This is a genomic window from Burkholderia orbicola, from assembly GCF_900100915.1.
GTDB classification, from domain to species: Bacteria; Pseudomonadota; Gammaproteobacteria; order Burkholderiales; family Burkholderiaceae; genus Burkholderia; species Burkholderia orbicola.
This window is the reverse complement of record NZ_FNKW01000002.1, coordinates 2,219,191-2,334,533: the sequence shown is the minus strand read 5'-3', so window position 1 is coordinate 2,334,533 and position 115,343 is coordinate 2,219,191. Positions and strand designations below refer to the sequence as shown.

At 66.1% G+C, this 115,343-nt stretch carries 85 protein-coding genes, 2 tRNA genes, 3 rRNA genes, 1 pseudogene and 1 riboswitch (2 of these 92 only partly in view); of the genes and pseudogenes, 40 read left to right on the top strand and 51 right to left on the bottom strand.

The window, feature by feature from the left end; translation table 11 throughout:
• On the top strand, positions 1-2,300 hold the 3' portion of the coding sequence (locus BLS50_RS27350; RefSeq protein ID WP_074805590.1) for a DUF2339 domain-containing protein. 1,078 nt of this gene lie to the left of the window's left edge; the window shows 2,300 of its 3,378 coding nt (coding positions 1,079-3,378); the start codon falls outside the window, past its left edge; the stop codon is at positions 2,298-2,300.
• On the top strand, positions 2,297-3,655 hold the full coding sequence (locus tag BLS50_RS27345; RefSeq protein ID WP_074805587.1) for a DUF3999 domain-containing protein: 1,359 nt from the start codon (positions 2,297-2,299) through the stop codon (positions 3,653-3,655). The genes BLS50_RS27350 and BLS50_RS27345 overlap by 4 nt, the downstream gene beginning before the upstream one ends.
• Before the next feature lie 171 nt (positions 3,656-3,826).
• Here BLS50_RS27345 and BLS50_RS27340 read toward each other — a convergent pair whose 3' ends face one another.
• Positions 3,827-4,615 (bottom strand): GNAT family N-acetyltransferase, encoded by a 789-nt coding sequence (locus BLS50_RS27340; RefSeq protein WP_074805584.1) that lies wholly within the window; start codon positions 4,613-4,615, stop codon positions 3,827-3,829.
• Between the two features lie 293 nt (positions 4,616-4,908).
• Between BLS50_RS27340 and BLS50_RS27335 the strand changes: the two genes are divergently transcribed.
• The 11 genes from BLS50_RS27335 to BLS50_RS27285 all read left to right on the top strand — a co-directional run bounded on the left by BLS50_RS27335 (position 4,909) and on the right by BLS50_RS27285 (position 23,910).
• Positions 4,909-5,214: an NIPSNAP family protein gene (locus BLS50_RS27335; RefSeq protein ID WP_006490913.1), complete on the top strand. Its 306-nt coding sequence runs from the start codon at positions 4,909-4,911 to the stop codon at positions 5,212-5,214.
• Between the two features lie 310 nt (positions 5,215-5,524).
• Complete coding sequence (locus BLS50_RS27330) at positions 5,525-6,175, top strand: NADPH-dependent FMN reductase (protein WP_012339459.1); 651 nt, start codon at positions 5,525-5,527, stop codon at positions 6,173-6,175.
• Between the two features lie 233 nt (positions 6,176-6,408).
• Positions 6,409-6,627 carry a hypothetical protein gene (locus tag BLS50_RS27325; RefSeq protein WP_006480563.1) on the top strand — a complete coding sequence of 73 codons (219 nt, stop codon included), beginning with the start codon at positions 6,409-6,411 and terminating at the stop codon, positions 6,625-6,627.
• A 95-nt stretch (positions 6,628-6,722) separates the two neighbouring features.
• The gene (locus BLS50_RS27320) at positions 6,723-7,625 is read left to right on the top strand and encodes a hypothetical protein (protein ID WP_012339443.1); all 903 of its coding nucleotides are present in this window, start codon (positions 6,723-6,725) and stop codon (positions 7,623-7,625) included.
• 963 nt (positions 7,626-8,588) lie between these two features.
• Positions 8,589-16,757 carry an ESPR-type extended signal peptide-containing protein gene (locus tag BLS50_RS35610; protein ID WP_074806753.1) on the top strand — a complete coding sequence of 2,723 codons (8,169 nt, stop codon included), beginning with the start codon at positions 8,589-8,591 and terminating at the stop codon, positions 16,755-16,757.
• A 120-nt stretch (positions 16,758-16,877) separates the two neighbouring features.
• Complete coding sequence (locus BLS50_RS27310) at positions 16,878-17,543, top strand: OmpA family protein (protein ID WP_011546965.1); 666 nt, start codon at positions 16,878-16,880, stop codon at positions 17,541-17,543.
• 390 nt (positions 17,544-17,933) lie between these two features.
• Entirely contained in the window at positions 17,934-19,079 is a 1,146-nt protein-coding gene (locus tag BLS50_RS27305) for a DUF2827 domain-containing protein (RefSeq protein ID WP_074805581.1), read from the top strand.
• A 14-nt stretch (positions 19,080-19,093) separates the two neighbouring features.
• Entirely contained in the window at positions 19,094-20,248 is a 1,155-nt protein-coding gene (locus BLS50_RS27300; protein ID WP_074805578.1) for a DUF2827 domain-containing protein, read from the top strand.
• 26 nt (positions 20,249-20,274) lie between these two features.
• Positions 20,275-20,742, top strand: coding sequence for a DUF4019 domain-containing protein (locus BLS50_RS27295; protein WP_074805575.1), 468 nt, complete (start codon positions 20,275-20,277; stop codon positions 20,740-20,742).
• A gap of 33 nt (positions 20,743-20,775) precedes the next feature.
• Entirely contained in the window at positions 20,776-21,912 is a 1,137-nt protein-coding gene (locus BLS50_RS27290) for a DUF2827 family protein (RefSeq protein ID WP_074805572.1), read from the top strand.
• Positions 21,913-21,936: 24 nt separating this feature from the next.
• The gene (locus tag BLS50_RS27285) at positions 21,937-23,910 is read left to right on the top strand and encodes an FkbM family methyltransferase (RefSeq protein WP_074805569.1); all 1,974 of its coding nucleotides are present in this window, start codon (positions 21,937-21,939) and stop codon (positions 23,908-23,910) included.
• A 57-nt stretch (positions 23,911-23,967) separates the two neighbouring features.
• On the opposite strand, the gene BLS50_RS27280 is transcribed toward BLS50_RS27285, so the two are convergent.
• From BLS50_RS27280 to BLS50_RS27265, 3 genes are all read right to left on the bottom strand, one after another.
• Positions 23,968-24,384: a hypothetical protein gene (locus tag BLS50_RS27280; RefSeq protein WP_027809666.1), complete on the bottom strand. Its 417-nt coding sequence runs from the start codon at positions 24,382-24,384 to the stop codon at positions 23,968-23,970.
• Positions 24,385-24,455: 71 nt separating this feature from the next.
• The gene (locus BLS50_RS27275) at positions 24,456-25,259 is read right to left on the bottom strand and encodes an EAL domain-containing protein (protein ID WP_011694853.1); all 804 of its coding nucleotides are present in this window, start codon (positions 25,257-25,259) and stop codon (positions 24,456-24,458) included.
• A 783-nt stretch (positions 25,260-26,042) separates the two neighbouring features.
• Positions 26,043-27,185 carry a DUF2827 domain-containing protein gene (locus BLS50_RS27265; protein WP_074805566.1) on the bottom strand — a complete coding sequence of 381 codons (1,143 nt, stop codon included), beginning with the start codon at positions 27,183-27,185 and terminating at the stop codon, positions 26,043-26,045.
• Between the two features lie 405 nt (positions 27,186-27,590).
• Here BLS50_RS27265 and BLS50_RS27260 point away from each other — a divergent pair, with 405 nt between their 5' ends.
• Positions 27,591-28,910 (top strand): glycosyltransferase family protein, encoded by a 1,320-nt coding sequence (locus BLS50_RS27260; RefSeq protein WP_176934309.1) that lies wholly within the window; start codon positions 27,591-27,593, stop codon positions 28,908-28,910.
• A gap of 87 nt (positions 28,911-28,997) precedes the next feature.
• Here BLS50_RS27260 and BLS50_RS27255 read toward each other — a convergent pair.
• The 6 genes and pseudogenes from BLS50_RS27255 to BLS50_RS27230 form a co-directional block, all read right to left on the bottom strand.
• Positions 28,998-31,108 (bottom strand): annotated as a pseudogene (locus tag BLS50_RS27255) (phosphocholine-specific phospholipase C).
• Between the two features lie 42 nt (positions 31,109-31,150).
• Entirely contained in the window at positions 31,151-31,354 is a 204-nt protein-coding gene (locus BLS50_RS27250) for a hypothetical protein (protein ID WP_011694854.1), read from the bottom strand.
• A gap of 331 nt (positions 31,355-31,685) precedes the next feature.
• Positions 31,686-33,683 carry an acetyl/propionyl/methylcrotonyl-CoA carboxylase subunit alpha gene (locus tag BLS50_RS27245; protein WP_074805559.1) on the bottom strand — a complete coding sequence of 666 codons (1,998 nt, stop codon included), beginning with the start codon at positions 33,681-33,683 and terminating at the stop codon, positions 31,686-31,688.
• 36 nt (positions 33,684-33,719) lie between these two features.
• The gene (locus BLS50_RS27240; protein ID WP_074805556.1) at positions 33,720-34,505 is read right to left on the bottom strand and encodes an enoyl-CoA hydratase/isomerase family protein; all 786 of its coding nucleotides are present in this window, start codon (positions 34,503-34,505) and stop codon (positions 33,720-33,722) included.
• Positions 34,506-34,524: 19 nt separating this feature from the next.
• Positions 34,525-36,132 carry a carboxyl transferase domain-containing protein gene (locus BLS50_RS27235; RefSeq protein WP_074805554.1) on the bottom strand — a complete coding sequence of 536 codons (1,608 nt, stop codon included), beginning with the start codon at positions 36,130-36,132 and terminating at the stop codon, positions 34,525-34,527.
• A 31-nt stretch (positions 36,133-36,163) separates the two neighbouring features.
• Positions 36,164-37,345 (bottom strand): isovaleryl-CoA dehydrogenase, encoded by a 1,182-nt coding sequence (locus BLS50_RS27230; protein ID WP_006480547.1) that lies wholly within the window; start codon positions 37,343-37,345, stop codon positions 36,164-36,166.
• Between the two features lie 170 nt (positions 37,346-37,515).
• Here BLS50_RS27230 and BLS50_RS27225 point away from each other — a divergent pair, with 170 nt between their 5' ends.
• Entirely contained in the window at positions 37,516-38,262 is a 747-nt protein-coding gene (locus BLS50_RS27225) for a TetR/AcrR family transcriptional regulator (RefSeq protein WP_074805551.1), read from the top strand.
• Between the two features lie 54 nt (positions 38,263-38,316).
• Here the strand turns inward: BLS50_RS27225 and BLS50_RS27220 are convergent, their stop codons facing one another.
• Positions 38,317-38,805 carry a MarR family winged helix-turn-helix transcriptional regulator gene (locus BLS50_RS27220; RefSeq protein ID WP_006480545.1) on the bottom strand — a complete coding sequence of 163 codons (489 nt, stop codon included), beginning with the start codon at positions 38,803-38,805 and terminating at the stop codon, positions 38,317-38,319.
• Between the two features lie 201 nt (positions 38,806-39,006).
• Between BLS50_RS27220 and BLS50_RS27215 the strand changes: the two genes are divergently transcribed.
• Positions 39,007-40,086 (top strand): aromatic ring-hydroxylating dioxygenase subunit alpha, encoded by a 1,080-nt coding sequence (locus tag BLS50_RS27215; RefSeq protein WP_027812519.1) that lies wholly within the window; start codon positions 39,007-39,009, stop codon positions 40,084-40,086.
• The gene (locus BLS50_RS27210) at positions 40,083-41,048 is read left to right on the top strand and encodes a PDR/VanB family oxidoreductase (RefSeq protein ID WP_074805549.1); all 966 of its coding nucleotides are present in this window, start codon (positions 40,083-40,085) and stop codon (positions 41,046-41,048) included. Before BLS50_RS27215 ends, BLS50_RS27210 begins: the two co-directional genes overlap by 4 nt.
• A gap of 102 nt (positions 41,049-41,150) precedes the next feature.
• Here BLS50_RS27210 and BLS50_RS27205 read toward each other — a convergent pair whose 3' ends face one another.
• Positions 41,151-41,597 carry a hypothetical protein gene (locus BLS50_RS27205; RefSeq protein ID WP_074805545.1) on the bottom strand — a complete coding sequence of 149 codons (447 nt, stop codon included), beginning with the start codon at positions 41,595-41,597 and terminating at the stop codon, positions 41,151-41,153.
• Between the two features lie 393 nt (positions 41,598-41,990).
• Between BLS50_RS27205 and BLS50_RS27200 the strand changes: the two genes are divergently transcribed.
• Positions 41,991-44,159: a TonB-dependent siderophore receptor gene (locus BLS50_RS27200; protein WP_074805542.1), complete on the top strand. Its 2,169-nt coding sequence runs from the start codon at positions 41,991-41,993 to the stop codon at positions 44,157-44,159.
• Between the two features lie 13 nt (positions 44,160-44,172).
• On the opposite strand, the gene BLS50_RS27195 is transcribed toward BLS50_RS27200, so the two are convergent.
• The 3 genes from BLS50_RS27195 to BLS50_RS27190 all read right to left on the bottom strand — a co-directional run bounded on the left by BLS50_RS27195 (position 44,173) and on the right by BLS50_RS27190 (position 47,917).
• Positions 44,173-46,098 carry an NHL repeat-containing protein gene (locus BLS50_RS27195; RefSeq protein ID WP_074805540.1) on the bottom strand — a complete coding sequence of 642 codons (1,926 nt, stop codon included), beginning with the start codon at positions 46,096-46,098 and terminating at the stop codon, positions 44,173-44,175.
• Between the two features lie 449 nt (positions 46,099-46,547).
• Positions 46,548-46,706: a hypothetical protein gene (locus BLS50_RS36430; RefSeq protein ID WP_249185241.1), complete on the bottom strand. Its 159-nt coding sequence runs from the start codon at positions 46,704-46,706 to the stop codon at positions 46,548-46,550.
• A 17-nt stretch (positions 46,707-46,723) separates the two neighbouring features.
• The gene (locus BLS50_RS27190) at positions 46,724-47,917 is read right to left on the bottom strand and encodes a porin (RefSeq protein ID WP_023475705.1); all 1,194 of its coding nucleotides are present in this window, start codon (positions 47,915-47,917) and stop codon (positions 46,724-46,726) included.
• A 305-nt stretch (positions 47,918-48,222) separates the two neighbouring features.
• Between BLS50_RS27190 and BLS50_RS27180 the strand changes: the two genes are divergently transcribed.
• The 4 genes from BLS50_RS27180 to BLS50_RS27165 all read left to right on the top strand — a co-directional run bounded on the left by BLS50_RS27180 (position 48,223) and on the right by BLS50_RS27165 (position 50,918).
• Positions 48,223-48,855, top strand: coding sequence for a LysE family translocator (locus BLS50_RS27180; protein ID WP_027809677.1), 633 nt, complete (start codon positions 48,223-48,225; stop codon positions 48,853-48,855).
• A 12-nt stretch (positions 48,856-48,867) separates the two neighbouring features.
• Positions 48,868-49,404 (top strand): GNAT family N-acetyltransferase, encoded by a 537-nt coding sequence (locus BLS50_RS27175; RefSeq protein ID WP_074805536.1) that lies wholly within the window; start codon positions 48,868-48,870, stop codon positions 49,402-49,404.
• 110 nt (positions 49,405-49,514) lie between these two features.
• Entirely contained in the window at positions 49,515-50,249 is a 735-nt protein-coding gene (locus BLS50_RS27170) for a metallophosphoesterase family protein (protein ID WP_074805533.1), read from the top strand.
• 57 nt (positions 50,250-50,306) lie between these two features.
• Positions 50,307-50,918, top strand: coding sequence for an alpha/beta fold hydrolase (locus BLS50_RS27165; protein ID WP_074805530.1), 612 nt, complete (start codon positions 50,307-50,309; stop codon positions 50,916-50,918).
• 72 nt (positions 50,919-50,990) lie between these two features.
• Here BLS50_RS27165 and BLS50_RS27160 read toward each other — a convergent pair whose 3' ends face one another.
• Both BLS50_RS27160 and BLS50_RS27155 read right to left on the bottom strand, forming a co-directional pair.
• Positions 50,991-52,313 (bottom strand): ATP-binding protein, encoded by a 1,323-nt coding sequence (locus BLS50_RS27160; protein ID WP_074805527.1) that lies wholly within the window; start codon positions 52,311-52,313, stop codon positions 50,991-50,993.
• A complete protein-coding gene (locus tag BLS50_RS27155; RefSeq protein WP_006480534.1) occupies positions 52,310-53,050 on the bottom strand; it encodes a response regulator in 741 nt (246 codons plus the stop codon). Before BLS50_RS27155 ends, BLS50_RS27160 begins: the two co-directional genes overlap by 4 nt.
• A gap of 234 nt (positions 53,051-53,284) precedes the next feature.
• Here BLS50_RS27155 and BLS50_RS27150 point away from each other — a divergent pair, with 234 nt between their 5' ends.
• Positions 53,285-53,866 carry a thioredoxin family protein gene (locus BLS50_RS27150; RefSeq protein WP_074805524.1) on the top strand — a complete coding sequence of 194 codons (582 nt, stop codon included), beginning with the start codon at positions 53,285-53,287 and terminating at the stop codon, positions 53,864-53,866.
• Positions 53,867-53,908: 42 nt separating this feature from the next.
• Here BLS50_RS27150 and BLS50_RS27145 read toward each other — a convergent pair whose 3' ends face one another.
• Positions 53,909-54,547: an FMN-binding negative transcriptional regulator gene (locus BLS50_RS27145; RefSeq protein ID WP_074805520.1), complete on the bottom strand. Its 639-nt coding sequence runs from the start codon at positions 54,545-54,547 to the stop codon at positions 53,909-53,911.
• A 123-nt stretch (positions 54,548-54,670) separates the two neighbouring features.
• Here BLS50_RS27145 and pdxR point away from each other — a divergent pair, with 123 nt between their 5' ends.
• Both pdxR and BLS50_RS27135 read left to right on the top strand, forming a co-directional pair.
• A complete protein-coding gene (gene pdxR, locus BLS50_RS27140; RefSeq protein ID WP_074805516.1) occupies positions 54,671-56,179 on the top strand; it encodes a MocR-like pyridoxine biosynthesis transcription factor PdxR in 1,509 nt (502 codons plus the stop codon).
• A 124-nt stretch (positions 56,180-56,303) separates the two neighbouring features.
• On the top strand, positions 56,304-58,535 hold the full coding sequence (locus BLS50_RS27135) for a penicillin-binding protein 1A (protein WP_074805513.1): 2,232 nt from the start codon (positions 56,304-56,306) through the stop codon (positions 58,533-58,535).
• 34 nt (positions 58,536-58,569) lie between these two features.
• Here BLS50_RS27135 and add read toward each other — a convergent pair whose 3' ends face one another.
• The gene (gene add, locus BLS50_RS27130) at positions 58,570-59,673 is read right to left on the bottom strand and encodes an adenosine deaminase (RefSeq protein WP_074805510.1); all 1,104 of its coding nucleotides are present in this window, start codon (positions 59,671-59,673) and stop codon (positions 58,570-58,572) included.
• 46 nt (positions 59,674-59,719) lie between these two features.
• The gene (locus tag BLS50_RS27125) at positions 59,720-61,069 is read right to left on the bottom strand and encodes an NCS2 family permease (RefSeq protein ID WP_074805507.1); all 1,350 of its coding nucleotides are present in this window, start codon (positions 61,067-61,069) and stop codon (positions 59,720-59,722) included.
• 94 nt (positions 61,070-61,163) lie between these two features.
• On the opposite strand from BLS50_RS27125, the gene BLS50_RS27120 reads away from it, so the two are divergent.
• Complete coding sequence (locus tag BLS50_RS27120) at positions 61,164-62,072, top strand: LysR family transcriptional regulator (RefSeq protein ID WP_006480527.1); 909 nt, start codon at positions 61,164-61,166, stop codon at positions 62,070-62,072.
• Between the two features lie 34 nt (positions 62,073-62,106).
• Here the strand turns inward: BLS50_RS27120 and BLS50_RS27115 are convergent, their stop codons facing one another.
• From BLS50_RS27115 to BLS50_RS27100, 4 genes are all read right to left on the bottom strand, one after another.
• On the bottom strand, positions 62,107-63,159 hold the full coding sequence (locus tag BLS50_RS27115) for a nucleoside hydrolase (protein ID WP_074805504.1): 1,053 nt from the start codon (positions 63,157-63,159) through the stop codon (positions 62,107-62,109).
• A gap of 10 nt (positions 63,160-63,169) precedes the next feature.
• Complete coding sequence (locus BLS50_RS27110) at positions 63,170-64,282, bottom strand: porin (protein WP_074805499.1); 1,113 nt, start codon at positions 64,280-64,282, stop codon at positions 63,170-63,172.
• Positions 64,283-64,443: 161 nt separating this feature from the next.
• Positions 64,444-65,760, bottom strand: a complete 1,317-nt coding sequence (locus BLS50_RS27105; RefSeq protein ID WP_080486925.1) for a hypothetical protein — start codon at positions 65,758-65,760, stop codon at positions 64,444-64,446.
• Between the two features lie 397 nt (positions 65,761-66,157).
• Positions 66,158-67,576 (bottom strand): MFS transporter, encoded by a 1,419-nt coding sequence (locus BLS50_RS27100; protein ID WP_011546927.1) that lies wholly within the window; start codon positions 67,574-67,576, stop codon positions 66,158-66,160.
• A gap of 454 nt (positions 67,577-68,030) precedes the next feature.
• Here BLS50_RS27100 and BLS50_RS27095 point away from each other — a divergent pair, with 454 nt between their 5' ends.
• Positions 68,031-70,475: a DUF3772 domain-containing protein gene (locus BLS50_RS27095; protein WP_074805492.1), complete on the top strand. Its 2,445-nt coding sequence runs from the start codon at positions 68,031-68,033 to the stop codon at positions 70,473-70,475.
• 51 nt (positions 70,476-70,526) lie between these two features.
• Here BLS50_RS27095 and BLS50_RS27090 read toward each other — a convergent pair whose 3' ends face one another.
• From BLS50_RS27090 to amaB, 5 genes are all read right to left on the bottom strand, one after another.
• Entirely contained in the window at positions 70,527-70,730 is a 204-nt protein-coding gene (locus tag BLS50_RS27090) for a TolC family protein (protein WP_053525045.1), read from the bottom strand.
• Complete coding sequence (locus BLS50_RS35600) at positions 70,703-71,050, bottom strand: hypothetical protein (RefSeq protein ID WP_143028380.1); 348 nt, start codon at positions 71,048-71,050, stop codon at positions 70,703-70,705. Before BLS50_RS35600 ends, BLS50_RS27090 begins: the two co-directional genes overlap by 28 nt.
• Positions 71,051-71,140: 90 nt before the next feature.
• Positions 71,141-71,695 (bottom strand): hypothetical protein, encoded by a 555-nt coding sequence (locus BLS50_RS35595; protein ID WP_143028379.1) that lies wholly within the window; start codon positions 71,693-71,695, stop codon positions 71,141-71,143.
• 90 nt (positions 71,696-71,785) lie between these two features.
• On the bottom strand, positions 71,786-72,376 hold the full coding sequence (locus BLS50_RS27085) for a hypothetical protein (protein WP_256334174.1): 591 nt from the start codon (positions 72,374-72,376) through the stop codon (positions 71,786-71,788).
• Between the two features lie 446 nt (positions 72,377-72,822).
• Positions 72,823-74,334, bottom strand: coding sequence for an L-piperidine-6-carboxylate dehydrogenase (gene amaB, locus BLS50_RS27080; protein ID WP_034175147.1), 1,512 nt, complete (start codon positions 74,332-74,334; stop codon positions 72,823-72,825).
• A 630-nt stretch (positions 74,335-74,964) separates the two neighbouring features.
• On the opposite strand from amaB, the gene BLS50_RS27075 reads away from it, so the two are divergent.
• From BLS50_RS27075 to BLS50_RS27065, 3 genes are all read left to right on the top strand, one after another.
• Positions 74,965-76,545 carry an amino acid permease gene (locus BLS50_RS27075; protein ID WP_074805489.1) on the top strand — a complete coding sequence of 527 codons (1,581 nt, stop codon included), beginning with the start codon at positions 74,965-74,967 and terminating at the stop codon, positions 76,543-76,545.
• 134 nt (positions 76,546-76,679) lie between these two features.
• Entirely contained in the window at positions 76,680-77,948 is a 1,269-nt protein-coding gene (locus tag BLS50_RS27070; RefSeq protein ID WP_074805486.1) for an NAD(P)/FAD-dependent oxidoreductase, read from the top strand.
• 126 nt (positions 77,949-78,074) lie between these two features.
• On the top strand, positions 78,075-78,749 hold the full coding sequence (locus BLS50_RS27065; protein WP_012339399.1) for a TetR family transcriptional regulator: 675 nt from the start codon (positions 78,075-78,077) through the stop codon (positions 78,747-78,749).
• A gap of 64 nt (positions 78,750-78,813) precedes the next feature.
• Here the strand turns inward: BLS50_RS27065 and BLS50_RS27060 are convergent, their stop codons facing one another.
• Together BLS50_RS27060 and BLS50_RS27055 are read right to left on the bottom strand one after the other, a co-directional pair.
• On the bottom strand, positions 78,814-80,610 hold the full coding sequence (locus BLS50_RS27060) for a phospholipase D-like domain-containing protein (RefSeq protein WP_074805483.1): 1,797 nt from the start codon (positions 80,608-80,610) through the stop codon (positions 78,814-78,816).
• A gap of 105 nt (positions 80,611-80,715) precedes the next feature.
• Complete coding sequence (locus BLS50_RS27055; RefSeq protein WP_011546920.1) at positions 80,716-81,474, bottom strand: DeoR/GlpR family DNA-binding transcription regulator; 759 nt, start codon at positions 81,472-81,474, stop codon at positions 80,716-80,718.
• A 225-nt stretch (positions 81,475-81,699) separates the two neighbouring features.
• Between BLS50_RS27055 and BLS50_RS27050 the strand changes: the two genes are divergently transcribed.
• The 3 genes from BLS50_RS27050 (at position 81,700) to nadE (ending at position 83,989) form a co-directional block, all read left to right on the top strand.
• Positions 81,700-81,885 carry a hypothetical protein gene (locus BLS50_RS27050; RefSeq protein WP_006480515.1) on the top strand — a complete coding sequence of 62 codons (186 nt, stop codon included), beginning with the start codon at positions 81,700-81,702 and terminating at the stop codon, positions 81,883-81,885.
• Positions 81,886-82,089: 204 nt separating this feature from the next.
• Positions 82,090-82,959, top strand: coding sequence for a DMT family transporter (locus tag BLS50_RS27045; protein WP_074805476.1), 870 nt, complete (start codon positions 82,090-82,092; stop codon positions 82,957-82,959).
• A gap of 181 nt (positions 82,960-83,140) precedes the next feature.
• Positions 83,141-83,989, top strand: coding sequence for an ammonia-dependent NAD(+) synthetase (nadE, locus tag BLS50_RS27040; RefSeq protein WP_011546918.1), 849 nt, complete (start codon positions 83,141-83,143; stop codon positions 83,987-83,989).
• 81 nt (positions 83,990-84,070) lie between these two features.
• Here the strand turns inward: nadE and BLS50_RS27035 are convergent, their stop codons facing one another.
• The 3 genes from BLS50_RS27035 to BLS50_RS27025 form a co-directional block, all read right to left on the bottom strand.
• A complete protein-coding gene (locus tag BLS50_RS27035) occupies positions 84,071-85,747 on the bottom strand; it encodes a S10 family peptidase (RefSeq protein ID WP_074805473.1) in 1,677 nt (558 codons plus the stop codon).
• Between the two features lie 73 nt (positions 85,748-85,820).
• Positions 85,821-87,410, bottom strand: a complete 1,590-nt coding sequence (locus BLS50_RS27030) for a S53 family peptidase (RefSeq protein WP_074805469.1) — start codon at positions 87,408-87,410, stop codon at positions 85,821-85,823.
• A 275-nt stretch (positions 87,411-87,685) separates the two neighbouring features.
• Positions 87,686-88,306 carry a LysE family translocator gene (locus BLS50_RS27025; protein ID WP_012339394.1) on the bottom strand — a complete coding sequence of 207 codons (621 nt, stop codon included), beginning with the start codon at positions 88,304-88,306 and terminating at the stop codon, positions 87,686-87,688.
• Positions 88,307-88,440: 134 nt separating this feature from the next.
• Here BLS50_RS27025 and BLS50_RS27020 point away from each other — a divergent pair, with 134 nt between their 5' ends.
• A complete protein-coding gene (locus BLS50_RS27020; protein ID WP_006488501.1) occupies positions 88,441-88,905 on the top strand; it encodes an Lrp/AsnC family transcriptional regulator in 465 nt (154 codons plus the stop codon).
• Between the two features lie 63 nt (positions 88,906-88,968).
• Here BLS50_RS27020 and BLS50_RS27015 read toward each other — a convergent pair whose 3' ends face one another.
• Complete coding sequence (locus BLS50_RS27015; RefSeq protein ID WP_012339393.1) at positions 88,969-89,886, bottom strand: LysR family transcriptional regulator; 918 nt, start codon at positions 89,884-89,886, stop codon at positions 88,969-88,971.
• A 133-nt stretch (positions 89,887-90,019) separates the two neighbouring features.
• Between BLS50_RS27015 and speB the strand changes: the two genes are divergently transcribed.
• Together speB and BLS50_RS27005 are read left to right on the top strand one after the other, a co-directional pair.
• Positions 90,020-90,976 carry an agmatinase gene (gene speB, locus BLS50_RS27010; RefSeq protein WP_027806419.1) on the top strand — a complete coding sequence of 319 codons (957 nt, stop codon included), beginning with the start codon at positions 90,020-90,022 and terminating at the stop codon, positions 90,974-90,976.
• Positions 90,977-91,031: 55 nt separating this feature from the next.
• Positions 91,032-92,357, top strand: a complete 1,326-nt coding sequence (locus tag BLS50_RS27005; protein ID WP_053524853.1) for an MFS transporter — start codon at positions 91,032-91,034, stop codon at positions 92,355-92,357.
• Positions 92,358-92,469: 112 nt separating this feature from the next.
• On the opposite strand, the gene metE is transcribed toward BLS50_RS27005, so the two are convergent.
• Positions 92,470-94,764, bottom strand: coding sequence for a 5-methyltetrahydropteroyltriglutamate--homocysteine S-methyltransferase (gene metE, locus BLS50_RS27000; protein ID WP_074805466.1), 2,295 nt, complete (start codon positions 94,762-94,764; stop codon positions 92,470-92,472).
• Between the two features lie 127 nt (positions 94,765-94,891).
• Here metE and BLS50_RS26995 point away from each other — a divergent pair, with 127 nt between their 5' ends.
• Positions 94,892-95,800: a LysR family transcriptional regulator gene (locus BLS50_RS26995; protein ID WP_074805463.1), complete on the top strand. Its 909-nt coding sequence runs from the start codon at positions 94,892-94,894 to the stop codon at positions 95,798-95,800.
• Between the two features lie 21 nt (positions 95,801-95,821).
• Here BLS50_RS26995 and BLS50_RS26990 read toward each other — a convergent pair whose 3' ends face one another.
• Positions 95,822-96,544, bottom strand: a complete 723-nt coding sequence (locus BLS50_RS26990) for a CbtA family protein (protein WP_074805460.1) — start codon at positions 96,542-96,544, stop codon at positions 95,822-95,824.
• A gap of 13 nt (positions 96,545-96,557) precedes the next feature.
• Positions 96,558-96,767, bottom strand: a complete 210-nt coding sequence (locus BLS50_RS26985; RefSeq protein ID WP_011546908.1) for a CbtB domain-containing protein — start codon at positions 96,765-96,767, stop codon at positions 96,558-96,560.
• A gap of 33 nt (positions 96,768-96,800) precedes the next feature.
• A riboswitch (cobalamin riboswitch) is annotated at positions 96,801-96,939 on the bottom strand.
• A 50-nt stretch (positions 96,940-96,989) separates the two neighbouring features.
• On the opposite strand from BLS50_RS26985, the gene BLS50_RS26980 reads away from it, so the two are divergent.
• The 3 genes from BLS50_RS26980 (at position 96,990) to BLS50_RS26970 (ending at position 100,569) form a co-directional block, all read left to right on the top strand.
• The gene (locus tag BLS50_RS26980) at positions 96,990-97,580 is read left to right on the top strand and encodes a histidine phosphatase family protein (protein WP_074805457.1); all 591 of its coding nucleotides are present in this window, start codon (positions 96,990-96,992) and stop codon (positions 97,578-97,580) included.
• Between the two features lie 164 nt (positions 97,581-97,744).
• On the top strand, positions 97,745-99,337 hold the full coding sequence (locus BLS50_RS26975) for an inorganic phosphate transporter (protein WP_012339386.1): 1,593 nt from the start codon (positions 97,745-97,747) through the stop codon (positions 99,335-99,337).
• A gap of 470 nt (positions 99,338-99,807) precedes the next feature.
• On the top strand, positions 99,808-100,569 hold the full coding sequence (locus BLS50_RS26970; RefSeq protein WP_074805454.1) for a 2OG-Fe(II) oxygenase: 762 nt from the start codon (positions 99,808-99,810) through the stop codon (positions 100,567-100,569).
• Between the two features lie 254 nt (positions 100,570-100,823).
• On the opposite strand, the gene BLS50_RS26965 is transcribed toward BLS50_RS26970, so the two are convergent.
• The 13 genes from BLS50_RS26965 to phnS form a co-directional block, all read right to left on the bottom strand.
• Positions 100,824-102,248 carry a DHA2 family efflux MFS transporter permease subunit gene (locus tag BLS50_RS26965; RefSeq protein ID WP_074805452.1) on the bottom strand — a complete coding sequence of 475 codons (1,425 nt, stop codon included), beginning with the start codon at positions 102,246-102,248 and terminating at the stop codon, positions 100,824-100,826.
• A 611-nt stretch (positions 102,249-102,859) separates the two neighbouring features.
• Positions 102,860-102,972: ribosomal RNA gene (rrf, locus tag BLS50_RS26960) — 5S ribosomal RNA — on the bottom strand.
• A 181-nt stretch (positions 102,973-103,153) separates the two neighbouring features.
• Positions 103,154-106,035, bottom strand: a 23S ribosomal RNA gene (locus tag BLS50_RS26955).
• Positions 106,036-106,366: 331 nt separating this feature from the next.
• Positions 106,367-106,442, bottom strand: a tRNA-Ala gene (locus tag BLS50_RS26945).
• A gap of 42 nt (positions 106,443-106,484) precedes the next feature.
• Positions 106,485-106,561: transfer RNA gene (locus tag BLS50_RS26940), tRNA-Ile, on the bottom strand.
• Positions 106,562-106,624: 63 nt separating this feature from the next.
• Positions 106,625-108,157, bottom strand: a 16S ribosomal RNA gene (locus BLS50_RS26935).
• Together the 16S, 23S and 5S rRNA genes with 2 tRNA genes alongside form the textbook arrangement of a ribosomal RNA operon.
• 506 nt (positions 108,158-108,663) lie before the next feature.
• Positions 108,664-109,218 (bottom strand): phosphonate degradation HD-domain oxygenase, encoded by a 555-nt coding sequence (locus BLS50_RS26930; RefSeq protein ID WP_074805449.1) that lies wholly within the window; start codon positions 109,216-109,218, stop codon positions 108,664-108,666.
• Between the two features lie 4 nt (positions 109,219-109,222).
• Entirely contained in the window at positions 109,223-110,677 is a 1,455-nt protein-coding gene (phnY, locus tag BLS50_RS26925; protein ID WP_074805446.1) for a phosphonoacetaldehyde dehydrogenase, read from the bottom strand.
• Positions 110,674-111,984, bottom strand: coding sequence for a phosphonoacetate hydrolase (gene phnA, locus BLS50_RS26920; RefSeq protein WP_074805443.1), 1,311 nt, complete (start codon positions 111,982-111,984; stop codon positions 110,674-110,676). The genes phnY and phnA overlap by 4 nt, the downstream gene beginning before the upstream one ends.
• On the bottom strand, positions 111,981-112,841 hold the full coding sequence (phnV, locus tag BLS50_RS26915) for a 2-aminoethylphosphonate ABC transport system, membrane component PhnV (protein WP_011546900.1): 861 nt from the start codon (positions 112,839-112,841) through the stop codon (positions 111,981-111,983). Before phnV ends, phnA begins: the two co-directional genes overlap by 4 nt.
• The gene (gene phnU / locus BLS50_RS26910) at positions 112,831-113,751 is read right to left on the bottom strand and encodes a 2-aminoethylphosphonate ABC transporter permease subunit (RefSeq protein ID WP_074805441.1); all 921 of its coding nucleotides are present in this window, start codon (positions 113,749-113,751) and stop codon (positions 112,831-112,833) included. Before phnU ends, phnV begins: the two co-directional genes overlap by 11 nt.
• A complete protein-coding gene (gene phnT, locus BLS50_RS26905) occupies positions 113,729-114,832 on the bottom strand; it encodes a 2-aminoethylphosphonate ABC transport system ATP-binding subunit PhnT (protein WP_012339378.1) in 1,104 nt (367 codons plus the stop codon). Before phnT ends, phnU begins: the two co-directional genes overlap by 23 nt.
• A gap of 34 nt (positions 114,833-114,866) precedes the next feature.
• A protein-coding gene (gene phnS / locus BLS50_RS26900) for a 2-aminoethylphosphonate ABC transporter substrate-binding protein (RefSeq protein WP_011546897.1) crosses the window boundary here: on the bottom strand, positions 114,867-115,343 show its 3' end. It continues 615 nt past the right edge of the window; only the last 477 of its 1,092 coding nucleotides appear in the window; the start codon falls outside the window, past its right edge; its stop codon occupies positions 114,867-114,869.

Below are 115,343 nucleotides of genomic sequence, written 5' to 3'. Positions count from 1 at the left end.
CGTGGTTCAAGGCGTGGCGCCCGCTGAACCTGCTCGGCTTCGTGTTCACGTTCACGATCGGCTCCGCGTGGGGCGTGACGGCCTATCGCCCCGCGCTGTTCGCGAGCACCGAGCCGTTCCTCATCCTGTTCTTCCTGATGTATGTCGGCATCGCGCTGCTGTATGCGGTGAAACGCGAACTCGCGCTGCGGCACTATGTGGACGGCACGCTCGTGTTCGGCACGCCGATCGTCGCGACCGCGCTGCAGGCGTCGCTCGTGAAGGGCATGCCGTTCGGGCTCGCGTGGAGCGCGGTCGCGCTGTCGGCGTTCTACGTCGCGGTCGCCGCATGGCTCGCGCGGCGCCGCGATCGCCTCGGGCTGCTGTTCGAATCGATGTTCGCGCTCGCGGTCATCTTCGCGACGCTCGCGGTGCCGCTCGCGTTCTCGGGGCCGACGACCAGCGCCGCGTGGGCCATCGAAGGCGCGGCCGTCGTGTGGCTCGGCGTGCGCCAGAAGCGCCTGATCGCGTTCGGCTTCGGGCTGCTGATGCAGGTCGCCGCGGCCGGCGCGTTCTTCACGAGCCTGCTCGGGCCGGCCGACCCGGCTGCGCTGCCGGTGCTCAACGGCCCGACTATCGCGATGCTGCTGATCGCGCTCGCCGGCCTGTTCACCGGCTGGTGGCTGCACGGGCGCGGCGAAGCGCGCGCATGGCACGCGTGGATGCCCGAGATCGGTGTCGCGGCTGCCGCGTGGGGGCTGCTGTGGTGGGTAAGCGGCGGGCTGCACGAGATCCTCGTCCATGCGAGCCGTCACGTCGACCTGCATGCCGACCGCTTCGTCATCGATACGACCGCGCTGTTCGCGGCCGGTACCGCATGGCTCGCGCACGTCGCGCGCCGCCGGCTCGCGTGGCCGCTCGCCGAATGGCCCGCGCTCGCGCTCACGCCGGTGCTGGCGCTGCTCGCACTGCGCGCGTTCGATGCGCACGAAGCGCCGCTGTCGGGCATGGGCGCGTTCGCATGGCCGGTGGCCGTCGGCGCCGGGTTTGCACTGCTGTGGCGCCAGTCGCGCGGCACGATCGGCGCCGCTGCCGCGAACGGCGCGGCGCATTCCGTTGCAGCAAGCATCCTCGCGCCGCTGCATACGCTGGCGTTCTGGACCCTGTGCGGGCTGCTGTCGCTCGAAGGTTTCTGGCGCCTGCGCACGTTCGTCCCGGAAGGCGCCTGGAGCTGGAGCGCATGGGCGTACGGCTTCGGCGCGCTGCTCCTGCTCGTGTCGGGCCCCGGCTCGCGCCTGCGCTGGCCGGTCGCCGCGTTCCCGCGCGCGTATCAGGTGTGGGGAGCCGCGCCGCTCGCCGCGCTGCTGTGGCTGTGGAGCCTCGCCAGCACGGCAAGCGACGGCGACGCCTCTCCGCTCTTCTGGCTGCCGCTGCTCAATCCGCTCGACGTCGCGCAGGCTCTCGTGTTCGTCGCGTTCGCCGTGTGGCTGCGTCGCCTGAAGACGCTCGGCGTCGCGTGGCATCCGCGCGTCGTCGACTATCTGGCGATCGCGACCGTGTTCCTGTGGTTCAACGCGCTGCTGCTGCGCACGCTGCATCACCGCTTCCACCTGGGCTACGACATCGACACCGTGCTGTCGTCGTTCGGTATCCAGCAAGTGTTCATGGTCGGCTGGAGCCTGTTCGCATTCGCCGGGATGTGGCTCACGCGCCGCGACGGCATCGCCCGCCTCTGCGCGTTCGCGTCGCTGCCGCTGATCGTCGTGATGTGGGTGTGGACTTTCTACGCGAACTTCACGCAGGACGGCGGAAGCTGGGCGCGCGTGCCACTGTTCAACCCGCTCGATCTCGTGCTCGCGGTCGTCTATGCGCTCGCCGCGTCGTGGTTCGTGCGCGCGCTCAGGCTCGGCTGGTCGTTCGGCAACTATCGCGTCGAGCTGCTGGGTGCGGCCGGCGCGACCGGATTCCTGTGGCTGAACGCGATCCTGCTGCGCACGCTGCATCACTGGGCCGGCGTGCCGTACGAATTCGGCGCGATGGCCGAATCGACGCTCGTGCAGGCGTCGGTATCCGTGTACTGGACGGTCTGCGCGCTCGCGATCACGATCTGGGCCACGCGCCGCGGGCTGCGACCGCTGTGGTTCGTCGGCGCCGCGCTGCTCGCGCTCACGGTCGTCAAGCTGTTCCTGTTCGACCTGTCGCACGTCACCGGCATCGAGCGGATCGTATCGTTCATCGGCATCGGCGTACTGCTGCTGTTGATCGGCTATTTCTCGCCGCTGCCGCCGAAAGCCGCCGCGCAACAGGACGGCCAGCCATGAAACGACTCGCCGCCCTGCTCGGTCTGAGCCTGCTCGCGTCGTTCGCGGCCGCCGACGGCGCGCCGAACGCCGGCCGCGTCACGCAGCGCTTCGCGCTCGACCTCGACGGCAGCGCCGCGTATTACCAGCTCACCGTGCCGCAGCCCGTGTATGCGGCGAGCCGGCGCGACGATCTCGGCGACGTGCGTATCTTCAACGGCGCGGGCGAGCCGGTGCCGTACTCGCTCGACGCACCCGCCGCGGCCGCGCCCGCCGTGCCGCCGTCCCGCGCGCCGGTGCACTGGTTCCCGCTGCCGCCCGCGCGTGCCGAGCACGGCAATGCACCGCTCGGCGTGACGGTCGGCCCGGACGGCGCGCTGCGCGCAGCCGTCGCGACGCCTTCCCGCCCTGGGCGCGGCGCGGACCTCGTCGACCTGTCGCATACCGACGGCAGCATCGACGCACTGCTCGTGCACGTGAACGACGACAGCTACCAGGGGCGCGTGTCCGTCGAAGCCAGCGACGACCTGCGCAGTTGGCGGCCGCTCGGCAGCACGCAGTTGCTGAAGGTCGGCCGCGGCAACGACATGTTGGTGCAGGAACGCATCGCGCTCGACGGCGCGGCGCCGCGCTACCTGCGACTCGACTGGCTCGACGGCGCGCCCGCGATCGCGTCGATCGACGTCGAGACGCATCCGCGCGACGCACGCGGCACCGATGCGGCGTCCGTGCCGCGCCAGTGGCGCGACGCCGTGCGGATACGCGCCGGCGCCGCGCCGGGCGAATATCTGTTCGACACCGACGGCGCGTATCCGGTCGACCGCCTGCGCATCGACCTGCCGCAGCCGAACACCGTCGCGCGCGCGACGCTGCAAAGCCGCGCCGATGCGCAGGCGCCGTGGCGCGACGTCGCGGGCGCCGTGCTGTTCCGGCTGCAGGGCAAGGGCGGCGAGCAGCGCAATCCGCCGCTCGAGTTCATCGCGAACACGGATCGCGCGTGGCGCATCGTCGTCGACATGCGCAACGGCGGGCTCGGCGGCGGCCAGCCGGCCATCGCGATCGGCTGGCATCCGGCCGCGCTGACCTTCGTCGCGCGCGGCACGCCGCCGTTTACGCTCGGCGTGGGCGACGCGTCGCTCGTGTCGTCGGCCGTGAGCCGCGACGCACTGCTGGTCGGCATGGCGCCCGAAGTGCGGCCCGCCCGCGTCGGCGCGGCGCTGCCGGCATCGGCAGTCGCGCCGGCGGCAGCCGCCGATGCGGATGCCGGGCGTCGCTACGTGCTGTGGGGCGCGCTGGTGGTGGCGGTCGGTGTGCTCGGCACGATTGCATGGCGCGTCGCGAAAGGCGGCGGCGACACGCGCAGCCGCGACGAGTGACGTCGACGTGCGTTTGCGTGCCGCTTGACGCGGCGTTCACGTTCATCGAGCAGGTGTGTTCTTTGGGACATCGCCACGCGTGACCGCACCGATTCATCGAGTGGCTCGCCTTCCACCTTTGCGTGAAGGCCGCACGACGCGCCAGCGGCCCGAGCCGGAGTCTGCCCGCCGCTATCGCGCCGCGAAGCGGCCGTGCTGACGCGGCCGCCACGGCGACGACCGGCAACTGGCCCCGCCGGCCGCGCGGCGCGCCGCGAAACGTCCGGTGCGACGCATGCCCGACTCGCGCCGCGCCACCGCGACGATGCGCGGCGCCCACGCCAGCACGACACGCCGCACGGCCGCCACGCGCGCGGCCAGCCGCGATACCGGAGACACGCGGCGCACAGCATGGGCAACGGGCCGCTTGCACAGGATCGCGCTGTCGTAGCGCTTGCCGGCGAAGCGCATCACGTCGACCACCTCGAAGCCCTGCGCGCCGTAGAACGCCAGCAGGTGCGCAGCAGGATGCGGCGTATCCAGCGCGAGCAGCGCATAGCCGCGCAACGCGGCCCACTGCTCGGCGAACGACAGCAGCAACGCGCCGATCCCGCGGCTCTGGCAAGCCGGGTCCACCGCCACCTGGCGCACGCTCGCGACGCCTTCGCACCGGTACAGCGAGCAGGCCGACGACGGATCGGTCGCATACAGCGTGGCCGTACCGACGACACGCCCGCCGCACACGGCGACATAGCACTCGCCCGCTTCCGCGCGGCGGCGCGTGACGTCTTCGTCCTGATCGACGCACGTGCAGTTGAGCCCCATCGCACCGAGCCGCGCGAACGCGCGGTGCAGCATCGGCGTCAGTTGTGCATAGCTGTCGATTGCCGGATCGAAACGCCGGACGATCACCCGATCGGCGCACCTGGAAGGCGGCGCGGCAGCGGTGCGTTCGGCGATCGCGTTCCAGGGTATCGACATGGCCAGGCTCCGTGGTGAAGATGCACGAAGTCTAGGAGCGCGCCGGTTGCCGTCGCAAGAAAAAATGTCGTAAAAATTCCGGGCCAAGACGGCGGGCGGAGGTCGCGAATACGGCATCGTTCCGATGCTGCGTGCACGTCGTGGCGAACGCATCGAAGCACCGATCGTTGTTCGCGCAAGCAACGCGCCATGCAATGAAGTCGCGTGGTGATGTCCACATCCGCGCGCATGCCGTTGACACGTACCGCCCCGCGCTCCAGACTCGCTGCTCCGTCACCGCCCCGCGAGCGCCCATGATCACCTGCTTCCTTCGCTACGTCGTCGATCCGTACAAACTCGTCGAATTCGAAACCTACGGCAAGATGTGGATTCCGCTCGTCGAGCAGTTCGGCGGCACGCATCACGGCTACTTCCTGCCGTCCGAAGGCGCGAGCAACATCGCGCTCGCGATGTTCTCGTTCCCGAGCCTCGCCGAATACGAACGCTACCGCGAACGCTCGAAGGACGATCCGGCCTGCCAGGCCGCGTTCCGCTACGCGGAGGAAACGCGCTGCATCGTCAGCTACGAGCGCAGCTTCTTCCGGCCGGTGTTCGAGTGACGGGCGGCGTCGCCGCGCATCGCGCCCCGTTTTCCGGCCGAAGACGAAAAAAAGCCCCGCCTGCATCCGCGCGGCGGGGCCAACCCATGTCAGTAGAGACATCATGGAGGAGACGAGCCCATCTTATCGACCGTGGCGCACCGTCTCAACCAAGCATTTCTGCTATCGATCTGCGGGGCCGCGCACACGATTGCCCCCGCCACGCGGCATATCGATAGAACGAAAAGTCGTTTTCAGAGTGGCGACGGGGTCGTTACCATCTGGTTTTAAGCCTGTGCTTAGCCGGGCAAGCCAATCCCAGGAGCGCCCCTTGACTGCATTCGATCAACACCGCCGCCCGTTCGTCGTCGGCATCGGCGGGACCACCCGAGCCGCATCGTCCACCGAACGCGCGCTGTCGTTCGCACTGCGCGGCGCGCAGGCCGCCGGCGCACGCACGCGCCTGTTCGACGGCCCGTTCCTGCATACGCTGCCGCACTACGCCCCCGAACACAAAACGCTGACCGACGCGCAGCGCGAGCTGATCGACGCCGTGCGCCAGGCCGACGCGATCATCATCGCGACGCCCGGCTATCACGGCGGCGTGTCCGGTCTCGTGAAGAACGCGCTCGACACGCTCGAGGAACTGCGCGCGGACGAACGCCCTTATCTCGACGGCCGCGCGGTCGGCCTGATCGTCACCGCGTACGGCTGGCAGGCGGCCGGCACCGTGCTGACGTCGCTGCGCTCGATCGTCCATGCGCTGCGCGGCTGGCCGACGCCGTTCGGTGCCACCGTCAACACGCTGGAAACGCGCTTCGAAAGCGCCGACAGCTGCTCGGACCCGAAGGTCGTCGCGCAACTCGAGACGGTCGGCACGCAAGCCGCCGAATTCGCGCTCGCGTTCGCGTCGCATCGCGCGGCCTCGCACGCGGCATCGGTCGATGCGCTCGCGCCCGTACTGAAGGTCGCCAACCAGTAACTTCCGCATTCCGCCGCGCGCCTCCGATCGACGAGATTCGACGGGGCGCGCGGCGCGTCTTCCAGCGCGTGGCGATATGCCGGGCGCATCGTCTCGCCGCTCGAACATACCGTTTCCGCGTACCACCCCGATAACGATTCAGCCCGCCGCGTGATTTGCATTGGCCGAAAGATTGGTTCACGCAGCCGGCAGGTTTTCGTACGCTGAAAGTCCGAACTTTTTCCGCGCACGCCATGAACCGTACGATCCGCTACAAGGGCTATGAAGTCGCTCCCGCTGCCGCCCGGTTGCCGAACGGGCTGTTCGCCGCCAACCTGACGATCGAACGCGCGAGCGGCGGCCCATCGCCGCGCTCCGTGTCGTTCGACGCAATCGATTTCTTCTTCGAGGAAGAGCACGCCCTCGCCTACGCATCACGCTGGGGCCGCCTCTGGGTCGACACGAACGCGTGACGCGCGCCGGGCCGGCGTGCACATGGCCGCTCGAAAATACGCGATGACGGAAGCTGTGCAAGAATCTTTCGATCCGTAATCGCATAACAATAGCCATGACCGACACGCTGCAGGAAGAGCATGCAGCCGCAGATCACGCGATGCGCAACTGGACCTTCGAGAGGCAAGGTCCCGTCCGGATCGGTTCCGACGCGCACAAGCAGATGTTCTGTCGGATGCTGCTCGACACACACAACCCGTACAAGCCGGCCGTGATCGACTGGCCGGCGCTCCAGCCGGCCGAACTCAGACGGCTCACGTCGCTGCCGATCTGGGACATCGCCGTGCAAACCGAAGGCCGCGCGTCGATCCGCGTGGCCACCTACGCCGCAACGGTCGACGATCCGCTGCTGCGCCGCGCGCTCGAAATGGACGGCGGCGAGGAAGCCCGCCACAAGGTCGTGCTGTCGAAGCTCGTCGAGGCGTACGGCATCCGGCTCGCGCCCGAGCCGGCCTACCCGGCGCCGACCGATCCCGAATGGTCGTGGATGATGACGGGCTTCAGCGAATGCATCGACAGCTTTTTCGCGTTCGGCCTGTTCCGCTCCGCGCAGCGCTCCGGCTATTTCCCGCCTGAGCTGGTCGAGACCTTCGAGCCCGTGATCCAGGAAGAAGGCCGCCACATCCTGTTCTTCGTGAACTGGTACGCGTGGTACTGGCGCACGATGCCGTGGTGGCGCCGGCCGTGGTTCTTCGCACGGGTGGCGGCCGTGTGGGTGCAACTGATCCGCGACCGCATGAGCATCGCGCGCGGCATCGATGCCGACGGCGCAGCCCGTGACGCGAATTTCCCGGCGACCGGCACCGCCGACATCGGCGATGCGCTGAACCCGCGCGAGCTGATCGAGCTGTGTCTCGTGGAGAACGACCGGCGGATGGCCGGTTACGACAAGCGCCTGCTGCGCCCGATGTTCGTGCCGCGGATGGCGCGGTTTGCGCTGCGGTTTCTGAAGAAGTGAAGTCGGGCGCTTGCCGCGGGTCAGGCGGCAAGCGCCCGGTTCGGTCCACGCCCGTGGGCCGACTGTGGCGCGTCCGATACATTCGATCCATCCCTCTTTTTCTTCGGCACGTCGCGCCGTCCTCGGCATGACTGACAAATTGCCGCACCCCGGATCTGACATTTCGAGCGCCTTCGACTCGACGCCGACCCGTGGTCTTTGACGGCTGTCGGCACCCCGCCAAACACCCCGCCGCAAGCGTGTCCGCTCAGCTTCCCGCATGCGCGCCGATTCCGCCTTAACGCCGATGTCAGCGCGATCGTCAATAGGACAAAACCGATAAATTGACGCAGACCGTTTCGTTTTTCGTCCTGTAGCACTTTTTTACAACTTCACCGGACCGGCTCGCCGGGAACGCCCGTCACACGGGCACCCGCGCCGGACATGATGCGTAAATCAGCACAACCGAATGCCTACCGAATCAGATAATTTTAATTATTTTATAATCCATAAATAAAAAAACAATACTCATCAAAAGGAAATCTATTAATAGATTAATTAAATGGAAAAAGAATTATCCTCCATCCCGTCAAGAAACATTACAAACATGAAAGAATTCGATGACGCGCAAACGTTTGCTATTTCATTTGTCTTACTTTTGATGTGATTCGATGTGTAATCTACCGCACAAAACCGTCGCAAGTGTTTGATTTTTATATACAAACCAAGATGGACCGAGAAAAAATCAAACCCTTCACGACACATTCTTACAACTTTCAAATTCATTCATCTCCGGCACATCAAAACACGTCGCATTAACCATTCTTTAACTTTCCATTCCCCTCATTTATCACTGTTTGTCAATCTCTAAAATCCACCTCCAATAAACTCCGCCCATCAATTTTGAGATTCGCGCGAGCGCACGGAGTAATCCTCTAAGAAAAGAGACCGGTGTGTGGCGTGCACATTTGGAGGTAGCAGGACATGAACCGCACATACCGCTCGATCTGGAACGAAGCTCTTGGCGCCTGGGTCGCGGCATCGGAACACGATTCGGCACGGGGCAAGCCGAACAAGTCGGCCGTCGTGGTGGCAGCAGTCGCGGCCTTGGCGATCAGTCTGCCCGGCTTGGCCGAGGCCAACACGCTCAACACACAGCAGACCTGCTTCACGGGCAGCAACGGCGCGGTCGGCCGCGTCAACCCGGGTGGCACGCAAAACCAGGCTGGCGATGGCTCCGGAACGTATTCGGTCGTAGCCGGGTGTAACTCCAACGGCAATGGCTGGACCGGTGTCACGGTATACGGCTCGTTCGCGCAGGCGACCGGCAACGGCGCCGTCGCCACCGGTATGCAATCGTCGGCCGGTCTCTGGGGTGTCGCGGCCGGTCTCGAAACCACCGCCAGCGGCGCCGCCGCAACCGCCCTCGGCTTCGGTTCGACGGCCAGCGCGCTGAACTCGGTCGCGATCGGCGGCGCGGGCGGCGACGGTACGACGCCGCTGTCGCAGGCCAACTCGACGCTCGCCTCGGGTGCGGGTTCGATCGCCATCGGCAGCAACGCAACGAAGGGCGCTCAATCGGCCGCCTCGGACGGTATCGCGATCGGCGGGCAATCGTCCGTCGCGTCGACCGCCACGTCGGGAATCGCAGTCGGTCGCGGTGCGACCGTCAATGGTGCGTACGGCATCGCGCAAGGCGACGGCGTCGTCTCCGGCGCAACGGGCCGGAACGTGGCGATCGGCTCGTCCGGTACCACCGCGAACGGCGCCACGGCCGCCGGCGGCGCGGTCGCGATCGGCCGAGGCCAGGTCGCGACCGGCGACGGCGCCGTTGCGATCGGCGATCCGAACAGCGCCACCGGCACGGGCGCGCTGGCAATCGGCGCAAACGACACGTCGAACGGTTCCGGCGCCATCGCGCTTGGCAACAGCAACTCGGCGAGCGGCACGGGTTCCGTCGCGCTCGGCAACAGCAGCACGGCAACCAACAGCGCCGTCGCAATCGGCAGCTCGGCGTCGGCAACGGGCACCAACGGCGCGATCGCCATCGGCAACGCCGCGACCGCGAACGGTACCGGCGCGATCGCGCTCGGTAACGTCGGCAGCTTCGCCGCCAAGTCGCTGGCTACCGGCACGGACGCACTCGCGCTCGGTAACGGCTCGACGGCCAGCGGCAACGCTGGGGCGGTCGCCGTCGGTGCGGCGGCCGTGGCGTCTGGAAGCTATGGCACGGCACTCGGTTCGAATTCGACCGCAAGCGTCGCAAACTCGGTCGCCCTCGGCTACAACGCGCTGACGACCAGTGCGGCAACGGCGACGTCCGGCGGCACCACCACCGTCAGCAACGCCACGATCGGCGGTCAAACGTTCGGCAACTTCGCCGGCTCCAATTCGGCGGGCGGTGTCGTCAGCGTCGGGCAGTCGGGCTCGGAACGCCGTATCCAGAACGTCGCGGCAGGCCTCGTCACGGCCACCAGCACCGACGCGATCAACGGCAGCCAGCTCTATTCGGTTGCGAGCACGACGACGTCGAGCATCACGAGCCTGTCGACGTCGGCGTCGACGGGGCTGTCGTCGGCTAACAGCTCGATTTCGTCGCTGTCGACTTCCACATCGACTGGTCTTTCGTCGGCCACGAGTTCCATCGGTTCGCTGTCCACCGGCCTGAGTTCGACCAACAGTTCGGTTACCTCGCTTTCCACGTCGGCTTCGACGGGGCTGTCGTCGGCTAATAGCTCGATCACGTCGCTCTCGACTTCCACGTCGACTGGTCTTTCGTCGGCCACGAGTTCCATCGGGTCGCTGTCCACCGGCCTGAGTTCGACCAACAGTTCGGTTACGTCGCTTTCCACGTCGGCGTCGACGGGGCTGTCGTCGGCTAACAGCTCGATCAAGTCGCTGTCGACTTCCACGTCGACCGGCCTTTCGTCGGCCACGAGTTCCATCGGGTCGCTGTCCACGGGACTCAGCTCGACCAACAGTTCGGTTACGTCACTTTCCACGTCGGCTTCGACGGGGCTGTCGTCGGCTAATAGCTCGATCACCTCGCTCTCGACTTCCACGTCGACCGGTCTTTCGTCCGCTACGAGTTCCATCGGTTCGCTGTCCACCGGCCTGAGCTCGACCAACAGTTCGGTTACCTCGCTTTCCTCGTCGGCTTCGACGGGTCTGTCGTCGGCTAACAGCTCGATCACGTCGCTGTCGACTTCTACGTCGACTGGTCTTTCGTCGGCCACCAGTTCCATCGGTTCGCTGTCCACCGGCCTGAGCTCGACCAATAGCTCGGTTACCTCGCTTTCCACGTCGGCGTCGACGGGGCTGTCGTCGGCCAATAGCTCGATCACGTCCCTGTCGACTTCTACGTCGACTGGTCTTTCGTCGGCCACCAGTTCCATCGGCTCGCTGTCCACCGGACTCAGCTCGACCAACAGCTCGGTTACCTCGCTTTCCACGTCGGCGTCGACGGGTCTGTCGTCGGCTAACAGCTCGATCACTTCGCTGTCGACTTCCACGTCGACTGGCCTTTCGTCCGCCACGAGTTCCATCGGTTCGCTGTCCACCGGCCTGAGCTCCGTCACGACGAAGACGAACAATCTCGGTACGAGCACGGCGTCAGCACTCGGCGGCGGCTCGACCTACGACCCGGCGACGGGGACGGTTTCCGCACCGGCATATACGACGTACAACGCGAACGGTACGACCTCGACCGCCAACAGCGTCGGCTCGGCGATCAACAATATCAACAGCCAGGGCATCAAGTACTTCCACGCGAACTCGACCGGCGCCGACAGCACCGCAACGGGCGCCGACGCCGTCGCCATTGGCTCCGGCGCCGTCGCCAGCACGGACAATTCCGTCGCGCTCGGCGCCGGCTCGAAGACCGTCGCGGCAACGCCCACGAGCAGCGCGACCGTCGACGGTGTGACGTTCAGCGGATTCGCTGGTGCCAATCCGGTCGGCGTCGTCAGCGTGGGTGATGCCGGCAAGGAACGGCAAGTCACCAACGTCGCCGCCGGTCAAGTGACCTCCACCAGTACCGACGCGATCAACGGCAGCCAGCTGTATTCGGTCGCCCAGCAAGTCGGTACTGCGACCAGCGCCATTTCATCGCTGTCGACTTCGACTTCGACTGGCCTGTCTTCGGCTAATAGTTCGATCACGTCGCTCTCGACTTCGACATCGACCGGCCTCTCGTCCGCGAATAGCTCGATCACGTCGCTCTCAACCTCGACCTCGACGGGTCTGTCGTCGGCTAACAGCTCGATCACTTCGCTCTCGACTTCGACTTCGACGGGTCTGTCCTCGGCTAACAGCTCGATCACCTCGCTCTCGACTTCGACCTCGACCGGCCTGTCGTCGGCTAACAGCTCGATCACTTCCCTGTCGACTTCGACTTCGACTGGCTTGTCGTCGGCTAACAGCTCCATCACGTCGCTGTCGACCTCGACTTCGACGGGCTTGTCGTCGGCTAATAGCTCGATCACTTCGCTCTCGACTTCCACGTCGACGGGTCTGTCGTCGGCCAACAGCTCGATCACCTCGCTCTCGACTTCGACCTCGACCGGTCTGTCGTCGGCTGACAGCTCCATCACATCGCTCTCGACTTCGACCTCGACGGGTCTGTCGTCGGCTAACAGCTCGATCACTTCGCTCTCGACTTCGACTTCGACTGGCCTCTCGTCGGCCAACAGCTCGATCACCTCGCTCTCGACTTCGACCTCGACCGGCCTGTCGTCGGCTAACAGCTCGATCACTTCCCTGTCGACTTCGACTTCGACTGGCTTGTCGTCGGCTAATAGCTCGATCACGTCCTTGTCGACCTCGACTTCGACGGGCCTCTCATCGGCTAACAGCTCGATCACTTCGTTGTCGACCTCGACTTCGACGGGTTTGTCCTCGGCTAACAGCTCGATCACGTCGCTGTCAACCTCGACCTCGACCGGCCTGTCGTCGGCTAACAGCTCCATCACTTCGCTGTCGACGTCGACCTCGACCGGCCTGTCGTCGGCTAACAGCTCCATCACGTCGCTCTCGACCTCGACTTCGACGGGCCTGTCGTCGGCTAACAGTTCGATCACTTCGCTCTCGACCTCGACTTCGACGGGCTTGTCGTCGGCCAACAGTTCGATCACTTCGCTGTCGACCTCGACCTCGACTGGCCTGTCGTCGGCAAACAGCTCGATCGATTCGCTGTCCACGTCGACCTCGACGGGTCTGTCGTCGGCTAATAGTTCGATCACCTCGCTGTCGACCTCGACTTCGACGGGTCTGTCCTCGGCTAATAGCTCGATCACCTCGCTGTCGACCTCGACGTCGACCGGCCTGTCGTCGGCTAACAGCTCGATCACGTCCTTGTCGACCTCGACCTCGACGGGTCTGTCGTCGGCCAACAGCTCGATCGATTCGCTGTCGACCTCGACCTCGACCGGCCTGTCGTCGGCTAACAGCTCCATCACTTCGCTGTCGACGTCGACCTCGACCGGCCTGTCGTCGGCTAACAGCTCCATCACGTCGCTCTCGACCTCGACTTCGACGGGCCTGTCGTCGGCTAACAGTTCGATCACTTCGCTCTCGACCTCGACTTCGACGGGCTTGTCGTCGGCCAACAGTTCGATCACTTCGCTGTCGACCTCGACCTCGACTGGCCTGTCGTCGGCAAACAGCTCGATCGATTCGCTGTCCACGTCGACCTCGACGGGTCTGTCGTCGGCTAATAGTTCGATCACCTCGCTGTCGACCTCGACTTCGACGGGTCTGTCCTCGGCTAATAGCTCGATCACCTCGCTGTCGACCTCGACTTCGACCGGCCTGTCGTCGGCTAACAGCTCGATCACGTCCTTGTCGACCTCGACCTCGACGGGTCTGTCGTCGGCCAATAGCTCGATCGATTCGCTGTCGACCTCGACCTCGACCGGCCTGTCGTCGGCTAACAGCTCCATCACGTCGCTCTCGACCTCGACTTCGACGGGCCTGTCGTCGGCTAACAGTTCGATCACTTCGCTCTCGACCTCGACTTCGACGGGCTTGTCGTCGGCCAACAGTTCGATCACTTCGCTGTCGACCTCGACCTCGACTGGCCTGTCGTCGGCAAACAGCTCGATCGATTCGCTGTCCACGTCGACCTCGACTGGCCTGTCGTCGGCAAACAGCTCGATCGATTCGCTGTCCACGTCGACCTCGACGGGTCTGTCGTCGGCTAATAGTTCGATCACCTCGCTGTCGACCTCGACTTCGACGGGTCTGTCCTCGGCTAATAGCTCGATCACCTCGCTGTCGACCTCGACGTCGACCGGCCTGTCGTCGGCTAACAGCTCGATCACGTCCTTGTCGACCTCGACCTCGACGGGTCTGTCGTCGGCCAACAGCTCGATCGATTCGCTGTCGACCTCGACCTCGACCGGCCTGTCGTCGGCTAACAGCTCGATCACTTCGCTGTCGACGTCGACCTCGACCGGCCTGTCGTCGGCTAATAGCTCGATCACGTCGCTGTCGACTTCGACCTCGACGGGTCTGTCGTCGGCTAATAGTTCGATCACCTCGCTGTCGACCTCGACTTCGACGGGTCTGTCCTCGGCTAATAGCTCGATCGATTCGCTGTCGACCTCGACCTCGACCGGCCTGTCGTCGGCTAACAGTTCGATCACGTCGCTCTCGACTTCGACTTCGACCGGCCTCTCGTCGGCCAACAGCTCGATCACGTCGCTCTCGACTTCGACTTCGACGGGCCTCTCGTCCGCGAATAGCTCGATCACTTCGCTCTCGACCTCGACTTCGACCGGTCTGTCGTCGGCCAACAGCTCGATCACGTCCTTGTCGACCTCGACCTCGACGGGTCTTTCCTCGGCTAACAGCTCGATCACTTCGCTGTCGACATCGACCTCGACCGGCCTGTCGTCGGCTAACAGCTCGATCACTTCGCTGTCGACTTCGACCTCGACGGGTCTGTCCTCGGCCAACAGCTCGATCGATTCGCTGTCGACCTCGACCTCGACCGGCCTGTCGTCGGCTAACAGCTCGATCACCTCGCTGTCGACCTCGACTTCGACGGGTCTGTCGTCGGCCAACAGCTCGATCACTTCGCTGTCGACCTCGACCTCGACCGGCCTCTCGTCGGCCAACAGCTCGATCACGTCCCTGTCGACCTCCACCTCGACCGGTCTCTCGTCGGCCAACAGCTCGATCACGTCCCTGTCGACCTCCACCTCGACCGGTCTCTCGTCGGCCAACAGCTCGATCACGTCCCTGTCGACCTCCACCTCGACCGGTTTGTCGTCGGCCACGAGCTCCATCGGTTCGCTGTCCACCGGCCTGAGTTCGACCAACAGCTCGATCACCTCGCTGTCGACTTCGACTTCGACCGGCATCAGCTCGCTGTCCACCGGCCTGAGCAGCACGGACAGCACGATCCTGTCGCTGTCCACCTCGACCTCGACCGGCATCGGCTCGCTGTCCACCGGCCTGAGCAGCACGAACAGCTCGGTGTCGTCGCTGTCGACCTCGACTTCGACCGCGATCAACGCCGCGAAGACGCACTACTACAGCGTCAACGACAACGGCGTGCAGCAAGCCAACTACGCCAACGACGGCGCCACGGGCACCAACGCCCTCGCCGCCGGCGTGAACGCCAGCGCGGCGGGCGCGAGCAGCGTGGCAGTCGGCGACGGCTCGAACGCGCAAACGGCAGGCGCGGTCGCGATCGGCCAGAACGCCTCGGCAACGGGCGGCAAGGCGGTATCGATCGGCTCCGGCAACACGGCGTCGGGCGACGGCGCGGTCGCGATCGGTGACCCGAACGTGGCGACGGGCACCGGCGCCGTGGCGATGGGTGCGAACAACACGGCGACCGGTGACGGCGCGGTGTCCCTTGGCAACCAGAACACGGCAACCGGCGCCAGCGCGCTGGCCCTCGGCAGCTCGAACCAGGCCACCGCGGACAACACGATCGCGCTGGGCAGCCAGGCCACGGCCAGCGCCACCGGCGCCCAGGCCTACGGCTCGGCCGCCAAGGCCACGGCCGCCGACGCGCTCGCCTTCGGCACGAACGCGCAAGCGAACGTCGCGAACTCGATCGCACTCGGCGCGAACTCGGTCACGGCCGCGGCGGTCGGCACCTCGAGCGCCACGATCGGCGGCGTCACGTACCCGTTCGCGGGCGGCTCGCCGGTCGGCGTGGTGAGCGTCGGCGCACCGGGCCAGGAACGCCAGATCACGAACGTCGCCGCGGGCCGGATCTCGGCCACGAGCACGGACGCGATCAACGGCAGCCAGCTGAACGCGACGAACAACGCGATCAACACGCTGTCGACGTCCACCGCGTCGAACGTCGCATCCCTGTCGACCGGCATCAACTCGCTGTCGACCGGGCTGAGCACGACGAACAGCAACGTGGCCTCGCTGTCCACGTCGACCTCGACCGCGATCAACTCGCTGTCGACGGGCCTCAGCACGACGAACAGCAACGTCAACTCGCTGTCGACGTCGACCTCGACCGGCATCGGTTCGCTGTCCACCGGCCTGAGCACGACGAACAGCAACGTGGCGTCGCTGTCGACCGGCGTGACGAACATCAACAACCAGTTGAACCAGCTGTCGACGACGCTCAACAACAACACGACGCGTGCGGCGAACAACAACGGCGTCGCCGCCGACCTGAACGGCAAGGGCAACGACCTTCCGGTGGTCACGGCCGGCTCGAACTCGGTGGCGATCGGCGCGGGTTCGAACGACGGCGGTCGCTCGAACGTGGTGTCGGTCGGCAGCGACCAGCAGCAGCGCCAGATCACGAACGTCGCGCCGGGCACGCAAGGCACCGACGCGGTGAACGTGAACCAGCTGACGCAGGTGCAGACGACGCTGTCGACGGCACTGTCGGGCCAGCAGGCGCAGATCAACTCGCTGGGTTCGCAACTGCAGCAGACCGACCAGATGGCGAAGCAGGGTATCGCGGCCGTCGGCGCGATGGCGTCGATCCCGCAGCTCGATCGCGACGCCAACTTCGGGATGGGCGTGGGCACGTCGACCTTCCTCGGCCAGAAGGCGATGGCGGTCAACATGCAGGCGCGCATCACGGAGAACCTGAAGGCGTCGATCAACGGCGGTTTTAGCGGCGGTCAGAAGGTGATCGGCGCCGGCATGCTGTATCAGTGGAAGTAACGCGTCGCGCCGCCCGGCCGTCCGGCTCGCCAGCCGGGCGACCCGCGGCCCGACGGCAGGACGAGCCCGCTGCGCACCGCGCGGCGGGCCTCGGTCAACCCAAGCTTTAAGGACGTCACCGTGAACAAACTCGCTCTTGCGCTCGCGCTTTCCGCAACGGCCCTCGCCGCGTGCTCGACCGCATCCGGCCCGACCTTCAGCGCCTCCGAACTGCAGCCCCGCGACGGCGTGCGCACCTTCCAGGTGGACTGCCACGGCCTGCTGTCGGGCCCGCAGACCTGCATGAAGGCCGCCCGCAAGATCTGCGGCGACGAGCCGGTGCGCGCCGTCGACTCGGCCCGCGCGCTGCGCGACAAATCCGATCCGGCCACGCTGGTGTTCCAGTGCGGCGCCGCACCAGCCGAAGCGGCTTCGGCCGCCACACCCGCACCCGCCGCCGTGATCGAACGCGTGAACCTGTCCGGCGATGCACTGTTCGCCACCGACCACGCGACGCTCGCGCCGACCGCGCGCGAATCGCTGGACCGGCTGCTGAGCGAGCGCGCCGACCGCACGTACTCGCAAGTGACGGTCACCGGCTTCACCGACTCGGTGGGCAGCGACGACTACAACCTCGCGCTGTCGAAGCGCCGCGCCGAATCGGTCGCCGCCTATCTGAAGGCGCACGGGCTGAAGACCGACTCGATCACGGTCTCGGGCCGCGGCAAGGCCGATCCGGTCGCGTCCAACGCGACGCCGGAAGGCCGCGCCAGCAACCGCCGCGTCGAAATCCGGCTGCAGCACTGAGCCGTCCGCGGCCGCCCATGCGGCCGCGCGATCCGGCAGGCCAGCCGCGCCACGCCGGCACGCCACAAGACGACCGGGCGCCGCTTCGCCGGCGCCCGCTTCCGTCGGCCGGCGGCTATGTCAAAGTTCGTCACGTCCTGCCAAAACCGGCGGTTTCCATGCCACAATCGCCGCAGACAGTCGCCGGGGCAGTCCGCCCGACGCGCGCCGTCCCAGGCGTGCCCGGCGACACGCCGGAATCCGGCTGCCGCCTTCGCGAATCCCGTCGCCCGGTTCGCGCGCCGCGGTGCCACCGGCGCGAATCCAACCATGACGATCCACGGCGCGCCGCTGCCGGCCAGACGCTCGACGCGATGCCCGGACGCACGACGCCGCAGAGGAAACCAACCGGTGACGGACATCAATGAAGCCGCCGCGGGCGGCACGCGCAAGCAACGGCCGGCGGTCGGCATCTCGCTGTTTGCGCGCGACGGCCAGGCGATCTGGGAAAACGGCATTCACCAGAACATCGCGTTCCTCGCGATGATGCTCAAGCGCTCGGATCGCGTCGGTCCCGTCTATTTCCTGAACGGCGGCGACGCCAACGCACTGCCGGCCGGCCTCGAGCTCGACGGCCTCGATATCCCGCTCGTGAAGCCCACCGACGTCACGCACGAACTCGACGTCGTGATCGAAATGGGCGCGCAGTTGCCGGTCGAATGGCTCAGGCACATGAAGGCGCTCGGCAAGAAGATCGCCGCGTTCTTCTGCGGGCACGTGTATGCGGGCCTGTGCGAAACGCCGATCTTCGGGAAGCCGTCGGGGCACGTGTTCAACGGCGCACCCTTCGACGAAGTGTGGCTGCTGCCGCAATACGACAAGACCGCCGCGCCGATGCTGCGGACGATCCTGCGCGCGCCCGTCCACCTGATGCCGCACATCTGGTCGCCGTACTTCCTCGAGCGCCGCGTGGCCACGCTGGCCGACGAAGGCGCGACGTTCGGCTATCAGCCCGGCCAGCGGCCGTGGAAGCTCGCGATGCTCGAGCCGAACATCTCGGTCGCGAAGTCCTGCCACTACCCGATGCTCGCGTGCGACGCGTTCTACCGCGCGCGGCCTGATGCGGTGCAACACATGTTCGTCGTCAACTCGATGCACATGAAGGAACATCCGACCTTCGTGCACTTCGCGAACAGCCTCGATCTCGTGCGCCAGCACAAGGCGACGTTCGAGCCGCGACTCGACCTGCCGGGCTTCATGGCGCGTCACGCGGATGCGGTCGTGTCGCACCACTGGGAAAACGGGCAGAACTATCTGTATTACGACGTGCTGTACGGCGGCTATCCGCTGATCCACAACTCGACGCTGATCGGCGACGCCGGCTATTACTACCCGGACTTCGACTCGGCTGCCGGCGGCCGCGCGCTGCTCGAAGCGTGGCTGCATCACGACGAACGCCTCGACGACTACCGCGCGAAGGCGGGCCGGCTGCTGCAGTCGGTCTCGATCGACAACCCCGCGAACCTCGACGCGTTCGTCTCGCGTCTGGTCGCCTGAACCGGAGCATACGCATGTCGGACTCCAATGCCCGTCAAGCGCCCGGCGAGGGCAAGCGTCTCGTCGTCGGCGTGTCGCTGTTCGTGCGCGGCGCCGGCCAGTCGCTGTGGGAAAACGGCATTTTCCAGAACTGCCTGCTGCTGATCCTGCTGCTGCGTCAGTCGCCGCTCGTCGCGGATGCCGTGATGGTGAACGGCGGCGAACAGGTCGCCGATCCGCAGATGATGCTCGGCGAGTGGAACGTGCCATTGCTGTCGATGGATGAGGCGCTCGAGCGCTGCGACGTGCTGATCGAAATGAGCGCGCAGTTCGGCGCGGACTACCTGCGCGCGTTTCGCGAACGCGGCGGCAAGGTGGTCACGATGCGGGTCGGCAACGACTACGTGATCGACATCGAACGCGCGATGTTCGACAAGCCGTCGGGCTTCCTGTTCTCTGGCGCGCCATACGACGCGGTGTGGACGATTCCCGAATTCGAGCGCTCGTGCCTGCACTACTACCAGACGGGCCTGCGCGCGCCGGTCACGATCGTCCCGCACATCTGGCATCCGATGCTGTTCGACAAGGCGCGCGCGACGCTCGGCGCCCGTTTGACGTTCGGCTATCAGCCGGCCAAGCCGCGCTGGCGCGTGACGATGTTCGAGCCGAACATCTGCATGGTGAAGACGAGCATCATTCCGATGCTCGTGACCGAGGAAGCGTATCGCGCGAAGCCCGAGTTCCTCGAGTTCGTGCGCGTGTGCAATACGATTCACCTGAAGGAACATCCGACGTTCGTGCACTTCGCGAAGAGCCTCGACATCGTGAACCACGGGATCACGACGTTCGAGAGCCGCTATGCGGTGTACGAGTTCATGGCCGCGTACGGCGATGCGGTGGTGTCGCACACGTGGGAGAACGCGCAGAACTACCTGTACTACGAGCTGCTGTACGGCGACTATCCGCTGATCCACAACTCGCCGTTCCTCGGCAAGGCCGGGTATTTCTATCCGGATTTCGACTGCCAGGCGGGCGGCCGCGCGCTGCTGCAGGCGTTCGCCGAGCACGACGCGAATCTCGACGCCTACCGCGAGCAGTCGAAGCATGTGCTCGACTCGGTCAGCATCTACAACCCCGAGAACGTCGCGGCCTATACGGACGCGATCGCCACCCTCTATCGCGACGCGTGACGCGCCGCCCTTTCCGGACCCTGACCATGAACGCACGCCCGCCCCTCACCCGCGCAAAATGGCTGATCGGCTGCGCCGCCGCATCGATCGCGATCGGCGCGCACGCGCAAGCCGCCGGCGAATCGGCCGACACGCTGCTGCGCGACTCCGATGCGGTGTTCAAGCAGCTCGACGCCGGCCAGTACGGGGCGGTATGGAGCGACGCCGCACCGTTCGTCAAGGCGCGCTTCAAGCAGGACCAGTTCGCCGCGCAGATGCAGCAGGCACGCCAGTCGGTCGGCGCGGTCAGCCATCGCGGCTGGGCGCAGGTCACGCGCATCCGCTACGAGCGGACGACCGGAATGCCCGACGGGCTCTATGCGAACGTCGATTACGCGACGACGCTCACGAGCGGCGCCATGATGTTCGAGAAGCTGAGCTTCCGCCTCGAAACCGACGGCCGCTGGCATCTGACGGGCTACGTGCCGCGTCAGACGCAAAGCGCCGCGCAGTAAGCCGCGCACTGCCCGCCCCACGGAGCCGATCCGATGAAACTCAATGTCGCGATAACGATGAACGTGCAGCGCGACGCGACGCAGTCGATCTGGTACAACGGCGCGAACCAGCATTGCGTGTACCTGTACATGCTGCTGAAGCAGTCGCCTTTGATCGGCGAGGTCTGGCTCGCGCACGACAACGGCATCACCGAGTATCCGCAGGCGCTGATGATGGACGCGTTCGGCGACGCGCTGCGGCCGCTGTCGGCCGTCGTTCACCAGACCGACCTGCTGATCGAGATGAACGCGTTCATCGACCCGTCGCACACGGACGTCGTGCGCCAGCGCGGCGGCAAGTGCGTGTCGTATCGCTTCGGCAACGACTACGTGATCGCGGTCGAGACGATCAACTTCGAGAAGAACGACTGGCGGCCGAACCCGCACCGCGTGCAGTTCGACGAGATCTGGACCAATCCGCAGCACATGCACACGTGCGCCGCGTATTTCCAGGCCGTGTACCGTGCCCCGGTGATCGAGCTGCCGCATATCTGGTCGCCGTATTTCATCGAGCGCAGCCTCGACGCCGATCCCGAGCTGAAGGCCCGCTTCGGCTATCGCAACCACGGCTCGGCCAAGCGCATCGCGTTCTTCGAGCCGAACCTGAACGTCGTGAAGAGCGCGATCGTGCCGATGCTCGCCGCGAACGCGTGCTACGTCGAGCATCCCGAGCTCGTCGAGCACGTGTACATGACCAACACGTTCGACAAGAAGGAAAACGTCGCCTTCAAGCATCTCGCGCTCGGGCTCGAGATGGTGCGCGACGGCAAGGCCACCGCCGACGTGCGCGCGCCGTTCGTCGCATGGGCCGCGCATCACACCGACATCGTCGTGTCGCACCACTGGGAAAACGGCCTGAACTACCTGCTGTACGACGCGCTGTACGGCAACTACCCGCTCGTGCACAACTCGCCGTTCCTGCGCGACGTCGGCTACTACTATCCGGACTTCGAGATCTTCGATGCGGCGCGCGCGATCGCGACCGCCGCGCAGACGCACGACGCACGGCTCGACGACTACGCGGCCGCCGCCCGCCGCTGCCTGCACCAGGTCGACACGCTCGCCGAGCACAACGTGCGCGCGTATTCCACGCAGATTCAGCATCTGTTCGCCGACCGCCCGCTCGGCTGATTGCCTTCGCACGCGCCCCTGCCCATGAATCAGACCGTCCGCAATTTCGTCGTGATCGATTCGATCCACGGCCCGTTCGTCATCAACCGGCATTGCGCGTTGCAGGCCGAGGCGCTGATCAAGACCGGCCGGCCGCATATCCAGGGCGAACTCGACACGATCCTGCAGGTGATCGACCAGTTGCCCGACGGCGCGATCGCGGTGGACGGCGGCGCGAACGCGGGGCTGGTGTGCGTGCCGATCGCGCACCGGCTGCGCGAGCGCGGCGGCCGCGTCTACGCGTTCGAGCCGCAACGCACGCTGTTTCACGCGCTCGGCGGCACCGTCGCGCTCAACCAGCTCGACAATCTCCATCTGCTGAACATGGGGCTGGCCGCCGCCAACGGCACGATGAAAGTGCCCGACGTCGACTACGGACAGGATGCCGACTTCGGGCAGGTCTCGCTCGTCGATGCGCAAGCCTCCGGCGGCACGCCGACGCCGGTCGTCCGGCTCGATTCGCTTGGCCTGCCGCGGCTGGATTTCCTGAAACTCGACATCGAAGGAATGGAAATCGACGCGCTGCGCGGCGCGCGGCGGCTGATCGAGACGCATCTGCCGTGGTGCTGGATCGAATACTGGAAAGTCGGCGAGGCGCCGATCATCGACACGTTCGCCGGTCTCGACTACACGTTCTACCGGATCGACGGGCTGAACATGCTGTGCGTGCCGAACTCGCGCTGGAACCGGCAGCACCTGTTCATCACCGGCGAACCGCTCGCCGTCGGCTCGACGGCCGAACGCGGCACGGATTCCGCGACGGCCGCGCCCACCGACGCCGACGCCCCCGAAACGAACTGGAACCGCGCGCTCGACCACGAATCGCGCGGCGAGTGGGGGCATGCGATCGACCGCTGGCAACGCGCACGCGGCCGCGGGCTCGACGACGATGCGATCGCGCTGCAGCTCGCGTCGTGCTACGGCTTTGCCGGCGCACCCGAGGCCGGGCTCGCGGCGCTCGACCATTTCGGCGATCCGGCCGCGCTGCCCGACGCGGCGCGCGGGCGCATCCAGCTGGCGCGCTCGGCACTGCTGCTGCGCGCCGGCCGGCGAGACGAGGCCGCACGCGCCACCATCGACAGTGAAAACGTGCTGACGGCCGCGCAATTCGGGCTGCCGACGGAACGGCTCTACCAGGGTCAGCCGCTGCACGGCAAGCGGCTGCTGATCCTCAGCTACGGCGGGGTCGGCGATCAGCTTCAGTACGCGCGCTATCTGCATGCGCTCGACGCATTCGGCTGCGCCGGCGTGACCGTGGTCGTACCCGACGCGCTGACGGGCCTGCTGCGCGAGACGTTCCCGCGCATCGAATTCGTCGGCGCGCACGGCGCGTGGGTCGACACGTCGCAGCTCGCCCACGACTACTGGTGCTCGTTCCTGATGCTCGCCGCGCTGTTCGGTTACGCGCCGACGCCGGAAGGCATGCCGGCCCCGTACCTGACGTGCCCGCCCGCGCATGCGGCCGCGTGGCGCGAGCGCGTATCGCACGACGGCCATGCGCCCGGCACGCGTCGCATCGGGCTGAACTGGCGCGGACGCGACGAAAGCGATGCGCGCTTCCATCGCGCGGCCAGCCTGCGCGATTTCGCGCCGCTCGCGCGGATGCATGGCTACGCCGCGTACTGTCTCAATCGCGACCTGTCCGCGCAATCCGAGCAATCGGACCTGCCGGTCACCTTCCCGCATCACGCGATCGGCGATTTCAGCGATCTGGCCGCGCTGATGCTCGCGATGGACGCCGTCGTGACCACCTGCACCGCCCACATCCATCTCGCCGGCGCACTCGGCGTGCCGGCCGTGCTGCTGCTCAGCCCGAAAGCGGACGCGCGCTGGGAAACCGGCTCGCGCACCGCGCTCTACCCCGGCATCCGGATCGTGCGCGCCGCGCACGTCGGTCGATGGGACGATGCGATCGACCGCGCGATGGCGCTGGTGCTCGGCGGTTTCGGGAAGGATTGAGATTCGACGGCCGCGCGAGCGGGCCGCGGTACCGGGCCCGCACCCGCGCCGGTTGCGTTACACCAGTACCCGATCGCCGCTTTGCGCGGCGAACGCGCGGCCATGGCGCCGCCCGATGCGCGCCAGCAGCACGAAGCAACGGGCCGCCGGCCGGCCTGCGCCGCCCGATTGCCTGACGAGGCTGTCGGATACACCGCGCGCGATCGCCGACTCGTCGCCGCACGCACCGGCGATGACGCCCGCGTAATAGTGCCGGGCCGCCAGCTCGCGGCCGCCCGCGTCGAGCGGGCTCATCCGCTGAATGCGGCGCGCGACGGTCGTCAAGCCGTCGAGATAGGGCGCGACATCGATCGGCGCATCGGTCGACTCGGCGCCCAGTTGCCACAGCATGTCGGCCAGCTCGGCGAGCGCGACCAGGTCGCGCACATCGGTCGCCTGCGTGCCCGTTCCGCCTCCGGCTTTCGTCCCCGCCATGCCCACGCCCCCTTTGCGATTCGTCCCAACCGCGACACGCACCCGGCGCGCCGCCCTGCCCGCTTCCGCACTCACGCCGCCGCCGGCGACCGCCATGAAAAGCGGATGCCCTGCGCCCACGCGACGCCGGCATCCACGATGATCTGCCGGTCGGTCTCGCTTTCCACGCCTTCGACGACGACGTGCCGCGCCCCTTCATGCGCAAACGCGATCAGCCGGCGAAACTGGTAACGCCCGATCGCGTTGCGCTTGATCAGCGACAGGACCGACCGGTCGAGCTTCACGATGTCGGGGTTGCCGACCACCAGATTGTTCAACGCGCTGAAACCGACGCCGAAATCGTCGATCGCGATCCGGCACCCGGCTTGCCGGAAGCGGTTCACGAACGACCGGCCCGCGACGGGGTTCAGCGGCCCCGTCTCCGTGATCTCGATCACCAGCCGCGCCGCCACCGACGGCTCACGCTCGAGCCGCCTGAAAATCGCCAGCCACGCGTCGTCGACCACCGCGCTTGCCGCCGCGACGTTGCAACCGTACACGGCAGCCGGATCGGCGCGCAGCGCATCGATCGTGCGGCCGACCACCAGCCGGTCGAACCAGCGCATCAGTCCGAGCGCTTCCAGCCGCGGCAGGAAGGCGAGCGGCGGCAGTGCATCGCGCTCGCCCCACCGCAGCCGCGCGAGGCACTCCTGGTACAGCACGCCGCCCGACAGGTCGGCGCGGCACACGGGCTCGTGCGCGAATCCGAGCCGGCTTTCGACGAAACTGCGTACCGACGCAAGATCGCGATGATCGTCCGGCGCGCCGAACACAAGATCGATTTCGTCGCGATTCGTTTTCCGATTCGCCTCCTGGCGAGCTTCGACCGCATTCATCCGGCGCTCCGGCAAATGGCGAGCCGCCGATCACGGCTCGACCTCAATACATATGCGGAACGAGCCCACCTCGACGCGCTCCGCCGCCTACCCGGCCCATCCTGTCATGTCGATTTTTTCCGGGGGCGTACTGTTCGCTTCGGCGCGCCGTCAAATTCGATATTTTTACGATATTCGGTTACTTGAAATACACCATGCGTGCGCGGCGCCGACAGTGCGACAGGTTACACAACGCAAATTACGAAAACCATCAATCCGGATCGTTTATCTTTTTCATCTAAACAGTTTTATCTGAATCGCCTCTTCCCGGATTTGCTGGCCGCGCGAATCGGGATACCGCCAATTGATCAGATAAATACCACGCCGCAAAGTGCCGTACATACTCGATATGCCGGGTTGAAACACCGGCCTCCGCACATGCCGTCACCTGCGGGAAACCTGCTGCCGCACGTGATTCGATCAGCGCAGCATTCAATTTTCTCGTTTCAAACGATATTATTAAATTCCGAAACTGAATCAAACCTCGCTTAATCAATAATACCAACTTCAATTATATGAAGATTATAAATTGAACCATATTTAACAATCTTTCCGACTTGTTAACCTATAAACTTGTTTTTGACGGACTTCCCTCGGAGCCGTCAATTTCGTGCCTTCCAAAACCGTCGAGCTCATCGGGTTCGGCGGTTTCTTTTTTAACGGCATCATTTCGTCAGACATGAGGGCGGGACAAACCCGACGGCGGCCGGCGGCGCACCGAACGTGCACCGCGGAACATCGACCTCAGGCGGCCGTCACGCCGATCAGGTTCGCGAGCAGCGCGTCGTACTCGGCGACGAGCGCCGGATTCGCCGACGTGTAACGGCCGAGAATTTCGCGCTGACGCCGCGCATACCCTTGCCAGTCGTCGTCGTGCGCGTGCAGCGCGCGCAGCAGCGCATCGGCGCCCTGCTGCACGTCGTTGTCCGGGTAGTAGTAGCCGAGATCGGGCGCGAGGCTCGCGTTGTGCACGAGCGGATAGCCCTGCCAGCACACGTCGAAATAGAAATAGTTCAGCGGGTTCGACCATTGGTGCGACACGACGATATCGGTCAGGTCGGCCAGGAACAACGGCGTATCGAAGCGCCCGACGAAGCTGGCCTTGCCCGCGCGCACGATGTCCAGGTAGTTCATCAGCATCACGAACTCGGGGCTGTCGTGCGCGAGGCGATCGGCGTTCGTCACGTGCGTGAAGCAGATCGCGTCGGGGTCGCGGCGATACGCTTCGTCGATGATCAGCATCGGATACACGCAGAACTTCACGACGTCGTGGTTCGGCTCCATCACCGTGAGCCGCTTGCCGGGCTCGCTGCGCGGCCGGTATTCGCCGTGCTCGGGCAACGACCGCGCGCGTTCGGTGAGGAACATCGGGTCCCACACGAACGGCACGACGCGCCCCGGGCAGCGGCGCAGCGACTGCAGGAACGGCAGCGACGACGGCGCGATCTGCGGAATCGCCCACACCTCGTCGTAGCCGCGGTTGATGAACAGCGAATCCCACAGCCGGCGGCCGAACAGCATCGACTCCATCGCGTTGATGTACTCGACGCCGCAGCAGTAGCTGACCAGCTTCACGCCGCGCGCTTTCAGGTAGGCCGTCTGCTCGCCGTCGATCTGCCCGCCGAGCTCGATCACCACGTCGAGCGCGTCCTTCATGTCGGCGAACGCGCGCGTGTCGAACACGTTGCGATCCCACGGCAGGGCGTCGGTCAGCGGCACGTCGGTCGTGTTGACCAGCGTCACGCGGTAGCCGTACGGCGACGCCATCAGCAGCTTCGCGAGGAACAGCGCGTTCTGCTTGATGCCGTTGATCCACAGGCTTTCGTCGGGGGTACGCAATCCGATCGTGATACCGATGCGCAGGCCGGTCAGGACAGGAGACGTCATCGTCGGCGGGATGGAAGGTTGAACGGGGATGGCATGGCGCAGTGTAGCGCTTGACGCGCCGCCCGCGTCAAGCGGCGGCGATCCGGCATTCTAGCGGAGCGCCGGCCGCACACTGTCAGGGATGGTCAGCGGCCGCCCCGGCCGGGCCAATCCGCCTGATCCTCATGCGATACTCGTGCCGCCCGGCGGCCGATTTTCTCGGGGCATTCGAGCGGGCAGCACGCGACCTCGCCATACCACGATCAAAACCAGGGCACTCCGCATGGAACATGATGCCGCGCAAGGCTTCCAGACCCTCCACGACGAACCGGGGCGGCGCTCGCGGGTCAGCGTATCCGGATGGCATGCCGAGCCGAAGCGCACCGCGCGGATCGTGTGCTCGCTTCCCGGCATTCGGAGCGCGCGATGATCGTCCTCAGTCATTTCAGCCAGCACGCGCCCGCGAGCCTCGATAACCACCGCTGGTACGCGCAGGGGCACGGCTATCGTCACGAGATCGTCGATGCATCCGGCATGCCGCAGGCACTGCCGCTGCGCCCGCTGCATCGCTACGAATCGCTGCTGCACGTGCTGCGCGGCGCGCAACCCGACGAACTCGTGCTGCTGCTCAGCGAAGATGCGGCGATCATCGAGCCCGTCGCGCTCGACCGCCTGATGACCGGGCGCGACATGTTGCTGGTCGACGCGTTCGCGTCGCCGCTGCCGCAAGTCGACGTGCAGATCTGGCGCAACACGCCGGACGTGCGTGCGATCGTGATGCGGCTCGTGCAGCGCTGCAAGCTCGGCAGCGAGCCGAGACTGACGTCGGAAGCCGCGCTGTTCGCGGAGCTCGATACGCATCGCTACATGACGCCGATCGACGGGCTGTACGCGGTCATGCCGTCCGGCCCCGACCTCGATCCGATGTGGAGCCGCGAACCGACGTTCGCGATCAGCCTCGACGACACGCCGCACGATCCCGAACGCAAAGGCGCGACGCCGCGCTTTCGCGACACGCTCGTCGCGTACGTCAACCGATGCCGCGCCGCCGGCCGGCCGCTGTTCACGTTCGATCACGCGGCCGCAGCACCGGACGAAGCCGCCGAACGCAGCACGTACAACCCGGGCCGGCCGATCGCATTGATGATGCTGTACACGCCGAACATCGGCAGCTATGCACGCGTCGCCGAACGGAATTTCCGGCGCTACTGCGACGCGCACGGCTACACGCTGTACGTGCATCGCGACATCCCCGCCGAGATCGGGCTGAACGCGACGGGCAACTGGTTCAAGCCGTGGCTGCTGCACGCCTACCTGCAGCACCATGAATGGGTCGTGTGGCTCGATGCCGACGTGCTGATCGCGAACCAGCAGCAACCGCTTGAGCCGCTGCTCGAAGGACGCGACTGGCTGCTCGCGCAGGATATCGGCCAATGGGCGTTCAATTCCGGCGTGATGGCGTTTCGCCGCACCGAACGCAACGACGCGATGCTGCGCGATCTGATGACGACGATCGCCGCGCTGCACGACCGCTCGAGCGTCTATGCGAGCGACGGCGACCAGTTGCATTTCATTCGCGCGATGGAGCGCGACGGCCAGTTGCAACGCGAAGGCGTGACCGACCTCGTCAGCCTCAACACGCCCTGGCTGTTTCGCCGCGCGGACAGCTACATCGTGCATTACTACGGCATGTGGTCCGCGATGCGTGCGCTGATGATGGCGCATGACGACGGGCTGCTGCCCTGACACAAGCGCCGCCATACCCTCGACGCACAAACACGACGCGCCGGCCGGATTCAACCGGACGGCGCGTCGTCGCATCACGTGCCGTCGTCAGATCGCCGCGATCGTCGGCGCCACGGCCGCCGGGTCGGTGATGCTCGGCTTGCCGGTCTCGACGTGCCCCGCGATGCGGCGCGTCCAGCCGGCATTGCCCGCCACCGCGAACTGCAGGTCGTACCAGTGGCTGCTGCACGACAGGTCCCAATGCGCTTCGATGCGCTGCCCGGCCGGGACCGTCAGCGTGCGCGCCGCGCCGCCGTACGCGACATCGGTCGCCGTGACCGTGAGCGGGCCGGTGCCCGCATTGGCGATCGTCACGTACACGTCGCCGTTCGCGGTGTCGTAGCACGTCGTGATTTCAGGCTTGGCCGCGGCATCCGCCGCCGACCCCGCGAAGCGCCGGAAATAGCCGTTCGGCCCCCACACGCTCACCAGATAGTTGCCGTTCGCATCGAGCGCCCACGTATCGGTCAGCTGCTTGCCGGCTTCGACCGTATAGCGACGCGGCATCGCGGTCGGGTCACCCGTATAGACCCAGAAGTGCGCGCCCTGCGTGCCGGTATTCGCGAACGTCAGCGCATAGCCTTGCGCCTGAAGCTGGCCGGTGACGTGCAATTCGTACGGCAGCGCGGCGCCGGCCGCGTACCGGGTTCCTGCGCGGTCACGACCTGCTGCGCGGTGCTGGCCGGCGCGGTCTGCGACGACGCACGCGAGCATTGCAGGTCCGCCTGCGCGACGTACGCCTGCGTGTTCGGCAGGGTCGGCAGCGTCGCATCCGATTTCGAGAAGTCGAGCGCCGACGTCAGGTCGCCGCAGATCGCGCGGCGCCACGGCGAGATGTTGGTCTCCATCACGCCGAAGCGCTTTTCGATGAATTGCAGCACCGACGTGTGATCGAACACCTGCGAGCACACGAAGCCGCCCTTCGACCACGGCGACACGACGAACATCGGCACGCGCGGGCCGAGGCCGTACGGCAGGTTGTCGGCCGTATAGGTGCCGGCTTGCGTCGCGGTCACGACGTTGTGCCGCTCGAGCGACACGTCGACGGTACTCATGCCCGAGCCCGGCAGCGTCGGCGCCGACGGCGGCACGACATGGTCGAAGAAACCGTCGTTCTCGTCGTACATGATCAGCAGGACGGTCTTGCTCCACACGTCCGGGTTGGACGTCAGCGCATCGAGGATCGTCGACAGGTAGTACGCGCCGTACAGCGGCGTGAACTTCGGATGCTCCGAATACGCGGCGGGCGGCAGCAGCCACGACACCTGCGGCAGCGTATTCGCCTGCACGTCGGCCTTCAACTGCGTGATCGGGCGCGTACTCATTCCGCGCGTCTGCAGCGACGAACCGGCCGGCGCATTCACGAAGTTGTTGAAGCACGCCAGCATGTTCGTGCCGTAGTTGCCGGTGAAGTTGTCGAACCCGGTGCCCTGCTGGTAGATCTGCCACGAGATGCCGGCTTGTTCGAGCCGTTCCGGGTAGGTCGTCCAGCTGAAAGGCGGCAACTGGATCTTGTCGAACTGGTTGTCGATGTAGTCGGTGTTGTCGAGCAGCGGGCCGCCGCCCGTGCCGAGCGGATCGACCATGCCCGTCATCAGGTACATGCGGTTCGGGTGCGTGTTGCCGGGGATCGAGCAGAAGTAGTTGTCGCACACCGTGAACGCATCCGCGAGCGCGTAGTGGAACGGGATGTCGTCGCGAACGTGATAGCCCATCGTCATGTTCGACTTCTGCACGGCCCACTGATCCGCGCGGCCGTTGTCGATCGCGCCGTGCGTCGTCGCCCACGTATGCGGCAGGCCGCCGATACATTGCGCGTTGACGCCCGGATTGGTCGTGTCGTAGCGGAACGGTGCGATCACGCTCGACTTGTCCTCCTGCCGCGGCTGGAACCACACCGGCTTGCCGTTCGGCAGCGTGACCGGGAAGCGGTCGTTGTAGCCGCGCACGCCGCTCAGGTGACCGAGGTAGTGGTCGAACGAGCGGTTCTCCTGCATGAACACGACGATGTGCTGCACGTCCTGGATCGTGCCCGTCACGGTGTTCGGCTCGATCGCCAGCGCCTTGCGGATCGATTCCGGCAGCAGTGCGGTGGCGGCGGTCGCGCCGGCGAGGCCGGCCGAGAACTTCAGAAAATCGCGTCGCGAATGAGTGGCCATGCTGGTTGCTCTTGATGGGTTTTCTGGTGGAAACGGCCGGTATCAGGAAGCGGGCGACGACGCAGGCGCGGTGAAACCCGGCGGGCAGCGCATCTGCGCGGTGGCGACCACGGCGCCGCCGCACGCGGCCTTCTGCTGCGCGACGGGCGCGGCGGGTGCGGTCAGGTCGTCGTTGCAGGCGCCGAGGACGGCGGTCAGCGCGATCAGGCCGACGACCGCGAAAGGCCGTAGGGCCGACGTTCGCATAACGGTTCTCCGTGAGGATGATGACGTGACGCGGACGCAAAGCCGCGCCGGTCATATCGACGCCGAGATGCTATGTTCGACTTGTTACACGACGGTGTCGAGGGGCGGGAAGATGGAGGTCCGCACTGCGCGTGGCACGCGATGGTGTGGCAGGAACGGCGAAGATCGTAAGGCCTTCGAAAGATGTATGTTGCTTAGACGTATAGCTTCTTCGCGTGTTGTCGATATCGAAGCCGCATCGCCGCGACGACGGGCGTACGGGAAATTACGAAGCGCTTTCTCGCGGGCCGGCCGCCACGGCAACCGGCCCGCGTACAGCAACAAGGCCCGCTCAGCCTTCCGCCATCATCAGCAACTGCGCGCCGTCCGCGACCTGGTCGCCGACACCGTACAGCACTTCAGCGACGACGCCCGCGCTCGGCGCGCCGATCGTGTGCTCCATCTTCATCGCCTCCATCACGATCAGCGGCGTACCGGCTTCGACCTTCTGCCCCGGCTCGACCAGCACCGCGATCACCTTGCCGGGCATCGGCGCGGTCAGGCGGCCACCGCCCTGCTCCGCGTCACCCGCATGCGCGAGCAGGTTGCGCCATTCGAACGTCTCGGCCGCACCCTGCGTGAACACATGGAACGTGTCGCCGTCCGCATACACGCGGCCGCTGCTGCGCACGCCGCCAAGCGTCACGTCGAAATCGAGCGGCGTGGCTCCGTGCGTCCACGCGAACGGTTGCGCGGCCGCGTCGCCGATCGCGATGCGCGTGCCCGCGCCGTCGTCCTCGTACGTGACCGTCACGTCGGCTTCGCGATCGGTCGCATGCCATTCGAGCGTGCGGCGATAGCCGCCGTTCAGCCGCCAGTCCGGCAGCGAACTCCACGGCGACGCGCTTTCCTGCGCGGCGGCGCGTTCGCGTGCGAGCAGTGCCGCACAGGCGAGTGCGAGCGTCGCACGCGGCGGCTGTTGCGGCGCGAACAGCGCATCATGGTTGCGCTCGATCAGGCCCGTGTCGAGATCGGCGATCGCGAACGGCTCGCACGCAACGATCCGCTGCAGGAACGCGGCGTTGGTATGCAGGCCGACCACTTCGCACGCGCGCAGCGCACGCAGCATCAGGCCCAGCGCTTCCGCACGATCCGCGCCGTGGACGATCAGCTTCGCGATCATCGGATCGTAGAACGGCGTGATCGCATCGCCTTCACGCACGCCGCTGTCGACGCGCACCGCCGCACCGATGTCGAACTCGACGCCTGCCGGCAACCGCAAATGCTTCAGCGTGCCCGTCGACGGCAGGAAGCCGCGCGCCGGGTTCTCCGCGTAAAGGCGCGCTTCGAGCGCATGGCCCTGCACGCGCAGTTCCTCCTGCTTCAGCGGCAGCGGCTCGCCCGCCGCGACGCGCAGTTGCCATTCGACGAGATCCAGCCCCGTGACCATCTCGGTCACCGGGTGCTCGACCTGCAGGCGCGTGTTCATTTCCATGAAGTAGAACGCTTCGCCCGTCATGATGAATTCGACGGTGCCCGCGCCGACATAGCCGACCGCGCGCGCGGCCGCGACGGCCGCTTCGCCCATCGCCTGACGCACGTCCTCATGCAGGCCCGGCGCCGGCGCTTCCTCGAGCACCTTCTGGTGACGGCGCTGCACCGAGCAGTCGCGATCGAACAGGTACACGGTATTGCCGTGCGTGTCGCCGAACACCTGCACTTCGACGTGACGCGGGCGCGTCAGGTATTTCTCGATCAGCACACGATCGTTGCCGAAGCTGCTTGCCGCTTCGCGCTGGCACGATGCAAGCGCCGCGGGAAAGTCCTCGGAGCGCTCGACCACGCGCATCCCCTTGCCGCCGCCGCCCGCGCTGGCTTTCAGCAACACCGGGTAGCCAATTTGATCGGCCTCGCGATGCAGGTTGGCCGCGTCCTGGTCGTCGCCGTGATAGCCGGGCACGAGCGGCACGGCGGCCGCGTGCATCAGCGCCTTCGCGGCGGCCTTCGATCCCATCGCCGCGATGGCGTCGACCGGCGGCCCGATGAACACGATGCCGGCCGCTTCGCACGCTTGCGCGAAATCTTCGTTCTCCGACAGAAAACCGTAGCCGGGGTGAATCGCCTGCGCGCCGGTCGTGCGCGCGGCGTCGATGATGCGCTCGATGCGCAGGTAGCTGTCTGCCGCGGCCGAGCCGCCGATGTGCACGGCCTCGTCGCACGCGGCCACGTGTTTCGCGTTCGCATCCGCGTCGGAATAGACGGCGACGCTCGCGATCCCGAGACGTTTGCACGTCGCGGCGACGCGGCACGCGATTTCGCCGCGGTTGGCGATCAGAATCTTGTCGAACATGGCTTCGATGTCGTCCGGAAGGTTGAGGTCACGCGATCATTCACGCCACGACGGCGTGCGCTTTTCGAGGAAGGACGCGATCCCTTCGCGCGCTTCCGCGCCGGCACGGGTCTTCGCGATCCACTCGGCGGTCTGCTCGATCAGCGTCGCGTCGAGCGCGCGGCCAGCCACATCGGCGACGAGCCGCTTGCACGCCTTCACCGCGTCGGGGCCGTTCGCGACCAGCGTCGCCGCCAGCTTCGCGACCGTTTCGTCGAGCGCGTCGGCCGGCACCGCATCGTGAATGAACCCGAGCGACGCGGCACGCGTGCTGTCGAACACCTCGGCCGTCGTGAAGTAGCGGCGCGCCGCACGCTCGCCCATCGCCCGCACGACATACGGCGCGATCGTCGCGGGAATCAGCCCGAGCCGCGCTTCCGACAGGCAGAACTTCACGCCGTCGGCGGCAATCGCGATGTCGGCCGCCGCGACGAGGCCCACGCCGCCCGCATACGCGTCGCCATGCACGCGCGCGATCACCGGCTTGCCGCAGCGATAAATCGCTTCGAGCATGCGCGCGAGCTTGCGCGCATCGGCGCGGTTCTCGTCGTCCGAGTAACTGGCCATCTTCTTCATCCAGTTCAGGTCCGCGCCCGCGCAGAATGCGGCGCCTTCCGCGGCGAGCACGATCGCGCGCACGCCTTCGTGCGCATCGAGCCATTCGAACGCGGTGGTCAGCTCGGCGATCGTCGTCTCGTTGAACGCGTTGCGCACGTCGGGACGCGCGAGCGTGACGGTCGCCACGCGGCCGGCTTCGCTTACCTTGATCGTTTCGTATCGCATCGGTCGTTCCTCCCGGGCGTTACATGCGGAACACGCCGAAGCGCGTGTCGTCGATCGGCGCGTTCATCGACGCGGCCAGGCCGAGCCCGAGCACGTCGCGCGTCTGCGCGGGGTCGATCACGCCGTCGTCCCACAGCCGCGCGCTCGCGTAATACGGATGGCCCTGGCGCTCGTACTGGTCGCGAATCGGCTGCTTGAACGCGTCCTCTTCCTCGGCCGACCACGACCCGCCCTTCGCCTCGATGCCATCGCGACGCACGGTCGCGAGCACCGATGCGGCCTGCTCGCCGCCCATCACCGAGATCCGCGCATTCGGCCACATCCACAGGAAACGCGGGCCGAACGCGCGGCCGCACATCCCGTAGTTGCCGGCGCCGAACGAGCCGCCGATGATCACCGTGAACTTCGGCACCTTCGCGTTCGACACGGCCGTCACCATCTTCGCGCCATGCCGCGCGATGCCTTCGTTCTCGTACTTGCGCCCGACCATGAAGCCCGTGATGTTCTGCAGGAACACGAGCGGGATCTTGCGCTGGCAGCACAGCTCGATGAAATGCGCGCCCTTCACCGCCGATTCGGAGAACAGGATGCCGTTGTTCGCGACGATCCCGACCGGATGGCCCCAGATATGCGCGAAGCCCGTGACGAGCGTCGTGCCGAAGCGCGCCTTGAATTCGTCGAATTCGGAATCGTCGACGATGCGCGCGATCACCTCGCGCACGTCGAACGGCTTGCGCGTATCGACCGGAATCACGCCGTACAGGCTCTTCGCGTCGTAGCGCGGGGGCTTCGGCTCACGCAGCGCGAGCGGCGGCGCGATCTTCGGCGCGAGGTGACTGACGATGTTGCGCGCGATCGACAGCGCATGCGCGTCATTCTGCGCGAGATGGTCGGCCACGCCCGACAGGCGCGTATGCACGTCGCCGCCGCCGAGATCCTCGGCGCTCACTTCCTCGCCGGTCGCGGCCTTCACGAGCGGCGGCCCGCCGAGGAAAATCGTGCCCTGCTCCTTCACGATGATCGACTCGTCGCTCATCGCCGGCACGTATGCGCCGCCGGCCGTGCACGAACCCATCACGACGGCGATCTGCGCGATCCCCGCCGCCGACATCGTCGCCTGGTTGAAGAAGATGCGGCCGAAGTGGTCGCGATCGGGAAACACGTCGTCCTGGTTCGGCAGGTTCGCGCCGCCCGAATCGACGAGGTACACGCACGGCAGCCGGTTTTCCGCGGCGATTTCCTGCGCGCGCACGTGCTTCTTCACGGTGACCGGGTAGTAGGTGCCGCCCTTGACCGTCGCGTCGTTGCATACGATCACGCATTCGCGGCCGGCAATGCGGCCGATCCCGGTGATGACGCCCGCGCCCGGCGCGTCGTCGTTGTACATGCCGTTCGCCGCGAGTTGCGAGAACTCGAGGAACGGCGCGCCCGGATCGAGCAGTTGTGCGATGCGATCGCGCGGCAGCAGCTTGCCGCGCGACAGGTGCTTGTCGCGCGCGGCCTGGCCGCCGCCCTGCGCGAGCTGTTCGATCTTCGCGCGCAGGTCGGCGACGACCGCCTCGAGCGCCACGGCATTCGCGCGGAAGTCTTCCGAACGCGGGTTCAGTTTCGATTCGATGATCGGCATCGACGGGGCTCCGTTCGCGTGACGTGGGGCGTTACATCGTTTCCGCGAACAGCTCGCGGCCGATCAGCATCCGGCGGATCTCGCTCGTGCCGGCGCCGATCTCGTAGAGCTTCGCATCGCGCCACAGCCGGCCGACCGGGTATTCGTTGATGTAGCCGTTGCCGCCGAGGATCTGGATCGCCTCGCCGGCCATCCACGTCGCCTTCTCGGCCGTGTAGAGAATTACGCCCGCGCAGTCCTTGCGCACCTGGCGAATATGGTCGCTGCCCGCCGAGTCGAGATGGCGGCCGACCGCATACAGGTACGCGCGGCACGCCTGGAACGTCGTGTACATGTCGGCGACCTTGCCCTGGATCAGCTGGAACTCGCCGATCGCCTGACCGAACTGCTTGCGGTCGTGGATGTACGGCACGACCGCGTCGAGACACGCGGCCATGATGCCCGTCGGGCCGCCCGACAGCACCGCGCGCTCGTAGTCGAGGCCGCTCATCAGCACCTTCACGCCGCCGTTCAGTTGGCCGAGGATGTTCTCTTCCGGCACCTCGACGTCCTGGAACACCAGCTCGCCCGTGTGCGAGCCGCGCATGCCGAGCTTGTCGAGCTTCTGCGCGACCGAGAAGCCCTTCATCCCCTTCTCGACGATGAAGGCGGTGATGCCGCGCGGGCCGGCTTCGATATCGGTCTTCGCGTAGACGACCAGCGTGTCGCAATCGGGGCCGTTGGTGATCCACATCTTCGTACCGTTGAGCACGTAGCGGTCGCCGCGCTTGTCCGCGCGCAGCTTCATGCTGACGACGTCGGAGCCGGCGTTCGGCTCGCTCATCGCGAGCGCGCCGATGTGTTCGCCCGATACGAGCTTCGGCAGGTATTTCTGCTTTTGCGCTTCGGTGCCGTTGCGGTGGATCTGGTTCACGCACAGGTTCGAGTGCGCGCCGTACGACAGGCCGATCGACGCCGACGCGCGCGAGATCTCCTCCATCGCGACCATGTGCGCGGTGTAGCCCATGTTCGCGCCGCCGTATTCCTCGGAGACGGTCATGCCGAGCACGCCGAGATCGCCGAACTTCTTCCACAGATCCATCGGGAACTGGTCGGTGCGGTCGACCTCCGCCGCGCGCGGCGTGATTTCCTTCGCCGCAAACGTCGCGACGGCGTCGCGCAGCATCTCGATGTCTTCACCGAGCATGAATTGCACGCCGGGCAGGTTGATCATGTCTCCTCCGTCTCCAGAAAGTGTGTCGTACTCACCGATTTCTGAGTTTCGCTCAAATCGAATGAATACGTCGATTCATTGACCAATACAGCGGAAATTTTGCACAGTTTCGCGCCTCGCCCGGTTCGGCGTCAATAGTTTTCTGAGTGATACTCAGATATGATGCGAGCATGACAGCCGCTCCCGCCGACACCATGACCGCCACCGCCAAAGCCGACCGCGCCGACTCGTCGCGCGCACCCGCCGGGCGCAAATCCCAGCAGCGCGTGCAGGACATCCTGCGCGCCGGCCGTGAAGTGTTCGCCGAAAAAGGTTACGAGCATGCGACGGCCGCCGAGATCGCCCAGCGGGTGGGGGTGTCGGAGGCGACGGTGTTCAGCTATTTCCGCGGCAAACGCGAGCTGTGCGCGCGCGTGATCGCCGACTGGTACGACGAAATCATCGCCGCGTTCGAACACGGGATGCCGCGGGACGCGTCGGTGCAGCAGCAGTTCGCGTTCATCGTGCGCACCCACCTGCGGCTGATGCTCGTGAACGGCACGGGGCTGTGTGCGCTGGTGCTGTCGGAAGGCCGCGCGAAGCAGCATGCGCTCAGCGACGAGCTCACCGCGCTGCAGCGCCGCTACACGGCGCCGCTGATGGACGTGCTCGCGCGCGGCCAGGCGGCCGGGCAAGTTCGCGCGGATCTGCCGCTGAGCCTGCTGCGCTCGATGGTGTTCGGGCCGATGGAGCACGTGCTGTGGGATGCGATCCTCGGGCACCGCAAGCTCGATACGGAAACGACGGCCACACAGTTGATCGACATGCTGTGGGCGGCCGTGCAGCCGCCGGTGCCGGAGCAGGCGGCGCTGGTGCGCTTCAGGAACGAAGTCGCGGAAGCGGTGCGGCGGCTGGAAGGCGAAGCATCACGCGGCTGACGGCCAGGGCGGCGCACGCCGCCCTTCTGCGCCATCGCTCCAGGCTCCGAGCCGCTACGAATCCTCGCTCACCCGCAGCGGCGCGCGGCTCTGCTCGTTGTTCAAATGCACGAACTTGCGTAGCAGGCGCATCAGCTCCTGCGAATCGTCCTCGCCCATCCCGTCGAACAGCCCGGCCCGCAATTCCGTCACAGACGGAATCAGGTGGGTGAGCAGCTCGACGCCCGCCGGCGTCAACAGCAGGCGCCGCTGACGCCGCGGCAGCACTTCGCGGACGATCAATCCCTTCGCTTCGAGCCGCACCGCGAGATCGGCCGTGGTCGACGTGTCGAGCGCGACCCGCTGCGCGAGCGTCACCTGGTCGAGCCCCGGATTCTCGTACAGCATCCGCAGCACCGCGTACTGCACGGGCGTCACGTCCCGGCCCAGCTTCTCGTAGAACATCGCGACCGCGATCTGGTGCGCGCGCCGGATCAGGTGCCCGGGTTCGTCGTACAGGTCGATCGGGAAAGCCGGCAGGTCGGCGGGAGTCGTTTTTTCCATGGATGAGTCGATGACATAGGCGGCACGCACCGGTTGCGCGCACCGTCGGCATAGCGCGGCTTCGCGCCATTTCCCGGGAAAACCAGTATACCGCCCGCCTTGCTCCGGCCCATATCGATGAGTACACTGAATCTCATTCAGTACACGGAATGAAGATCGGGCCGCCTCCCCGGCGGCACCGCCCCGAAGGAGACAAGGAACATGTTTCTCAAGAACGCGTGGTACGTGGCGTGCACGCCCGACGAGATCGACGGCAAGCCGCTGGGCCGCAAGATCTGCAACGAATCGATGGTGCTGTACCGCACGGCGGACGGCCACGTCGCGGCGCTCGAGGATTTCTGCCCGCACCGCGGCGCGCCGCTGTCGCTCGGGTTCGTGCGCGACGGCGTGCTCGTGTGCGGCTATCACGGGCTCGAAATGGGCTGCAACGGCAAGCCGGCCGGCATGCCGGGCCAGCGGGTCGGCGGGTTTCCGTCGATTCGCAGCTTCCCGGCGGTCGAGCGGTACGGCTTCGTGTGGGTCTGGCCGGGCGATGCGTCCGAAGCCGATCCCGCCAAACTGCCGGCGCTGGCCTGGGCCGAAGATCCGGCCTGGGCGCACGGCGGCGGCCTGTATCACATCCGCTGCGACTACCGGCTGATGATCGACAACCTGATGGACCTCACGCACGAAACCTACGTGCATGCGTCGAGCATCGGCCAGAAGGAAATCGACGAAGCGCCGCCGAAGACCACCAGCCATGGCGACGAAGTCGTCACGAGCCGCTTCATGGAAAACGTGATGCCGCCGCCGTTCTGGCGAATGGCGCTGCGCGGCAACGGGCTCGCCGACGACATCCCGGTCGACCGCTGGCAGATCTGCCGCTTCACGCCGCCGAGCCACGTGATGATCGAAGTGGGCGTCGCGCATGCGGGCCACGGCGGCTACGATGCGCCGGCGAACAAGAAGGCGTCGTCGATCGTGGTCGACTTCATTACGCCCGAGACCGACACGTCGATCTGGTACTTCTGGGGAATGGCGCGCAACTTCCGGCCCGACGACGCCGCGCTGACCGCCGAGATCCGCGAAGGCCAGGGCAAGATCTTCGCGGAGGATCTCGAAATGCTCGAGCGCCAGCAGCGCAATCTCGAGCAATGGCCGGAGCGCACGCTCCTCAAGCTCAACATCGATGCCGGCGGCGTGCTGTCGCGCAAGGTGATCGACCGGCTGCTCGCCGCCGAACACGCGGCGAGCCCGCAGCGGCCCGTGATTCCGGTCGCGCAGGTCAGGGAGACGTCATGAGCGGCACGACCTTGACGGTTCGGGTCGCGCGCAAGTGGCAGGAAGCGCGCGACATCTGCGGCTTCGAACTCGTCAGCGATGACGGCTCGCCCTTGCCGCACTTCGACGCCGGCGCCCATATCGACGTGCATCTGCCGGGCGGGCTCGTGCGCCAGTACTCGCTGTGCAACCATCCGGAGCAACGCGACCGCTATCAGATCGCGGTGCTGCGCGAGGCCGACGGTCGCGGCGGGTCGCGCGCGATTCACGACGACGTCCGGCAAGGCGATACCGTCCGGATCGGCCTGCCGCGCAATCAATTCCCGCTCGCGCCCGACGCGCCGCACCATCTGCTGCTCGCCGGCGGGATCGGTGTCACGCCGATTCTGAGCATGGCGGAACGGTTGTCTTCGTCCGGCACGTCGTTCGACATGCATTACTGCGCGCGTTCGACCGATCGCATGGCCTTCGTCGAGCGGATCAACACGGCGGGGTTTCACGATCGCGTCCGCTTCCACGTCGACGACGGCGATCCCGCGCAACGCTTCGATCTGGCTGCCGTGCTCGCCGGCGCCCCAGACGGCACGCATCTGTACGTATGCGGCCCGCGCGGCTTCATGGATGCGGTGCTGAACGCGGCGCGCGAGCGCGGCTGGAGCGAAGCCCGGCTGCACTACGAGTTCTTCGGCGGTGCGGTCGTGCCGTCCGGCGCCGACCGCGCATTCCAGGTGCAAATCGCGAGCAGCGGCAAGGTGATCGACGTGCCGGCCGAATGCACGGTGATCGCGGCGCTGGCGGCGAACGGCGTCGACGTGCTGACGTCGTGCGAGCAAGGCGTGTGCGGCACCTGCCTGACCCGCGTGCTCGAAGGCGAGCCCGATCATCGTGATACGTACTTGACCGACGACGAAAAGGCGGCCGGCGACCAGTTCATGCCGTGCTGCTCACGATCGCGCACCGACCTGCTGGTACTCGATCTGTAGATCCGCAGGCGGACCGTCCGGCACGCGGCGCGTAATCGAGCGGTTACTGCTGCGCCCGAGCCGGCTTGACCCTCGCACGCCGGCCCCCGCCCATCGCTCAGCTCAATCGGCGAGCCGGCAATGCGCGAGCTTCAACCCCGGCAGCACCGGCGCATCGATATAGCCTTCGTTCACGCAACTGAACCGGAACGCCGACGACGTGACGAACGGCTTGATCTCGCCGCCGGGGAATTTCGGCTTCAGCGCATCCTGGTCGGCCACGTCGAAATGCGTGTCGAACTGCTCACCGTCGGCCGTCAGCGCGCCGAAGTACGTGCCGCCCGGGTCGCTGCCCATCCGGATCACGGCGCCGACGAACGTGAGGCGCTTGCCGTCGTACTTCGTCTTCGCGGCGGCCATGTCCTGCGTATAGGCCTCGATCACGGCACCGTAGTGCGCGTCGATCGCGGGTTCGGCGTTCGAAGCCGCACAGGCGGCCTGCTGAACGCCCGCCAGCAGCGCGCAGGCCGCCAGCGCGGCCGCCGCGAACGGCGCGGAAATCTTCTTCATGGGGGGTCTCCCGTCTAGCGTGGTGGTTGAAATGATCGAAGCCCGGCGCGATGCCGATTGAATGCGCTTGCGTCGCTCTAATCGTTCGAACGGCGGTACACGGCTGCGATCACTTCATCGCCCGCACGCGCGTGCGCGGTGCGTGGCGTCGCGCTAAACGCGACGGGACAGGAAGATGACATGGTGCGGCCCCCGGCTCTCTCGTTGAATTTCACTGCGTCTGATTTTGGCCGCTACGGTAGCAGACGGCCGACAGCCCGGCAACCGAGCGCCGCCGGCCGCCCCATTACAATTGCAAACGATTCTCATTACATATATCATGCGCACGCTGATCCCACCGCAACACTGCCACCCGCAACACGATCCTTAGCATTCCTCTTCCTGCATCGATTCATGCCATCCCGTCGAACGCCCTGCCGCGCCCGGACCTTGCATCCGTGGCGCATACCCCTGCCTGCCCTGCTCACCCTGTGCGTCGCGAGCGGCGCGCACGCGGCCGGCGCCGACCCCGTTGCGCCCGCGCCCGCCGCCGCGCCGGCCGCCGAACACGAACTCCCGGCCATCAGCATCAACGCATCGGCCGCCGTCGATCCGACGATCGGCTATCAGCCGCGCACGACCAGCATCGCGGGCGGCGACGCCCGGGCGCTGAAGGAGATCCCGCAATCGGTCGCGGTGGTCAGCAGCAGCGTGATGCAGGACCAGCAGGCGCGCTCGCTCGACGACGTGCTCGGCAACATCAGCGGCGTCACGCAGACCAACACGCTCGGCGGCACGCGCGACGCGTTCATCAAGCGCGGCTTCGGATCGAACAACGACGGCTCGGTGCTGGTCGACGGCGTGCGCACGCCGGTGCTGCACAGCTATCTCGCGACGATCGATCGCGTCGAAGTACTGAAGGGCCCCGCTTCGCTGCTGTACGGGATGCAGGACCCAGGCGGCGTGATCAACCTCGTCACGCGCAAGCCGGAAGACACGTTCGGCGGCTCGATCTCCGCATCGCGCACGAACCACGGCGGCAGCAACGCGCAGTTCGACCTCACGGGGCCGCTCGGCAAGCCCGGCCAGATCGCGGGCGGCACGCTCGCCTTCCGGCTGACCGGCGAATACGACACGAGCCGCTACTGGCGCAGCTTCGGCCGCGAACGCAACGCGCTGATCGCGCCCGCGCTGTCGTGGCACGACGCGAACACGTCGATCGACGTCAGCTACCAGTACGTCGACTACACGATGCCGTTCGACCGCGGCACCGTGCTCGTGAACGGCCAGCTCGACGAGGCACTGCGCTATCGCCGCTACGAGGAAGCGTGGTCGCAAAGCAGCGGCATCCAGGAAACGCTGCGGACACGCATCGAGCACCGCTTCTCCGATGCATGGCGCATGCGCGCGACTTACGGTTGGGGCCGCGACCGCTACGACCAGTTCATCACCCGCGCCACCGCGTTCAACAGCAGAACCGGCGCGCTGACGCGCTCGTCCGATGCGAACCTCGGGCGCAACGATTCCGACCAGATCGCGACGCTCGGCCTACTCGGCAACGTGACGCTCGCGGGGATGCAGCACGCGATCTACGTCGGCGGCGAATACGAGCGACAGCGCAGCTTCCGCGGCGACACGATCCGCGGCAAGGCGACGACGGGCTTCAATCTCTACGATCCCGTGTACGGCCTGCTCGCGCCGGGTGGCATACCCAACGCGAAGCAGAGCGATTCGCGCTCGGTCGTGCATGCGTATTCGACGATCGTGCAGGATTCGGTGAAGATCACCGACCGCCTCACCGCGGTAGGCGGGCTGCGCTGGGAAAACTGGCAACAGGAATCGGGGATGGGCCGGCCGTTCGTGTTCGCCGACCGCTCGCGCGGCAGCGTCTGGCTGCCGCAGTTCGGGCTCGCGTATGCGCTCACGCCGGCGCTCACCGCCTATGCGAACGTGAGCCGCTCGTTCAAGCCGAACGTCGCGTCGAACGTCGCGGCGCCACTCGCGCCGGAATACGGCCGCGTGCTCGAGGCCGGGCTGAAGTTCAGCCTGAAGCCCGCGATCACGGGCACGCTCGCCGTGTACCAGATCGACAAGCGCAACGTCGCGGTCACGGTCGGCGACCTCACATCGACGATCGGCACCGCGCGCTCGCGCGGGATCGAGCTCGACGTGGCCGGGCAGATCACGCGCCACCTGAGCGTGATCGGCAGCTATGCGTATACAAACGCGAACGATCGTGACAGCAACACGCCGCTCGTCAACGTCGCGCGCCACACGGGCAGCCTGTTCGCGGTATACGACACGGCCATCGCGAACCTGCCCGGGCGCTGGCGCTTCGGCGGCGGCGCGCGTCTCGTCGGCGCCCGCTCCGGCGACACGGCGAACAGCTTCACGCTGCCCGGCTACGTGAGCGTCGACGCGTTCGCGGCGTACGAAACGACGATCGGCAAGTTCCCGACCCGCTTCCAGCTGAACGTGAAGAACCTGTTCGACAAGACCTACTATCCGTCGAGCAACAGCAACCTGATCGTCGCGGTCGGCGAGCCGCGGCTCGTCACGCTGACGACCACGGTATCGTTCTGACGCCCCGGCGCGCTCACGGACGCCAGCGATACACGACGATGCTCGACCCGTTGTAGTTGTCCTTCGTGATCACGTACTCGCCGGTCGAACGCAGGTACGCGCGCACGCCGTACATCGAGTCGACGTCGTTGCCGACGTCCATCGCCGACGGGTTCGAATTCGTCAGCGTCGTGACGAGCGCGCCGGTGTTCAGGTCGTATATGTCGATGTTCGGCACCGTGTGCACATAGCCGACGAACAGGTAGTGGCCGGCCGCCGCGATCGATTTCGGGTTCGCGCTCGTCAGGTTGATCACCGGGTTCGGCGCACTCGTGTTGCCGTTCTTCCACCCGTGATAAACCTCGATGTGCCCGTTCATCGCGGTCCAGTCCCAGTTGCCCGCGAGGCCCTGCGCCAGGATCATCGTGTCGCTGTCGGCCTGGTAGATGATGCGCGTGACGGGCGCTACGCTGCTCGGCACGGCGGTCGTCACCGGCTTGCCCCACGACGGCTTGCCGGTCGCGTCGAAGCCCGTCATCGGGTAGCGCGTGATCACGTTGGAGCCGTTCAGGCCGGCCCACACGTCGCCGTTGCCGTCGATGTCGAAACCGGCCGTCACCTGCAGCGTCGTGTTGAACGGCTTGCCGGGCAGCGAACCGGCCGGAATCGCGATGTAGCCGCTCGCGGTGTTGAAGTAGTAGAAGTTGAAGTTGCCCGGGTTCTGGCCCGACGCGACGAGGATCCGGTTGCCGCCGACGCTCACGAGCTGCCCGAAGTGCTGGCCGCGCTGATAGTCGTTCATGTCGAGGCGCGGGTCTTTCGGGTAGGTGAACGGGTCGACCGTGTTCGCGACGAACGTGCCGCCCGCCGTGCCCGTATATATGTTGTTGCCGCTGTAGAACAACGTCCCGTCCGTCACCGGATCGGGCGCGGCGATTCCCTCGAAGTTCAGCGCCTGCAGCTTCCATTGCAGCGTGCCGACCGGGCTGTACGCATGCAGATCGGTGCTGCCGTTGCGGCCGAGATCCCAGCCGCCGCCCCAGGCGTTGTTCAGCACGTACAGGTTGCCGGCCGCATCCTTGCCGAGCGCCGCGACGCGCGTGAAGCGCTTGTCGCCGACCTGCCCCTTGATGCCCGTGGTCGTATCGAGATAGCCGCCCTGCACGCCGAACGTGCCGACCTGCACCGGCAGCCCGGGCAGCCCGCCGTATAGCTTGATGTTCATGTCGGGCCCTTCGTCGCCCACCATCAACCGGCCCATCGACGCATCGAAGTACAGCGACGCCGGCCGCGCGCCGGCCGCCATCTGGAGCGTGTTCATCGCCGTACCGGTCGGGCTGAACTGCGCGACGACGCCCGCGCTCTTGCGCGCGACCCACAGGTTGCCGGCCGCGTCGAGCGCCAGCGCGCCGGGGCCCGTGACGCCGATGTCGCGCTGCCACACGCCATCGGTCGTATAGACGCGCACGCGGTTGCCGTAGAAATCGCTCACGTACAGCAGGTTGCCGCCCGTCGCGAGACCCGTGATCACGTCCGCATACTGGATGCCCGTCCACGTGCTGACCGGAATGCGCAGGTCGCGCTGGTTCGTGCTCCGGTTGTAGCGGCCCACCGAGCCGCTGCCGAACGTGCGGTTGTAGCCGAGCGCGACGAACAGCGACGTCGAATTGCCCGTGATCGCGCCGCCATGGAATTCGTCGTGGATGCCGATCGTGCCGAGCGGCTGGCCGTTCTGGTAGATCGCGACGCCGCCCGCGTTCTCGTCCCAGCGCGACGCCGTGTAGATCACGCCTTCGGGCGCGACCCACATCGAGCGCGCGCCGTTGCCGACGTGCGAGGTCAGCGTGCCGTACGTGTTCGCGAGCCAGTCGGTCGAGTATTGCGCCTGCGCGTAGCTAGCCGGCGCCAGCATCGCCATGCACACGATCAGCAACGCCGCGCGGATTTGTTTCATTGACATGAATAATGCTCCCAGACGAACAATGATCGACACTGTAAATCGCGGCGCATGAAATATTGGTGATTCCGGTAAATCCGCATTCGCCGTTTCATCGAATTATTCACTCCACGCGTTTTGCCGTCCGGCGCTTTTTCGTCAACGATCGCAAAATCTCCGAAACCGCGCCACGACAGCCTGCCAGCCACGCGGTTTCAGCGCATTTCCCGGCATTTTGTTCCGGGTCATTCAATGCGAATACGTCATTTTTTCTGATATGACCGCATTGCATTTTCATTCCCCGGAAGTCACTTCGATTATTACAAATCGAAATCAAAATGAAAGAGAAAAAATATTGTCCTGCGCGATCGGTTTTTTGCGATTTCGCGCATGGAAGGCAGAGCGGGAGGGAAAGGGGGAATACGGAGGGGGAAAACCGCGCACCGGCCGTACCGGCACGCGGCGGCGATCGTTCAGTTCGCCGGGTCGAACGTCGGGCCGTCCCAGCCGTCGACGTATTTCGGCAGCGTATCGACGATGTCGATCACGCGTTGCCGGTGGAACAGTGCATCGTCGGCTGCGGACGAGCATGCCGACAACGGGGCCCGCATCGGCTGCGAGCCCCGTTGCACGCGCAACGACTGCTGCGTCAGAACTTCTGGCGCAGCCCGAGGCTCACGATCGCCTGCGACCGCGAATCGGACGAATGGCCGTTCGCCTTGTCGGACACCGACGCGGTCGCGTCCACCGGCCGGCCGAGCGCGTCGAGCGTCGTGCCGGACGCATGCTGGTACGCGCCGAGCAGGTACACGCTGGTGCGCTTCGACAGGTCGTAGACCGCGCCGAGCGTGACGTTGTGATACTGCGCGCGGTTGTCGATGCCGTCGACGTCGCTGCCGCGCGTGTAGCTGTAGCCCGCGAACAGCTGCGTCTGCGGCTGCACGTTCCAGCGCGTGAACACGCCCGCGACGTTGAACGTCGCGTGGCCGCTGAACAGCGACTGCGCGCCGCCGCGGTACTGCACGTTGCTGTAGTTCACGCCGACGACGGCCGGGCCGAAGTCGTACGTCGCGCCGGTCGCGATCACCTGCTGCGACTGCGCGCTCGCATAGCCTTCGTTGATCGACGAATTGAACAGCCCGTCGTCGGTGCTCTGCCACTTGCCCGCCGTCGGGTCGGTCGCGCCCTTCTTGCTGTTGTCCGAACGCTCGTAACCGACGCCCACGCGCAGCGGGCCTGCTGCGTATGCGGCGCCGACGCTCCACGTGTTGCGCTGCTTCATGCTCCCCGGCTGGCCGCCGAAGCCGTACAGCGCGCCGAACGTGAAGCCCGAGTAGTTCGCGCTCGTGTACTTGATCGAGCTGTCGACGCGCGCGGTCTGGTCGAGATCGTCGATGTCGCCCGGGTGCGCGCCGAAGCCGCCGATGAACGACGACGGGCCGACCGGGCTCACGAAATCGTCGAGCGACGTGTACTGGCGGCCGAGCGTGACCGTGCCGTAGCGGTCGCTGCCGACGCCGACGAACGCCTGCCGGCCGAACTGGCGGCCGCCCTGGCCGGACGTGCCGTTGGTGATGTCGAAGCCGTTCTCGAGGACGAACAGCGCGCGCATTCCGCCGCCGAGATCCTCGGAACCCTTGATGCCCCAGCGGCTGCCGGACAGGTTGCCGGTCGTGAGCCCGACGCTCGAATGCCCGGTGTACGCGCCCGCCGAGCCGACCCGTTCGTTGCTGCGATAGGTCACGCCCGCATCGACGATGCCGTACAGCGTGACGGAGCTTTGCGCGGCGGCGACACCCGCGAGCGAGAGCAGCAGCGGCGCTGCGATCAGTTGCTTGTTCATGGTTTTATGTCTCCGGGCGGTGAACCCGTTGTTCTGGCTGGCTGTTTGCGAGTAGCGCGCGCGGGCGCCGACATCCGCCGGCGGTGCGAGACCGGCGACGTCCGCGCGCGACGACGCGGCGGGCATGCCCGCTGCGGCCGGTATGGTAGTTGGAACCGGTTCCGTTCCAAAGCGGAATAATGACAACAGTTTCTTGTCAAAATTGAGATAGTCGGGGCGCGGCCATGGTCACGGCTGCCGCGCCTGTACAGCGCGAGGCGACGCGGACGATAATCGGCTGCGCGCTTTCCACCGGGAGCTTCTTCATGCATGAAACGACCCTGCTGATCTTCGCCGCCGTCGCGTTCGTCGGCATCGCGACACCCGGCCCGACCGTGCTGCTCGCGCTGACCAACGGCTCGCGCTACGGCGTGCGCCGCGCGGCGTTCGGTTTCGCGGGCGCGATGCTGTCCGACTTCGTGCTGATCGTCGCAGTCGCGCTCGGCCTCGGCGCGCTGCTGATGGCGTCGGCGTTCTGGTTCTCGGTCGTGAAATGGCTCGGCGCCGCGTACCTCGCGTATGTCGGCATCCGGCTGCTGATGTCGAAGGGAGCGCTCGACGTCGCGGCCGCGCAGCGCGGCACGGCCTCCGGACGCAACGCATCGATCTTCGCGAAAAGCTTCCTGACCGCGGTGACGAACCCGAAGGGCTATCTGTTCTTCTCCGCGTTCCTGCCGCAGTTCCTCGATCCGCTGGCGCCGCTCGCGCCGCAGTACGTCGCGCTCGCGGTCACGTTCGCGCTGCTCGACGGCGCGGTGATGTTCGGCTACGCGCTGCTCGGCGCACGCGCGGTGCGGCTGCTGAAGCGCTCGGGCGCGCTGTGGCTCGAACGCACATGCGGGGCGATGCTGCTCGCGCTCGCCGGTTCGCTGGCGCTGTACCGGCGCCATGCCGCGTAGGCGCCGGGCTCGATGAAAATCGCCGCACCGCCCCGCGCCGGTTTCCCCGGCCTGTCGCTCAGGCAACTCGAACGCGCGGATCTCGACGCGTGGTACGCCTACCTGTCGAACCCCAACGTTTTCCGTCACACGAGCTGGAACCTGCGCTCGCCCGACGATCTGTTGCCGATGTTCGACAACATCGAATCGACCGATCCGGATTCGATCCGGCGTCTCGCGATCGTCGACACCGCGTCGGGCGCGCTCGCCGGGACGGTCGGGCTGCATACGGTGTCCACCGTCAACCGCTCGGCGGAGATCGCGTACGACCTCGCGCCGTCGCACTGGGGGCGGGGCATCGCGAGCGCGGTGTGCGAAGCCGTCACCGCGTGGGCGTTCACGCACGGCGGCTTCATGCGCATGCAGGCGGTCGTGCTGACCAGCAACGCGGGCTCCGCGCGCGTGCTGCAGAAGTGCGGCTACCGCTACGAAGGGTTGCTGCGCGCCTACAAGATGGTGCGCGGCACGCCGGGCGATTTCGCGATGTACGCCCGCCTCGCGACCGACTGACGTGCCCGCCGCGGCATCGCGCGCCGATGCCGTGAAGCGATTGCACGACCCGATTGCACGACCCGCGTCGAATTGGCGACAATCGCCACTCCCCTCATCGACTTGCCGCCATGAAAATCGCCGCGCTGTCCGACATCCACGGCAACCTCGCCGCGCTCGACGCGGTGCTCGACGATGTCCGCCGCCGCGGCGCCGACGTGATCGTCAATCTCGGCGACATCGTGTCCGGCGCGCTCCATCCAGCCGAAACGGCCGACCGCCTGATCGCGCTCGACCTGCCGACCATCAAGGGCAATCACGAGCGGCAACTGCTGACGCTCGATCGCGACGCGATGCGGCTGTCCGATCGCTGGGCGCACGACACGCTGCGCGCCGACCATCGCGCCTGGATCGCCGCGCTGCCCGAACGCCTGACGCTCGACGGCGACGTGCTGATGGTGCACGGCACGCCCGCCAGCGATCTCGTCTACTTCCTCGAAACGGTCACGCCCGACGGCTGCCGCGCGGCCACGCCCGATGAAGTCGCGCAGCGCGCGGGCGACACGGCGGCCTCGCTGATCCTGTGCGGCCACACGCATGTGCCGCGCACCGCGAAGCTCGACGACGGCCGGCTGATCGTCAATCCGGGCAGCGTCGGGTTGCAGGCGTATGCGGACGACCTGCCGCATCCGCACCGGATCGAGACGGGCTCGCCGCATGCCCGCTACGCGATGGTGTCGCGCACCGCCGCCGGCTGGAACGTCGAATTCCATGCGGTCGAATACGACTGGCACACGGCCGCCGCCATCGCGGCGTCGCGCGGTCGCGACGACTGGACCGTCGCGCTGCGCACCGGCCGCTGCTGACGCGCTCGCGCCGCTCGCCATCCCGCTTCGCCTCGACTACCGGAACACCAACACGCCATGCCCGCTCCATCGCAATTGCTCTTCCTGCCCGGCGCATCGGGCAGCACCGCGTTCTGGCAACCGCTGGCCGGCATGCTCACGCATCCGGCCGAGCGGCGGATCGTCGCCTACCCGGGCTTCGGCGACACGCCGCGCGATCCGGCCGTCGACGATTTCGACGGTCTCGTGCGTCATGTGCTCGCAAGCGTCGACCGGCCGACCGCCGTGATCGCGCAATCGATGGGCGGCGTAATCGCGATGCGCGCGGCGCTCGACAAGCCGGATCTGGTCACGCATCTCGTGCTGACGGTCACGTCCGGCGGCCTCGACATGGCCGGGCTCGGCGCGCAGGACTGGCGCGCCGGCTTCGCCGAAGCGAACCCGCGGTTGCCGGACTGGTTCATGACGTTTCGTGCGGACCTGTCGCAGGACATCGGCCGTATCGCGCAGCCGACGCTGCTGCTGTGGGGCGACGACGATCCGATCAGCCCGGTCGCGGCCGGCCGGCGCCTGCTCGAACGGCTGCCCGATGCGCGGTTGCACGTCGTGCCGGGCGGCCGGCACGATCTCGCGGCCGTGCATGCGCAAGCGCTCGCGCCGCTCGTCGACGCGCATCTGCAACGCGTGTGACGCCGCACCCATTGCACACATCGCACGGTTCGGCACGCACCTGAAGCCGCGACGCGCGCGCGACGCGTCGCATCATCCCGCGTTCCTCAGCGTTAGCCTCGCCTCGAGGCCGCCGCCGTCGGCCCGGTTGTTCAGCGTGAGCGTGCCGCCCATCGCGAGCGCGAGCTGCTTCGCGATCGCAAGCCCGAGCCCCGTGCCGCCCGTCTCGCGATTGCGCGATGTCTCCACCCGCCGGAACGGCTCGAACACCGCATCGAGCTGATCGTCCGGAATGCCGGGCCCACGATCGAGCACCGCGATCACCGCGCCGCCGTCCGGCGCCGCCTGCACGTCGATCTCGGCCGCACCCGCGAACTTCAGTGCGTTGTCGACGAGGTTGCCGACGATGCGGCGCAGCGCCTTCGGCCGCGTGACGAGCGCGAGCGGCGCGCGGCTGTGCAGCGCGACGTCCTGCCCCGCATCCGTGTAGTCGTACACGATGCTGTCGAGCAGCGCATCGAGATCGATGCGGCGCGCGGCTTCCTCGGTGCCGTGCAGCGTGCGCGCATACGCGACGCCCTCCTTCACCAGATGCTCCATCTCGAGCAGGTCCTGGCGCAGCTTCGCGCCCTGCGTGTCGTCGTCCATCACGTCGACGCGCAGCCGCATCCGCGTGATCGGCGTCTGCAGATCGTGCGAGATCGACGCGAGGATCTGCATGCGCTCGGCCATGTACTGCGCGATACGGTCCTGCATCGCGTTGAAGGCCCGTGCGGCGCGCGCGACTTCCGACGGCCCGTCTTCGTTCAGCCGCTCGCCCTTCAGGTCGGGGCCGAGCGCGTCGGCGGCCTGCGCGAGCTGCTTGAGCGGCCGCGTCGCGAGCCGCACCGCGAGCCAGCAGCACGCAGCCAGCATCGCGAGCTGCACCACGAGCACGGCCGGCAGCCAGCCCGACAGGGGCACCGTCGACATCGGATGAATGTCGATCGTCAGCGGCGATCCGTCGGTCAGCCGCAGATGCACCTGCAGATGTTCGCGGTCGCCGGGAATCGAATTCGCGGTCAGCGGATAGTCGCCGCCGATGCCGTCCGAGATCGAGCGCTCGACGCGCGCCGACAGCCGCGCTTCCGGCGGCGTGCCGGTTTGGCCCGGCCCGAGGATGAACGCATAGCTGCGCCGCGCGAGGCGCGGCAGCCATGCGGTGCGCTCGGCAGGCGGCAGATGGTCGAGCAACGCGACCGAGCTGGCGACCTCGCGCTCGATGTAGCCCATCATCAGGTTCGTGGTCGCCTGGTCGCGCTCGGTTACGGTGAGCCAGAACGACAGCGTCTGCGCGAGCGCGAGGCCCACGCACAGGATCAGCGCGAGCCGCGCGAACAGCGAACGCGGCCAGTGCCACGGCGGGCGCGCGCTCATGGCGTACCGTCGACGGCGGTCACGGCCGACGAGAACACGTAGCCCTCGTTACGCAGCGTCTTGATGTAGCGCGGCTCGCGCGCGCCGTCGCGCAGGCGCTGGCGCAGCCGGCTCACGAGCAGGTCGATCGAGCGGTCGAACGGGTCGGACTGGCGCCCTTGCGTGAGGTTGAGCAACTGGTCGCGCGTCAGCACGCGCTGCGGGTTGTCGAGGAACACGCGCAGCAGCCGGTATTCGGCGCCGCTCAGCGCGACCAGCGTGCCTTCGGTGTCCAGCAGATGGCGCCCGGTCGTGTCGAGCTGCCATTCGCCGAACGCGAGCAGCGCGGCCGTTTCCGTCACCTGCATGCCGGGCGGCAGCATGCGCGCGCGGCGCAGCACCGAGCGGATTCGCGCGAGCAGCTCGCGCACCGCGAACGGCTTGGCCAGGTAGTCGTCGGCGCCCATCTCGAGGCCGATGATGCGATCGGTTTCTTCGCCGCGCGCGGTCAGCATCAGCACCGGCACCGTGCGGAACTTGCCGGCGCGCAGGTCGCGGCACAGCGTCAAGCCATCCTCGCCGGGCAGCATCAGGTCGAGGACGATCAGGTCGGGCGCGCCGTCGTCCAATGCGTTGCGCATCTCGCGGCCGTTCGCGGCCAGCGACACGCGCATGCCGTTCTTTTCCAGGTAGTCCGCGATCAGTTCGCGAATCGCGCGATCGTCGTCGACGATCAGCACGTGGTCGATCTTGTCCATGAGTCGTTGCCGGTATCGGTGTCGGGGTTCGGGCGGGGCGATGTCCGCTGTTATACCGCACGGCGGGCACGCGTTTGTATCCCAATGTATCGCGCCAGCATGGCGACACACAACGTTGCACACGCGCGGCGGGCCGGACACATCGCAGATACGTCGGCGCCGCCTAATGGGGCCTGTCGAAACCCGTCGGGCCGCCGCCCTCGCGCCGCGGCCCGCAAAGATCAGGAGAACGCCATGCTGCCCCGCCTCAAGACCGCCGCCCTCGTCATCGCCCTCGCCGCCACGGCGGGGCTCGCCGCCTTCGCCGGCACCCGCGACGACGCGGGCGTGCAGGCATCGCCGGCCGGCATGACGGCGCCCGCTTTCACCGGCATCGACCGCTGGCACAACAGCGCGCCGCTGACGCTCGACCAGTTGCGCGGCAAGGTCGTGCTCGTCGATTTCTGGACGTACTCGTGCATCAACTGCATTCATACGATTCCGTACGTGAACGACTGGTATCGGAAATATCGCGACCAGGGGCTCGTCGTGGTCGGCGTGCATACGCCGGAATATCCGTTCGAACGCGACGCGAAGAACGTCGCCGATGCGATCAAGCGCTTCGATATCCGCTATCCGGTCGCGCAGGACAACCGCTACGACACGTGGCGCGCGTACGGCAACCAGTACTGGCCCGCGCTGTACCTGATCGATGCGAACGGCAAGATCGTCTATACGCGTTATGGCGAAGGCGGGTACGACAAGACGGAGGCGGCGATTCGGGGGGCGCTGGCGCAGGCGGGAGAAGGGGCGAAGGGTTCGACGCGCACGCAGTGACCTGGGCGGCGAGCGAGCTCGATACTCGCTCGCGTCACGCGCTCATTCGCGCTTCGCGTCGGCCTCCGCCAGCATCGCTTCCCCGATCGCGAGATGACCTTGCGCGACCAGCCCTTCGCCCGCTCCGCGAATATCGGCCTCGGCCTTGTTCTGCCCGAGCTTGCGCTTGCCGACGAGCCGCGTGATCTCGATCTGCAGCCCGACGATCGCTTGCAGCATCGTGTCGATGTAGTCCGGCGGCGCGTCGCCCATTTTCCACGGCACCGGCTGCGACGCCTCGTGCGTGCGCGTCAGCCGTGCGACCACGCCGCGCACGAACTTCTCGTCGTCGCGCACCGTGATGCGGCCGTGCGCATGCACGACCCGGTAGTTCCACGTCGGCACCTGCCGATGCGCGACGTGCTTGCTCGGATACCAGTTCGGCGAGATGTATGCGTCGCCGGCGCGGAAGATCACGAGCACCTCGTCGCCGTCCGCGACGTCCTGCCAGACCGGGTTCGCCCGCGCGACGTGCGCGTGCAGTTCGCCGAGCCCGCCGTCGCCGGGCATCAGTTCGAACGGAATGTGGTTCGCGTCGAGCCCGCGCTTGCCGTGCGTGATCAGGCTGCCGAACGGATGCTGCACGATCAGCTCACGCAGCGCGTCGGGGTTGGGTTCGTTGAAATCGGCGGGGACGTACATGTCGGCTCCACGGTCGTGCGGGGTAGGAAATGGCGCGGGTGCTAGCCCGTCATGGTTCGATTGTGATCTCAAACTGGTTTATCCTGTAGAGCCGGTTTGAAACAATTTCAGCAGACCAGAATCATGGCAAGAACGGCCCGGATCGTCGAAATCCCGTCGCTCGGCGTGCTCGATCGCGCGGCCGGCGACCTGAGCCGCCAGCTCGCGCAGGCGCTGCGCGACGCGGTGCGCTGCGGCGACGTGCGGCCCGGCGATACGCTGCCTTCCACACGGCTGCTGGCGGCGTCGCTGCAGGTGGCGCGCGGCACCGTCGTCGACGCGTATGCGCAGCTCATCGCCGAAGGCTTTCTCGAATCGCGCGGCGGCGCGGGCACGCGGGTCGCGAATGCGCTCGCGGAACCATCGCCCGGCAGCGCTCCGGAATCGCCAACGCCGCGCCTGGACCCGACGCGCGACGCCCTGCCCGAACCCGCCGCCGCCTTCGCGCGGCTTGCCCGCGAATTCAGCCCGCTGCCGGCGATGCCGTTCGCGATCTCGGTGCCGCTCGGCCTCACCGCGCCCGACGACATCTGGCGCCGGCTCGGCAACCGCCTGCGCGCCCGCGGCGCCGGCGCGCCGTCCGGCTACGCCGATCCGCAAGGCGCGCTGCCGCTGCGCGAAGCGATCGCCGACTACGTGCGCCGGTCGCGCTCGGTGCGCTGCGATGCCGGCCAGGTCGTGATCACGAGCGGCACGCAGCAGGGGCTGCATCTCGCGAGCCAGGTGCTGCTCGGCGCAAACGACCGCGCATGGGTCGAGAATCCGGCCTATCGCGGCATCACCGCGCTGCTCGAAAGCACCGGGCGGCGCGACGCGATGGTGCGCGTGCCGGTCGACGCCGACGGCCTCGACGTCGACGCCGGCATCCGGCTCGCGCCCGATGCGCGCGCCGCATTCGTCACGCCGTCGCACCAGTACCCGCTCGGCATGCCGCTGAGCATGGCGCGGCGCAATGCGCTGCTGGCGTGGGCGCGCGCCCACCGCGCTTGGGTCGTCGAGGACGACTACGATAGCGAATTGCGCTACGAAGGCTACCCATTCCCGTCGCTGCAAGGCCTCGCGCCGGACCGCGTGATCTATCTCGGCACCTTCAGCAAGATCCTGTTTCCGTCGCTGCGGCTCGGCTACGTGATCGCGCCCGACGATCTCGTGCCCGCCTTCTGCGGCGCGCGCGTGCTGATGGACCGCCACGCGCCGACCGCCGACCAGCACGTGCTCGCCGCGTTCATCGCCGAGGGTCATCTCGATCGCCACATTCGCCGCGTGCGCGGCGTCTATGCGGAACAGCGTGCGGCGCTGATCGACACGCTCGGCGCGCGGCTGCCGCGCGAGCGCGCATGGGTGCAGCCGGGCGACCAGGGGATGCACGTCGTGCTGTGGCTCGCGGCAGGCATCGACGATCTCGACGTGGTCGCGCGCGCCGCCCAGGCCGGTGTCGCCGTGCGTGCAGTGTCGCCGATGTTCGCGCCCGGCACGGCGCGCCCCGGCCTCGTGCTGGGCTTCGGCGGGTTCGGCCGCGCGCAGATGGAAGCGGCCGCGCAGCGGCTCGCGAACGTGGTTTCGTCGGTGGAATCGCGGCCCCGCGCACGATAAAAGGTTGGCGGCGGGCAACAAACGTAATCGTCTGTAAATCCTGCAAGCAAACGGCCGTTTCCATGGCCCGCGCGCGGGTTCCGTTTGCTAGGATCGCGCGTCTTCCCTCCGCGCTCCTGCCGCCTTGAACCGCTTCGTGCCGTTTCTCCGAGACGCGTGGCTCCGTTGCCGCGCCCGTGTCACGCCGCTCGCCGCCGCGTGCCGCACGCGCGTCCGCGCGCTCGGCGCGGGCATGCTCCACCGCCTGCGCCACCCGACCCGGCGCGGCGTCGCGCTGACGCTCGCCGCGATCCCGGTGCTGGGCCTGCTGCTCCTGCTCGCGTTCGTTCCGTTCACGCCGAGCATCGGCGACATCCGCAAGGCGCGCATCGACCGCCCCGCGCGCGTGCTGTCGGCCGACGGCCAGTTGATCGCCGAATTCCGGCCGGTAAACCGCGAATGGGTGCCGCTCAAGCAAATCTCGCCGCACATGATCGATGCACTGATCGCGACCGAGGACCACCGCTTCTACGCGCATCACGGCATCGACTGGCGCCGCACGCTCGCGGCCAGCCTGCATACGTTCTCCGGCGACCGGCAGGGCGGCTCGACGATCACGCAGCAGCTGGCGCGCAACCTGTATCCCGACGAAGTCGGCCGCGCGCCGACGCTCACGCGCAAGGTGAAGGAGTTGATCACCGCGTTCAAGATCGAAGCGGTGTACAGCAAGGACGAGATTCTCGAAACCTACCTGAACACCGTGCCGTTCCTGTACAACGCGTACGGCGTCGAAATGGCCGCGCGCACCTACTTCGGCAAGTCGGCGGACCAGCTCGACCTCACGGAAAGCGCGACGCTCGTCGGGATGCTGAAGGGCAACAGCTACTACAACCCGGTGCTGAATCCGGAACGCGCGGTCCAGCGGCGCAACGTCGTGCTCGGCCGGATGGCGCAGATGGGCATGCTGTCGCCGCAGCAGTTCGCGAAACTACAGCGCCAGCCGCTGCGCGTCGACTTCGAACCGCAGACGTCACAGCCCGGTCTCGCGCCGCATTTCGCGGTGCAACTGCGCAAGTGGCTGATCGCGTGGGCCGACCGCAACAACTACGATCTCTACTCCGACGGCCTCGTCGTGCGCACGACGCTCGATGCACGGCTGCAGGACATGGCCACGCAGGCGCTGACGCGGCAGACCGAACGGCTGCAGGCGATCGCCGACGGCGCATGGCGCGGGCCGTCCGGCTGCGGGCTGCGCAACGACCTGTTCCGCGGCTTCATGCGTCAGACACCGGAGTATCGGCAGGCCCGCGACACCGGGCTCGCCGACGTGGTTGCGCTGAAGCAGCTCGGCGCGAATCGCGACTTCATGCGGGCGCTGTGCGAGCGCAAGACGCAGGTGCAGGCCGGCTTCGTCGCGATCGATCCGCGCACCGGCGCGATCCGTGCGTGGGTCGGCAGCCCCGATTTCGGCAGCGAGCCGTTCGATCACGTGGTACAGGCACGGCGTCAGCCGGGTTCGACGTTCAAGCCGTTCGTCTATGGCGCCGCGTTCGCGGACGGCATGCGGCCGGGCGACACGTTCGTCGACGGCCCCGTCGCGATCCCGATCGACGGCCGCGCCGTGTGGCGGCCGACCGATGCGGAGCCACCGACCGGCGCGCCGATGACGCTACGCGACGGGCTGGCGCTGTCGCGCAACCGCATCACCGCGCAGGTCATGCAGCGGGAAGGCGCCGCGAAGGTCGCGCAACTTGCACGCGCGATGGGGGTGCGCGACAGCCCGCTCGACGCGGTGCCGTCGCTCGCGCTCGGCACGAGCCCGGTCACGCTGAAAGAGATGGTGTCCGCGTACGGCACGATCGCGAATCGCGGCGTGTACGTCGCGCCGCAGATGATCACGCGCATCGAGGATCGCGACGGCAAGGTGCTCGCCGCATTCGGCAGCGCGCCGCCGGAACGCGCGCTGCCGGCGCCCGCCGCACTGACGCTCGTCGACGCGATGCGCGGCGTGGTCGATTACGGGACCGGCGCGGACATCCGCTCGCGCTACGGGATTCGCATCGACGTCGCGGGCAAGACCGGCACGACGCAGGACAACACCGACGGCTGGTTCATCCTGATGCATCCGCAACTGGTGGCCGGTGCGTGGGTCGGCTTCGACGACGGCAGCGTGACGCTGCGCAGCGACTACTGGGGCGCGGGCGCGCACAGTGCGCTGCCGATCGTCGGATCGTTCTACGATGCGGCGCTGCGCGCGCGGGCGATCGATCCGCATGTGCAGTTCTCGCCCGACTTCCGGCCGCGCAGCGCGCCGGCGCCGAAGCGGCGCGCGCCGCAGCATTCAGGCCTCTTCGACTGGCTGCGCTTCTTCCGTTGATCGTGCCGGCGGAGGGCCAGGCCAGCAAACGCGTTCAGCCCGCCGCCGGGAGCGTTGCAGCGAGCGCATCGAACTCCGGTGCCCATGCCGCACGCCACGCCGCCTTCGTCGCGTCGTCAACCCACGCGCCGTCGATCCCGTTCAGCATGAACTGCTTCAACTCGGCCACGGTGAAGCCGAAATGGCTGAACATCAGCTCCCACGCTTCGCTCGGATCGACCTTGTGTAGCGTCGGATCGTCGGTGTTCGGATGGATCTTCAACCCGAGCCCCGGCATCTTGCGCATCGGATGCAGCTCCGCCCATTGCTCCGGCGGCAGCGTACGCAGGTAGTACGAATTCGTCGGCACGACGGTAAACACGATGCCGCGCTCCGCATAGCGCGCACACAGCTCGGGGTTGTCGACGATCGTATAGCCGTGATCGACGCGGTCGACCTGCAACAGATCGACGGCCGTCTCGACGTTGCGCCACGGCATCCCGAACTCGCCCGCATGCGCGGTCGTGCGGAAGCCGGCCGCACGCGCGTTGCGGTACGCCTTCCAGAACAGTTCCGGCGGCCGGTCGTTCTCGCGATAGTCGATGCCGAGCCCCGCGACTTCGTCCGCGCGATTCGCCTTCATCCATTCGACGATCGCAACCGCTTCGTCGGGGTCCTGCTCGCGGTCGATGCTCGGAATCAGGCGCGCGCCGATCCCGAAATCGCGTGCGGCGTCGCGGATTGCCGTTACGATCGCGGCCTGCGCATCCGGATACGCGATGCCCGATACGCGCACCGTTCCCGTCGGATTCCAGAAGAATTCAGCATGCCGCACGTTGTGCGCGGCCGCGTCTTCCAGATATTCGTATGCGATGCGCCGCAGATCGTCGGGTTGCGTCAGCAGATATTTATCGAGCGCGCGCAGCACGTGCAGCACGCCGACCGGTTTCTCGCCGCGCGCATAGAACGCGTCGATCTCCGCGCGCTCGATCGGCGCACCGCTGCGTTCGGCGAGCGCGACGAACGTGTCGTGCCGCACCGCGCCGAGCAGGTGGCAATGCAGCTCGACCTTCGGCAGCGCGCGGAAGAAGGCCCGATGCGCGGGCGTGATCTCGATGCCCGTGCGCGCGGCCGGGACATTGCCTGGTGTTCCCTTCATATGAGTCTCTTTTTTCGGTAGTGCGATGCGTCGCGCAAGCCGTCTCTCAGTGCGGCTTCACGACGGTCCAGAAGTAATAGCCGAGCGGCAGCGCGAGCACGACGAGCCCCCACGACACGTCGCGCCAGCGGCCAGCCAGCAGCTTGACGAGCACGTAGCACAGCAGCCCGCCGGCGATGCCGGTGCCGAAGCTGTTCGACATCAGCGTGAGCAGCACCATCGACATCACGGGCAGCGCATCGGTGAAGTCGTCGAAATGCGTATGGCGGATCGTCGCGAACATCGACAGCCCGATCAGGATCAGCGCCGGTGCGGTCGCCTCCTTCGGAATCGCGAGCGCGACCGGCACGAACAGCAGCATCGCGGCGAACAGCACGGCCGCGGCCAGCGACGACAAACCGCTGCGGCCGCCCGCCTCGACGCCGGCCGCCGATTCGATCAGCGCGGTCAGCGCGGGAATGCCGAACACCGGCCCGAGCGTCGCGGCGAGCGAATCGACGAGGAACGGCCGATTGATGTTCGGCAGGTTGCCCTGTTCGTCGAGCAGGTTCGCCTTCGCGCCGACCGCGAGCGCGGTGCCGAGCGTCGAGAAGAATTCCGCCGCGAAGAACGCGAACAAGTACGGCGCGGCGGCCAGGCTCAACGCGCTGCCGATATCGAGCTTGAACGCGATCGGCGCGATGCTGTGCGGCAGCGACATGAACGACGCGGGCAGGTGCGTGACGCCGAGCGGCACGCCGGCCGCGGCCGCGACGAGGATCGCGATCAGGATCGCGCCGGGCACCTTGCGGGCCTGCAGCACGATCGCGACCGCGAGACCGATCAGCGCGACGAGCGCGCCCGGCCGCGAGAAGTCGCCGAGCGCGAACGCGTTGGTCTTCGCGTTCGCGACGACCATCCCCGCATTGCGCAGCCCGAGCATCGTGACGAACAGCCCGATCGACGCACCGAGCCCGAGCTTGATCTGCACCGGAATCAGCCGCACCACGACACCGCGCGCGCCGAGTATCGTCAGCAGGAAGAACAGCACGCCGGACACGCACGCGATGCCGAGGCCCGTCTGCCAGCCGACGTGCTCGGTCGTCGCGAGCGTCACGCCGATGATCACCGAGCCGCCGATACCGGGGCCGACGAGGAACGGCAGGTTCGCGTAGAGCCCCATCAGCGTGGTGAACAGCACGAATACGACGATCGTCGCGGTCGTCGCCGCGCCGCGCTCCATGCCGCCCGTCGCGAGCAGCGACGGGATCACGACGAGCAGGTACGCGGCCGCGAGAAACGACGTGACGCCCGCGATCGTCTCGGTGCGCACGCTCGTGCCGCGCGCGGCGAGCGCGAAGCGTCGTTCGAGCCAGTTGGCCGGCGTGCGCGCCGGCATCGTGTCAGTCGCTGACATGGTGGTTCTCCCGTGATTCCGAATATTGTCCTGTGTCGGTTCGTGCAGCGCGGTCTTATACTGCCGCGTACCGCATCCCGACCGCTATTACCCGATGTCCGACCGCTCGTCGCTGCTCCCCGCGCTCACGCTGCGGCAGGTCCAGCACTTCGTCGTCCTTGCGCATGCGCGCAGCTTCACGCAGGCCGCGCAGGCGCTGTCGCTCACGCAGCCCGCGCTCACCGCGTCGATCCGCCAGATCGAATTCCTGCTCGGCGGCCGCCTGTTCGCCCGCAGCGCGCACCGGCTCACGCTCACCACCGCCGGCGAAGCCGTGCTGCCGCTCGCCGAACGCCTGCTCAACCAGGCGCGCGGCACCTTCGACGACATGACGCGGCTCATCGGCGAACGCATCCAGACCGTGCGCATCGCGTTCATCCCGTCGGTCGCGGGCCGCCTGCTGCCCGCGCTCAACGCGCTGCGCGGCACCCATCCGACGCTGCGCTTCACGCTCACCGATCTGCCGAACAGCGCGCTCGTCGAAGCGGTGCGCGACGGCGTCGCGGATCTCGGCATCGGCGTGCGCGAACCCGACGGCGACGACGGCACGCTGCGCTACCAGCAGCTGTTCGAGGACGAGATCGTGATCGTCGTGCGGCACGACGATCCGCTCGCCCGCGCGAAGAGCGTCACGTGGGCGAAGCTGGTCGATCGCGAACTCGCGGTGTTCGTGCGCGGCAGCGTCAGCGAATCGCTGCATCGCACCGGCGGCGCCGAGAAGCTGCGCCTGAACGTCACGTACCGGATGGAATACACCGAGCCGCTGTACGCGCTCGCGCGCAACGGCCTCGCGACCGCCGTGCTGCCGAGTCTCTACACGATGCATCTGCACGATCCCGAACTCGTCGCGCTGCGCGTCGACAAACCGCGTGTCACGCGTGCGATCTCGCTGATCTCGCTCGCCGCCGACGATCGCGGCCCGCACGTGCGCGCGTGCCGTGAATGGATTGCGAAGCAGATCTGATTACGTTCGCGGTCCGCCGGGTGGCTGCCCATGTTCAGGGCAGCTTCGCAATTCGTTCGACGAGTGCTGCGTAGAACCGGTCCGCATCGACCTCGTTGATCCATGTCGCATTCGCCGCACGGCCGCTACGCCCGTTCCAGTCGACGACGGTCTCGCCAAGCGTCCACTGTCCGGTCGTCTCGACCATCACGTTCACCTTGCGGCCGCCGAACAGCGTCGGATCGACGAGATAGCCGACGGCCGTCGGGTCGTACATCGGCGCGTCTTCAACGCCGCGCCGCTTCTTGTTGTACGCGAGCTCGGCCTCCATGATGTCCGCGACGATCGCGCCGCAGCGGTTGCCGAGCGCACGAAACGGCGCGACGCGTGCTGGCGTGATCGGCGCCTTCACCGCGACGTCGCGCGGCAGCACGACGATCGGCACGCCGCTGCCGAATACGACTTCGGCCGCCTGCGGATCGACATAGATGTTGAACTCGGCGGCCGGCGTGATGTTGCCGCGCTCGAAGAACGCACCGCCCATCAGCACGATCTCGCGCAGCGCGGCGCGAATCTGCGGCGCTTCGACCAGCGCGGTCGCGAGGTTCGTCAGCGGGCCGAGCGCGCACAGCGTCACGCTGTTCGGCGCCGCGCGGCTCAGCGTATCGACGAGGTACGACACCGCGTGGCCGGCGGCGAGCGGCGCGCGCGGCGCATGCAGTTCGACGCCTTCCAGCCCCGTCTTGCCGTGCACGTTCGCGGCCGTCACGAGGTCGCGCACGAGCGGGCGCGGGCAGCCCGCATACACCGGCAGCGCGTTCGTGCGGCCAGCCCAGTCGCGGATGATCCGCGCATTGCGTTCGGTGAGATCGAGCGGCACGTTGCCGGCCACGGCCGTCAGCGCGCGCACGTCGAGCCGGTCCTGCGCGCCGAGCGCGAACAGGATCGCGATGGCGTCGTCCTGCCCCGGATCGGTATCGATGATCACCGTGCGGCGCGCGGCGTCGCCGCCAGCCGCGAATGCGCCCGTTTCGGGCAGCAGCGCGGTCCCAGCCAGCGCCGCGGAGAGTTTCAGGAAGGTGCGGCGGGATGCGATCGGATGGGTCATGGTCGGGGGCTCAGAACACGTGCCGCACGCCAAGCGTCGCCATCATCTGGCGCGTGCCGGTCGAACGTGCATACGCGAAGATCTGCGCATGATCCGCGTCGCCGGCCGCCTGCTGCGCGATCACCGTCAGCGCGACGTCGGTGCGTTTGGACAGGAAGTAATCGGCCTGCAGGTTCACCTGATGCCATTTCGGACGCTTGTCGATCACGTCGTACTTGCCGTTCGTGAACGCGTACGCGGCGCCGAGAAAGAGCTGCGGCGTCATCGTGTAGACGACGTTCACGCCCAGGTTCTGCAGGTGCAGGTGCGAATTGTCGAGGTAATCGTAGCGTACGTCGGTAAACATCGCCGCGAACTGCGCGCGGCCGATCGTGTAGAAGCCGCCCGTGCCCGCGATCCGCTGCCGGCTCGCGTACGCCGCCGGCGACATCGCGCTCTTGCTGAAGATCAGCAGCGGCGACGCATAGTCGTTCGCGATCGCGCCGTCCTGGTTCGTCGCGCTGTACGGATGGTTGTACTGCGCATAGACCACGCTCCAGCGCAGGGGGCCACGCTCATAGCCGAGCCCGAAGCTGTACGCGCTGTTGTTCGCGAAACCGGTCGTATTGCTGAAGCCGTACAGCGCGGTGAACTTCAGCCCGTAGTAGGCGGGGCTCACGTACTTCACCGAGTTCTGCACGCGGATGTCGTTGTAGCCGTTGTCGTTGTCGCCGATGTTCACGCCGTTGCTCGCGATGATCACCGGCCCGATGTAGTCGTGGATCGCGTCGTACTGGCGGCCGAGCGTCAGCGCGCCGTAGGTGCGGTCGGCCAGGCCGACGTACGCCATGCGCCCGAACTCGCGGCCGTTCTGCGCGGCCGTGCCCGTCATCACGTTGAAGCCGTTCTCGAGCTGGAACACCGCGGACAGCCCCTGCCCGAGATCTTCCTTGCCCTTCAGCCCCCAGCGCGGGTTCTGGTTCGTGCCGGACAGCGCCTGCCACGCGTTCTTGCCGCCCTGGTTCGTCGCGAACCCGACACCGGCCGAGATGAGACCGTACAGCGTGATGCTGCTTTGCGCACCGGCATGGGTCGCGAAGGCGCCGAGCATCGCGAGCGGAGCGAGCTTGTAGAGAGTTTTCATGCGGGTCGTGTGGTCGGTGGTGGTCCAGGCGCGGCAGGGTTCCGCGAAACTGGACTCGACTATACGAACCCGGATCGGATAATAAAAGTTTGCTTTCCTTATATCTCAATAAAACGGATTTATTCTCATCTCTACACCGCCCGCGCCCGACGAACCGGCGCTCAGTCCGCCGTGTCGCCGCCCTTCGGCAGCTTCGACCACGCGCCGCGCCCCGGCAGCGGCGACCAAGCCGGGCGGGTCTTGCGGACACTATCGATCACGACCAGATAGCGACCCGCGATCGGCGTGATGTCGCGATCGCGACGCAGCACCCATAGCGACTTGCCGGCCTCGACGCGTGCCTGATAGTCGTCGTCGAGCAGCCCGTGCTGGTCGAGGAACGTGTTCAGCGACGCGGGAATCCGCACGCAGCCCTTCGAGTGCCGAATGCCGAGCAGCGCTTCGAGCCGGTCGGGGTCGGTCGCATGCATCTGGAAACGCATCGGCGACACGCCGCCCTTGCCCCAGCCGCGCTCGCCGTCCACCCAGCCGAAATCGTAGATGCGCATGTCGCGGTGACCGTAGCCGCGAATGCCGTTCTCGTTCGTCGTGCCTTCCGCGCGGAAATCCATCGTGTCGGGCGAGTGATGGAACACGCCGAGCGGCGTCAGGAAATGGTCGTACTGGCCCGGCAGCCCGGTGCCGACCGGCGATGCGCCGATCATCAGCCACGCATTGGCCGGCGTCGCGCGAAAGTAGATGAACAGCGCCTGCACGTTCGGCGCGCGGTCGACCATCGCAACGTACTCGCCGGCGAGATCGCCGAGATCAGCATCGGCGAGCACTTTCTGGAGGCGGTCGCCGTACGCGCGCTGCTCGCTCGCGGGCACGTTCAGGCGCCGCGTGACTTCCTGCGTGAAGCGCTTGCGCATGTCGAGCGCGCGCGCCGTCGCGTTTTGCGCCTCCTCGGCCGACAGCGGCGGATGCCGACGCGGCGGCGTGGGCGGAGGCGGTTCGGCCTCGCTGGCGGGCGTGCCGGAGGCGGCCGATGCGGGTGCGGCAGCCGATGCCGCAGATGCCGCGGACGCCGAGGAAGCGGCCGACGCACCGGATGCCGCGCTCGCGGAATCCGCGTGATTCGCGTGTGACGCCCCGGATGTCGGCGCTGCGGCCGATGCACCCGACACCGCATGCGCGGACGAAGCCGGATGCGTGCGAGAGGCCGCCGAAGCAGGCGACGCGACAGACGAGGATTGCACAGCAGACGACGGCGCATCGGACGCGGCAAAGGCAGGCCGTTCGGCGACAACGGAAATCGACACCGCGGCAGCGAGCCCCACGTATGCGGCGATTGCGCGGTTGAGGCAACGCGGCTGCGCAAAGCGCCGCGCCAGGTGGGAAAGAATCATAGGTTCGAAGCCATCGGCCGATCCGGCCGCCGCATGGTGCTGCTGCGAGCGGCGCATCTTCCGCGCAAGCCATCGACACGTCCGGCGCATCGCATGCGCCAGGCGCCGACGCCTCTTCGCGGTGGAGCCGTTCGCTGATGCAACGCGGGCACTCCGATGGCGGCTAATGAGTCGTCAGGCCCCCTATTTTACTCGTCGATACGCGAGTCGGCCGCGGCCGGAAGCACGCTTTTACGGGGAATTGCGCTTCGTCACGCTTTGTTTCAACTCGTTTCCGCTTGCGTGTTCGCTGCGTGGCAGGCTGGCGTGTTGCGCGGTTTCGGCACACGTCCGAAGGCACGCAGGTTTCATCCGGTTCGAGCGTGTCGCCCTGTTTATGATCTGCATGACGAAGCATTTTTTGCGATCCGGTGCTCGGAAACCGGGGCCTCGCCCGCATCGCACGCATGCTGCACGAACCATGCGACACGCGTGCACACCGCGCCGACTACTTCGAAATGGTTTCGAGCGCGATGCCCTTCGTGCGCGGTCCCATCCATCCGATTGCAGCCATCACGACCACCATCGCGCCCGCGATGAACGCGAACACGCCGAACGTGCCGAAGCCCCGCAGCACGGCCGCGATCACGAACGACGAGAAGATCGCGGAGAAGCGGCTCCACGAATAGACGAAGCCGACGGCCCGCGCGCGAATCGACGTCGGGAACAACTCGGCCTGGTAGGCGTGGAAGCTGTACGACATGATGTTGCTCGCGAGCGTGAGGCCGATGCCGAGCACGATCAGGAACGCCCCCACCGTCGTCTGGCTGAACAGCAGCCCGCAGACGACGATCGCCGCCGCCATCGCGACGATCACCGACTTGCGCTCGAAGCGGTCGGCGATCACGAGGCCGATCAGCGGGCCGATCGGCGCCGCGAGCGCGATCACGCTCGAATACATCAGGCTCGACGTGATCGTGATGCCCTGCTTGATCAGCAGCGTCGGCACCCAGTTCGCGAAGCCGTAGAAGCCGACCGTCTGGAACACGTTGAAGATCGTCATCATGATCGTGCGGCTGCGATACGGCGGCACCCACATGTCGCGGAAGCTGCCGCGCGGCGGCACGGGTTCGGCCGGCGCGGGCGGCGGCAACGGTCGCCCGTATTCGGCTTCGACCTTCGCCTCGAGCGCGCGCATGATGCGGTCGGCCTCGTCGACCCGGCCCTGCTGCGCGAGCCAGCGCGGGCTTTCCGGCAGTTCGCGGCGAATCCACCACACGAACAGCGCGCCATGCGCGCCGATCAGCACGACCCAGCGCCAGCCGTCGAGGCCGAGCGGCGCGTGCGGCACCAGCAGGTAAGCGAGGAACGCGACCACCGGCACCGCGACGAACCCGACCGCCTGCTCGCACGCGAACGCGCGGCCGCGGATCTGCTTCGGTACGAGTTCGGAGATGTACGTGCCGATCGTCACCATCTCGACGCCGAGCCCGAGACCGACGACGAAGCGCCAGAAGTTCAGCCCGGTCGCGGTGTCCTGGAACGCCATCACGACGTTCGCGGCCGTGTACCACAGCAGCGACCACGTGAAGATCGCGCGGCGGCCGAAGCGGTCCGCGAGGAAGCCGCACGCGATCGTACCGATGAAAAGGCCGGAGAACAGCGCGGCGATGAAGCTCGCGACGCCCGTGGTGCCGAACAGGCCGTGCGTCGTCGCGGACAGGATGCCGCTTTTCACGAGGCCCGGCGCGACGTAGCCGCTGTACAGCAGGTCGTAGAGTTCGAAGAAGAAGCCGAGGCTCAGCAGCACGACGAGCTTCCAGACGCTGCGCGTCGGCGGCAGGCGGTCGAGACGGGCCGAGATGGAGCCGGGGTCGATGGAGGGGGATGGGGCTTGTGCCTGCGGAAGGCTGTCCGTTGAGGCCATCTTGGGCGCGTCTCCTGATCGTGTCGTGTTGTGTCGCGTTGTGCGTCGTTCTCCGGCGGACAGCCGAACCGCCGCCGTGCGAATCGCTGCATTGTACCGGCACGCCCGTTCGGCGCATGGGCAAGCCGGCATGACGGTCGCGGCGGGCGCCGAAGCCGTTCGACGCCCGTTTTCCCCCGGACATTGTGTAAATTGCGTAACCGTATGTCGAATACGGGAAGCGCGTCGGCGCGGCGTTCCCCGGCCGTTGGCCTCCGCTCGGGCCCCGCGCGGACCGGCAAGGACAAGCCCCCCCGCTGTTTCGCGCAGGCGCGCGCCGCCCGAATCGCGGCGAAGGAGGACATGCAATCGGTACAACCACGCGTTCCGCGCCCCGGTAACATGCTACCGGGCCAACTACCGGCTTCCGGCTGCCTTTCGGCAACCGGCATTGTCGGCAAAACGTAAGCATTCCATGTCCATACAACGACTTTCCACGTACGCCCGCCGGATCGCGCTGATCGCGCTGCTGCAGTTCGCGGCGATCGCGACCGCGTCGGCGTTTCCGGCGGCAGCCTCCGCGCCCGTCGCGAGCGGCGTCGGCGCCGCCGCGCCGGCCATTTCCCTGCCCGACGCCATCGCGCAGCTCAAGCAGATGCAGGCCGAGCTGGACCGCATCAAGCAGCAGACTTCGACCGCGTCCAACAGCAAGGAGCTGGACGCGCTCGACGACTCGGCGCAGGAGCTGAGCACCGATGTCGCGAAACTGCAGAGCGATCTCACACCGCAACGTGCGCAGGTTCAGGCGCAGCTCGACGTGCTCGGGCCGGCGCCGGCCGAGGGCGCCGCGCCGGAAGCGCCGGCCGTCGCGAAGCAGCGGGCCGCGCTGGACGCGCGCAAGACGCAGATCGACGCCGCGCTGAAGCAGGCCGCCGACCAGAAGACGAGCCTCACGAACCTGACCGAGCAGTTCGCGAAGCTGCACCGCAGCCTGCTGAAGAACCAGCTCGCGTTCCGTTCGGGCAGCATCTTCAGCGCGCAGTTCTGGTTGCCGCTGTTCCACCTGTCGCCGGACGATCGCCAGCGGCTCGAGGATTTCGACGACGAACTGTTCGACATGCTGCGCTCGTCGTGGGTGCCGGGGCAGCGGGCGATCACCACCGTGCTGCTGATCGCCGCATTCGCCGCCTGGCTCGGCGGCCGCCGGCTCATCGAGCGCGGGCTCGCGTGGATCGCGCTGAACCGCCTGCCGCCCACCCGCTTGCGCCGCAGCGCGCTGGCGCTGTCGACCGCCCTGTCGACCTTCCTCGCGACGGCCATCGCGATCCAGATCCTCTATCTCGCCGTTGCACGTCACTACGAACTCACGCCGTCGCTGACCGACCTGTGGGACCAGTTCGCAAAGCTCGCCGCGACCTGCGCACTGATCGCCGGGCTCGGCCGCGCACTGCTCTGCACGAAGCATCCGTCGTGGCGCCTGCCCGCGCTCGCCGATCCCGTCGCGCTCGCGATGAAGCCGTTCCCCAGCATCCTGGCCGGGCTGCTGCTGGTATCCGGCACGCTCGAATCGATCAACCGGATCGTCGACACCAGCCTGTCGGTCACGCTGTTCGGTCGCGGCATCGTGTCGCTCGTCGTCGCGCTGACGGTCGGCGCGTCGCTGCTGCGCGCGAATCGTGCACGCAGCGCCCTCGCGGCGGCAGGCGAGGCACCGGAGCAGCGCTCGACGCTCGCCGGGCTGATCCATGCCGGCGTCACGCTCGCGATCGTCGCCTCGTTGATCGCACTCCTGATCGGTTACATCACGGTCGCACGCTTCATCACGTACGAGCTCGTGTGGTTCGAGATCGTGCTGTGCGCGACCTACATCCTGATCCAGTTGACGCGCGACGCGAGCGAAAGCCTGTTCTCGTCGAGCCTGTCGACGGGCCAGCAGATCAAGCACCTGTTCGCGCTCGAAGACCGCCACCTGGATCAGGCGCGCACGGTCCTGTCCGGCTTCGGCACGAGCCTGCTGATGCTGATCGCAGCGATCGCCCTGGTGACCGGCGGTTTCGGCACGACGCCGGGCGACCTGCTCGACAGCGCGGTCGCGATGATCGGCAGCCAGCGACTGCAGAGCCTGAACATCATGCCCGACCGGATCTTGAACGCCGTGATCGGCTTCGCGATCGGGTTCTACCTGCTGCGCTCGCTGCGCCGCTGGCTCGACGGCGAATTCATGCCCGCGCTCGGCATGGATACGGGCATGCGCGTGTCGCTGATCACGCTGTTCACCAACGTCGGCTACGTGCTGCTCGTGCTGATGACGCTCGGGCTGCTCGGCGTCAGGTGGAACAATCTCGCGTGGATCGTCAGTGCGTTGTCGGTGGGTATCGGCTTCGGCCTGCAGGAGATCGTGAAGAACTTCGTGTCGGGGCTGATCCTGCTGACCGAGCGCCCGGTGAAGGTGGGCGACATGGTCAGCATCGCGGGCGTCGAAGGCGACATCCGCCGCATCAACGTGCGCGCGACCGAAATTCAGCTGAGCGACCGCTCGACCGTGATCGTGCCGAATTCGCAATTGATCTCGCAGAACGTGCGCAACGTGACGATGGGCAACAGCACGCAGGGCGTCGCAACGCTGGTGCTGACGTTCCCGCTGAACACCGATCCGGAGCAGGTGCGCGACCTGCTGCTCGATGCGTATCGCGAGCACCAGGCGATTCTCGACAAGCCGGCGCCGTCGGTGACGTTCAGCCAGCTCGCGCCGGACGGGATCACGCTGAGCGTGACGGGTTACGTGTCGAGCCCGCGGATCGCGAGTTCGACGAAGAGCGATCTGCTGTTCGAGATCCTCAAGCAGTTGCGCGCGGCGGGGATCACGCTGTCGAGCCCGCAGATGCTGGTCGTGCAGAACATGCCAACGGAAGAGAAGTAAACGAAGATGGCCGGTCGCGTACTTCAGCTATCGCGACGGCCGTCTCCAGTACTACCGAAATGCCCATCGTCCGATGATGCCGGCGCTGGCAAACAGTCGAAGCCGCGCCGCCTCCCATTCGGCCAGCGTTCGCACCCGTTCCTGACGGGCATCGGCAAGCGCCGCTTGCGCCGACAGCAGTTCCAGAATATCGCCTGCGCCGAACGCGTAACGATTGCGCGCCGATGTCAGCGCCGCCTCCGCTGCGGCCAGCAAGCGTGCAGACGCATCCAGGCTGTCTGCTCCAAGAAGCCGGTCGTTGCCTGCATCACCATGCAGTTGTTTCGCATTTCATTCGCGTGATACTGCTCACGAGCTTGAGCTCGTGCGTCATTGATATAGTGGCCAATCTCGTGACTCAAAATACCGACCAATACACGTGGATCGAACTTGTCAAACGTCACGCCAGCATAATTCCCAAATACAATTCCAGGCCGCCCACGATCCCAGAATATTCCCCGTTCGCCCGCACCAACCTCGGCTGGATTCAAGTCCTTACTCAGCATACCTTCATTGTATTTAATTATTTGATCCATGAGCAATGGACTCTTATTGATAAGATCAATGGCACCCTACCCCAAAATCATCCCCTTGAACAACTCTTCACGACCAGTTATCTTCACCACTCACCTTACTCTCTCGCGATTCAAAGAAACATAAACACCACCGACACATCCATTTCTGTCAATCGAAAAAACTGCCCTTGAATTTATGTCACTCCTTTTATACATATACGACCACGAACCCCAATGAGAAACAGGATATTTCTCAACATCCCCAAAAACCTCTATAAGATCGAATGGAGTAATACACATTGCCTCACCATTAATCGGAAGCGACAATCCAGCCCTATAGAAATTCATCCCATCAGGCCAAAACAATCCATAATTGAAATTCCTCTCCTTCTCGTATTCTTTAGAGGATGCAGTACATTTCACGTCGACTCCATATCCCTTAATCGTCCCCTCTCTATCGCGAACTGGTTCCGGGGAGCCAGAATCGCAAACAATCCTTAGCTGATTCCCAACAAATCCAACGTTCCCAAGATCACCAGAATCCACAACAATCTTGACATCTCTCAAAAAAGTCGTCGGCGATCTGACAGGGCGATCTCTCGCGGGGTTAATGATGCAAGCAGACAAAACAAATGAAAGCATCAATAAAACAAAAATCCCCCTCATACGCTCTCCACCGTGCCGCAGTTAAAAATATCGAATTATTTTTTATTCACACTAAAATTTCAATTTGTCAATTTCATAACCCACCATGACCTACCCCCCTTTACAAGCGAAGACACGGCGCAATGCAATGAAAATTGCAACTACACCAACTGCGATAGCGATAAGTTCCGCCCCACCCGCAAAAAACGGTCCAATCAAACCCAGCCATATGCGCGACCGGCTTATTGCAACAAAATTCCACTCATAGAAATATCCTTCAACCAAAATCGAATGAAATCCCATGCACATAAACACCAAAACAACAACAATCGAGTAAATTTTCTTCACGATGGAAATTTTAGAATATCCACCCTCGACCCGATATCGATACGAATAACAAAAGCGAATCCCTACCGAAAGCCTCATCGGAATCGCGACCAACATCAGAAAAAAATACAGCGCCGTCACATCAGGAAATTTGGATTTCTTCACCGCCTCTGGTAGCAAAGGGAATACCTCTCCAACGTTAGCTACCGCCATCTTCATAAATGGCCAACGAGTCAGCGCGTCATCCGGAGCAAACCAAGCAATCGCCACACCAGACAGATGCAAAGCCAAGAGTGCGGGACTCATTCGATAAATTCTGATCACCAGGCCAGAGATGTTCGCGGGCTCAGTGTCACTCCCCTTGTCTTCGCTCACCGATCCATAGCCCTCTCTCTCCTCTCGCCCCTTGGGGCAAGCGCGCCATCTTCTCGATTCCCCACACCACTTCATATGCATACCTAATCAATATGTCGAAACGTTACCAACCAGAATCCAAAAAATCACCCTCCCCGCCATCGATATGCAACGCCATGAAGATATAGAAAGAATTGAAAGAAAACAAGAAATCGACTCATTTTCATACACATACGAAGCATCAAAAATAATTCGAAAATTCCGTACTTGTACGATTTCTCATCTCCGACACGCTATCAATGATCCACTCCCGGGAAAACATCCCAAAGTCGCTTGTCCCAATCAATCGCCGCACCAGAAAACAAAAAAGCCGGCCCATGGCCGGCTTTCCCGCTTGAAACGATTACGACGCTATATCAGTCGCCCGATGAAATCAGCGCCAACAACACGCCAATCCCACCCCAGCATCAAACATCGAACTTCACCCCCTGCGCCAGCGGCAACTGCCGGCTATAGTTGATCGTATTCGTCGCACGGCGCATATACGCCTTCCACGCATCCGAACCCGACTCGCGGCCGCCGCCCGTTTCCTTCTCGCCACCGAACGCGCCGCCGATTTCCGCGCCACTCGTGCCGATGTTCACGTTGACGATCCCGCAATCGCTGCCGGCCGCCGACATGAACTGCTCGGCCTCGCGCATGTCGTTCGTGAAGATCGCCGACGACAGGCCTTGCGGCACCGCGTTGTGCACGTCGATCGCGTCGTCGAAGTTGTCGTAGACCATCACGTACAGGATCGGCGCGAACGTCTCGCGCTCGACCACCGCCGATTGCTTCGGCATCCGCACGATGGCCGGACGCACGTAGTACGCATCCGCGTGACCGACGTCGACGCGCTCGCCGCCCTTCACTTCGCCGCCCTGCTCGCGCGCATCGGCCAGCGCCTTCTGCATCGCGTCGAACGACGCACGATCGACCAGCGGGCCGACCAGCGTGCCTTCCTCGAGCGGGTTGCCGACCTTCACCGACGCGTAGGCCTTCTCGATGCGCGGCAGCAGTTGCTCGACGAGGCTGCGATGCACGATCAGGCGGCGCAGCGTCGTGCAGCGCTGGCCGGCCGTGCCGACCGCCGCGAACGTGACCGCGCGCACGACGAGGTCGAGATCCGCGCTCGGCGCGACGATCATCCCGTTGTTGCCGCCGAGCTCGAGGATGCCGCGTGCCAGGCGCTGGCTCAGCACCTTCGCGACTTCCTGGCCCATCCGCACGCTGCCCGTCGCGCTGACGACCGGCACCTTCTTCGACGCCGTCAGCACCTCGCCGACGTCGCGCATGCCGAGTACCAGCTGGCTCAGTTCCGCCGGCGCGACGCCCGGATGCGTCTTGTCGAACTCGCGGAGCGCCTTCTGGAGCAGCACGTGGCACGCGATCGCGGTGAGCGGCGTCTTCTCGGACGGCTTCCACACGACCGAATCGCCGCACACGAACGCGAGCGCCGCATTCCACGCCCACACCGCGACCGGGAAGTTGAACGCCGAAATCACGCCGCACACGCCGATCGGATGCCACGTTTCCATCATCCGGTGGCCCGGGCGCTCGGACGCGATCGTGAGGCCGTAAAGCTGACGCGACAGGCCGACCGCGAAATCGCAGATGTCGATCATTTCCTGCACTTCGCCGAGGCCTTCCGACGTGATCTTGCCGGCTTCGAGCGTGACGAGGCGGCCGAGTTCGGCCTTGTGCTCGCGCAGCACGTTGCCGAACACGCGCACGAGTTCGCCGCGCACCGGCGCCGGCACCGTGCGCCACTTGAGGAATGCGTCGTGCGCGGCGTCGATCTTGCGCTCGGCGTCGGCGGGCGTGTCGACGGCCAGCGTCGCGAGCGTCGCGCCGTCCAGCGGCGAACGCGCGGTCAGCGCATTGCCTTTCCACTGGGCGAGATCGATGTCGAGCGCGGCAAGAATGTCGTTGAATTGCATCACTTCCTCTTCAGGGACAGATTGATCGGTGCGGCGGCAGCGCCGCCGGCGTGATTCGATTGGAGCGCGTTCGAGCGCGTCGTGCAAGCGGACGCGCCGCGCGGCGGGCCGGTGCGCCATCCGGCGCATCGCGCTGCGCCGCCGCCGCAAAGCCCGGCCGGACGGCGCGCCCCAGCCTCGCGAGGCACGATCCATGAACACATTGTCGATGGCCACAAGTCGGGCCGCTATTGATATTAACTCACGACTTCATTCCCAAAACGCAACAACTCGACCGGCCGGACCAACGCGTTTCCGGATCGATTCGGGACGTTTCCAAAGCCTGCGGCCGGGCACCCGGACGCATCGCGGCACGACACAAGTTGATGATCATCCCGCATCACCCTGTTCGGAAATATCGTTTGCCGCCCGTGCACCGCGCACACACAATCGGTGCGACGTCGAGGTGCAACGCACCCGGCGCGCCGCCGGCCGCCACCACGGCAGCCGGACGACCGACGAAGGCGACACGCACCACGGCCCGGCTCAGCGGGCCGGTTTCGCACCGCATCACCGCTACCCGCCGCGGGCGGCAACGCGTCGCGCTTCGTCACCGAAAAACAATCCCGGAGACAGCGCCCAGCGCCCGCCATGCATTCAGATGCCCGCCCCGATTCGTCCCGCCCGTCCGCCTCGCCCCCTGCGAAGCCCTCCCTCCACCGCGCGTTGCAGGCCCGCCATCTGCGGATGATCGCGATCGGCGGCTCGATCGGCACGGGCCTGTTCGTCGCGTCCGGCGCATCGATCTCGCAGGCCGGCCCCGGTGGCGCGATGCTCGCGTACATGCTGATCGGCCTGATGGTCTATTTCCTGATGACGAGCCTCGGCGAAATGGCCGCGTTCATGCCGGTGTCGGGCTCGTTCGCGACCTACGGCACGAAGTTCGTCGACGAAGGCTTCGGCTTCGCGCTCGGCTGGAACTACTGGTACAGCTGGGCCGTGACGCTGGCGGTGGAACTCGTCGCCGCGCAGCTCGTGATGCACTACTGGTTCCCACACGTGCCGGGCGTCTGGTGGAGCGCGCTGTTCCTCACGCTGATCTTCGCGCTCAACGCGCTGTCGGTGCGCGGCTTCGGCGAAGCCGAATACTGGTTCGCGCTGATCAAGGTACTCACCGTGCTCGCGTTCGTCGGCGTCGGCCTGCTGATGATCTTCGGGATCATGCAGGGCGGCCCGAGCGCCGGCTGGGGCAACTTCACGATCGGCGACGCGCCGTTCGTCGGCGGCTGGGCGACGATGCTCGGCGTCGCGATGATCGCGGGCTTCTCGTTCCAGGGTACCGAGATGATCGGCGTCGCGGCCGGCGAATCGGAGAACCCGCGCACGACGATTCCGCGTGCGGTGAGCCAGATCTTCTGGCGCATCCTGCTGTTCTACGTGTTCGCGATCTTCGTGATCGGCGTGCTGGTTCCGTACACCGATCCGAGCCTGCTGAAGAGCGACGTGACCGATATCGGCGTGAGCCCGTTCACGCTGGTGTTCCGGCACGCGGGTCTCGCCTTTGCCGCCGGCGTGATGAATGCCGTGATCCTGACGGCCGTGCTGTCGGCCGGCAACTCGGGCATGTATGCGTCGACGCGGATGCTCTACAACCTCGCGGTCGAAGGCCGCGCGCCGAAGCTGTTCGCGAAACTGTCGCCCGGCGGCGTGCCGCGCAACGCGCTGTATGCGACCACCGCCGTCGGCGCGCTGTGCTTCCTCACGTCGCTGTACGGCGACAAGACGGTCTACCTGTGGCTGCTGAACACGTCGGGCATGGCCGGCTTCATCACGTGGCTCGGCATCGCGGTCAGCCACTACCGGTTCCGCAAGGGTTTCCTGAAGCAGGGCTACCGGCTCGACCAGTTGCCGTACCGGTCGAAGTGGTTCCCGTTCGGCCCGCTGTTCGCATTCGCGCTGTGCGCGGTCGTCGCGCTCGGCCAGGACTACCAGGCGTTCCTCGCCGACAAGATCGACTGGGCGGGTGTCGCCGCAACCTACATCGGCCTGCCGTTCTTCCTCGCGATCTGGCTCGGCTACGCGCTCGTGCGCAAATGCCGGCTGGTGCGCTACGAGGACATGGAAATCGCGCCGTGGATCGAACGCAACGCAACACATGAGGCTACCGACAAGGCCAACGCCGGCTATCCGGCCTATGTCGCCCGTCCGGTCAACCCGACGCCGGGCGCCTGACGCCCGGTAACGCGTCGGCCGCCCCCACCACGGCGGCCGTCGCGCTGAAGCTCCCATTCGACGCGGCGCGCGCGTTCAGGCAAGATCGACGCGCGCCGCCTGTTTTTTTCGCCGTCACGAGTCACCCAACACGCATGCAGAACTTCTACGAAGCCACCGTTACCCGCCAGCCCTACCCGCAACTGACCGGCACGATCGATACCCAGGTCTGCATCGTCGGCGGCGGCCTTGCCGGCCTGTGCACGGCGCTCGGCCTCGTCGAGCGCGGCGTGACGGACGTCGTCGTGCTCGACAGCGAACGGGTCGGCTTCGGCGCATCGGGCCGCAACGGCGGCTTCGTGTTCGGCGGCTACAGCCTCGACAACGCCGACCTGCTGCGCACGCTCGGCCGCGACGAAGGGCGCCGGCTGTACCGGCTCACCGTCGACGCGGTCGACCTGATCCGCGCGCGCATCGCGCGCTACGGGATCGATTGCGACATCGTCGACCAGGGCGTGATGCTCGCGAACTGGTTCGACGATCCGTCGCGGCTCGACAGCGTGCGCACGCTGATGAAGAACGAACTCGGCGTCGAATGGGAACCCGTCCCGACCGGCGCGCTGCGCGAGCGGCTGAAAACCCGGCGCTATTACGGCGGCCTGTTCGAGCCGAACGCATTCCACTTCCATCCGCTGAAGTACGTGCTCGGCGTCGCGGCAGCCGCGTCGCGCGGCGGCGCACGTGTGTACGAGCGCTCGGCCGCGCTCGGCATCGCACGCGACGGCGCCGGCTACGTGGTGCGCACGGCGCAAGGCGCGGTACGCGCGAAGGACGTCGTGTTCGCCGGCGGCGGCTATGCGCGCGGCGTGTCGCCGCGCATCGAGCGCGCGGTGCTGCCGATCGCGACCTACGTGATCGCGACCGAACCACTCGGCACGCGCCTGCCCGACGCGATCGACGCGCCGTACGCGATCTACGACACGCGTTTCGCGTTCGACTACTACCGTCCGCTGAAGGACACGCGGATCCTGTGGGGCGGCCGGATCTCCGTGCTCGACCGCGGCCCCGACGCGATCGCGCGCCTGCTGCGGCGCGACCTGCTGCGCGTGTATCCGCAACTGGAAGGCGTGAAAGTCGACTACGCGTGGGGCGGGCTGATGAGCTACGCGCGGCACAAGATGCCGCAGATCGGCCGCGACGCGGACGGTGTATGGCACGCGATCGCGTTCGGCGGCCACGGGATGGCGCCGACCACGGTGGCCGGCGAGGCGCTCGCCGCCGCGCTGGCCGAAGGCCGGCCGGTGCCGGCCGGCTTCGCCGCGTTCGGACTCACGCGCACGTTCGGGCTGGCCGGCCTTGCCGCCGCGCAACTCACGTACACGGCGTACCAGGCCCGCGACGCGCTCGCGTCCTGCCGCCGCTGAGCGCCCGCGACGGCCGAAACGACCGCGCCGACGGCCTTGCCGATTAGAGCGGAAGGTCGGCCGGGCGGGCATTTCCCACATGCTAGAATGCCTTTTCCAAGCCGCCGCGAACCACAACAAAGTCACATGAAAGCAGGAAGCAAGGCCGCCACGTCCGACCCCCGCGCGCTTGCGTCCGATGCGCGGCGTAAATACGATCCCGAGCAAACCAAGCGCAACATCCTCGATGTCGCCACGCAGGAATTCTCCGCGATGGGCCTCGCCGGTGCGCGCGTCGACGCGATCGCCGAGCGCACGAACACGACGAAGCGGATGCTCTATTACTACTTCGAAAGCAAGGAAGGCCTGTACGAGGCCGTGCTGGAGAAGGTGTACGGCGACATCCGCGCGCTCGAGCAGGAGCTGCACGTCGGCGACATGGAGCCGCGCGAAGGCATGCGCCGCCTCGTCGAATTCACGTTCGACTATCACGACAAGCATCGCGACTTCGTCCGCCTCGTGTCGATCGAGAACATCCACGGCGCAAAGTATGTCGAACAGTTGAAGTCGTTCAAGAACCGCAACGTCAGCATCATCAAGACGCTCGAGGAACTGGTCGAGCGCGGGGCGGCCAGCGGCGTGTTCCGCAAGGACATCGACGCATTCGACCTGCACCTGCTGATCAGCTCGTTCTGCTTCCACCGCGTGGCGAACCGCTACACGTTCGGCGCTGCATTCGGCCGCGATCCGTCGGCACCGCGCCTGCGCGCGCGGCATCGCGACACGATCGCCGACGCGGTGCTCCGCTACGTCGCCGCGTAAGCGGCAAGTCGCCGGCCGGGGCACGCGACATCCGCACCCCCTCCAACTTCAGCCCTTCAGCGCATCAGTCCGTCGGCGCGACCGACGCCAGCGCGATCCGCGCCTTTTCTTCCGGGCTGCCCGCCACGTAATACTTCTTCGCCCAGCTCGAATCGGGCGCAAGCGCGAGCCGTGCATGCGCGCCCGTATCCGTACCCGTGCCGTGCTGCCGTTTCGCGTTGATCGCCAGCGCGCGTGCGCGGTAGTGCTCGTAAAGCCGCAGGAATTCCGCGAGATAGATCGCCGCGATCCGCTTGTCGCGGATCTCGAGCAGGTTCTCGTCGTTGTACTGCTCGGAATTGCGGCTCATGTTCGCCGAGCCCGTATAGACGACCGGATTCGCGCCCTCCGCGTCGATCACGATGAACTTGTGATGGATCACGACGGGCGGAAAGGCCGGCGCCGGCTCGCCCGGGAACAGCCGCAACTCCGGCTCGAAGCCTTGCGGCACGGTGACCGGCGAGAAATACGACGCGTCGATCACGTCGTGGTTGTCGCGGCTGCGGTGGTACAGCTCGAGGTTCGCGAGCGTCGCCGCATCGAGCGTCTGCCCGGCCTGCCGCGCGGCATCGGCCTTCGTCGCGCTGCCGACATTGATCCGGTTCACCAGACCGAACATCATCAGCCCGCGGTCGCCGGCCGCGAAACACGCATCGCGCAGCGCGGCGTCGGTCGGCATGAACAGGCAGAACGACACCGAATGCTTCGCGGCCGCGATCGCGGCGACGATCGTATCGATCTCGGTACGCTGCCCCGCCGGCTCCGGCGAGTAGGCGACGCGCACCTGCGCGCTGCCGATCGTCATCGGCGCCGACCAGCCCGGCGACAGCCGCGCGGTCTCCGCGATCGACGGATTCCCCGCCAGCGCGTGGGCGCGCTCGTTGTACAGCGCGGCGAGCGCGGGCGAGTCGAACGCATGCAGCACGTTGGCCTGCTCGGTCAGCCCTTCGGTCGTGAAGTTCGCGGAGCCGGTCAGCACGCGCGCGGGCGCCGGGTTCGACGGCGCATCGGTCACGATGAACTTGTCGTGCATGATGTGCGTCTTGTCGCGCGGTGCGAGCGTCGCGAGGCCTTGCAGCGCATCGACGGCCGGCTGGTTCGGCGACGGCAGCGGCGGCTTGCCCTTGCGCGCCGTCGTGTGCGCGTCGTAGACGATCGCGAGCGACGCTTCGCCGTGCTTGCGCCCAAACGCCTGGAACGCGGGCAGCGCCCACAGCGTGTCGGTCAGATGATAGACGGCCGACGCCGCGCGCGACGCGGGATCGAGCATCTGAGCGAACACCTGCTCCATGTCGTTCGCGAGCCACGTGCGCAGCTTCAGCGCCTGCGCGGCGCTCGGCGCCTCGTTCGGCGCGAGACCGAGCGCAGCAACCTGCTTCGCGAACGCCTGCGAACTGACCACCGCGCGGTTGAACCACGTGCCGATGCCGTCCTCGATGTGCGCGGGCAGCACGACGTCGCACACGCCGGCTTGCGCGTCGAGCACCTGCAGGTTCGCCGGCGTGCCGACGACCGGATAGACGTCGTAGCGGAACGACGCACCGCGATCCTGCGGATCGATGCGTGCATCCCACCACATGAATTTCTGGATCGGCGCCTGATCGGTGGGCGCATCGCCCTGCGTGTCGGCGGCCGGGCCGTCGAACGTCAGGCGGTTGGGCAGCCAGCTGTCCGGCGCACGCGTCTTGCCGTCAGCCGACCAGAAGCCCGGCGTGCGCCGGATCGCGAAGCCGAGGAAATCGGACCGCGACGCCGCATCGGGCCAGTCGAAAGCCAGCAGGACCAGGGTGGGGGAAAGATAGCTGCGCACGCTGACGGTCATTCGTTGCTCCCTGGCCTGGCGGCCGGTCGAGGTGAATGAGTCAGTCTTGACGACGGTCTTTCCCGCGCGATGACGCTTCGATGAACCTTGTATGTCGGATGCGCGTCAGTCGCACACGAGCAGCTCGACCCCGCGCGCCGTCAGCGCGCGGCGCACGGCCTTGTCGGGTGCGCGCTCGGTCACCAGATAGCGGGCGGCGGCCGCACCGTTGATCCGCACCGGCGTCACGCGGCCGAATTTCGAATGGTCGGCGACGATGATCGCCGTGCCGGCCGCCGCGATCATCCGGCTGCGCACTTCGGCCGCCAGCCGCGAGTAGTCGGTGCACTCACCGTCGGGCGTGATGCCGCCAGCGCCGACGAACGCGAAATCGACGTGGTATTGCGCGAGCTGGTGGATCGTGTCGAGCCCGAAGGTGGCGTCCTCGTCGTCGGACAGCTCGCCGCCGAGCAGCGTCACGCGGTTGCCGTTGCGCCGCGCGAGCACGAATGCGGTACGCCAGTCGTTCGTGTAGATCGACAGCCGGTGCCGGTCGGCGAGCGCCAGCGCGACCGCATGCGGCGTGCTGCCCGAATCGATCAGCACCGATGCATCGTCGGGCACGAATTCGGCCGCGCGCCGCCCGATCGTGCGCTTCGCATCGGCGTTCGCGGCCTCGCGCTCGGACAGGCTCGGCTCGCGGCGATCCGCGGCCAGCGCGCCGCCGTGCGTCATCACGAGCAGGCCGCGCGCGGCCAGCGCATTCAGGTCGCGCCGCACGGTTTCGCGCGACACGTCGAGCGAACGCACGAGTTCCGCGACCGACAGCGCGCCCGACCGTCCGAGCTCCGACAGGATGTATTGATGACGTTGTTCCGCCAGCATCGCGTGTGCGCCCGAGGCGACTGGTAATGGGTAAGCCGGCCATTGTATTACGGACGTTTGACGACCATTTGACTGCGCCGGGTAAGCGGCCAGGCAGCGTCCGGGCGCGTTTCCCCGAAAGCGAAATTCACTATTGTCCGGCGCGCGCGAATCCCCGGCGGCGCCCGGCGCTACACTTTGCGCTTCGCCGAACGACCAATACCGACCATCAAAGGGGCTCGCACCATGTATCGCAAAGGCAGTGTGATCGAAATCCAGTTTCCGCCGGAACGCCTCAACGACGCGGCGGGTGATCCGTACTGGATCGACCTGACGCTCGACGAAGCACGCCGGCTCTACGAACAGCTCGCCGCGCGCTTCGCGACCGACGCGCGCGCCAACCAGCCGCTCGATACGTTCTCGATCGACTGATCGCCGCCGCTGCGCGTCCCTCCGCGCAGCGCATCGCCGTGCCGCGGGCGCTCATCGCCGCCGCACCGCGCACCGGCGCGATGACCGCCGGCACGATCACATGCAGCGTGGCATGAGTGCAGGATTCGACAAGACGCCGGCGCCGCTTCGCCCGATACTGGCCGACTTCCCGGTTCTGTCCGGCCGCGTCGCGGCCCGTCACGCATGCTTACCTCGATCGTCGCCGCCGCCTTCGTCGCGCTCTGGTCCACCGGCTTCATCGTCGCCCGGGCGATCAAGCCCTACGCCGATCCGAACCTGTTCCTGCTCGCGCGCTTCGCGGGCACGGCCGCGCTGTTCGCCGTGGTGGCGCTCGTCGCGCGCGCGCCGTGGCCGGCCCGTCGCGAATGGCCGCGCCACCTGATCGCCGGCGCGCTGTTGCAAGGCGTCTATCTCGGCGCGAGTTACTGGGCCGTCGCGCAAGGGTTGAATGCGGGCGTGATGGCGCTGCTCGGCGCGCTGCAGCCGCTCGCCACCGCCGTGCTCGCGGTCCCGCTGTTCAACGAACGCCTGCCCGCGCGCGGCTGGCTCGGCATGGCGCTCGGGCTGGCCGGCGTCGCGCTCGTGCTCGCGCCGAAAGTCACGGGCGGCGTCGCGCCGCCGTCGGGCGCGGCGCCTGCGTGGCTCGTCGTCACCGTGTCGGTGCTCGCGGTCGGATCGATCACCGCCGGCTCGCTGTACCAGAAAGGCAAGCTCGCGCAGAGCGACCTGCGCACGGCGGTCGCCGTGCAGAACTTCGGCGCGGCGATCGTCGCGGCCGTGTTCGTCGTACTGCTCCATGAGACCCGCTGGATCGGCGCGCCGGCGCTGTGGGTGTCGCTCGTGTGGGGCGTCGTGTTCCTGTCGGGCGGCGCGGTCACGATGCTGATGTGGATGCTGCGGCGCGGCAATGCGGCGCGCGCGACGTCGCTGCTGTTCCTCGCGCCGCCGCTGGCCGCGCTGCAGGGTTACGGTCTGTTCGGCGAAACGCTCGCGCCGATCCAGCTCGCGGGCTTCGCGCTCGCACTGGTGGGCGTCGTGCTCGCACGGCGCTGACGCGGGCCATCGTGCAGCCTCCGCTCGGCTTCCTGCACCCGCCCGGCGCACCACGCACCACGGCGATGCGCCGCGTCTCGTCGATGCAACGCGACACCGCCGGAAACGCAGGTCCGGCGCGGCGGCACGCCGCGATTGCGCTTATGATGAGCGCCTTGCAATTCGTTCCGGATCTTCCCTCATGACCTCCGCCGATTACGCCAGCCGCCAACGCGCGATCATTGCCGAACTGAACGTCGCCCCGCACTTCGACGCCGAGGCCGAAATCGCCCGCCGCATCGATTTCCTCGCGCAGTACCTTCGTTCGACCGGCCTGCGGACCTACGTGCTCGGCATCAGCGGCGGCGTCGATTCGTCGACGGCCGGCCGGCTCGCGCAACTGTCGGTCGAGCGCCTGCGCGCCGACGGCTACGACGCGCGCTTCATCGCGATGCGCTTGCCGAACGGCGTGCAGAACGACGAAGAGGATGCACAACGCGCACTGGCGTTCGTGCGCGCGGACGAGGTATTGACGGTCGACGTAAAGCCGGCCGCCGATGCGATGCTCCGTTCGCTGGTCGCGTCCGGCCACGCGTTCGAAACCCCGGCGCAGCAGGATTTCGTGCACGGCAACATCAAGGCGCGCGAGCGCATGATCGCGCAGTACGCGGTGGCCGGCGCACGGCGCGGCATCGTGATCGGCACCGATCACGCGGCCGAATCGCTGATGGGTTTCTTCACGAAGTTCGGTGACGGCGGCGCGGACATCCTGCCGCTCGCGGGCCTGAGCAAGCGGCGCGTGCGCGGGGTGGCGCGCGCGCTCGGCGGCGAGGAGCTGATCGTGATGAAGGTGCCGACGGCCGACCTCGAGGAGCTGCGCCCGCTGCGCCCCGACGAGCACGCGTACGGCGTGACCTACGACGAGATCGACGATTTCCTCGAAGGCAAGCCGGTCGCCGATCGCGTGTATGAAACGGTGCTGCGCTTCTACGACGGCTCGCGCCACAAGCGCGCGCTGCCGTACACGATGTTCGACTGGCCGGCCGCATAAGCAAGCCGGCCGCCTCCCTCAGCCGACCTACCGCCGCGCGCACCCTCCCGGCTGCGCGCGGCTTCCACTCGACGGGCAACGCTACGCGTTGCCGCCCGTCTTCTTCGCCTGCAGCGCGCGAATCCGCATCCGCGCGCCCGTATCGCTGACCGTCGCGTCGTACATTGCCGCGAGATCGCGCTTGAGCGCGGTGCGCGAGCCACCGTCGAGATACACCATGTGCCCCGACGGATAGAACCGCGCGGACAGGTTCTGCCGCACCTTCTGGTCCTCCAGCGGCATCTGCTGCAGATCGATCACGGTCTGGTAGAACGGCGTCACGAAATCGTAGAAGCCGTTCGCGGACAGCACCTTCAGGTCGACGTTCAGCGCCATCACCGCGGCGAGATCGCCGGCCGTGTAGAGGATCACGTTCCCCTGCGCATCGATGCCCTGCTGCGCGCCGGTCGGGTCGATGTGGCTGAAATCCCAGTTCTTGAAGGCCTGATCGTTCAGGTCCGTGAACGCGGAGTTCGACGTGAACTTCAACTGCTCGTTCAGGTAGCTGTTCCACATCGCCGTATAGACGCCCGTCACGGCCGTCATCGTCGGATCGTTGCCGCCCGAATTCGGGTCGATCTTGCCGGCGATACCCGACGAGATCCCGGTCACGCGGCCGTCGTACGAACCGAGCGCGAGCCCCTGCGCATACAGCAGCGTCGTCAGGAACAGCGAATTGCCGCGCGTGTCGTAGCCCGCGATATCGAGCCCCCACGATTGCAGCGTCGCCGTATCGATGCCCGTGTATGCGGACAGTTTCTGCACGGTGGCCGGGTTCGCATGCGGCACCGCGCGCAGCGCGCTCAGATAGTCGGTGCGCGCGAACTGCGCGACTTCCTCGACGAACGCGCCGAGATCGGCCGGCGCCGGCTTGATGCCGAGTTTCTTGTGATACCACGCGTCGGCCGCGGCGGTCGGCAGCGTGCCGACCGGGTTGCCGGCCTGCCGGTAATCGAGGATCGACGACTGCAGCGTGACGCCGTTCAGGTCGACGCCGTCCTCGTGCAGCTTGTACGCGAGCACGCAGCTGCGCGCGGTGCCGTACGATTCGCCGAACAGGTATTTCGGCGAATTCCAGCGGTTGTTCTTCGTCAGGTAGCGCTTGATGAACTGCTTCAGCGAATCCGCATCCTGGTCGACGCCCCAGAAGTCGCGGTTCTTGTTCGGCGCGACGGCCGCCGAATAGCCGGTGCCGACCGGGTTGATGAACACCAGGTCGCTGTGGTCGATCATGCTGTCCGGGTTGTCTTCGATCTGGTACGGCGCGGGCGGCGTGAACCCCGGCATCGACGTCTTGATGCGCTTCGGCGCGAACGAGCCGAGCAGCACGAACACCGACGACGAACCGGGCCCGCCGTTATAGAAGAACGTCACGGGCCGCGTTTCCTCCTTCGCGCCGTCGGCCGTGAACGCGACGTAGAAAATCTTCGCGGCCGGCTGCGAACTGCTCGGATCGACGGTCACGAGGTGGCCGACCGTCGCCGTGTACGCGATCCGCTTCCCGTCGATCAGGATCGTGTGGTGCGTGATCGCGGCCGCCTCGGTCGTGTCGGTCACCGAGTCGTCGGGGCCGTTGCCGTACGCGACCGGATCGAAGAACGGCTGGTCGCGGCCGTGGCTCAGCGCGACCGGGTTGATGGTCGGCGGCACGCCATGCGAATTGTGGTCGCCGTGATGCAGCGGATACACGCCGCCGGAAGATGCGGAATCGATGTCCATCGTGCTGCTCCTGGAGGTGAAAAAAGACGCGGGCAGAGCACCCGCGTCGAACGGAAAGGCGTGTGCCCGTGCGTCAGCTCGACGGTTTGCGCGCGAGGATCGTGGCGAGCTGCGCGCCGTTCGGGCTGCCGAGGCCCGTGCAGGCGTCCCAGCCGGACGCGGCCGCATAGGTGCCGTTCGAGCCTTTCGTGATGTCGCGCAGCGCGCCCGGATGCTTGTACAGCACCGGATTGATCCAGCCGGCCGACGCGCCGTTCGCCGCATTGATCCGCGCGATCAGCGCCGCCCACAGCGGTGCGACCGCGCTCGTGCCCCCCATCACCGCGGGCGTGCCGGCCACCGACACTTCGTAGCCCGTCTGCGGCGACGCGTCGCCGGCCACGTCGGGCACGCCGCGCTTCGCGAGCGGCGTGCTGCTGCCGTCAGCGCGCGCGACCTTCAGCCCCTGCTGCCACGCCGGCAGGTCGAACAGCGCACTGACGCCGCCGCCGCCCGCCCCGCCGCCGGATGCCTCGTCGTTCCACGTGACCTCGCTGCGGATGCCCTGCCCCGGCAGCGCGTCGAGCTGCGTGCCGCCGCAGCCGAGCACGTACGGGCTCGACGCGGGAAAGTCGACGTGATCGGCGCCGTCCTGCAGCCCGTCGCCCGAGCCGCTGTCGCCCGACGCCGCGCACACGGTGATGCCCTGCGCGGCGGCCGCCTGCAGCACGCGGTTGAACGCCTGTGCCGACTGCGCCTGCCAGATCGCTTCCGGGCCGCCCCAACTGATCGAGATCACGGACGGCTGGTTGGTCTTGTCGGTCACGGCCGCGTTGACGGCCTGGATGAAGCCCGCGTCGCTGTTCGGCGCGAAGTACACCGCGATCTTCGCGGCCGGTGCGATCGCGCCGGCGATTTCGATGTCGAGCGCGACTTCGCCGTCCGGGCCGTTCGGCTCGCCGGTCGGCGCATTGCGGCCGGTGCCGACGTTCACGTCGACGAGCTTGGGCGGCGTCGTGATGCCGAGCCCACGGAAATACTGCTGGATGTCCGCCGCGCGATAGCCGCCGCCGAGCTCGATGATCGCGATGCATTGCCCGGCGCCGTCGCCGGCCGGAAAGTCGTACAGCGACGCGAGCTGGATCGGCGTGAACGTGACGGCCGCCGCGCCGCGCGCCGGCTTGAACGGCGGACGGAAGCGGAAGTGCGGCCGCGCCTGCGGGCGGCTGTCGAGGCCGAGCACGGCGGTTACCGCGTCGCCGATATCGTCGGGCAACACGATCGGGCCCGAGCGACCGCGATACTGGCCGATCGACCGATGCTCGAAACGCTCGAGCTTCACGCTGAACGCGGCTTCGAACTGCGCGATCGTGCCGGACAGCACGACGACGCTCTCGACCGGATCGACGCGATCGACCGTGAGCTGATGACGGTGTGCGAAGTCCTCGGTCTTGCGAATGTCGTCGGGATTGGCGGAGAAACGCTGCGCGAATGCGTCGCGCGACACCGGTTTTGCACGGGCGTCGCCGGTGGCGAGCTGGTGAACCAATGCGTCGAGTTGCCCTTCTTCCTGCCGCCGCAACATGATCGTGACGTGGATGCGTTCTGCCGGATCGCACTGGCCGAGACACTTGGACTCGGCGACGATGCGGGGTTCACGGTCGGCTTGAAGATGCCTTGCCATGTTCAGACCCTCCTTGGTACCGCGTTGCACGGAACAGCCAGGAAATCGGACATAGCCTGCGGAAGACGGTTCCGTTCGGTCAGTCGATTCGCGACGGCGCGTTTGCGCCGTGCGAAGTAACAGGAAGTTTAGAACAGTCAGACGATTTGCGCGCACGCCCTTCCGCGGCAAGGCGCACGCGGGAAGGCCGGCATCGCGCGCGGCCCGTATCGATTCGAGCATGGGCCTGCCTGCGCGGCCGATCGATCCGCGCGGCGGCCATGTCGGCGCTACCCTCAGTCCATCGACAGCCGCAGCGCGAAACCGATCAACGCCGCGGAAAAGGTCCAGCGCTGCACCGTCTGCGCGAGCGGATGCGCGCGCATCCACGCCGCGATGCGCGATGCGCCGAACACGCACGCGAGGTCGAAGCACACGCCGGCCGCCACCAGCAGCGCGCCGAGCTCGAACATCTGCCAGACGACCGGCCCGACCTCGGGCCGCACGAACTGCGGCAGCAGCACCGAGCAGAACAGCAGCGCCTTCGGGTTCAGCAGGTTGGTCAGCAGTCCCTTCACGAACGACTGCCGCAGTTCGCCCGCCGGCGCGTCGCCGTCGCCGAGCGCGAACACCGGCGAGCGGAATACCTGGATCGCGACATACGCGAGATAAAGCGCGCCGCCATAGCGGATCACCTCGTAGAGCCACGGCGCGCTGCGAATCAACGCCGCGACGCCGCATGCCGACAGCGTCACGTGCACGGTGCGCGCGAGCGACAGGCCGGCCGCCGCCGCCATCCCCGGCCGCACGCCGCGGCCGATGCTGGTCTGCAGCACGAGCGCCATGTCGGGCCCCGGTACCGCGTAAATGGCCGCCAGCGCGGCGAGATAAATCAACAGCAAATGCGTGGAAATCATGGTCTGCCCCCGTCCTTCATTGACGATATGTTGCCGCTGAAGGCGGAGGGATTACTGGCCATCTTTGGCTCGGAATTGGCGATTCATAGGGGAATCCGCCACAATCATGAAATTACGACAAGGATTCCGCTAACATGATCGACCTCGACAAAACCGACCGCGCGATCCTCGCTGCGGTGCAGCGCGACGGCCGCCTGCCGATCGCGCGGCTCGCCGAATCCGTTGGCCTGTCCGAAACGCCTTGCGCACGGCGCCTGAAACGCCTCGAAAACGACGGCTACATCGAGCGCTATCGCGCGCAACTGTCGCGCCAGGCGCTGGGTTTCGGCGTGGTCGCGTTCGTGCTCGTGCGGTTCGCGACGCACGACCGCAAGGTCGCCGACCGGTTCGAACGGGAAGTGCTCGGCATCGAGCGGATTCTCGCGTGCCACAACGTCGCGGGCACGGCCGACTACCTGCTGCAGGTGGTCGCGCGCGATCTCGACGACTACGGCACGTTCCTGCGCGATTCGCTGCGGATGCTGCCGGGCGTGACGTCGATCGAATCGGCGCTGTCGCTGCGCGAGGTGAAGCACGACGCCGGGCTGCCGGTGCCGTGACGCGCGCCGGGCCGGCAAGCCGCCCGGGCGCAACGCTCGTTTACATTGTCGGCCGCACCGGAGTCACACCACGTCGGGCGACTGATGCGCGCGTTCGAGATCCTCGAGAAACGCTTCGACGACCGGATCGCCGCGCCCGTCGCGCGCCACGACCATGTGGAACGTGACCTCGTAGTGCAGTCGATCCGGATTGAGCGGCGCGAGCAGCCCCTGCGCGACATACGGCGCCGCGAAGTGCTGCGGCAGGTAGCCGAGATGATGGCCGGACAGGATCAGCAGCGCGACGGCCTCCATGTTGTCGGCGGTCGCGGTCACGCGATCGGGCGTCGTCGACATCTGCGCCTCCGGCAGCGGATACGAGCGCCAGGCCCACTCGAAGCCGGCGACGTCGGCCGGCGTCAGCGTGCCGGCGCCGTCGAACAGCGGATGGCCGCGGCCGCAGTACGCGATCTGCCGCTCGATGAACAGCGGCGTGTAGTGCAGCGTCGGCACGCGATGCCAGAAGTAGCCGACCGCGATCTGGATCTCGTTGCTTAGCAGCTTTTCCTCGAGATCGCCGGGCGCGCGCACCGAAATCGAGAAACGCACGGCCTCGTCGCGGGTGCGGAACGCGGCGATCGCCTCGGCGATCCGCGCATTCTGGCTCACCGGCGTATGGCCGATCAGGCCGATGTTCAGCGTGCCGACCAGTTGACGGTCCATGTGCCGCGCGGCCATCCCGAATTCGTCGAGCGCGGCCAGCAGCTTGCGGCTCATCGCATGGAACCGCTCGCCCTTCGGCGTGAGCCGGAAGCCGCTGCGGCCGCGCTCGCAAAGCCGGTAGCCGAGCCGCGTCTCGAGCGACGACAGTTGCGCGCTGATGGTCGACTGGCCGACGTTCAGCACCGCCTGCGCGGCCGACACGCCGCCCGCGTCCGTGACCGCGAGAAACACGCGGATCAACCGCAGATCGAGGGTCGACAGATTCCCCAGCACGTTCATCCCCTTCCATACATCGATGAAGATCGATGTTTACGTCGATATCTTCGCATTCTTCTTTCCCCGCGGAGCGCGTAAAACTGTGCGCCAGGCCGCGTCGCATGATACGGCACCCCACATCGGATGAGACGACCCCATGAACGACCACACCCATTTCCAGCCGCTCGGCGGCAATGAAATGCCGCGCTGCGGCGGCATCGCAACGATGATGCGCCTGCCGCACGTGTCGAGCGCCGAAGGCCTCGACGCCTGTTTCGTCGGCGTGCCGTTCGATCTCGGCACCTCCAACCGCACCGGCGCGCGCTTCGGCCCGCGCCAGATCCGTACCGAATCCGTGCTGCTGCGCCCGTACAACATGGCCACGCGCGCAGCACCCTTCGATTCGCTGCAGATCGCCGACATCGGCGACGTCGCGATCAATCCGTACAACCTGCACGATTCGATCGCCCGCATCGAGGCCGCGTACGACGCGATTCTCGAGCACGACTGCAAGCCGATCACGCTCGGCGGCGACCATACGATCGCGCTGCCGATCCTGCGCGCGATCCACCGCAAGCACGGCAAGGTTGCATTGATCCACGTCGATGCACACGCCGACGTGAACGACACGATGATGGGCGAAAAGATCGCGCACGGCACGCCGTTCCGCCGCGCGGTCGAGGAAGGGCTGCTGCACGGCGACAAGGTCACGCAGATCGGCCTGCGCGGCACCGGCTACGCGGCCGAGGATTTCGACTGGTGCCGCGAGCAGGGCTTCCGCGTGGTCCAGGCCGAGGAATGCTGGAACAAGTCGCTCGCGCCGCTGATGGAGGAAGTGCGCGCGCGCATCGGCGACACGCCCGTCTACATCACGTTCGACATCGACGGCATCGATCCGGCCTATGCGCCGGGCACCGGCACGCCGGAAATCGCGGGCCTCACGGTGCCGCAGGCGCTCGAGATCATCCGCGGCGCGAAGGGGCTGAACATCGTCGGCTGCGATCTCGTCGAAGTCGCGCCGCCGTACGACCCGTTCGGCACCACGGCGCTGCTCGGCGCGAACCTCGCGTACGAGCTGCTGTGCGTGCTGCCGGGCGTCGCGTACCGCGACTGATCGCGGCGCCGCCACTATTCCAAAATCAGAGGATTCCAGAGGAGCACACATCGAGATGGGGACTTCCGTCAAGCAGCCGAAGCGGGCGGCGCTCGCTTCGTTCGTCGGCACCACGATCGAGTGGTACGACTTCTATAGTTATGCGACCGCCGCCGCCATCGTATTCGGGCCGCTGTTCTTTCCCGGCGAAAACCGCTTCATCAGCCTGCTCGCGTCGTTCGGCTCGTTCGCGGTCGGCTTCTTCGCGCGGCCGCTCGGCGGCGTGATGTTCGGCTATCTCGGCGACCGCTTCGGCCGCAAGCGGTCGCTGCTCGCGACGCTGATGCTGATGGCCGTGTCGACGGTCGCGATCGGCCTGCTGCCCACGCATGCGCAAGCCGGCGTGATCGCACCGATCCTGCTGGTGCTGATGCGCGTGCTGCAAGGCATCGCGGTGGGCGGCGAATGGGGCGGCGCGGTGCTGCTGGCCGGCGAGCACGCGCCCGAAGGCAAGCGCACCTTCTTCGCGTCGTTCGCGCAGCTCGGCAGCGCGAGCGGCCTGATCCTGTCGATGCTCGCGTTCGGCGCGATCAGCACGCTGTCGAAGGACGACATGATGAGCTGGGGCTGGCGCGTGCCGTTCCTCGCGAGCTCGGTGCTGCTGATCGTCGGTTTCGTGATCCGCGCGAGCGTGTCGGAGTCGCCCGAGTTCGAGGAAGTCAGGAAGAGCGGCAACATCGCGCAGAAACCGCTGCGCGAAGCGCTCAAGGTCTGGCCGCTGCTGCTGCTCGCGATCGGCGCGAACGTGTACGGTATCGCCGGCGTGTATTTCAGCAACATCTTCATGATCAGTTATGCGACGCAGTTCCTGTCGCTCGACCGGTCGATGGTGCTGCATTGCATGACGATCGTCGCGGTGCTGCAGTTCGTCGTGCAGCTCGCGGCCGCGTTCCTCGCGCAGCGCTTCGGCACCACGCGCGTGCTGCTGATCACCGGCGCGTGGGCGATGATCGTCCCGTTCGTGATGCTGCCGCTCGTGCACCTGGGCACGCCGGTGTCGATCACGGTCGGCGTCGGCCTCGCGACGCTCGCGGAATCGGGCTACTACTCGGTCGTCGCGGGCTTCGTCAGCGGCATCTTCGTCGCGCGGATTCGCTATACGGCGATCTCGATCGCGTACCAGGTGTGCGGCGCGCTCGCCGGCGGCCTCACGCCGCTGGTCGCGACCATCATCGCGCAGAACACAGCGCCGCAATGGTGGCCGCTCGCGATCCAGTACGCGAGTGCCGCCGTGCTGTCGTCGCTGTGCGTGTGGTTGATCTCGCGCCGCGTCAGCATCGACGATGCGGGCGCGACCGGCAAGACGGACGACGCGCTGCCGCGCGGCACGCGCACCGCGTAGCACCTGTCGCACATGCATGCATGACGAAAAACGACCCGCTTTCGCGGGTCGTTTTTTCGTTCCGTCATCGATCGTCGACCGCGACGGTACCGCACGGTGCCCTGTCGCGTAGTTACTGCACCTGATTGCGCAGCATCTTCGCGGCGGCGACCATGTTCGTCAGCGCCGGAATCACTTCCGCCCACTGACGCGTCTTCAGGCCGCAATCCGGGTTCACCCACAGACGTTCCGCCGGAATCCGCTCGGCGGCCTTCTTCATCAGCCCGACGATGTGATCCTGCGTCGGGATGTTCGGCGAATGGATGTCGTACACGCCCGGCCCGATTTCGTTCGGATACTTGAAGGTGTCGAACGCGTCGAGCAGCTCCATGTCCGAGCGCGACGTCTCGATCGTGATCACATCGGCATCCATGTCGGCGATCGACGCGATGATGTCGTTGAACTCCGAATAGCACATGTGCGTGTGGATCTGCGTGTCGTCCTGCACGCCGTTCGCGGTGATGCGGAACGACTCCACCGCCCACTTCAGGTATTCGCTCCATTGCGCGCGGCGCAGCGGCAGCCCTTCGCGCAGCGCCGCCTCGTCGATCTGGATCACGCGCACGCCGGCCTTCTCGAGATCGAGCACTTCCTCGCGGATCGCCAGCGCAAGCTGGTAGCACGACACCGCGCGCGGCTGGTCGTCGCGCACGAACGACCAGTTCAGGATCGTCACGGGGCCGGTCAGCATGCCCTTCATCGGCTTGCGCGTCAGCGACTGCGCATAGGTGATCCATTCGACCGTCATCGCCTTCGGGCGGCTGATGTCGCCGAACAGGATCGGCGGCTTCACGCAGCGCGAACCGTACGACTGCACCCAGCCGAACTGGCTGAATGCATAGCCGTCGAGCTGCTCGCCGAAGTATTCGACCATGTCGTTGCGCTCGGCTTCGCCATGCACGAGCACGTCGAGTTCGAGCGATTCCTGTTCGCGCACGCTGCGTTCGATCTCGGCCTGCATCGCCGCGCGATAGCCGGCCTCGTCCAGCGCGCCGGCCTTGAACCGGCTGCGCGCCTGGCGGATTTCGGCGGTCTGCGGGAACGAGCCGATCGTCGTCGTCGGGAACGCCGGCAGGTTCAGGCGCGCCGACTGCTTCGACGCACGCTGTGTATAGGGGCTCGTGCGATTGCCGAGCCGCGCGTCGACGCGGGCGATCGCGGCCTTCACCGCCGGGTTGTTCACGCGCGGCGAACGGCGGCGCGAATCGATCGCGGCGGCATTCGCGGCGAGCGCGTCGGCTACCTTGTCGCGGCCTTCGTTCAGTGCGGTCGCGAGCACCTTCAGCTCGTCGAGCTTCTGCAGCGAGAATGCGAGCCACGAGCGGATTTCCGCGTCGAGCTTCTCCTCGCTCGCGAGGTCGACCGGCACGTGCAGCAGCGAGCACGACGGCGCGAGCCACAGGCGATCGCCCAGTTGCTTCGCGAGCGGTTCGAGCCAGTCGAGCGCCGCGTTCAGGTCCGTCTTCCAGATGTTGCGGCCGTTGATCGCGCCGACCGACAGCACGCGTTCGGCCGGCAGCTCACGCATCAGCGCGTCGACTTCGTCGCGGGCGTTGATTGCGTCGATATGCAGGCCGTCGACCGGCAGCGACGCCGCGAGCGCCAGGTTGTCCTGAAGCTGGCCGAAGTACGTGGCGAGCAGCAGCTTGATGCGGCGCGTTTCGAGCGCCGCATACGCGATGCGGAATGCCTGACGCCATTCGGCGTCGAGTTCGGTCACGAGGATCGGCTCGTCGATCTGCACCCATTCGACGCCCTGCGCGGTCAGCGTGTCGAGCAGCGCACCGTACACCGGCAGCAGCTTCGGCAGCAGCGCGAGGCGATCCGAATCGTCCTTCGCCTTGCCGAGCCACAGATACGTGACCGGGCCGAGAATCACCGGTTTCGCATTCACGCCCTGCGCGTTCGCTTCGGCCAGTTGCTGCAGCAGACGCGACGGATCGAGCGAGAAGTTCGTGTCCGCATGGAACTCCGGCACGATGTAGTGATAGTTCGTGTCGAACCACTTCGTCATTTCGCCGGCCGCGACACCGCCGCAGCACGCGGCGTGCTCCTCCGCCGACTGCGCGGACCGGCCGCGCGCGACGCGGAAATAATTGTCGAGCGCATCGCCGTGGAAATCCTGCACGCGCTTCGGCAAGTTGCCGAGCGTGAAGCTCATGTCGAGCACCTGGTCATAGAACGCGAAGTCGCCGATCGGCGCGAGATCGAGATCGCGCTGGTCGTGCCAGTGGCGCCGGCGCAGCTCGGCACCGAGCGCCTTCAGTTCGTCGCGCGACGATTCGCCCTTCCAGTAGCGTTCGAGACCGAACTTGAGTTCGCGCTTCGCGCCGATGCGCGGAAAACCGAGGTTGTGTGTCGTGACCATGAAGCTGCCGTCCAGAAGAAAGAGTAGATCCGGTAGCCATCATAGGGATTTCAAACCATGAAATAAAATGGCATTATTTCATTCATCCATTAACATTTTTCATGCATCCGTGGGATGCGCGCGATCCATGCTGGAACGATTCCATCTCGTCGTCATTCGTGAAGTCGAGCGTCAGGGCTCGCTGACCGCGGCGGCCAATGCGCTGCACCTCACGCAATCGGCGCTCAGCCACACCGTCCGGAAGATCGAGCAGCAGCTCGGCACGCCGATCTGGGATCGGGAAGGCCGCGGCCTGCGGCTCACGCAGGGCGGCCAGTATCTGCTGAAGCTGGCGAACCGGCTGCTGCCGCAGTTCGAGCTCGCCGAGGAGCGGATGAAGCAGTACGCGAAGGGCGAGCGCGGCACGCTGCGCATCGGGATGGAGTGCCATCCGTGCTACCAGTGGCTGCTGAAGGTCGTGTCGCCGTACCTGTCGCGCTGGCCCGACGTCGACGTGGACGTGAAGCAGCGCTTCCAGTTCGGCGGCATCGGCGCGCTGTTCGGTTACGACATCGACGTGCTCGTGACGCCCGATCCGCTGAACAAGCCGGGGCTGCGCTTCGATCCCGTGTTCGACTACGAACAGGTGCTGGTGGTCGCGGATTCGCACCGGTTCGCGAACGTCGACCACGTGACGCCCGAGCAACTGACCGACGAGGTCCTGATCACGTACCCGGTCGAAACCGACCGGCTCGACATCTACAACCAGTTCCTGACGCCGGCCGGCATCGTGCCGAGGCGGCACAAGTCGATCGAGACGACCGACATCATGTTGCAGATGGTCGCGAGTGGGCGCGGCGTGGCAGCACTGCCGCGGTGGCTCGCCGACGAGTATGCGGACCGGATGCCGGTCGTGCCGGTCAAGCTCGGCAAGAAAGGCATCGCGAAGCAGATCTTCCTCGGCATCCGCGAAGCGGACGCAGCGATCGACTATCTGGCCGCATTCGTCGCGCTGGCGCGCGAATCGACGTGGAGCGCGCCGCGCATGCTGCGCTAGGCGCGCCCGTTTGCCCCGCGCTCAGGCGGCGCGCATGCCGGCGCGTTCGCCGCGCTCGACCCACGCGCCGAACAGCAGGCCGATCGTCGTCCACATGATCACCTGCATGCCGATCGCCGCCACGCGGAACCTCCACAGCAACGCCGCCGGGAAATCGGCCGGCAACTCGCTGACCGACGGCAGCCCGACCTGCACGGCCGCGATGATCGCGACGAACACGAGCCCGGCGACGATCGACGCGTTCCACTGGCCGAGCTTCGCCAGCAGATGGCGGCGCACGCCGACCGAGAACACCATCGTCGCGACCGAGATCGCGATCATCAGGAAGAACAGGCCGGTGCGATAACCGATCGTGTCGGGGTCGCCGACCGACGGCGGATTGGCCGGGTACTTGAGGTTCGGCACGATCACGAGCGCGACGAATGCCGCCAGCGCGAGCCACGCGGCCAGCGGCCGTGCCGGCAGGCGGCTGCCGCGTCCGTACGCATACGCGAAGACCAGCGAGAACAGCCCGCCGAATGCCGCGCCGTACGTCACGACGCCCGTCAGCAAGCCAAGGCCGGCCTGCGTGTGGCGGCTGACCAGCTCGGGCTCCGGCGCCTCGCCTTGGGCGGCGGTGGTTTTTTCTTCGAAGGCGATCGCCTGATCGACTTGCGGTTCGCCGACAATTTTCGCGAAACCGAACGTGAGGAGGCCTGCGGCGATGCCTGCGAGCATCCCGCGCATGAGCAGCTTTCCGACCATCGTAGGCTCCGCGTCAGTGGCAGGGAAAGCCGAGCAGATGGCGGCCGTCGTGGACGAATTCGTGTACGAGCATGCCCGGCACGAGCGACGTCGCGCCCTGTTCCGCACCGACGAAATACAGCGCGAGCAGCAGGATCAGGCCGACGAACACGGCCCACGGCAACAGCTCACGGACGGGGATGGGTGCCGGCACGACCGCCGGCTTCAGCACTGCTTCGCTCATGGATGCACCTCAGGGGAATCGCGCCCCGACAAATGATGGATGGGTACGAAGGCAGGTCTGGCTTCCGGGATCATCGATTCCCCGGTTACAGTGGCGCGACCGCGCCGGAATTGCACCGGCTTCCGCGCTTCGTATCGGGCGAATTGTACGCGCGAACGTTCGCGTATTGAAGCGATGACACATGCGCGAGCACGCCCCGTTCCGGATCATCCGACAACCGACATGACCCTACCTGCCTCACTGCGCCTGATCGCGCACGCCTCGACCCGCGCGATGCGCACCGGCACGTTTCCCGACGACGATCCGCTCGACGCGCACGGGCTCGCCGAAGCTGCTGCGCTGCGTGGTCGGTGGAAGGCCGTCGCCGACTCGCTCGTGCTGTGCAGCCCGGCACGCTGCGCCAGGCAGACCGCCGACGCACTCGGGCTGCACGCCGATATCGACGACACGCTGCGCGACATCGATTACGGCCACTGGCGCGGCAAGCGGCTGCATGATCTCGCCCGCGACCTGCCTGACGAACTTGCCGCGTGGCTCGGCACGCCGTCCGCGTCGCCGCATCGCGGCGAATCGTTCGACGCCGCCGCGCATCGGATCGGCACCTGGTTGAACGTGCTGCCACCCGATCGCGACGTCATCGCGATCACGCATGCGCCGATCGTCCGCGCGGCCATCGCGCATGTGCTGCGGATGGCTCCCGAAGCGACCGCGCGTCTCGACGTCGCGCCGCTGTCGTGCACGACGTTCGTCGCGTCGCCGGCCGGCTGGACGTTGGCCACGACGGACGATGACCCACGCGACACCGGCGCGTAAGGCACTGTGATGTTCACTATGTGAGCCGACGACGCGCTCCGGCGCGTCGCATGCCGCCGTCCGCCTTACATCCCGTAAGACACACCGTTCGTCATCCCGACTGTCATCAAACTGACTGCTAGCCGCAGCTAGCATCGGACGCGGTTCCCTCACGAGATGCCGTCATGAATCAACCCGCTTCGTCCGCCCCGAACAATCCGGGCTCCGTCGCACGCACCAGACAGGTCGGCTATGCCGCGTTCCTGCTGGTGCTCGTGCTCGGCGCCGTCTATATCGCCACGCACCTGGTCGCCGATCTGGCGCCGGTCCGCGAAGGGACGCTGTTCCCGTACCTGCTGCTCGGCGCCGCACTGCTGATCGCGCTCGGCTTCGAATTCGTCAACGGCTTCCACGACACCGCGAATGCGGTCGCGACCGTGATCTATACGCACTCGCTGACGCCGAACGTGGCGGTGATCTGGTCGGGCATGTGGAACTTCCTCGGCGTGATGGTCTCGAGCGGCGCCGTCGCGTTCGGCATCCTGCAGTTGCTGCCGGTCGAGCTGATCCTGCAGGTCGGCAGCGGCTCGGGCTTCGCGATGGTGTTCGCGCTGCTGATCGCCGCGATCGTCTGGAACCTCGCGACCTGGTATTTCGGGTTGCCGTCGTCGAGCTCGCATACGCTGATCGGGTCGATCATCGGCGTCGGGCTGATGAACCAGCTGATGCACGGCCCGTCCGGCACGAGCGGCGTCGACTGGGGCCAGGCGCTCGGCGTCGGCAAGTCGCTGCTGCTCTCGCCGATCGTCGGGTTCCTGTGTGCGTCACTGCTGCTGCTTGCGCTGAAGGCGCTCGTGCGGATTCCGGAGCTGTACAAGGAGCCGCCGAAGGATCAGCCGCCGCCGTTCTGGATTCGCTGCCTGCTGATCCTCACCTGCACCGGCGTGTCGTTCGCGCACGGATCGAACGACGGGCAGAAAGGGATGGGCCTCATCATGCTGATCCTGATCGGCACGGTGCCGACCGCCTATGCGCTGAACAAGGCCGTCACGCCCGCCGAATCGCAGACTTTCGTGGCGGTCGCGAACCAGGCGGCCGCGACGTTCGGGAAGTACACGAACGGCGTCGCGCCGTCCGCGAACCCGCGCGCCGATGTCGAACACTACGTGCAGCATCGTGAACTGACGCCCGCCGTGCTGCCGGCCGTCGCGCAGTTGTCCACGTCGCTCGCGACCGCCGTCGGCGCGTCGGGCTCGATGGCGGCCGTGCCGCAGCGCGACGTCGACAACGTGCGCAACACGATGTATCTGGTCTCCGAAGCCATTCGTCTGATGGAGAAGTCGGGCCAGCCCGCATTCGCCACCGATGACAAGCTCGCGATCGACAACTATCGCAAGCAGCTCGACCACGCGACCAAGTTCATTCCGACGTGGGTGAAGGTGGCCGTCGCGATCGCGCTGGGCCTCGGCACGATGGTCGGCTGGAAGCGGATCGTCGTGACCGTCGGCGAAAAAATCGGCAAGCAGCACCTGACGTACGGTCAGGGTGCGTCGGCCGAACTCGTCGCGATGCTGACGATCGGCGCCGCCGACATGTACGGGCTGCCCGTGTCGACGACGCACGTGCTGTCGTCGGGTGTCGCGGGCACGATGGCGGCGAACGGCTCCGGGCTGCAATGGAGCACGGTGCGCAGCCTTGTCCTCGCATGGGTGCTGACGCTGCCGGCATCGATCGCACTGGCAGCAGGGCTTTACTGGTTGTTCCGGTCGCTGGCCTGATCGTGGGTGCGGCGGGTGGCGGGCGATAGCCGGCTATCCGCCGCGTAGGCTCGATTTGTCGTCTCTGCGTCTCTGCGTCTCTGCGTCTCTGCGTCTCTGCGTCTCTGCGTCTCTGCGTCTCTGCGTCTCTGCGTCTCTGCGTCTCTGCGTCTCTGCGTCTCTGCGCCTCTGCGCCTCTGCGCCTCTGCGCCTCTGCGCCTCTGCGCCTCTGCGCCTCTGCGCCTCTGCGCCTCTGCGCCTCTGCGCCTCTCCGCCTCTGCGCCTCTCCGCCTCTCCGCCTCTGCGCCTCTGCGCTCCGGCACGTCGCCACGTTCAGTGTGTCGATGCCTCGCCTTCAACGTTTCCCCGTTTCGCCGCCCGAATTAAAGCGCAAGATCTGGAGCGTGCCGGCTCCCGGACGCCGCTAGACTGGGTTCATCAACTTTCGTCGTGAACTCGACCGTGCGCGGCCGCACGGCGCCACACTGCCGATGCCCCGAGGTACGCCCGTGAACATTGCCGATCTGCAACCTGCCGTCGAATCGCTGGACATCGCGCAGCGCGTCGACACCCTCGACTGGCCGAGCGTCGATGCCGAGCTCGATCGCTTCGGATGCGCGCGCGTACCGGGCCTGATGTCGGCCAGCGAGTGCGATGCACTCGCGTCGCTCTATCCGCGCGATGCGCTCTATCGTTCACGCGTCGTGATGGCGCGGCACGGCTTTGGCCGCGGCGAATACAAGTATTTCGCGTATCCGCTGCCTGCGGTCATCGCCGAGCTGCGTGCAACGATGTACCCGCATCTCGCGCCGATCGCGAATCGCTGGAACCAGGCGCTCGGGATCGACGTTCGTTATCCCAAAGACCATGCGACATTCCTCGATCGCTGCCACGCGGCGGGACAGACGCGACCGACGCCGCTGATCCTGCAATACGGCGCCGACGACTACAACTGCCTCCATCAGGACCTGTATGGCGAGCACGTATTTCCGCTGCAGGTCGCGATCCTGCTGTCGGCGCCGGGCCGTGATTTCACTGGTGGGGAATTCGTGCTGACGGAACAGCGACCACGCATGCAGTCGCGTGCGGAAGTGGTGCCGCTGACACAAGGCGACGCGGTGATCTTCGCGGTACACGGCCGGCCGGTGCAGGGAACCCGAGGCGTCTATCGCGTCAACTTGCGCCACGGCGTCAGCCGGATTCGAAGCGGCCATCGCCACACGGTTGGCATCATCTTCCATGATGCGCAGTAGCGGGAGGCGGAACAGCTGCGCTGCTGTCGTGCCGCTTGTCGCGCATCGCATTCCTGCTCGTGCCAGCACCGCACGTCATCGTCCGCACGGTTCCGACCGCGTATGGCCGCCAGATGGTCGCTCGCTCGCGGTGACTGGAGACCGATTGCGCTGACCGTCAAGCGATCGCGGCCGCAACGAGCCAACACTTTTGGTGAGCGCCGCAAAACATGCGTACTCACCTGTCGCCCCGCCAATATGATTGGCAGTCCGGCCTATCCTCGCGCCACGTTGGCCCGCAGCCGGTCGCCGGCATCGGAAGCCAGCCGTGCATAGCCCGGCAACGTCAGCAGCGCGAGCACGCCCGCCGCGATGAACGCCCAGCGAAAATCGGCGAGCACGTTGTGCATGCCGGCCGCATCGCCGCGCACCAATGCTGCGAGCCGCAGCGACAATGCACCGAACGCGATCCCCATCCCGATCGTCATTTGCTGCGCGGCGCTCCACAGCGTGCTGGCCGCGCTCGTCTGGTGAGAGGGGATATCCGCATAAGCCAGCGTCGCGAGCGTCGTGAACTGCATCGACCGCGTGAGCCCATAGACGAATACGACGAGCAGCGTGATCGCCAGCGGCGTCGACGCGGTCAGCCAACCGCATACGATCGTGAAGATGCCGACGATCGTCACGTCGACGAGCGCGACACGCCGAAAGCCGTAACGGTCGAGTATCCACGACGTGCCCGCCTTCATCCCGAGGTTGCCGAGTGCACTCGCGAGCAGCAGCAGACCTGACTGGAGCGGCGACAGCCCGAAGCCGATCTGGAACAGCAGCGGCAGCAGGTACGGGACGGCGTTGATCGCCATCCGCGTGATCGATCCGGTGATGACCGTCACCGAGAACGTCGGCACCTTCAGCGTCGTGAAATCGAGCAGCGGATGCGCGCAGCGTCGCGCATACAGCCACGCAGCGATACCGAACAGCACGCTTGCGCCCACCAGGACACCCGCGCGCGTGAAGTCGACATCCTGCTGGCCGGCCGCTTCGGTACCGATCAGCAAGCAGGTCAATGCGCCACCGGCCAGCACGAAGCCAACCCAGTCGAGCGGCCGTTGCTCGTCGGCCCGCGTGTTCCGGACGATCAACCAGGTACAAACGAGTGCGGCAAGGCCGAACGGGACGTTCAACAGGAAGATCCATCGCCACGACGCGTAGGTCGTGATGAAGCCGCCGATCGGCGGCCCGACGACGGGTGCGACGATGCCCGGCCACGTAATCGTCGCGATCGCGCGCATCAGCTTCGCCTTCTCGGTACTTCGCACGACGATCATTCGTCCGACCGGCACCATCATCGCCCCGCCGACACCCTGCAGCAGCCGGGCAGCCGTGAACGACATCACGCCTTCGGACAGCCCGCACAGCACCGACGCACCGGTAAAGACGACGATCGCACTCGCGAACACGGTGCGCGAGCCATAGCGATCCGCGATCCAGCCGCTGATCGGAATGAACACCGCCAGCGCCAACATGTAGGCCGTCATCCCGAGACTCAGCGCGTTAGGCCCCACGCCGAACGAGTTGGCCATTTGCGGTAGCGCCGTCGCGATCACGGTCGTATCAAGGTACTCCATGAAGAACGTCGCGGCGACGAGATACGGCAAGAAGTCGGTCGTCCGACCACTTTGGGCGGGGCTGTCAGTCATGAACGATGCAGGAGACGGAATACAAAGGACACCGATCACCAGCGGATACAAGCAGTACCGGGAAATCGGGACGAGCGGTGATATTACCTCGAAGGGCTTGCCCGCCACTCTGTCGACCAAGTCACGCGAATGAACTTTATGCGCATAGATTTTTATGAGGCTTTCGCGCGGTGTTCACGGAGAGGTGCGCATGACACTGCGCATCGAGGAACGGCCAGATGAAGCGGGAGTTTTCGCCCAGAAAGTGACGTTTATCGATCATCGTCGATCAACATCGTCCATCATCGACCATCGCAACATCGTCGGCGAGACGTGCGCCGTCGGTCGGACTCGATTCTTGAAGACGGATGGGTATGGCGAGCAGAGGACGTGCCGAGGTTTCCGGACGACACAGTTGCGGAGAAGAAATTGCGTCTTGATCGAAGATACGATCAATAAGCAATTGAATCGCCGGAGATAGAAGCGATTGAGGGAATGGGATGCAGGGATTGATTGCGTGGGTGAGATGCTAATGCAGTAGCGTTGGTAAGGCTTCACCCCGCCATGCACATTTCCGCCGCGCCAATGCAAAAACCCCCGCCTTTCGGGCGGGGGTTCTTGGCTTGAAGGGAGCCTGACGATTACCTACTTTCACACGGGAATCCGCACTATCATCGGCGTAGAGTCGTTTCACGGTCCTGTTCGGGATGGGAAGGGGTGGGACCGACTCGCTATGGTCATCAGGCAAAGGGGGTTGTTGCGTTGCTTCGCAGCGCAACCAATCTTGGAAGAAGCAGTAATTGAGGTTGTGAGCTGTATCTCACACGTACGCGGTACTTCAACCGCAGTACGTCGAGTGCTTTGCACTCGACGCTCGATATCCGTAAGCGCTGAAGCGCTAACGGCTATCGAGACAGACTTGTTATAGGATCAAGCCTTACGGGCAATTAGTATCAGTTAGCTGAACGCATTACTGCGCTTACACACCTGACCTATCAACGTCCTGGTCTCGAACGACCCTTCAAGGGGATCTAGTCCCCAGGGATATCTCATCTTAAGGCGAGTTTCCCGCTTAGATGCTTTCAGCGGTTATCTCTTCCGAACATAGCTACCCGGCGATGCCACTGGCGTGACAACCGGTACACCAGAGGTTCGTCCACTCCGGTCCTCTCGTACTAGGAGCAGCCCCCTTCAAATATCCAACGCCCACGGCAGATAGGGACCAAACTGTCTCACGACGTTTTAAACCCAGCTCACGTACCTCTTTAAATGGCGAACAGCCATACCCTTGGGACCGGCTACAGCCCCAGGATGAGATGAGCCGACATCGAGGTGCCAAACACCGCCGTCGATATGAACTCTTGGGCGGTATCAGCCTGTTATCCCCAGAGTACCTTTTATCCGTTGAGCGATGGCCCTTCCATACAGAACCACCGGATCACTATGACCTGCTTTCGCACCTGCTCGACTTGTCGGTCTCGCAGTTAAGCACGCTTATGCCATTGCACTATCAGCACGATTTCCGACCGTACCTAGCGTACCTTCGTACTCCTCCGTTACGCTTTGGGAGGAGACCGCCCCAGTCAAACTGCCTACCATGCACTGTCCCCGACCCGGATCACGGGCCAAGGTTAGAACCTCAAACAAACCAGGGTGGTATTTCAAGGACGGCTCCACCGAAACTAGCGTTCCGGTTTCATAGCCTCCCACCTATCCTACACAGATCGGTTCAAAGTCCAATGCAAAGCTACAGTAAAGGTTCATGGGGTCTTTCCGTCTAGCCGCGGGTAGATTGCATCATCACAAACACTTCAACTTCGCTGAGTCTCGGGAGGAGACAGTGTGGCCATCGTTACGCCATTCGTGCAGGTCGGAACTTACCCGACAAGGAATTTCGCTACCTTAGGACCGTTATAGTTACGGCCGCCGTTTACCGGGACTTCAATCAAGAGCTTGCACCCCATCATTTAATCTTCCGGCACCGGGCAGGCGTCACACCCTATACGTCCACTTTCGTGTTTGCAGAGTGCTGTGTTTTTATTAAACAGTCGCAGCCACCAGTTTATTGCAACCCCTTCACCCTCCTGGCGCAGGCCAGTCAAGCTACAAGGGCGTACCTTATCCCGAAGTTACGGTACCAATTTGCCGAGTTCCTTCTCCCGAGTTCTCTCAAGCGCCTTAGAATACTCATCTCGCCCACCTGTGTCGGTTTGCGGTACGGTCATCATTAGACTGAAGCTTAGAGGCTTTTCTTGGAACCACTTCCAATTGCTTCGCTCCCTAGGGAGCTCGCGCCACACCCTTGAATTACGCGCCCGGATTTGCCTAAGCGCCTTCTCCAATGCAGCGACCGGGACTTCCAACACCCGGACAACCTTCCGCGATCCGTCCCCCCATCGCATCTAACAATGGTGCAGGAATATTGACCTGCTTCCCATCAGCTACGCATTTCTGCCTCGCCTTAGGGGCCGACTCACCCTACGCCGATGAACGTTGCGTAGGAAACCTTGGGCTTACGGCGAGGGGGCCTTTCACCCCCTTTATCGCTACTCATGTCAGCATTCGCACTTCCGATACCTCCAGCACCCTTTACAAGGCACCTTCGCAGGCTTACGGAACGCTCTCCTACCATGCGAGCAAAGCTCGCATCCGCAGCTTCGGTATATAGCTTAGCCCCGTTACATCTTCCGCGCAGGACGACTCGATCAGTGAGCTATTACGCTTTCTTTAAAGGGTGGCTGCTTCTAAGCCAACCTCCTGACTGTTTTAGCCTTCCCACTTCGTTTCCCACTTAGCTATATTTGGGGACCTTAGCTGGCGGTCTGGGTTGTTTCCCTCTTGACACCGGACGTTAGCACCCGATGTCTGTCTCCCGTGATTGCACTCTTCGGTATTCGGAGTTTGCTATGGCGGGGTAATCTGCAATAGACCCCCCAACCATGACAGTGCTCTACCCCCGAAGGTGAGACACGAGGCACTACCTAAATAGTTTTCGGAGAGAACCAGCTATTTCCAGGTTTGTTTAGCCTTTCACCCCTATCCACAGCTCATCCCCTAACTTTTCAACGTTAGTGGGTTCGGACCTCCAGTACGTGTTACCGCACCTTCATCCTGGCCATGGATAGATCACCTGGTTTCGGGTCTACGCCCAGCAACTGAACGCCCTATTCGGACTCGCTTTCGCTACGCCTGCCCTATACGGTTAAGCTTGCTACTGAACGTAAGTCGCTGACCCATTATACAAAAGGTACGCCGTCACCCCTTACGAGGCTCCGACTGTTTGTATGCATGCGGTTTCAGGATCTATTTCACTCCCCTCCCGGGGTTCTTTTCGCCTTTCCCTCACGGTACTGGTTCACTATCGGTCGATCACGAGTATTTAGCCTTGGAGGATGGTCCCCCCATCTTCAGACAGGATTTCACGTGTCCCGCCCTACTTGTCGCACACCTAGTTCTTTCATACTGTTTTCGCCTACAGGGCTATCACCTGCTATGGCCGCACTTTCCAGAGCGTTCGGCTAACAATACAAATAAAGAGTGCAAGGCTCATCCCATTTCGCTCGCCACTACTTTGGGAATCTCGGTTGATTTCTTTTCCTGCGGTTACTTAGATGTTTCAGTTCACCGCGTTCGCTTCACATGGCCTATGTATTCAGCCATGGATACTCCAAAAGGAGTGGGTTTCCCCATTCGGACATCTACGGATCAAAGCTCGTTTGCCAGCTCCCCGTAGCTTTTCGCAGGCTACCGCGTCCTTCATCGCCTGTGATCGCCAAGGCATCCACCACATGCACTTGTTCGCTTGACCCTATAACGAGTCTGTCTCTCGACAGCCGCTACAGGTTGAGTTCTCGCGTTGTGCCGTATTCCAATTGATGTCGGTCCGGCGTTAGCGCTTTAGCGCTTACGCAGGCCCCACTCCCGAAGGGAGTAGACCCGAATCATCTTGAGATACATCGATACAATCACAACCCGGATAACTTCCACGTCCATCTCGAGACGCTTCCGCTATCCAAATTACTTACTTCTTCCAGATTGTTAAAGAACGACAGCCGATATCTGTTGATATCCTCTGACTGGCTCAATCGCCAATGACAAAGACTCGAACAATCATCATTCGAATGTTTGTCATTGAGGATTGGTGGAGGCAGACGGGATCGAACCGACGACCCCCTGCTTGCAAAGCAGGTGCTCTCCCAGCTGAGCTATGCCCCCATGTACAGATTTGCCTCAGGTGTGTACCGCCACACAAGACGGTGGTGGGTCTGGTTGGATTCGAACCAACGACCCCCGCCTTATCAAGACGGTGCTCTAACCGACTGAGCTACAGACCCCTGAGTCTGTCTTTAATTTACAGCCGATAAGCGTGAGCGCTCAACTTGTGCGAGAAGCTCTGGAAAGGAGGTGATCCAGCCGCACCTTCCGATACGGCTACCTTGTTACGACTTCACCCCAGTCATGAATCCTACCGTGGTGACCGTCCTCCTTGCGGTTAGACTAGCCACTTCTGGTAAAACCCACTCCCATGGTGTGACGGGCGGTGTGTACAAGACCCGGGAACGTATTCACCGCGGCATGCTGATCCGCGATTACTAGCGATTCCAGCTTCATGCACTCGAGTTGCAGAGTGCAATCCGGACTACGATCGGTTTTCTGGGATTAGCTCCCCCTCGCGGGTTGGCAACCCTCTGTTCCGACCATTGTATGACGTGTGAAGCCCTACCCATAAGGGCCATGAGGACTTGACGTCATCCCCACCTTCCTCCGGTTTGTCACCGGCAGTCTCCTTAGAGTGCTCTTGCGTAGCAACTAAGGACAAGGGTTGCGCTCGTTGCGGGACTTAACCCAACATCTCACGACACGAGCTGACGACAGCCATGCAGCACCTGTGCGCCGGTTCTCTTTCGAGCACTCCCGCCTCTCAGCAGGATTCCGACCATGTCAAGGGTAGGTAAGGTTTTTCGCGTTGCATCGAATTAATCCACATCATCCACCGCTTGTGCGGGTCCCCGTCAATTCCTTTGAGTTTTAATCTTGCGACCGTACTCCCCAGGCGGTCAACTTCACGCGTTAGCTACGTTACTAAGGAAATGAATCCCCAACAACTAGTTGACATCGTTTAGGGCGTGGACTACCAGGGTATCTAATCCTGTTTGCTCCCCACGCTTTCGTGCATGAGCGTCAGTATTGGCCCAGGGGGCTGCCTTCGCCATCGGTATTCCTCCACATCTCTACGCATTTCACTGCTACACGTGGAATTCTACCCCCCTCTGCCATACTCTAGCCTGCCAGTCACCAATGCAGTTCCCAGGTTGAGCCCGGGGATTTCACATCGGTCTTAGCAAACCGCCTGCGCACGCTTTACGCCCAGTAATTCCGATTAACGCTCGCACCCTACGTATTACCGCGGCTGCTGGCACGTAGTTAGCCGGTGCTTATTCTTCCGGTACCGTCATCCCCCGGCTGTATTAGAGCCAAGGATTTCTTTCCGGACAAAAGTGCTTTACAACCCGAAGGCCTTCTTCACACACGCGGCATTGCTGGATCAGGCTTTCGCCCATTGTCCAAAATTCCCCACTGCTGCCTCCCGTAGGAGTCTGGGCCGTGTCTCAGTCCCAGTGTGGCTGGTCGTCCTCTCAGACCAGCTACTGATCGTCGCCTTGGTAGGCCTTTACCCCACCAACTAGCTAATCAGCCATCGGCCAACCCTATAGCACGAGGCCCGAAGGTCCCCCGCTTTCATCCGTAGATCGTATGCGGTATTAATCCGGCTTTCGCCGGGCTATCCCCCACTACAGGACATGTTCCGATGTATTACTCACCCGTTCGCCACTCGCCACCAGGTGCAAGCACCCGTGCTGCCGTTCGACTTGCATGTGTAAGGCATGCCGCCAGCGTTCAATCTGAGCCAGGATCAAACTCTTCAGTTTAAACCTGTTACTGTTTTCGGTTCAGTTAAGAACCGGTCGCTCACTCAAAGCTGACAGGAATATGAATCACTTCATAAACCTGACTTACTTTAGTGTGAGACTCTTGATACTTTCGCTATCTGATCCGAGGATCAGCTCGCTTTCATCAAGCGCCCACACTTATCGGCTGTTAATTTTTAAAGAGCATTTCTGCGAGGGATCTGAACCCCTCAGCAGCGCTGCGTTTTCAGCAGCAGAGAAGCGAGATTATGAACCGTGTTTCGCAGCTCGTCAACAACTTTCTGAACGACTTCGTTGCGACTGCGGGGCTCAACTTCCGTACCGCCGAGGCTCGCTACCGCCGAACCCCAACAGCACTGCTTCCCTTCCTCCCGCGCTGCGTTTCCGTTAGCGCGAAAGAGGCGTGATTCTATGCATCCCCGGGCGATCGCGCAAGGGGTTTCGCGAAAAATATAAAGCGCCGCACGCTACCGCGTGCGGCGCCTTATATAGAAGCAGCCGAATCGTCAGGAAAGTGCGCGCACCTGGCGCGCGACGATCTCCATATAGTGATCGAGATCCGGCGTCAGCTTGCATTCCTCCTTCGCCATATCGTCCCAGCGGCGCAGGCGCAACGCATCCTCCGCGAACGGGCGCCGCAGGAACGCCGCCGTCTCCTCTTCACTGAAGACGCCGCCCTGCAACGCCAGACTGCGCACCGAGTCCGGCGACAGGCTCTCAAAGTAGCCGGCATCCGTGCGGCACAGGCAGCGCTTCGCGTCGACGTGCAGCCGGATCGGCTCCAGCACCGCGTCGGAAAACAACGGCCGCAGGAATGGCAGCACGTAATACTGATGCAGATCGTCGATCCCGCGCGCGCTCGGCGTGTCGCCCTGGCGGTTCAGCAGATGGCCGAGGTCATGCAGGAACGCCGCCGCGACCAGCGCTTCGTCCGCCCCGGACTCCTCCGCCAGCAATCCGCTCTGCAATGCATGTTCGAGCTGCGTGACCGGTTCGCCGCTATAGGCCACATGCCCATGCTCGCGATACAGCCCGTGGATCTCTTCCACCGTCAGCGCCATTCGTTCACTCCCAAGGCAGCGAAAACGTCTTCAGGTTCGTGAAGCTCTTCATCGCCTCCTGGACGCCTTCCTTGTAACCGAGCCCCGAATCCTTGATCCCGCCGAACGGCGACAGTTCGATCCGGTATCCCGGCACTTCCCACACGTTCACCGTGCCGACCTTCAGCTCGTTCACGAACCGCACGACCGCCGCCGTACTGTCCGTACAGACACCCGACGACAGCCCGAACGCCGTGCCGTTGCTGATCCGGATCGCGTCGTCGATCGTATCGAAAGCGATGACGGGCGACACCGGCCCGAAGGTCTCCTCGCGCACGATCGTCATCGACGGATCGACGTTGTCGAGCACGGTCGGCGCATACAGCGCACCGCGCCGCACGTTGCCGGTCAGCAGGCGCGCGCCCTGCGCGACCGCCTCGTTCACCCGTACCTCGAACAGCCGCGCCGCCGTCTCGTCGATCACCGTGCCCATTTCGTTCGCGGGATCGAACGGATCGCCGTATTTCCATGCGCGCGTCTTCTCGACGAGCAATTCGGTGAACGCGGGCGCGATCGAGCGCTGCACCAGCATCCGCTTGACGGCCGTACAGCGCTGGCCCGAATTCCGGTACGAGCCGAGCACCGCCAGCGATGCCGCGCGGTCGAGATCGGCATCGGCCAGGACGATCAGCGGATCGTTGCCGCCCAGCTCCAGCACGATGCGCCGGTAGCCGGCCCGCGCGGCGATCGCCTTGCCGATCGCGACGCCGCCCGTGAAGGTAATCAGCGACGCGTGCGGATGCGTGACGAGCTCGTCCGCGATTTCGGCAGGGTCGCCGGTCAGCACCTGCAGCATCGGTTCCGGCAGCCCCGCTTCATACAGCAAGTCGGCCAGATAGAACGCCGACAGCGGCACCTTCTCCGACGGTTTCACGATCACGCGGTTGTTGGTCGCGATCGCCGGCGCGATCTTGTGCGCGACCTGGTTCATCGGATGATTGAACGGCGTGATCGCGACGATCACACCGTCGAGCGGCTGGCGCTGCGAGAACACGCGCCGCGCCTTGCCGTGGGGCGTCAGATCGCACGAGAAACTCTGCGCGTCGTCGCGCAGCGCCTCGACCGCCGCGAACTTCAGCACGTCGGCCACACGGCCGATCTCGTAGCGCGAATCCTGTTTCGACAGCCCCGACTCGAGCGTGATCAGGTCGGACGCTTCCTCGGTGCGCTCGCGCAGCAATGCAGCCGCACGTTCGAGAATCTGCGAGCGCGCGTAGCGCGTGAGCGTCGGCCGGTAGGCCATCGCGTAATCGAACGCCGCGCGCACGTCGTCGACGCTGGCGAGCGGTGCGGTGCCGACGCGCGTGCCCGTGTACGGGTCCGTGACGTCGAGCGTGCGCTCGCGTATCGCGCGCGTGCCACACCAACGCAACGCTTCGGCACTAAACGACGGATGATCCTGCCGCGGATGAGCCATCATGTCGCGATCCGGTTCAACACGAAATCGAACACGTCGAAGTTGCGCGGGCGACGTGCGGGATCGTCCCGCTCGATACGGCGATTGAACAGCAGCGGCACTTCCTGCTCGGATACGCCGCCATGCGAACGCAACGGCACCGTGAGGCCCGACAGGTCGTGTTCGCGCTCGCGGGTACCGAGCGTCATGTCGCTGCGGCCGATCACGACGAGATCGCCGATCCGGTCGGCCGGCAGTTCGAAGCGAGCGGCGGCTTCCGCGTTGTCGAGCACGAGCTCGACGCCGTCGAGTCCGCCGATGCGCCACATCGCCTCGGCCCGGTCGACGCCCGGCGCCAGGTAGATCGTCGCGAACGAACCGAGCGCCCCGTGATGCACGACGTACGGATCGGTAATCGGCAGGATCACCCGCGCAGCCTGCGTGCCGTACCAGCCGTCGAAGGCATCCTGCAGATAGATCACGTTCGGTCGGCCCGTCGCCGGATCGTGCTTCGCGTTCATCCCGTGGTCGGCCGTGAGGCCGATCGCCCAGCCAAGCGCGTCGAGTTGCGCGAGGTAACCGTCCATCATCGCGTAGAACGCGTTCGCGCCGGCACTGCCCGGCTCGCACTTGTGCTGCACGTAATCGGTGGTCGACAGGTACATCAGGTCGACCTGCCGCGTCTGCGCGAGCCGTACGCCGGCCGCGAACACGAATTCGGACAACGCCGCGCTATAGACGTCCGGCGACGGCAGGCCGACCCAGTCGAGTACGTCGACGATGCCGTTTTCCGCGAGATTGGCCTGCGCGGCCTTCTCGGCCGAAAAGCAGATGCCGTTCAATTGCCAGCCGAGCAGCCGGCGCAGCTTGTCCTTCGCGGTCACGACGGCCACCCGCGCGCCGGCGTCGGACGCCGCCGCGAGCAACGTGCCGGCCCGCAGGTAGGCCGGATCGTTCATCATGACTTCGGCGCCGCGCCCGCCGTCGGCGGCCGGGTCCCAGAAATAGTTGCCGCAGATGCCGTGAACCGACGGCGGCACGCCGCAGACGATCGACAGGTTGTTCGGGTTGGTGAAGGTCGGCACGACGCAATCCGCGCGCCACGCGGTACCTTGCTCGATCATCCGGCTGATGAATGGCGCGACGCCGGCTTCCACCGCGCATTCGAGATAGTCGTACTCGCAGCCGTCGACACAGATGACGACGGTCGGCTCGACCGGCAGCCGGTAACGCCGGCCGTTGACGTCGATCGAGCGTCCCGCGAGATCCGACGAACCCTTGCCGGCGGCCGGTTGCTCGCCGGGGAGCCGCAATGCGAACGCGGCGTTCATGATGCCGCCCGCTTGCCGCGCGGCACGCGCGCGGCGATCAGCAGCAGCGCCGCGAGCGACGCGCCGAGCATCAGCAGCGACAGCGCCGACGCCGGCAGGTAATAGCCGCGCTCCACCTGGCCGATCACGACGATCGGCACGGTCGCGAAGCCGGGCGGATACACCGTCAGCGTTGCGCCGAGCTCGCCGAGCGACAGCGCGAAGCCGAGCGCGAGGCTCGCGCGCAGCGCCGGCACGAGCTGCGGCAGCAGCACGCGGCGCAACACCATCGCGGGCGGCGCACCGAGGCTCGCCGCGGCTTCGCGCAGCACGGTCAGTTCCGGGCGCAGCGCGGCGGCCGCGCAGCGATAGCAGAACGGCAGAATCAGCGCGAGCTGCACCAGCACGACGATCGCCGCCGAGCTCGACAGGTCGAGCGGCTTCTGGTGATACGCGATCAGCACCGCGAGCCCGAGCACGACGCTCGGCACGCCGTTCGGCACCATCACGAGCGCGTCGACGAGCGCGCCCAAGCCGCGCCGGTCGCGCCCTTCGAGCGCGAGCGCCAGCCACAGCCCGAGGATCGTGCCGAGCGCCGATACGCCGAAGCCGATTTCAAGGCTGGTCAGCAGCGCGTCGTATTCCGGCGAGCCGAGTCGCTCGAACCAGCGCAGGCTGTAGCCGGCCGGCAGAATCGTGCCCGACCATTGCGTCGACACGCTCGACAGCGCGACGACGACGACCGGCAGCACGAACAGCCAGAAGCACGCGAATGCGGCCAGCGCGAGCGCGGCCCGCGACGCATGCTTGAGCAGCGCGTCGGTCCAGCCGAGCGGGTGACGCGGCACGGCCTGCCCGATACGGAATTCAGCGGACATCGTTCCCTCCCGTCGCACGCCGGTTCACCCGGCGATAAACCGCATACAGCGCCAGCGACAGCGACAACATCACGACCGCGCCGGCCGACGCGGTCGGCAGGTCGAGATCGACGGTCGCGCTGCTGTAGACCGCGACCGGCAGCGTGACGAGCCGCGCACTGCCGAGCACAAGCAGGATGCCGAACTCGTTCAGCGTCAGCAGAAAGCACAGCACGGTGCCGGCGGCGATGCCCGGCCATGCGATCGGCAGCACGACGCGGCGCGCGAGCATCCAGCCGGACGCACCGAGACTGCGCGCCGCTTCCACCAGACGCAGGTCCAGCGTCGCAAACGACGCGAGCGTCGGCCGCACCACGAACGGCGTGTAGAACACGGTCTGCGCGAGAATCACGCCGCCGATGCCGAACAGGAAATCGAGCGGCGGATTCTCGAGATGGAACAGGTGCTGCAGCGCGATGCTGATCGAGCCCTGCGAGCCGTACAGGAAGATCAGCGTGAACGCGACGAGGAACGACGGAAACGCGACGTACAGCTCCAGGAAACGCGTGACGAGCGACGCGCCCGGGAACGGCCGGAAGAACAGCAGCGCGGCCAGCAGCACGCCGAGCACCGACGCGGTGCCGGCGCTCGCGAACAGCACGCCGAGCGTCGTCAGCAGCACGTTGCGCGTGTCGGGATTGCCGAAGAAGGTCCGGTACGCGGCGAAACTCAACCCGTGATCGCCCGACACGCTCAGCAGCACGAGCCGCACCAGCGGATAGACGACGAGCGGGCCCAGCACGACGATCGCCAACGCGGCCAGGTGCAGGTCGCCCACGCGCCTGCGGCGCCGCGCGGCCGCGGCGTGTGCGGCGGCCGACGCGAGCACGTGCGGCGGCAGGCCGGCTTCAGGGCTCGATAAGGACGACATCGTCTGCCTCGCAATGCAGGGACACGCGCGCACCGCGCTCGGGGGCCGCGCCGCGGCCGCGTTGCATCGTGACGCGCACGGGCTCGTCGGGCGCCGCGTCGATCACGACCGCGATCGACAGATCCGCGCCCTGCCATTCGACCGACGACACGGTGCCGTGCAGGCCGCCCGCCGCGGGCGGCATCACGGTGAGACGCTCGGGGCGCACGCACGCGACCTTGCCGCGCACCTCGTGGCGCGGATCGCCGAGCGGAAAGATCACGTGCGGCGGCAGCAGGTTCGCCGGGCCGAGATAGCGCGCGACGTAGCCGTCCCGCGGCGCGTCGTACAACTGTTGCGGCGTGCCGAGCTGCGCGATGTGGCCGTCGCGCATCAGCAGCGCGCGGTCGGACAGCACGAGCGCATCGTCGCGGTCGTGCGTCACGCAGACGACGGTCAGGTTCGGCAGGCGCTCGTGCAGCGCCTTCAGTTCGCTGCGCACCGACGCGCGCAGGTTGGCGTCGAGCGCCGACAGCGGCTCGTCGAGCAGCAGCACGTCGGGCTCGATCACGAGCGCGCGGGCCAGCGCGACGCGCTGCTGCATCCCGCCCGACAGTTGCGCCGGCAGATGGTGGCCCGCGTCGCCGAGCTGCACGAGCTTGAGCGCATCGGCGACGCGGCGCGTCACTTCCGACGACGCCATGCCGCGTGCGCGCAGCCCGAATGCGACGTTCTCGAACACCGACAGGTGCGGAAACAGCGCGTAATTCTGGAACAGCAGACCGAGATTGCGCTTGTGTGGCGGCGCATAGGTCAGGTCGCGTCCGGCCACGGTCAGCGTGCCGGTCAGGCCGTCGGCCTTCACGAACCCGGCGATGAAGCGCAGCAGCGTGGTCTTGCCGCAGCCGCTCTTGCCGAGCACGGTCAGAAATTCACCGGCGCCGATCGACAGCGACAGATCTTCCAGCACCGTGCGTGCGCCGTAGCGCACGCTCAGATGCTCGATCTGCACGCCGCCCGGCGCGCCGGACCGCAGCGTCGCGTGCGGTTCGGCGGCGCCGAATGCGCCGGGATGGGTCAGGGTGGTGTCCACCGGGTTCATCCTCTTGCTCGCTGATACAGGCGGCGTGCGCCGGTCACTTCGGCTTGACGACGTCGAGCTGCTTGCCCGAGCTGCCGATCACGTCCTTCTTCCAGCGCTCGATCCATTCCGGCTTCTTCGCCATCACCTGGGTCCAGTCGACCGGAATCAGCTTCACGCCCGCGATCGCCTTCTTGACCGCTTCGCCGTTCTTGCCGGCCAGCGGCACGTCGGTACGGCCCGGGATGCCGTACATGTCCGGCACCTTCGACTGCACTTCCGTCGACATCAGGTAGTCGATCAGCTTCCTGCCGGCGTCCTGGTTCGGGCCGCTCTTGATCAGGCCGATGCCGTACGGCAGCTGAAACGTGGTCGGCTGGTCGCCGGCCTTCGCGGCCAGGAAGATCGGCTTGACGGACAGCGCGCCGTGTTCGGCGTCGTCGAGGTCCATCTGCAGGTCGCCGTTCGCGACGCTGATCTCGTTACGCGACAGCAGCACGTTCAGGTAGCCGGTGCCCTTCGTGTGGAACTT

What these genes read in the sequence shown, in the direction of transcription:
- BLS50_RS27055 (WP_011546920.1), bottom strand. Translation starts at nt 81,474, where the DNA reads ATGCTGGCGGAACAACGTCATCAATACATCCTGTCGGAGCTCGGACGG.
- metE (WP_074805466.1), bottom strand. Translation starts at nt 94,764, where the DNA reads ATGGTCACGACACACAACCTCGGTTTTCCGCGCATCGGCGCGAAGCGC.
- phnT (WP_012339378.1), bottom strand. Translation starts at nt 114,832, where the DNA reads ATGAACCCGGTGGACACCACCCTGACCCATCCCGGCGCATTCGGCGCC.
- BLS50_RS27285 (WP_074805569.1), top strand. Translation starts at nt 21,937, where the DNA reads ATGAATCAGACCGTCCGCAATTTCGTCGTGATCGATTCGATCCACGGC.
- BLS50_RS27210 (WP_074805549.1), top strand. Translation starts at nt 40,083, where the DNA reads ATGAGCGGCACGACCTTGACGGTTCGGGTCGCGCGCAAGTGGCAGGAA.
- BLS50_RS27335 (WP_006490913.1), top strand. Translation starts at nt 4,909, where the DNA reads ATGATCACCTGCTTCCTTCGCTACGTCGTCGATCCGTACAAACTCGTC.
- BLS50_RS27160 (WP_074805527.1), bottom strand. Translation starts at nt 52,313, where the DNA reads ATGAGCGCGCGCCCGCCGTGGCACTGGCCGCGTTCGCTGTTCGCGCGG.
- speB (WP_027806419.1), top strand. Translation starts at nt 90,020, where the DNA reads ATGAACGACCACACCCATTTCCAGCCGCTCGGCGGCAATGAAATGCCG.
- BLS50_RS27215 (WP_027812519.1), top strand. Translation starts at nt 39,007, where the DNA reads ATGTTTCTCAAGAACGCGTGGTACGTGGCGTGCACGCCCGACGAGATC.
- BLS50_RS35610 (WP_074806753.1), top strand. Translation starts at nt 8,589, where the DNA reads ATGAACCGCACATACCGCTCGATCTGGAACGAAGCTCTTGGCGCCTGG.
- BLS50_RS26930 (WP_074805449.1), bottom strand. Translation starts at nt 109,218, where the DNA reads ATGGCGCTGACGGTGGAAGAGATCCACGGGCTGTATCGCGAGCATGGG.
- BLS50_RS27300 (WP_074805578.1), top strand. Translation starts at nt 19,094, where the DNA reads ATGTCGGACTCCAATGCCCGTCAAGCGCCCGGCGAGGGCAAGCGTCTC.
- BLS50_RS27110 (WP_074805499.1), bottom strand. Translation starts at nt 64,282, where the DNA reads ATGAAAACTCTCTACAAGCTCGCTCCGCTCGCGATGCTCGGCGCCTTC.
- BLS50_RS27075 (WP_074805489.1), top strand. Translation starts at nt 74,965, where the DNA reads ATGCATTCAGATGCCCGCCCCGATTCGTCCCGCCCGTCCGCCTCGCCC.
- BLS50_RS26995 (WP_074805463.1), top strand. Translation starts at nt 94,892, where the DNA reads ATGCTGGAACGATTCCATCTCGTCGTCATTCGTGAAGTCGAGCGTCAG.
- pdxR (WP_074805516.1), top strand. Translation starts at nt 54,671, where the DNA reads ATGGCAAGAACGGCCCGGATCGTCGAAATCCCGTCGCTCGGCGTGCTC.
- BLS50_RS27155 (WP_006480534.1), bottom strand. Translation starts at nt 53,050, where the DNA reads ATGGACAAGATCGACCACGTGCTGATCGTCGACGACGATCGCGCGATT.
- BLS50_RS26965 (WP_074805452.1), bottom strand. Translation starts at nt 102,248, where the DNA reads ATGACTGACAGCCCCGCCCAAAGTGGTCGGACGACCGACTTCTTGCCG.
- BLS50_RS27070 (WP_074805486.1), top strand. Translation starts at nt 76,680, where the DNA reads ATGCAGAACTTCTACGAAGCCACCGTTACCCGCCAGCCCTACCCGCAA.
- add (WP_074805510.1), bottom strand. Translation starts at nt 59,673, where the DNA reads ATGAAGGGAACACCAGGCAATGTCCCGGCCGCGCGCACGGGCATCGAG.
- BLS50_RS27200 (WP_074805542.1), top strand. Translation starts at nt 41,991, where the DNA reads ATGCCATCCCGTCGAACGCCCTGCCGCGCCCGGACCTTGCATCCGTGG.
- amaB (WP_034175147.1), bottom strand. Translation starts at nt 74,334, where the DNA reads ATGCAATTCAACGACATTCTTGCCGCGCTCGACATCGATCTCGCCCAG.
- BLS50_RS27325 (WP_006480563.1), top strand. Translation starts at nt 6,409, where the DNA reads ATGAACCGTACGATCCGCTACAAGGGCTATGAAGTCGCTCCCGCTGCC.
- BLS50_RS27060 (WP_074805483.1), bottom strand. Translation starts at nt 80,610, where the DNA reads ATGACCGTCAGCGTGCGCAGCTATCTTTCCCCCACCCTGGTCCTGCTG.
- BLS50_RS27020 (WP_006488501.1), top strand. Translation starts at nt 88,441, where the DNA reads ATGATCGACCTCGACAAAACCGACCGCGCGATCCTCGCTGCGGTGCAG.
- BLS50_RS27225 (WP_074805551.1), top strand. Translation starts at nt 37,516, where the DNA reads ATGACAGCCGCTCCCGCCGACACCATGACCGCCACCGCCAAAGCCGAC.
- phnY (WP_074805446.1), bottom strand. Translation starts at nt 110,677, where the DNA reads ATGATGGCTCATCCGCGGCAGGATCATCCGTCGTTTAGTGCCGAAGCG.
- BLS50_RS27295 (WP_074805575.1), top strand. Translation starts at nt 20,275, where the DNA reads ATGAACGCACGCCCGCCCCTCACCCGCGCAAAATGGCTGATCGGCTGC.
- nadE (WP_011546918.1), top strand. Translation starts at nt 83,141, where the DNA reads ATGACCTCCGCCGATTACGCCAGCCGCCAACGCGCGATCATTGCCGAA.
- BLS50_RS27105 (WP_080486925.1), bottom strand. Translation starts at nt 65,760, where the DNA reads ATGCGCCGGACGTGTCGATGGCTTGCGCGGAAGATGCGCCGCTCGCAG.
- BLS50_RS27245 (WP_074805559.1), bottom strand. Translation starts at nt 33,683, where the DNA reads ATGTTCGACAAGATTCTGATCGCCAACCGCGGCGAAATCGCGTGCCGC.
- BLS50_RS27275 (WP_011694853.1), bottom strand. Translation starts at nt 25,259, where the DNA reads ATGAATGCGGTCGAAGCTCGCCAGGAGGCGAATCGGAAAACGAATCGC.
- BLS50_RS27165 (WP_074805530.1), top strand. Translation starts at nt 50,307, where the DNA reads ATGCCCGCTCCATCGCAATTGCTCTTCCTGCCCGGCGCATCGGGCAGC.
- BLS50_RS27250 (WP_011694854.1), bottom strand. Translation starts at nt 31,354, where the DNA reads ATGCGAACGTCGGCCCTACGGCCTTTCGCGGTCGTCGGCCTGATCGCG.
- BLS50_RS26980 (WP_074805457.1), top strand. Translation starts at nt 96,990, where the DNA reads ATGACCCTACCTGCCTCACTGCGCCTGATCGCGCACGCCTCGACCCGC.
- BLS50_RS27005 (WP_053524853.1), top strand. Translation starts at nt 91,032, where the DNA reads ATGGGGACTTCCGTCAAGCAGCCGAAGCGGGCGGCGCTCGCTTCGTTC.
- BLS50_RS27220 (WP_006480545.1), bottom strand. Translation starts at nt 38,805, where the DNA reads ATGGAAAAAACGACTCCCGCCGACCTGCCGGCTTTCCCGATCGACCTG.
- BLS50_RS27240 (WP_074805556.1), bottom strand. Translation starts at nt 34,505, where the DNA reads ATGCGATACGAAACGATCAAGGTAAGCGAAGCCGGCCGCGTGGCGACC.
- BLS50_RS35595 (WP_143028379.1), bottom strand. Translation starts at nt 71,695, where the DNA reads ATGAGGGGGATTTTTGTTTTATTGATGCTTTCATTTGTTTTGTCTGCT.
- BLS50_RS27145 (WP_074805520.1), bottom strand. Translation starts at nt 54,547, where the DNA reads ATGTACGTCCCCGCCGATTTCAACGAACCCAACCCCGACGCGCTGCGT.
- BLS50_RS27175 (WP_074805536.1), top strand. Translation starts at nt 48,868, where the DNA reads ATGAAAATCGCCGCACCGCCCCGCGCCGGTTTCCCCGGCCTGTCGCTC.
- BLS50_RS27030 (WP_074805469.1), bottom strand. Translation starts at nt 87,410, where the DNA reads ATGGCAAGGCATCTTCAAGCCGACCGTGAACCCCGCATCGTCGCCGAG.
- BLS50_RS27190 (WP_023475705.1), bottom strand. Translation starts at nt 47,917, where the DNA reads ATGAACAAGCAACTGATCGCAGCGCCGCTGCTGCTCTCGCTCGCGGGT.
- BLS50_RS27180 (WP_027809677.1), top strand. Translation starts at nt 48,223, where the DNA reads ATGCATGAAACGACCCTGCTGATCTTCGCCGCCGTCGCGTTCGTCGGC.
- BLS50_RS27035 (WP_074805473.1), bottom strand. Translation starts at nt 85,747, where the DNA reads ATGGACATCGATTCCGCATCTTCCGGCGGCGTGTATCCGCTGCATCAC.
- BLS50_RS27265 (WP_074805566.1), bottom strand. Translation starts at nt 27,185, where the DNA reads ATGACGTCTCCTGTCCTGACCGGCCTGCGCATCGGTATCACGATCGGA.
- BLS50_RS27045 (WP_074805476.1), top strand. Translation starts at nt 82,090, where the DNA reads ATGCTTACCTCGATCGTCGCCGCCGCCTTCGTCGCGCTCTGGTCCACC.
- BLS50_RS27170 (WP_074805533.1), top strand. Translation starts at nt 49,515, where the DNA reads ATGAAAATCGCCGCGCTGTCCGACATCCACGGCAACCTCGCCGCGCTC.
- phnA (WP_074805443.1), bottom strand. Translation starts at nt 111,984, where the DNA reads ATGAACGCCGCGTTCGCATTGCGGCTCCCCGGCGAGCAACCGGCCGCC.
- BLS50_RS27260 (WP_176934309.1), top strand. Translation starts at nt 27,591, where the DNA reads ATGATCGTCCTCAGTCATTTCAGCCAGCACGCGCCCGCGAGCCTCGAT.
- BLS50_RS27120 (WP_006480527.1), top strand. Translation starts at nt 61,164, where the DNA reads ATGTCCGACCGCTCGTCGCTGCTCCCCGCGCTCACGCTGCGGCAGGTC.
- BLS50_RS27205 (WP_074805545.1), bottom strand. Translation starts at nt 41,597, where the DNA reads ATGAAGAAGATTTCCGCGCCGTTCGCGGCGGCCGCGCTGGCGGCCTGC.
- BLS50_RS26990 (WP_074805460.1), bottom strand. Translation starts at nt 96,544, where the DNA reads ATGGTCGGAAAGCTGCTCATGCGCGGGATGCTCGCAGGCATCGCCGCA.
- BLS50_RS27340 (WP_074805584.1), bottom strand. Translation starts at nt 4,615, where the DNA reads ATGTCGATACCCTGGAACGCGATCGCCGAACGCACCGCTGCCGCGCCG.
- BLS50_RS26970 (WP_074805454.1), top strand. Translation starts at nt 99,808, where the DNA reads ATGCCCCGAGGTACGCCCGTGAACATTGCCGATCTGCAACCTGCCGTC.
- BLS50_RS27050 (WP_006480515.1), top strand. Translation starts at nt 81,700, where the DNA reads ATGTATCGCAAAGGCAGTGTGATCGAAATCCAGTTTCCGCCGGAACGC.
- BLS50_RS27290 (WP_074805572.1), top strand. Translation starts at nt 20,776, where the DNA reads ATGAAACTCAATGTCGCGATAACGATGAACGTGCAGCGCGACGCGACG.
- BLS50_RS27150 (WP_074805524.1), top strand. Translation starts at nt 53,285, where the DNA reads ATGCTGCCCCGCCTCAAGACCGCCGCCCTCGTCATCGCCCTCGCCGCC.
- phnV (WP_011546900.1), bottom strand. Translation starts at nt 112,841, where the DNA reads ATGTCCGCTGAATTCCGTATCGGGCAGGCCGTGCCGCGTCACCCGCTC.
- BLS50_RS27095 (WP_074805492.1), top strand. Translation starts at nt 68,031, where the DNA reads ATGTCCATACAACGACTTTCCACGTACGCCCGCCGGATCGCGCTGATC.
- BLS50_RS26975 (WP_012339386.1), top strand. Translation starts at nt 97,745, where the DNA reads ATGAATCAACCCGCTTCGTCCGCCCCGAACAATCCGGGCTCCGTCGCA.
- BLS50_RS27280 (WP_027809666.1), bottom strand. Translation starts at nt 24,384, where the DNA reads ATGGCGGGGACGAAAGCCGGAGGCGGAACGGGCACGCAGGCGACCGAT.
- BLS50_RS27115 (WP_074805504.1), bottom strand. Translation starts at nt 63,159, where the DNA reads ATGACCCATCCGATCGCATCCCGCCGCACCTTCCTGAAACTCTCCGCG.
- BLS50_RS27230 (WP_006480547.1), bottom strand. Translation starts at nt 37,345, where the DNA reads ATGATCAACCTGCCCGGCGTGCAATTCATGCTCGGTGAAGACATCGAG.
- BLS50_RS27235 (WP_074805554.1), bottom strand. Translation starts at nt 36,132, where the DNA reads ATGCCGATCATCGAATCGAAACTGAACCCGCGTTCGGAAGACTTCCGC.
- BLS50_RS27100 (WP_011546927.1), bottom strand. Translation starts at nt 67,576, where the DNA reads ATGGCCTCAACGGACAGCCTTCCGCAGGCACAAGCCCCATCCCCCTCC.
- BLS50_RS35600 (WP_143028380.1), bottom strand. Translation starts at nt 71,050, where the DNA reads ATGGATCAAATAATTAAATACAATGAAGGTATGCTGAGTAAGGACTTG.
- BLS50_RS27025 (WP_012339394.1), bottom strand. Translation starts at nt 88,306, where the DNA reads ATGATTTCCACGCATTTGCTGTTGATTTATCTCGCCGCGCTGGCGGCC.
- BLS50_RS26985 (WP_011546908.1), bottom strand. Translation starts at nt 96,767, where the DNA reads ATGAGCGAAGCAGTGCTGAAGCCGGCGGTCGTGCCGGCACCCATCCCC.
- BLS50_RS27065 (WP_012339399.1), top strand. Translation starts at nt 78,075, where the DNA reads ATGAAAGCAGGAAGCAAGGCCGCCACGTCCGACCCCCGCGCGCTTGCG.
- BLS50_RS27320 (WP_012339443.1), top strand. Translation starts at nt 6,723, where the DNA reads ATGACCGACACGCTGCAGGAAGAGCATGCAGCCGCAGATCACGCGATG.
- BLS50_RS27195 (WP_074805540.1), bottom strand. Translation starts at nt 46,098, where the DNA reads ATGTCAATGAAACAAATCCGCGCGGCGTTGCTGATCGTGTGCATGGCG.
- BLS50_RS27125 (WP_074805507.1), bottom strand. Translation starts at nt 61,069, where the DNA reads ATGTCAGCGACTGACACGATGCCGGCGCGCACGCCGGCCAACTGGCTC.
- phnU (WP_074805441.1), bottom strand. Translation starts at nt 113,751, where the DNA reads ATGTCGTCCTTATCGAGCCCTGAAGCCGGCCTGCCGCCGCACGTGCTC.
- BLS50_RS27345 (WP_074805587.1), top strand. Translation starts at nt 2,297, where the DNA reads ATGAAACGACTCGCCGCCCTGCTCGGTCTGAGCCTGCTCGCGTCGTTC.
- BLS50_RS27015 (WP_012339393.1), bottom strand. Translation starts at nt 89,886, where the DNA reads ATGAACGTGCTGGGGAATCTGTCGACCCTCGATCTGCGGTTGATCCGC.